The organism is Rhizobium sp. NZLR11 (assembly GCF_019685115.1).
In the GTDB taxonomy this organism is placed as follows: Bacteria; Pseudomonadota; Alphaproteobacteria; order Rhizobiales; family Rhizobiaceae; genus Rhizobium.
On sequence record NZ_JABDWD010000012.1, the window covers coordinates 1 to 115,343 of the forward strand.

The 115,343-nt window shown below is 61.2% G+C and carries 93 protein-coding genes and 4 pseudogenes (1 of these 97 running past the window's edge); 56 read left to right on the forward strand and 41 right to left on the reverse strand.

Annotated features, from left to right (window positions below):
* From HJB83_RS20440 to HJB83_RS20500, 13 genes and pseudogenes are all read left to right on the forward strand, one after another.
* Positions 1-206 (forward strand): annotated as a pseudogene (locus HJB83_RS20440) (S-(hydroxymethyl)glutathione dehydrogenase); the annotation flags it as partial.
* 3 nt (positions 207-209) lie between these two features.
* Positions 210-1,046: an S-formylglutathione hydrolase gene (fghA, locus tag HJB83_RS20445; protein ID WP_207584611.1), complete on the forward strand. Its 837-nt coding sequence runs from the start codon at positions 210-212 to the stop codon at positions 1,044-1,046.
* A 57-nt stretch (positions 1,047-1,103) separates the two neighbouring features.
* The gene (gene gfa / locus HJB83_RS20450; RefSeq protein ID WP_221115162.1) at positions 1,104-1,673 is read left to right on the forward strand and encodes an S-(hydroxymethyl)glutathione synthase; all 570 of its coding nucleotides are present in this window, start codon (positions 1,104-1,106) and stop codon (positions 1,671-1,673) included.
* A gap of 404 nt (positions 1,674-2,077) precedes the next feature.
* Entirely contained in the window at positions 2,078-2,794 is a 717-nt protein-coding gene (locus tag HJB83_RS20455) for a GntR family transcriptional regulator (protein ID WP_221115161.1), read from the forward strand.
* A complete protein-coding gene (locus tag HJB83_RS20460) occupies positions 2,791-3,702 on the forward strand; it encodes a dihydrodipicolinate synthase family protein (protein ID WP_207584614.1) in 912 nt (303 codons plus the stop codon). The genes HJB83_RS20455 and HJB83_RS20460 overlap by 4 nt, the downstream gene beginning before the upstream one ends.
* Positions 3,695-5,212 (forward strand): aldehyde dehydrogenase, encoded by a 1,518-nt coding sequence (locus HJB83_RS20465; protein WP_221132517.1) that lies wholly within the window; start codon positions 3,695-3,697, stop codon positions 5,210-5,212. Before HJB83_RS20460 ends, HJB83_RS20465 begins: the two co-directional genes overlap by 8 nt.
* Positions 5,209-6,555: an FAD-binding oxidoreductase gene (locus HJB83_RS20470; RefSeq protein ID WP_207584616.1), complete on the forward strand. Its 1,347-nt coding sequence runs from the start codon at positions 5,209-5,211 to the stop codon at positions 6,553-6,555. The genes HJB83_RS20465 and HJB83_RS20470 overlap by 4 nt, the downstream gene beginning before the upstream one ends.
* 78 nt (positions 6,556-6,633) lie before the next feature.
* Complete coding sequence (locus HJB83_RS20475) at positions 6,634-7,485, forward strand: glycine betaine ABC transporter substrate-binding protein (protein WP_221115160.1); 852 nt, start codon at positions 6,634-6,636, stop codon at positions 7,483-7,485.
* 80 nt (positions 7,486-7,565) lie between these two features.
* Positions 7,566-8,657, forward strand: a complete 1,092-nt coding sequence (locus HJB83_RS20480; RefSeq protein ID WP_259669438.1) for a glycine betaine/L-proline ABC transporter ATP-binding protein — start codon at positions 7,566-7,568, stop codon at positions 8,655-8,657.
* 21 nt (positions 8,658-8,678) lie between these two features.
* The gene (locus tag HJB83_RS20485; protein WP_207584619.1) at positions 8,679-9,527 is read left to right on the forward strand and encodes a proline/glycine betaine ABC transporter permease; all 849 of its coding nucleotides are present in this window, start codon (positions 8,679-8,681) and stop codon (positions 9,525-9,527) included.
* A complete protein-coding gene (locus HJB83_RS20490) occupies positions 9,524-10,375 on the forward strand; it encodes a proline/glycine betaine ABC transporter permease (RefSeq protein WP_221132519.1) in 852 nt (283 codons plus the stop codon). The genes HJB83_RS20485 and HJB83_RS20490 overlap by 4 nt, the downstream gene beginning before the upstream one ends.
* 16 nt (positions 10,376-10,391) lie before the next feature.
* Positions 10,392-11,390, forward strand: coding sequence for a 4-hydroxyproline epimerase (locus HJB83_RS20495; RefSeq protein WP_207584621.1), 999 nt, complete (start codon positions 10,392-10,394; stop codon positions 11,388-11,390).
* A 30-nt stretch (positions 11,391-11,420) separates the two neighbouring features.
* Entirely contained in the window at positions 11,421-12,431 is a 1,011-nt protein-coding gene (locus HJB83_RS20500) for a GlxA family transcriptional regulator (protein WP_207584622.1), read from the forward strand.
* Between the two features lie 121 nt (positions 12,432-12,552).
* Here the strand turns inward: HJB83_RS20500 and HJB83_RS20505 are convergent, their stop codons facing one another.
* Positions 12,553-13,644: a hybrid-cluster NAD(P)-dependent oxidoreductase gene (locus HJB83_RS20505; protein ID WP_221132520.1), complete on the reverse strand. Its 1,092-nt coding sequence runs from the start codon at positions 13,642-13,644 to the stop codon at positions 12,553-12,555.
* Positions 13,634-14,887: an SRPBCC family protein gene (locus HJB83_RS20510; RefSeq protein WP_221132521.1), complete on the reverse strand. Its 1,254-nt coding sequence runs from the start codon at positions 14,885-14,887 to the stop codon at positions 13,634-13,636. The genes HJB83_RS20505 and HJB83_RS20510 overlap by 11 nt, the downstream gene beginning before the upstream one ends.
* Positions 14,888-14,998: 111 nt before the next feature.
* Between HJB83_RS20510 and HJB83_RS20515 the strand changes: the two genes are divergently transcribed.
* Entirely contained in the window at positions 14,999-15,886 is an 888-nt protein-coding gene (locus HJB83_RS20515; RefSeq protein WP_221132522.1) for a LysR substrate-binding domain-containing protein, read from the forward strand.
* Between the two features lie 14 nt (positions 15,887-15,900).
* On the opposite strand, the gene HJB83_RS20520 is transcribed toward HJB83_RS20515, so the two are convergent.
* Together HJB83_RS20520 and HJB83_RS20525 are read right to left on the reverse strand one after the other, a co-directional pair.
* The gene (locus HJB83_RS20520) at positions 15,901-17,553 is read right to left on the reverse strand and encodes an acyltransferase (RefSeq protein ID WP_221132523.1); all 1,653 of its coding nucleotides are present in this window, start codon (positions 17,551-17,553) and stop codon (positions 15,901-15,903) included.
* A gap of 67 nt (positions 17,554-17,620) precedes the next feature.
* Positions 17,621-18,115, reverse strand: coding sequence for an Lrp/AsnC family transcriptional regulator (locus HJB83_RS20525; RefSeq protein WP_207584627.1), 495 nt, complete (start codon positions 18,113-18,115; stop codon positions 17,621-17,623).
* A gap of 173 nt (positions 18,116-18,288) precedes the next feature.
* Here HJB83_RS20525 and HJB83_RS20530 point away from each other — a divergent pair, with 173 nt between their 5' ends.
* From HJB83_RS20530 to HJB83_RS20540, 3 genes and pseudogenes are all read left to right on the forward strand, one after another.
* Positions 18,289-18,492, forward strand: coding sequence for a hypothetical protein (locus HJB83_RS20530; protein ID WP_207584628.1), 204 nt, complete (start codon positions 18,289-18,291; stop codon positions 18,490-18,492).
* A gap of 28 nt (positions 18,493-18,520) precedes the next feature.
* Entirely contained in the window at positions 18,521-22,228 is a 3,708-nt protein-coding gene (putA, locus tag HJB83_RS20535; RefSeq protein WP_221132524.1) for a trifunctional transcriptional regulator/proline dehydrogenase/L-glutamate gamma-semialdehyde dehydrogenase, read from the forward strand.
* Positions 22,229-22,397: 169 nt separating this feature from the next.
* A pseudogene (locus HJB83_RS20540) lies at positions 22,398-24,922 on the forward strand (methyl-accepting chemotaxis protein).
* A 114-nt stretch (positions 24,923-25,036) separates the two neighbouring features.
* Here HJB83_RS20540 and HJB83_RS20545 read toward each other — a convergent pair.
* From HJB83_RS20545 to ltnD, 9 genes are all read right to left on the reverse strand, one after another.
* The gene (locus HJB83_RS20545; protein ID WP_221132525.1) at positions 25,037-26,362 is read right to left on the reverse strand and encodes an FAD-binding oxidoreductase; all 1,326 of its coding nucleotides are present in this window, start codon (positions 26,360-26,362) and stop codon (positions 25,037-25,039) included.
* A 448-nt stretch (positions 26,363-26,810) separates the two neighbouring features.
* Positions 26,811-28,466 (reverse strand): ABC transporter ATP-binding protein, encoded by a 1,656-nt coding sequence (locus HJB83_RS20550; RefSeq protein ID WP_221132526.1) that lies wholly within the window; start codon positions 28,464-28,466, stop codon positions 26,811-26,813.
* Entirely contained in the window at positions 28,463-29,329 is an 867-nt protein-coding gene (locus HJB83_RS20555; protein WP_207584633.1) for an ABC transporter permease, read from the reverse strand. Before HJB83_RS20555 ends, HJB83_RS20550 begins: the two co-directional genes overlap by 4 nt.
* Positions 29,326-30,276: an ABC transporter permease gene (locus HJB83_RS20560; protein WP_221132527.1), complete on the reverse strand. Its 951-nt coding sequence runs from the start codon at positions 30,274-30,276 to the stop codon at positions 29,326-29,328. Before HJB83_RS20560 ends, HJB83_RS20555 begins: the two co-directional genes overlap by 4 nt.
* 89 nt (positions 30,277-30,365) lie before the next feature.
* Positions 30,366-31,976, reverse strand: a complete 1,611-nt coding sequence (locus tag HJB83_RS20565) for an ABC transporter substrate-binding protein (RefSeq protein ID WP_207584635.1) — start codon at positions 31,974-31,976, stop codon at positions 30,366-30,368.
* Between the two features lie 62 nt (positions 31,977-32,038).
* A complete protein-coding gene (locus HJB83_RS20570; RefSeq protein ID WP_221132528.1) occupies positions 32,039-32,752 on the reverse strand; it encodes an HAD-IA family hydrolase in 714 nt (237 codons plus the stop codon).
* Positions 32,753-33,478: 726 nt separating this feature from the next.
* Entirely contained in the window at positions 33,479-34,759 is a 1,281-nt protein-coding gene (gene otnK, locus HJB83_RS20575; protein ID WP_221132529.1) for a 3-oxo-tetronate kinase, read from the reverse strand.
* 3 nt (positions 34,760-34,762) lie between these two features.
* Positions 34,763-35,539 carry a 2-oxo-tetronate isomerase gene (gene otnI / locus HJB83_RS20580; protein ID WP_207584638.1) on the reverse strand — a complete coding sequence of 259 codons (777 nt, stop codon included), beginning with the start codon at positions 35,537-35,539 and terminating at the stop codon, positions 34,763-34,765.
* Between the two features lie 13 nt (positions 35,540-35,552).
* Positions 35,553-36,497, reverse strand: coding sequence for an L-threonate dehydrogenase (gene ltnD / locus HJB83_RS20585; RefSeq protein ID WP_221132530.1), 945 nt, complete (start codon positions 36,495-36,497; stop codon positions 35,553-35,555).
* A 339-nt stretch (positions 36,498-36,836) separates the two neighbouring features.
* Here ltnD and HJB83_RS20590 point away from each other — a divergent pair, with 339 nt between their 5' ends.
* Both HJB83_RS20590 and HJB83_RS20595 read left to right on the forward strand, forming a co-directional pair.
* A complete protein-coding gene (locus HJB83_RS20590; RefSeq protein WP_221132531.1) occupies positions 36,837-37,835 on the forward strand; it encodes a LacI family DNA-binding transcriptional regulator in 999 nt (332 codons plus the stop codon).
* Positions 37,836-37,850: 15 nt separating this feature from the next.
* A complete protein-coding gene (locus HJB83_RS20595) occupies positions 37,851-38,519 on the forward strand; it encodes an aldolase (RefSeq protein ID WP_207584642.1) in 669 nt (222 codons plus the stop codon).
* 63 nt (positions 38,520-38,582) lie between these two features.
* Here HJB83_RS20595 and HJB83_RS20600 read toward each other — a convergent pair whose 3' ends face one another.
* Together HJB83_RS20600 and HJB83_RS20605 are read right to left on the reverse strand one after the other, a co-directional pair.
* The gene (locus tag HJB83_RS20600) at positions 38,583-39,626 is read right to left on the reverse strand and encodes a tartrate dehydrogenase (protein ID WP_207584643.1); all 1,044 of its coding nucleotides are present in this window, start codon (positions 39,624-39,626) and stop codon (positions 38,583-38,585) included.
* A gap of 292 nt (positions 39,627-39,918) precedes the next feature.
* Positions 39,919-40,230, reverse strand: coding sequence for a hypothetical protein (locus HJB83_RS20605; protein WP_207584644.1), 312 nt, complete (start codon positions 40,228-40,230; stop codon positions 39,919-39,921).
* Here HJB83_RS20605 and HJB83_RS20610 point away from each other — a divergent pair.
* The 8 genes from HJB83_RS20610 to HJB83_RS20645 all read left to right on the forward strand — a co-directional run bounded on the left by HJB83_RS20610 (position 40,175) and on the right by HJB83_RS20645 (position 44,908).
* Positions 40,175-40,393: a hypothetical protein gene (locus HJB83_RS20610; protein ID WP_207585205.1), complete on the forward strand. Its 219-nt coding sequence runs from the start codon at positions 40,175-40,177 to the stop codon at positions 40,391-40,393. The two genes, HJB83_RS20605 and HJB83_RS20610, sit on opposite strands and share 56 nt — an antisense overlap.
* Positions 40,394-40,565: 172 nt before the next feature.
* Positions 40,566-41,471, forward strand: coding sequence for a LysR family transcriptional regulator (locus tag HJB83_RS20615; RefSeq protein WP_207584645.1), 906 nt, complete (start codon positions 40,566-40,568; stop codon positions 41,469-41,471).
* A gap of 62 nt (positions 41,472-41,533) precedes the next feature.
* A complete protein-coding gene (locus HJB83_RS20620) occupies positions 41,534-42,721 on the forward strand; it encodes an HPP family protein (protein ID WP_221132532.1) in 1,188 nt (395 codons plus the stop codon).
* Positions 42,715-42,993 carry a DUF6522 family protein gene (locus tag HJB83_RS20625; RefSeq protein ID WP_207584647.1) on the forward strand — a complete coding sequence of 93 codons (279 nt, stop codon included), beginning with the start codon at positions 42,715-42,717 and terminating at the stop codon, positions 42,991-42,993. Before HJB83_RS20620 ends, HJB83_RS20625 begins: the two co-directional genes overlap by 7 nt.
* A gap of 337 nt (positions 42,994-43,330) precedes the next feature.
* A complete protein-coding gene (locus tag HJB83_RS20630; protein ID WP_207584648.1) occupies positions 43,331-43,621 on the forward strand; it encodes a hypothetical protein in 291 nt (96 codons plus the stop codon).
* Positions 43,622-43,751: 130 nt separating this feature from the next.
* Positions 43,752-44,105, forward strand: coding sequence for a hypothetical protein (locus HJB83_RS20635; protein WP_207584649.1), 354 nt, complete (start codon positions 43,752-43,754; stop codon positions 44,103-44,105).
* 55 nt (positions 44,106-44,160) lie between these two features.
* Positions 44,161-44,487, forward strand: coding sequence for a DUF2934 domain-containing protein (locus tag HJB83_RS20640; protein WP_207584650.1), 327 nt, complete (start codon positions 44,161-44,163; stop codon positions 44,485-44,487).
* A 4-nt stretch (positions 44,488-44,491) separates the two neighbouring features.
* Positions 44,492-44,908, forward strand: a complete 417-nt coding sequence (locus HJB83_RS20645; RefSeq protein ID WP_221132533.1) for an HD domain-containing protein — start codon at positions 44,492-44,494, stop codon at positions 44,906-44,908.
* A gap of 140 nt (positions 44,909-45,048) precedes the next feature.
* Here the strand turns inward: HJB83_RS20645 and HJB83_RS20650 are convergent, their stop codons facing one another.
* Both HJB83_RS20650 and HJB83_RS20655 read right to left on the reverse strand, forming a co-directional pair.
* Positions 45,049-45,318, reverse strand: coding sequence for a cyclase (locus tag HJB83_RS20650; RefSeq protein ID WP_207584652.1), 270 nt, complete (start codon positions 45,316-45,318; stop codon positions 45,049-45,051).
* 45 nt (positions 45,319-45,363) lie between these two features.
* The gene (locus HJB83_RS20655) at positions 45,364-45,627 is read right to left on the reverse strand and encodes a hypothetical protein (RefSeq protein ID WP_207584653.1); all 264 of its coding nucleotides are present in this window, start codon (positions 45,625-45,627) and stop codon (positions 45,364-45,366) included.
* Positions 45,628-45,878: 251 nt separating this feature from the next.
* On the opposite strand from HJB83_RS20655, the gene HJB83_RS20660 reads away from it, so the two are divergent.
* The gene (locus HJB83_RS20660) at positions 45,879-46,388 is read left to right on the forward strand and encodes an HIT family protein (RefSeq protein WP_207584654.1); all 510 of its coding nucleotides are present in this window, start codon (positions 45,879-45,881) and stop codon (positions 46,386-46,388) included.
* 166 nt (positions 46,389-46,554) lie between these two features.
* Here HJB83_RS20660 and HJB83_RS20665 read toward each other — a convergent pair whose 3' ends face one another.
* The 7 genes from HJB83_RS20665 to HJB83_RS20695 form a co-directional block, all read right to left on the reverse strand.
* Positions 46,555-48,405, reverse strand: coding sequence for a DUF2264 domain-containing protein (locus HJB83_RS20665; protein WP_221159582.1), 1,851 nt, complete (start codon positions 48,403-48,405; stop codon positions 46,555-46,557).
* 78 nt (positions 48,406-48,483) lie between these two features.
* On the reverse strand, positions 48,484-49,758 hold the full coding sequence (locus HJB83_RS20670) for a sugar ABC transporter substrate-binding protein (protein ID WP_221115120.1): 1,275 nt from the start codon (positions 49,756-49,758) through the stop codon (positions 48,484-48,486).
* Between the two features lie 40 nt (positions 49,759-49,798).
* Entirely contained in the window at positions 49,799-50,524 is a 726-nt protein-coding gene (locus HJB83_RS20675) for a YesL family protein (RefSeq protein ID WP_207584657.1), read from the reverse strand.
* A 20-nt stretch (positions 50,525-50,544) separates the two neighbouring features.
* Positions 50,545-51,654 (reverse strand): ABC transporter ATP-binding protein, encoded by a 1,110-nt coding sequence (locus HJB83_RS20680; protein ID WP_207584658.1) that lies wholly within the window; start codon positions 51,652-51,654, stop codon positions 50,545-50,547.
* A 15-nt stretch (positions 51,655-51,669) separates the two neighbouring features.
* Complete coding sequence (locus tag HJB83_RS20685) at positions 51,670-52,842, reverse strand: glycoside hydrolase family 88 protein (protein WP_207584659.1); 1,173 nt, start codon at positions 52,840-52,842, stop codon at positions 51,670-51,672.
* Positions 52,843-52,845: 3 nt separating this feature from the next.
* Positions 52,846-53,682 (reverse strand): carbohydrate ABC transporter permease, encoded by an 837-nt coding sequence (locus HJB83_RS20690; protein WP_207584660.1) that lies wholly within the window; start codon positions 53,680-53,682, stop codon positions 52,846-52,848.
* Positions 53,679-54,665 (reverse strand): carbohydrate ABC transporter permease, encoded by a 987-nt coding sequence (locus HJB83_RS20695; protein WP_207584661.1) that lies wholly within the window; start codon positions 54,663-54,665, stop codon positions 53,679-53,681. Before HJB83_RS20695 ends, HJB83_RS20690 begins: the two co-directional genes overlap by 4 nt.
* A 130-nt stretch (positions 54,666-54,795) precedes the next feature.
* Here HJB83_RS20695 and HJB83_RS20700 point away from each other — a divergent pair, with 130 nt between their 5' ends.
* The 4 genes from HJB83_RS20700 to HJB83_RS20715 are packed head-to-tail and all read left to right on the forward strand — an operon-like array spanning position 54,796 to position 59,564.
* The gene (locus HJB83_RS20700) at positions 54,796-56,592 is read left to right on the forward strand and encodes a heparinase II/III family protein (protein ID WP_207584662.1); all 1,797 of its coding nucleotides are present in this window, start codon (positions 54,796-54,798) and stop codon (positions 56,590-56,592) included.
* Positions 56,593-56,603: 11 nt separating this feature from the next.
* Positions 56,604-57,449 (forward strand): carbohydrate-binding protein, encoded by an 846-nt coding sequence (locus tag HJB83_RS20705; protein WP_221115118.1) that lies wholly within the window; start codon positions 56,604-56,606, stop codon positions 57,447-57,449.
* 56 nt (positions 57,450-57,505) lie between these two features.
* Complete coding sequence (locus HJB83_RS20710; RefSeq protein WP_007635395.1) at positions 57,506-58,174, forward strand: response regulator; 669 nt, start codon at positions 57,506-57,508, stop codon at positions 58,172-58,174.
* Positions 58,164-59,564 (forward strand): sensor histidine kinase, encoded by a 1,401-nt coding sequence (locus HJB83_RS20715; protein WP_221115117.1) that lies wholly within the window; start codon positions 58,164-58,166, stop codon positions 59,562-59,564. Before HJB83_RS20710 ends, HJB83_RS20715 begins: the two co-directional genes overlap by 11 nt.
* 100 nt (positions 59,565-59,664) lie before the next feature.
* Here the strand turns inward: HJB83_RS20715 and HJB83_RS20720 are convergent, their stop codons facing one another.
* The 4 genes from HJB83_RS20720 to HJB83_RS20735 all read right to left on the reverse strand — a co-directional run bounded on the left by HJB83_RS20720 (position 59,665) and on the right by HJB83_RS20735 (position 63,471).
* The gene (locus HJB83_RS20720) at positions 59,665-60,546 is read right to left on the reverse strand and encodes an ABC transporter permease (protein ID WP_221115116.1); all 882 of its coding nucleotides are present in this window, start codon (positions 60,544-60,546) and stop codon (positions 59,665-59,667) included.
* Between the two features lie 11 nt (positions 60,547-60,557).
* Complete coding sequence (locus tag HJB83_RS20725; RefSeq protein ID WP_221132534.1) at positions 60,558-61,376, reverse strand: ABC transporter ATP-binding protein; 819 nt, start codon at positions 61,374-61,376, stop codon at positions 60,558-60,560.
* Between the two features lie 95 nt (positions 61,377-61,471).
* Complete coding sequence (locus HJB83_RS20730) at positions 61,472-62,485, reverse strand: ABC transporter substrate-binding protein (RefSeq protein WP_221115115.1); 1,014 nt, start codon at positions 62,483-62,485, stop codon at positions 61,472-61,474.
* A 257-nt stretch (positions 62,486-62,742) separates the two neighbouring features.
* Positions 62,743-63,471 carry a FadR/GntR family transcriptional regulator gene (locus tag HJB83_RS20735; protein WP_221115114.1) on the reverse strand — a complete coding sequence of 243 codons (729 nt, stop codon included), beginning with the start codon at positions 63,469-63,471 and terminating at the stop codon, positions 62,743-62,745.
* 217 nt (positions 63,472-63,688) lie between these two features.
* Between HJB83_RS20735 and HJB83_RS20740 the strand changes: the two genes are divergently transcribed.
* Positions 63,689-63,865: a hypothetical protein gene (locus HJB83_RS20740; RefSeq protein ID WP_221115113.1), complete on the forward strand. Its 177-nt coding sequence runs from the start codon at positions 63,689-63,691 to the stop codon at positions 63,863-63,865.
* A 6-nt stretch (positions 63,866-63,871) separates the two neighbouring features.
* Here HJB83_RS20740 and HJB83_RS20745 read toward each other — a convergent pair whose 3' ends face one another.
* Positions 63,872-64,879 carry a LacI family DNA-binding transcriptional regulator gene (locus tag HJB83_RS20745; protein WP_221115112.1) on the reverse strand — a complete coding sequence of 336 codons (1,008 nt, stop codon included), beginning with the start codon at positions 64,877-64,879 and terminating at the stop codon, positions 63,872-63,874.
* A 203-nt stretch (positions 64,880-65,082) separates the two neighbouring features.
* Here HJB83_RS20745 and HJB83_RS20750 point away from each other — a divergent pair, with 203 nt between their 5' ends.
* The 6 genes from HJB83_RS20750 to HJB83_RS20775 all read left to right on the forward strand — a co-directional run bounded on the left by HJB83_RS20750 (position 65,083) and on the right by HJB83_RS20775 (position 72,881).
* Complete coding sequence (locus HJB83_RS20750) at positions 65,083-66,396, forward strand: alpha-L-fucosidase (protein WP_221115111.1); 1,314 nt, start codon at positions 65,083-65,085, stop codon at positions 66,394-66,396.
* A gap of 49 nt (positions 66,397-66,445) precedes the next feature.
* Positions 66,446-67,666 carry a sugar ABC transporter substrate-binding protein gene (locus HJB83_RS20755; RefSeq protein WP_221115110.1) on the forward strand — a complete coding sequence of 407 codons (1,221 nt, stop codon included), beginning with the start codon at positions 66,446-66,448 and terminating at the stop codon, positions 67,664-67,666.
* Positions 67,667-67,794: 128 nt separating this feature from the next.
* Positions 67,795-68,721, forward strand: coding sequence for a carbohydrate ABC transporter permease (locus tag HJB83_RS20760; RefSeq protein ID WP_207584671.1), 927 nt, complete (start codon positions 67,795-67,797; stop codon positions 68,719-68,721).
* Positions 68,711-69,595 carry a carbohydrate ABC transporter permease gene (locus HJB83_RS20765; protein ID WP_221115109.1) on the forward strand — a complete coding sequence of 295 codons (885 nt, stop codon included), beginning with the start codon at positions 68,711-68,713 and terminating at the stop codon, positions 69,593-69,595. The genes HJB83_RS20760 and HJB83_RS20765 overlap by 11 nt, the downstream gene beginning before the upstream one ends.
* Positions 69,596-69,790: 195 nt before the next feature.
* Complete coding sequence (locus HJB83_RS20770; RefSeq protein ID WP_221115108.1) at positions 69,791-70,720, forward strand: substrate-binding domain-containing protein; 930 nt, start codon at positions 69,791-69,793, stop codon at positions 70,718-70,720.
* Between the two features lie 16 nt (positions 70,721-70,736).
* Complete coding sequence (locus tag HJB83_RS20775) at positions 70,737-72,881, forward strand: methyl-accepting chemotaxis protein (RefSeq protein ID WP_221132535.1); 2,145 nt, start codon at positions 70,737-70,739, stop codon at positions 72,879-72,881.
* 91 nt (positions 72,882-72,972) lie between these two features.
* Here HJB83_RS20775 and HJB83_RS20780 read toward each other — a convergent pair whose 3' ends face one another.
* The 3 genes from HJB83_RS20780 to HJB83_RS20790 form a co-directional block, all read right to left on the reverse strand.
* Positions 72,973-74,235: a DUF3422 domain-containing protein gene (locus HJB83_RS20780; protein WP_207584675.1), complete on the reverse strand. Its 1,263-nt coding sequence runs from the start codon at positions 74,233-74,235 to the stop codon at positions 72,973-72,975.
* Positions 74,236-74,404: 169 nt separating this feature from the next.
* Complete coding sequence (locus tag HJB83_RS20785; protein ID WP_221132536.1) at positions 74,405-75,766, reverse strand: MFS transporter; 1,362 nt, start codon at positions 75,764-75,766, stop codon at positions 74,405-74,407.
* A gap of 174 nt (positions 75,767-75,940) precedes the next feature.
* The gene (locus tag HJB83_RS20790) at positions 75,941-77,227 is read right to left on the reverse strand and encodes an ABC transporter substrate-binding protein (protein WP_207584677.1); all 1,287 of its coding nucleotides are present in this window, start codon (positions 77,225-77,227) and stop codon (positions 75,941-75,943) included.
* Between the two features lie 191 nt (positions 77,228-77,418).
* On the opposite strand from HJB83_RS20790, the gene HJB83_RS20795 reads away from it, so the two are divergent.
* From HJB83_RS20795 to HJB83_RS20820, 6 genes are read left to right on the forward strand one after another with little or no spacing between them, the layout of a single operon-like run.
* A complete protein-coding gene (locus tag HJB83_RS20795) occupies positions 77,419-79,941 on the forward strand; it encodes a hypothetical protein (RefSeq protein ID WP_221132537.1) in 2,523 nt (840 codons plus the stop codon).
* Positions 79,942-79,957: 16 nt separating this feature from the next.
* Positions 79,958-81,052 carry a glycoside hydrolase family 105 protein gene (locus HJB83_RS20800; protein WP_207584679.1) on the forward strand — a complete coding sequence of 365 codons (1,095 nt, stop codon included), beginning with the start codon at positions 79,958-79,960 and terminating at the stop codon, positions 81,050-81,052.
* Positions 81,049-82,413: a glycoside hydrolase family 28 protein gene (locus tag HJB83_RS20805; protein ID WP_221132538.1), complete on the forward strand. Its 1,365-nt coding sequence runs from the start codon at positions 81,049-81,051 to the stop codon at positions 82,411-82,413. The genes HJB83_RS20800 and HJB83_RS20805 overlap by 4 nt, the downstream gene beginning before the upstream one ends.
* On the forward strand, positions 82,401-83,507 hold the full coding sequence (locus tag HJB83_RS20810) for an ABC transporter ATP-binding protein (RefSeq protein ID WP_221115102.1): 1,107 nt from the start codon (positions 82,401-82,403) through the stop codon (positions 83,505-83,507). Before HJB83_RS20805 ends, HJB83_RS20810 begins: the two co-directional genes overlap by 13 nt.
* A 2-nt stretch (positions 83,508-83,509) precedes the next feature.
* Complete coding sequence (locus tag HJB83_RS20815; protein WP_221115101.1) at positions 83,510-84,505, forward strand: carbohydrate ABC transporter permease; 996 nt, start codon at positions 83,510-83,512, stop codon at positions 84,503-84,505.
* A gap of 13 nt (positions 84,506-84,518) precedes the next feature.
* Positions 84,519-85,565 carry a carbohydrate ABC transporter permease gene (locus HJB83_RS20820; RefSeq protein ID WP_221115175.1) on the forward strand — a complete coding sequence of 349 codons (1,047 nt, stop codon included), beginning with the start codon at positions 84,519-84,521 and terminating at the stop codon, positions 85,563-85,565.
* Positions 85,566-85,729: 164 nt separating this feature from the next.
* Here the strand turns inward: HJB83_RS20820 and HJB83_RS20825 are convergent, their stop codons facing one another.
* Positions 85,730-86,881 carry an ROK family transcriptional regulator gene (locus tag HJB83_RS20825; RefSeq protein ID WP_221132582.1) on the reverse strand — a complete coding sequence of 384 codons (1,152 nt, stop codon included), beginning with the start codon at positions 86,879-86,881 and terminating at the stop codon, positions 85,730-85,732.
* 266 nt (positions 86,882-87,147) lie between these two features.
* Between HJB83_RS20825 and HJB83_RS20830 the strand changes: the two genes are divergently transcribed.
* Entirely contained in the window at positions 87,148-88,176 is a 1,029-nt protein-coding gene (locus tag HJB83_RS20830; RefSeq protein WP_207584683.1) for an AraC family transcriptional regulator, read from the forward strand.
* Here HJB83_RS20830 and HJB83_RS20835 read toward each other — a convergent pair.
* The gene (locus HJB83_RS20835) at positions 88,173-89,252 is read right to left on the reverse strand and encodes a LacI family DNA-binding transcriptional regulator (protein ID WP_207584684.1); all 1,080 of its coding nucleotides are present in this window, start codon (positions 89,250-89,252) and stop codon (positions 88,173-88,175) included. The genes HJB83_RS20830 and HJB83_RS20835 overlap by 4 nt on opposite strands.
* A gap of 169 nt (positions 89,253-89,421) precedes the next feature.
* Complete coding sequence (locus HJB83_RS20840) at positions 89,422-90,054, reverse strand: TetR/AcrR family transcriptional regulator (protein WP_207584685.1); 633 nt, start codon at positions 90,052-90,054, stop codon at positions 89,422-89,424.
* 112 nt (positions 90,055-90,166) lie between these two features.
* Between HJB83_RS20840 and HJB83_RS20845 the strand changes: the two genes are divergently transcribed.
* The 5 genes from HJB83_RS20845 (at position 90,167) to HJB83_RS20865 (ending at position 98,366) form a co-directional block, all read left to right on the forward strand.
* A complete protein-coding gene (locus HJB83_RS20845) occupies positions 90,167-91,240 on the forward strand; it encodes an efflux RND transporter periplasmic adaptor subunit (protein ID WP_207584686.1) in 1,074 nt (357 codons plus the stop codon).
* On the forward strand, positions 91,237-92,322 hold the full coding sequence (locus tag HJB83_RS20850; protein ID WP_221132539.1) for an efflux RND transporter periplasmic adaptor subunit: 1,086 nt from the start codon (positions 91,237-91,239) through the stop codon (positions 92,320-92,322). Before HJB83_RS20845 ends, HJB83_RS20850 begins: the two co-directional genes overlap by 4 nt.
* Complete coding sequence (locus HJB83_RS20855; RefSeq protein WP_221115099.1) at positions 92,319-95,390, forward strand: efflux RND transporter permease subunit; 3,072 nt, start codon at positions 92,319-92,321, stop codon at positions 95,388-95,390. The genes HJB83_RS20850 and HJB83_RS20855 overlap by 4 nt, the downstream gene beginning before the upstream one ends.
* A 263-nt stretch (positions 95,391-95,653) precedes the next feature.
* A complete protein-coding gene (locus tag HJB83_RS20860) occupies positions 95,654-96,757 on the forward strand; it encodes an alpha/beta hydrolase (protein ID WP_259671003.1) in 1,104 nt (367 codons plus the stop codon).
* A 157-nt stretch (positions 96,758-96,914) separates the two neighbouring features.
* Positions 96,915-98,366, forward strand: coding sequence for an NCS1 family nucleobase:cation symporter-1 (locus HJB83_RS20865; RefSeq protein WP_221115098.1), 1,452 nt, complete (start codon positions 96,915-96,917; stop codon positions 98,364-98,366).
* A gap of 58 nt (positions 98,367-98,424) precedes the next feature.
* Here the strand turns inward: HJB83_RS20865 and HJB83_RS20870 are convergent, their stop codons facing one another.
* Complete coding sequence (locus HJB83_RS20870; RefSeq protein ID WP_207584690.1) at positions 98,425-100,308, reverse strand: methyl-accepting chemotaxis protein; 1,884 nt, start codon at positions 100,306-100,308, stop codon at positions 98,425-98,427.
* A gap of 135 nt (positions 100,309-100,443) precedes the next feature.
* Here HJB83_RS20870 and HJB83_RS20875 point away from each other — a divergent pair.
* Positions 100,444-100,533: pseudogene (locus HJB83_RS20875) on the forward strand (DUF4272 domain-containing protein); the annotation flags it as partial.
* Positions 100,534-100,689: 156 nt separating this feature from the next.
* The gene (locus HJB83_RS20880; RefSeq protein ID WP_207584691.1) at positions 100,690-101,733 is read left to right on the forward strand and encodes a magnesium and cobalt transport protein CorA; all 1,044 of its coding nucleotides are present in this window, start codon (positions 100,690-100,692) and stop codon (positions 101,731-101,733) included.
* Between the two features lie 14 nt (positions 101,734-101,747).
* Here the strand turns inward: HJB83_RS20880 and HJB83_RS20885 are convergent, their stop codons facing one another.
* From HJB83_RS20885 to HJB83_RS34200, 3 genes and pseudogenes are all read right to left on the reverse strand, one after another.
* Positions 101,748-102,521 (reverse strand): phosphotransferase enzyme family protein, encoded by a 774-nt coding sequence (locus HJB83_RS20885; protein ID WP_221132540.1) that lies wholly within the window; start codon positions 102,519-102,521, stop codon positions 101,748-101,750.
* 25 nt (positions 102,522-102,546) lie between these two features.
* Positions 102,547-103,428 (reverse strand): MBL fold metallo-hydrolase, encoded by an 882-nt coding sequence (locus HJB83_RS20890; protein WP_207584693.1) that lies wholly within the window; start codon positions 103,426-103,428, stop codon positions 102,547-102,549.
* Positions 103,429-103,497: 69 nt separating this feature from the next.
* Positions 103,498-103,860, reverse strand: a pseudogene (locus tag HJB83_RS34200) (hypothetical protein).
* Between the two features lie 216 nt (positions 103,861-104,076).
* On the opposite strand from HJB83_RS34200, the gene HJB83_RS20895 reads away from it, so the two are divergent.
* Genes HJB83_RS20895 through glgB form a run of 3 tightly spaced genes read left to right on the forward strand, consistent with a single transcriptional unit; the run spans position 104,077 to position 112,790 of the window.
* Complete coding sequence (locus HJB83_RS20895) at positions 104,077-107,301, forward strand: alpha-1,4-glucan--maltose-1-phosphate maltosyltransferase (RefSeq protein ID WP_221132541.1); 3,225 nt, start codon at positions 104,077-104,079, stop codon at positions 107,299-107,301.
* Positions 107,302-110,583: a maltose alpha-D-glucosyltransferase gene (gene treS, locus HJB83_RS20900; protein WP_221132542.1), complete on the forward strand. Its 3,282-nt coding sequence runs from the start codon at positions 107,302-107,304 to the stop codon at positions 110,581-110,583. It begins immediately after the preceding gene.
* Complete coding sequence (glgB, locus tag HJB83_RS20905) at positions 110,580-112,790, forward strand: 1,4-alpha-glucan branching protein GlgB (protein WP_221132543.1); 2,211 nt, start codon at positions 110,580-110,582, stop codon at positions 112,788-112,790. The genes treS and glgB overlap by 4 nt, the downstream gene beginning before the upstream one ends.
* 6 nt (positions 112,791-112,796) lie before the next feature.
* Here glgB and HJB83_RS20910 read toward each other — a convergent pair whose 3' ends face one another.
* Together HJB83_RS20910 and HJB83_RS20915 are read right to left on the reverse strand one after the other, a co-directional pair.
* Positions 112,797-114,425: a thiamine pyrophosphate-dependent enzyme gene (locus tag HJB83_RS20910; protein ID WP_221132544.1), complete on the reverse strand. Its 1,629-nt coding sequence runs from the start codon at positions 114,423-114,425 to the stop codon at positions 112,797-112,799.
* 27 nt (positions 114,426-114,452) lie between these two features.
* Positions 114,453-115,343 carry the 3' portion of an amino acid aminotransferase gene (locus HJB83_RS20915; RefSeq protein ID WP_221132545.1) on the reverse strand. 300 nt of this gene lie beyond the right edge of the window, so the window shows 891 of its 1,191 coding nt (coding positions 301-1,191); the start codon falls outside the window, past its right edge; it ends in the stop codon at positions 114,453-114,455.

Genomic DNA, 115,343 nt, shown 5'->3' on the forward strand with positions numbered 1-115,343 from the left:
AGCTGGTCACCGGCCGCAACTGGATGGGCACCGCCTTCGGCGGCGCGCGCGGGCGCACCGACGTGCCGAAGATCGTCGACTGGTACATGCAGGGCAAGATCCAGATCGACCCGATGATCACCCACACCATGCCGCTCGAAGACATCAACAAAGGCTTCGACATGATGCACAAGGGCGAAAGCATCCGCGGCGTGGTGGTCTATTAAGCCATGAAAACCATCTCGACAGAGAAGTCACACGACGGCATCCAGGGGGGTTACGTTAATCGCTCGGAGGTCTGTGATTGCGACATGACCTTTGCTGTCTTCGTGCCGCCGCAGGCGCTCAAGGGCAACTGCCCGGTTCTATGGTACCTTTCCGGCCTGACATGCACGCATGCCAATGTCATGGACAAGGGCGAGTATCGGCGGCTTGCGGCTGAGCTCGGACTGATCGTCGTCTGCCCGGATACCAGCCCGCGCGGTGACCACGTCCCCGACGAAGCCGACAATTGGCAGTTCGGCAAGGGTGCGGGCTTTTATGTCGATTCCACCCAGCCGCCCTATTCGGCGAACTATCGGATGTACAGCTACATCGTCGACGAGTTGCCGCGGCTGCTGGCCGCGGAATTCCCGGTCGACATGGGCCGCCAGGGAATCTTCGGGCACTCGATGGGGGGGCATGGCGCGATCACCATCGCGCTCAAGAACCCGGATCGCTTCCAGAGCTGCTCGGCCTTCGCGCCGATCAGCCGTCCCTCGGTCTCCGGCTGGTCGAAACCGGCATTGCGGAAATATCTCGGGGCGGATGAAACGACCTGGCGGGCCTATGATGCCTGCTCGCTGATCGAAGACGGGTACCGGTTCCCGGAACTGTTCGTCGATCAGGGGACGGCGGATAGCTTCCTGGAGGACGGATTGCGTCCCGATGAGCTCAGGCAAGCCTGCGAAGCGGCGGGCATCGACCTGTCGCTTCGCATGCAGGAAGGCTACGGCCACTCCTACTCTTTCATTTCGACATTCATGGAAGACCATCTGCGCTGGCATGCGCAGAGGTTGGGAAATTAGTTTGGAAGGGCTCGGCCGGGCATAACGCAAACGGCCAGGGAGGGAAGGAGAAAAGCAATGAGCATAGCTATTCATCCGCTAGTGGATTCAGGCTTTCAGGCGACTGACGCTGCCTTTGCAGGCGGAACGCTCGTGTGCAAGTGCACGAGCAACCCCGTAAAGGTCAGGATCAAGGGCGATATCGCCCATAATCACGCCTGCGGCTGCACCAAGTGCTGGAAGCCAGAGGGCGCCGTCTTTTCGGTCGTGGCAGTTGCGCCGACCGACAGCGTCGAAGTGTTGGAGAACGGTGACAAACTTGCCGTCGTCGAAGCCGCGGCGCTGATCCAGCGGCATGCCTGCAAGCAATGCGGCGTGCATCTGTACGGCCCGGTCGAGCGTGAACATGCGTTCCAGGGATTGTCGTTCATCCATCCGGAGCGCTTCCAGGAAGGCGGCTGGGCAAAGCCGGGCTTTGCGGCCTTCGTGTCGTCGATCATCGAAAGCGGCTTCGATCCTGGCAAGATGGACGCCGTCAGAGCGCAGTTGAAGGCGTCGGGCCTCGAGCCGTACGATTGCCTCAACCCCGGCTTGATGGACTATATCGCAACCTGGACCGCCAAGAAGAGCGGAGCGCTCGCCCCGTGATCTAATGGGGACGCCGACCTCGACGGCCCCAACAAAACCGCCGCCATCAGCGTGATATCCGCAGATGGCGGCGCGCCGCCGTGCCGCGGCCAGCTTTCGACGCCCGATGATTGGCGTTGACGCGCCGAAGGCGCTGATAACCCGCCACGAAGAACTCTCTCCGACGACCGACGCAGGTTTCCAGAAGGAATTGCCCGCGGTTTCGGCCAATCCGCGTATCGGGCGCAAGCCAATCCCTCACCTTGGAATTGAAACGGCGCCGAACCGGCAACGGCTCCGCGCGACTTCGCGATATTGTGTATCCTAGGAATAATAATTGTGTACGCAAAGTACACAATTATTTGACTCCTCCTGAGTGCCGTGCCATCTTCATGACGTAGAGCAACAATGGCTGGAGATCGACGATGGCGAGGACACCCAAGAGCAATCTCTACGAAGATCTGAAACGCCGGATTCTGACGATGGAACTGGACCCGGACGCCGATCTGGACGAGGCCAGTCTGAGCGAAAAATATGGGCTCTCCCGGACGCCGGTCCGCGACATATTCCGCCGCCTTGCCGGTGAGGGCTATATCGATATCCGCGAGAACAGGGGTGCGCGGGTCATCCCGATGAACCACTCCACGCTGCGCAATTTCTTTCTTGTCGCGCCGTTGATCTATGCGGCGATCGGCCGTCTCGCCGTGCAGAATTTCAAGCCCGCCCAGCTTGTCGACCTGAAGCAGACCCAGGAGCGCTTTCGCGCCGCCAGCGAGGACGCAGACGCCCTGAGAATGGTGCTGGAGAACAACCGCTTTCACGAGATCTTCGGCGAAATGTCGGGCAACGTCTATCTGCAGCCGAGTCTCGGCCGGCTGCTCATCGATCACGCGCGCATCGGCCACACGTTCTTCCGACCGAGGAACGAGGACATGAAGCGGCGGCTGCAGGTGGCGGTCGACCACCATGACGGCTTCATCGCCGCGCTCGGCGCTCACGACGAGAATGCCGTCGTCGATCTCGTTTTCGAACACTGGGAATTGTCCCGCGAGAACATGGAGATGTTCATCGCCCCGCAAGGCCTGAAAGCGGACGCCTTCCTCGGCGCTCCGGCCACGCAATTATTGGAGAAGTCACCGTGAAGTTTGAGGGGATCTATACGCCGGCGGTGACGCCACTCGATCAAAATGGACAGATCGACCGGGCCGGATTTACCGCCGTGCTCGAGTCGCTGATCGAGGCGGGAGTGCACGGCATCATCGTCGGCGGTTCGACGGGCGAATACTACGCCCAGAGCAGCCAGGAGCGTTTCGAACTCGCCGCCTATGCGCGAGAAGTCATCGGCACACGGCTGCCGCTCATCATCGGGACCGGTGCCATACGTACCGAAGATTCGGTCGAATATGCCAAGGCGGCGAAGGAAATCGGCGCGGATGCAATCCTGGTGTCGTCACCGCCCTACGCGCTGCCGACCGAACGCGAAAACGCCGTCCATGCGCTGACGGTCGATCGCGCCGCCAACCTGCCGATCATGCTCTACAACTATCCGGCCCGCATGGGCGTGGTGATGGGCGAGGAGTATTTCTCCCGCGTCGGCAAGTCGAAGAACGTCATCGCCATCAAGGAAAGCTCCGGCGACATGGGCAATCTTCATCGGCTCGCCCGGAAATTTCCGCATATCGCGCTGTCCTGCGGCTGGGACGATCAGGCGCTCGAATTCTTCGCATGGGGTGCGAAGAGCTGGGTCTGCGCCGGCTCAAACTTCCTGCCGCGCGAGCATGTCGCTCTCTATGAGGCCTGCGTCCTGGAAAAGAACTTCGACAAGGGCCGGGCGATCATGACGGCAATGCTGCCGCTGATGGATTTCCTTGAATGCGGCAAGTTCGTCCAGTCGATCAAGCACGGATGCGAATTGATCGGGCTGAATGTCGGATCGGTCCGCGCGCCGCTGCGTCCGCTCAACTCCGAAGAAAAGCGAACCCTCCAGACCGTCGTCGCCACATTGAAGCGCACGGTCGCCCAGATCACATCGGGAGCAAACCATGCATGAACCCTTGACCGCCGCCGAATACAAGGCGATCGCCACCGAGCTTCAGTTTCCGACGAATGCCTTCATCGATGGCGCATTCCGTCCGGCAAATTCCGGCAAGACCTTCGCCTCCACGAACCCCGCAACGGGCGAGGTCCTTGCCGAAATCGCCGCCTGCGATTCCAGCGACGTCGACTTCGCCGTTACGAAGGCGAGGGATGCGTTCGATGATGGACGCTGGCGGCTGCGCTCGCCGGGAGCGCGCAAGGAAGTGCTTCTGAAGCTCGCCAAGCTCATGGAGCAGAACAGGCACGAGCTTGCCGTCCTGGAAAGCATCGACAGCGGCAAGCCGGTGCGGGAATGCCAGACGGTCGATATTCCTGATACCATTCATACGATCCGCTGGCATGCCGAACTGATCGACAAGCTTTATGACAACACCGCCCCGGTCGGAGCCAACGCGCTGACGATGATCGTGCGCGAGCCGATCGGCGTCGTCGGATGTGTGCTTCCATGGAATTTCCCGCTGCTGATGCTGGCCTGGAAGATCGGCCCGGCGCTCGCCGCTGGCTGCTCGGTCATCGTCAAGCCGGCCCAGGAAACGACGCTGACGACGCTGCGTGTCGCCGAGCTTGCCCATGAAGCCGGCATTCCGGCTGGTGTGTTCAACGTCGTCACCGGCTCCGGCCGCGAAGTCGGCGAACCGATCGGCCTGCACATGGGTATCGATATGGTCGCCTTCACCGGATCGACCCCGACCGGCCGCCGCTTTCTGCGTTATGCCGCGGATTCGAACCTCAAGAAGGTCGTACTCGAATGCGGCGGCAAGAATCCCGCGGTCGTTCTTGACGATGCCGAAGACCTGGATCTCGTTGCCGAGCAGGTGGTCAACGGCGCCTTCTGGAACATGGGTGAGAACTGCTCTGCCACGTCGCGTCTCATTGTTCATTCCAAGATCAAGGACGAGTTGCTGAAGCGCATCGGCGCCTATATGCGCGAATGGAAGACCGGCGATCCGCTCGATCCGGACAATCGCATCGGCGCACTGGTCAGCAAAGCGCATTTCGAGAAGGTGAAATCCTTCCTCGACGACGCCAAGACGGAGAAGCTAACGGTCGCCCACGGCGGCGAAACGCATGGCGGCATCTTCATCGAGCCGACGGTGTTCGATGGCGTAACGCCCGCCAGCCGCCTGTTCCAGGAAGAGATCTTCGGGCCGGTACTCTCGGTCACAACCTTCAATTCGCTTGCCGAAGCGATCGCCCTTGCCAACGACACCAATTACGGCCTGACGGCGTCGGTCTATACCGGCAGCCTGAGAAACGCCATCAAGCTCGCGCGCGAAATCCGCGCCGGCGTCGTCACCGTCAACTGCTTCGGTGAAGGTGATGCCACCACGCCGTTCGGCGGCTACAAGGAGTCCGGCTTCGGCGGCCGCGACAAGTCGGTCTTTGCTCACGACAATTACTGCGAACTCAAGACCATCTGGATCGACGTATCCGAGCGGTCGGTCGACGAGACCATCCGATGAGCCGCCATGTGATCAAGCACCTGCCGACCGACACCGGCGTTTCGGGATGGGAGGCGACCAGCGAACGCGCCTTTCCCGTAGCGGCGCTTGAGCACGACACTATTGCGGACTGGCTGATCATCGGCGGCGGATTTGCCGGCCTCTCGGCGGCGCGCCGCCTCTCGCAATTGCGCCCCCAGGACAAGATCGTCGTCCTGGAGGCTCGCGAGCTCGCCAAGGGTCCGGCCGGCCGGAATTCCGGTTTCATGATCGACGTGCCGCACAACCTGTCCTCGGGCGAGTATTCGGTGGCCGACGAAGAGGCGACCAAAGAGGAGATTCGGCAGAACCGCCTGGCGATTGCCTTCGCAGCCGATGTGGCGGCCGAAAACGGCCTGTCGCGGGAAACCTTTGACCCATCGGGCAAGGTGAATGCCGCGGCCTCCGACCGGGGCATGGGTCTCAACGACAATTACAGGAAGTCGCTCGAGAAGATCGGCGAGCAGCATCGCGTTCTCGATGCACATCAAATGCGAGAGATGACCGGTTCTCGCTATTACCATGGCGGCCTTTACACGCCGGGCGCGGTAATGATCCAGCCGGCCGACTATATTCGTGGCCTGGCGCGCGGGCTCCATTCGAAGGTCGCCATCCACGAGCACTCGCCGGTGCTGGAGCTTTCGCGCGAAGGCAGGACCTGGAAGGCGAAGACCGGTTGCGGCTCCGTTTCGGCGCCGAAGGTCATTTTGGGCGTCAACGGCCATATTCAAAGCTTCGGCCATTTCCGCGGCCGGCTGATGCACATCTTCACCTACGCGTCGATGACATCGGCCTTTTCCCAGAACGAATTCGCAGGTGACGTCACCGGTGTGGATCGCTGGGCGCTATTGCCGGCCGACCCGATGGGCGCGACGGTGCGCAAGATCACCAAGGACGGGCTTTCGAGGATCGTCGTCAGGACGAGGTTCACCTATGACCCGAGCCTGAAAGTGTCGGAGAAGCGCGTTGCCGGTATCGCGGTCGAACAGCGCCGGTCGTTCGATGCCCGGTTCCCCGGGCTGGAAAGCCTGCCGATGGAATATAGCTGGGCGGGCGCGCTCTGCCTTAGCCGGAACCATGTGCCGGCATTCGGCGAGGTCGAGGAAGGGCTCTTTTCCGCCTGCTGCGAGAACGGTCTCGGCACGGTCAAGAGCACTTTTGCGGGCATGATGGCGGCCGATCTGGCGGCGGGTGCCGGTAGCCTCGAACTCGACAAATACAGCAATCAGCCGGAACCGACGAGATTGCCTCCGGAGCCCATCGCGTGGCTCGGCGTCAACTCGGTCATCCGCTTTCAGGAATTGCGCGCAGGCCGCGAGGGATGATCCCTCTGCCCGCGCAATATGAAGACTGCCGCCCGCAGACTTCAATGAGTATGGGAACGAAAACCAGGAGTAAGAACAATGAAGACTTTGTGGAAGGCGCTTTGCGCCGCTGCGGTGATAGGGATCAGCATCCTTCCTGCTCGCGCGGAAGAAAAGACGATCAATCTGGGCACGATGTCATGGGAAGACCTGACGCCCATCACCGGCATTACCAAGAAGGTTCTCGAAGATGCCGGTTACACCGTCAAGGTGACCGAGTTTTCCGAATGGGGCATCGCCTATGCCGCTCTTGCCAAGGGCGATATCCAGGCTCTCACCTCGCAGACCGACTACGTCGCTCAGGATTACTGGGACAAGAACAAGAACCGTCTCGAGAAGATTTCGCCGGTGTCGCACGGCCTCTACCAGGGCGTTGCCGTTCCGAAATATGTTCCGATCGACTCGCTCGATCAGCTCAGTGAAAATGCCGACAAATTCGGCGGCAAGATTATCGGCATCGAGCCGGGCGCCGGCCTGATGCGCGATACGGCGAATGCTGTCAAGGATTACGGCCTCAAGCTCCAGCTCGTCGAGGGCAGCACGGCCGCGATGACGGCGGCGCTGAAATCCGCCTATGATCGCAAGGAATGGATCGCGGTCACGATCTGGGAGCCGTCGTGGATGGTCCAGAAGTACGAGGTCAAGTATCTCAAGGACCCGAAGGGCGTATTCCCGCCGCCGCAGAGCTACTACTGGATCGGCCATAAGGGCTTCTCAGAAGAAAACCCGCACGCCCGCGAAGTCATGGCAAGCGTCTACGTGCCAATCGCCGACATCACCACCATCAACGGTGAAGTCAAGGACGGCAAGACGATGGACCAGGCCGTGCAGGATTGGATCGGCAGCCATGCCGACCTGATCAAGCGCTGGGAAAACATCAAGAAGAAGTAATCGCTTCATGGCCGTCCGATCCGTCGGGCGGCCAACCTGAAATGAAGAAGCCAGCGCCGATTGGCTCAAAGGGGATCGCGATGAAAACCGCCAATATCGATGCCGAAGATGTCCTGATCGACTGCCAATCCCTCTGGAAGGTCTTCGGAGGCAAATCCGCCGCAGCGATGAAGTCAATCAAGGAGCGCGGCCTCGGAAAGACAGACGTCTTGAAGGAATTCAATTGTGTCGTCGGCGTTTCCGATGCGAGCATCGAGGTCCGGCGGGGCGAAATCTTCTGCATCATGGGATTGTCGGGAAGCGGAAAATCGACGCTTATCCGCCTTCTCAACAAGCTGATCACGCCGAGTTCCGGCAAGGTGCTCGTCAAGGGACGCGACATCGCCGCCTTGTCGCCGGTTGATCTCAGGCAGATGCGGGCCAAGAACATCGGCATGGTGTTTCAGAGCGTCGCGCTGCTGCCGCACCGGACAGTGCTGGAAAATGCCGCCTTCGGCCTCGAGGTCCAGGGAATTTCCAAGCCGGAGCGAAACAAGACTGCCGCGGCCGCCCTCGAGAAGGTTGGCCTCGCCGACTGGCTCAGCCGATACCCCAACGAGCTTTCCGGCGGCATGCAGCAACGCGTCGGGCTTGCTCGCGCGCTCGCCTCCGACCCCGAGATCATTCTGATGGACGAGCCGTTCAGCGCGCTCGATCCACTGATCCGCCGTCAGCTTCAGGATGAATTCCGCCAGTTGACCAAAGCCCTGGGCAAATCCGCTGTCTTCATCACCCATGATCTCGACGAGGCGATCCGCATCGGCGACCGCATCGCGATCATGAAGGATGGCGTCATCATCCAGACCGGCACGGCCGAGGAGATCATCCTCAACCCGGCCGACGCCTATGTCGCCGAATTCGTCGCGGGAATATCCCGCCTTCATCTGATCAAGGCGCATTCGATCATGCGTAGTGTCGCCGAATTCCAGCAGAGCACGCCGAACGTCGACATCGCGTTGCTGGCACGCACGACGCCGGACGCCGATATCGACGAACTCATCTCTTTGACGATGCAGTCGGAGCGCGATGCCATCGCCGTCGTCGACAGTGACCAGGTCGTCGGCGTGGTCACGCTGCGCAGCCTGCTGATGGGCGTCAAAGGAACCTCGGCCCACAATCTCACGGCGGCGTGACCCCAACTGGAGCTGATTGACATGGATAGTTCAGCCTTCACCGATGTTTTCGACGAATGGACGGACTCCGTGCTCGAATGGGTGAGCGACAATGGGGAGTTCCTGTTCGACTATATCAGACAGGTTCTCGAAGGGCTCTATGACGGAATCCTCTGGCTCCTGCAACTCCCGCCGTTCTACGTGGTTGCTCTGATCGTGGCGCTTATCGGCTGGCGGCTGGTCAATATCTGGTTCGCTCTCCTCAGCTGTATCGCGCTGGCGCTTTGTTTTTCGATGGGGCTGTGGCCGCAAACGATGAGCACCCTGGCTCTGGTCTTGACCGCAACCTCAATCGCCTTGGCGATCGGCATCCCGATCGGAATCGCCGCCGGCTTCTTCACGGCGCTGGATCGTTTCATGGAGCCCGGCCTCGATCTGATCCAGACGCTTCCGCCCTATATCTACCTGCTGCCGGCGATCGCTCTGCTCGGCTACGGACCGGCCACAGCGCTGATCGCCACCGTGATCGTCGCCGTGCCGCCGGCCATCCGCCTGACCTCGCTTGGTATCCGCATGACGCCCAAAGAGTTCATCGAACTTGGAGAGGCGCTTGGGACCACGCCGACCAAGATGTTCTTCAAGATCCGCCTTCCCTTTGCGCTGCCGAGCATCATGGCAGGCATCAATCAAAGCCTGATGATGGCCTTTGGCATGGTCGTCATCGCCGGCATCGTTGGTTCCGGCGGGCTCGGAGAGACGATCTACGGCGCGATCAGGACACTCGACATCGCCACCTCCATCAACGGCGCGATCGCCATCGTGGTACTGACTATGGTGCTTGACCGAATAACCCAGAGTGCCGCTCGGCTGGGCGCAGGGAGGAAGTCATGAATCCGTCAACCTTTCAGTTTTCGCCTGGCGCTTTCCTGGCTCCATCAGTCGATTGGCTCAACACCAACCTTCACCCGCTGTTTGCTGCCATCAGTTCCGTGGTCGAAGCGGTGCTTTCCGCATTCGAGGGGGCACTCCTCTTTGTGCCGCCCTATGCGCTGATTGCGATCGTCGTCCTCCTGGCATTTTTTGCCGTCAGCCTCCGCGCCGCAATCCTGGCAGGCCTCTGTCTGGGATTCTGCCTTCTTGTCGGGCTGTGGACGGCATCGATGCAGACCCTCTCGCTGGTGACCGTCGCAGTCCTTATCTCCGTGCTCATCGCCTTCCCGCTCGGCGTCCTGTGCTCACGCTACAAGACATTGGAGGCGGTGGTGCGACCGGTTCTCGACGTCATGCAGACCGTGCCGCCATGGGTCTACCTCATCCCCACGGTGATGATCTTCAGCCTCGGACGGGTGCCGGCAATCATCGCCACCATCGTCTATGGCATTCCGCCGATGCTCCGCCTGACGACGCTGGCCTTCAACCAGGTCCCGAAGGTATTCATCGAACTCGGCAGCGCCATCGGCGCGCCGCCGCGATCGATCCTCTGGAAGATCGAAATCCCCCTGGCCAAGCAGACGCTGCTGGTCGGGCTCAACCAATGCATTCTCCTGTCGCTGGCGATGGTCGTGCTGGCCGGCCTCGTCGGCGCAGGCGGCCTCGGCGCGGAAGTGACGCGCGGCCTGACGCGCATGGAGATGGGCCTTGGCTTGAGAGCAGGCCTGGCGATCGTCGCGGTCGCCCTGCTACTCGACCGGGTATCCCGCGGCCTGCTCGACCGCGACAGGCTGCCGAAGGCGAGATGAGCAAGGACATAACAAGATGAGAAACAGCTTCTTCTGCATCGATGCGCATACCTGCGGCAATCCCGTCCGTCTCGTCGCCGGCGGTGGTCCGCTGCTTCCGCATGTGCCCATGGGCGAGCGCCGGGAGATCTTCGTCCGCGACCACGACTGGGTGCGCAAGGCACTGATGTTCGAGCCGAGGGGGCATGACATCATGTCAGGCTCGATCATTTACCCGGCCTATCGGGAGGACTGCGATTTCGCCGTTCTTTTCATCGAGGTGAGCGGCTGCCTGCCGATGTGCGGCGCCGGCACCATCGGCACCGTGACCGCCGCGATCGAGGAAGGGTTGATCAAGCCGCGCGAAGCTGGAAGGGTCGCCATCGAAACGCCTGCCGGCAGAGTGGACGTCACTTACGAGGAGAAGGGCGGATATGTCGATTCCGTTCGCCTCCACAATGTCGCGAGCTATCTCCATGAGGCCGATGTCGAGGTCGATGTGCCAGGAATGGGCCGTCTGCGCGTCGATATTTCCTATGGCGGCAACTATTATGCCGTCATCGAACCGCAAGAGAATTGGAGCGGGCTCGACGGCATGACGGCGTCCGATATCGTCGGCTGCAGCCAGAAGCTCAGGGCGGCACTTGCGAGTGTCTGCGATCCCGTTCATCCCGACGACGCCAGGATTTCCGGCGTGCATCACGCGATCTGGTGCGATCGCCCTGTGAACGACCACTCCGGTGGGCGCTGCGCGGTCTTCTACGGTGAGAAAGCCATCGACCGGTCACCAGGCGGCACCGGCACTTCGGCGCGCATGGCCCAACTCTATGGGAAGGGGCGGATGTCGGTCGGGTCGAGTTACCGTCATGAAAGCCTGATCGGAACCGTTTTCGAGGGCCGGGTTGAAGCCGAGGCAAGTATCGGATCTTATCGCGGTATTCTTCCGAGCATCGGCGGCTGGGCCCGCGTCATCGGGCACAACACCATTTTCGTTGACGATCGTGACCCCCTGGCGCACGGTTTTCAGATTCGATAAGCGCTGCTCAGCAGCGGCAAGGAGATGACTATGCGACCGGAGCAGCATCGGCAGGCAGACGGCGCCGCGAAACCCGCCCGGCTCAAGGTTGGGTTCGTTCTGGCGCGATCGTTCACGCTGTCGGCCTTCGCGCTCTTCATCGACACGCTGCGGCTTGCCAGCGACGAGCAGGATCGTTCCGGCAGGGTCCTTGCTGACTGGCAGGTGATTGGCAGCACGCGGCACCTGATAAACTCGAGCTGCGGCGTCCAGGTCGCTCCGACGTCCGATTTCGTCGATCCGTCGAATTTCAATTACATTGTGGTCGTCGGCGGTCTTCTGACGGTGGAGAACCCTGTCGACCAGCAGACCATCACCTTTCTCCGGCAGGCGGATGCCAAGAAGGTGCCGTTGATCGGCGTGTGCACGGGTTCGTTCATTCTTGCGGCGGCAGGCCTGATGAAGCGGCACGAGTCCTGCGTGAGCTGGCTGCATTACAAGGAGTTTCGCGAGCGGTTTCCCGACCTCGGCGTTCGGTCCGACCGGCTCTTCAATCTCGATCGCCAGCGTGGATCCTGCGCAGGCGGCAGCAGCGCCGCCGACATGGCTGCGTTGCTGGTCAGGAAGTATATCAGCCGCGATGCCGAGAGAAATGCGCTTGAAGTCCTTCAGATCGAGAAGGCCCGGACGACGGCTGATATACAGCCCCGACGTCCGCTATACGACGACTATGACGACGCCCGCGTCAAGGCGGCGATGATTACCATGGAGCAATTCGTCGACGGCAGCATATCGATCCAGAAGCTTGCCGCCATGGTCGGCCTGTCACGGCGGCAGTTGGAACGAATCTTCCTCGACAAGACGGGAATGTCTCCTGCCAAGGCCTATAATCGGGTTCGCATGGAGCGGGCAAAATCGATCCTCGTCCAATCGAAGGCGCCGCTGATCGAGATCGCGCTTGATGTCGGCTTCGAAAACGCCTCGCAGTTCACACGAACGTTCAAGCGCACCTTCGGGCAGACCCCGTCGCAGCATCGCGCAGCGGCTTCGAGAGTGCACTGAACGCACTTCAAATATCTTCGGCGGGAAACTGTCAGCCGCTCCCTTGGCCATGATCAGAGCCTGCGTTTCCAGTTTGATGCTCTCCGATCCCTTGGCGAGTGACGTCGCCCTCGCTCAGTGTTCAGCGCTCGATGACGAGATCGCTGAGCGGCTTCGAGCAGCAGGGCAGGAAAAAGCCGGCGTCGATTTCCCTCTGGCGGATTCCGCCATTGTGGCTCATGTCGACCGCGCCGGAGGTCAGCTTTGACTTGCAAGTGCCGCAGACGCCATTGGCGCAGGAGGAGGGAATCCTGACGCCCGCCTTCTTCGCGCAGGAGAGCACGCTTTGGCCGCTTGTTACTTCGATGCTGCGGGCCTGCTTGGAGAAGGTGACCTGAAAGGCCTTGGCGGCAGCATCCTGAACCGCGGGGATTTCCGGTTCGTCGATGACCGCGGCGTCGAAGCTTTCCTCGAGATAGTGCGAGGCGGGGACGCCGAGCTCGGCAGAAATGCCGCGCGCTGCCGCCATGAACGGCGCGGGGCCGCAGCACATCACCGTTCGCTCGGCGATATCCGGAACCGCAAGCCTGACATAGTCTGCCGAAATGCGACCGGTAAGGCCTGGCCACGACGCCTCGCCCGCGACGGTTTCCGGGAGGAAATGGAGCCGAAGGGCTTTCAGCCTACCGGCGATGCAGGCAAGCTCGTCGCGAAAGATCAGATCCAGCGGTGTGCGCGCGGCATGCATGAAGACGACGTTGGCAGGTTCGCAGCTGTCTGCGAGTTCCCGCAGAATGGACATGACTGGGGTAATGCCCGAGCCACCTGAAAGCAGCAGAAGCTTACGTCCCGGCGCCTCGGACCGGACGAAGTTGCCAAGCGGGCCGTTCGCCTTGACTGATGCCCCGGGAACGAGGGTGTCGTGAAGCCAGTTGGAAATCTTTCCGTCCGGAACGCGCTTCACCGTAACGGAGAAGGCGTTCGTCCGATGCGGCGAAGAGGAAATGCTGTAACACCGGCTTTCAGCATCTCCATTGTGTTCCAGGTCGAACAGAAAATACTGTCCGGCCTTGAATGCGAACCGCTTGCCCTCGCGTGATGCGAAAGTGAACGTCTTGACATCGTGGGTTTCCTGCTGGACGTCGAGGCAGACGAGCGCGTCGTCTTCCTCGGGATTCCAAACGCCGTTGAGAACGGCGTTTCCGGGCAATTCCTGCGGGTTCCTAGTATCCATGGGTGCGCATCCGGTCGATGTACCAGGTGGCGAACTTGTCGAGGTTCGTCTCGGAGAAGGGGGAGTAGGGCCCTGGCTCATAAGCGGGATCGAGCGTGCCGGCGTGGGAGCGGGCGACCAGGTCCGCGTCCTGATCCGTCGTCGCTACCCAGACATCCGTCAGCTTGTCGAGATCGTAATCGACCCCCTCGACGGCCTCCTTGTGGACCAGCCACTTGGTTCGGACAAGCGTCCTGCCTGCCGACAGCGGGATGACAATTGCCACGACGGCATGGTCGCCCATGAAGTGGTTCCAGCTGTTGTGCCCCCAAAGATGCATGTCCCCGAGATCCTTGCGGGTCATCTGCCCGAGAAGCTTCGAGGATGCGGCGGTGGCATCATGGGTCTGGGATTCTCCGGCGCCTGATATGATCAGCCGCTGCGTGCGGAAGTTCGTGGCGCAGTCGGCGAGCTGCTCGACGGCGGCCGAAGGGAAGCCGTCGGCCTCCCATGCCTGCGTGCGCTTCTCATAGAGCCGAAAATGCTCCGCGGCCTGTTCACGATCTTCCGGGCTCAGCGTTTCTGGATCGAAGCCGAAGTCGAGATCGACGAAGGAGACGCAGAGTTCCGGGTGGTTGGCCGAGCAATGATAGCATTCACGATTGTTCTCCATGGTCAGCTTCCAGTTGCCGTCCTCGATGACGTCGGTCTGGTGGGCGATCTTGGCGTTGCGGATATCGTAGGGCGCGAGGCGCTCGGTCATCGCCTGCTCGAGGCCGGCAATGTCCTCGGGCGGATTGTCGGACAGGCAGACGTAAATCAGCCCACCGATCGATTTGAAGGTGACCGGCTTCAGGCCGCGACAGTCCTTGTCGAAATCCTTGCCCATATGAGGGGCGTAGCTGAGCTCGCCCGTCAGCTCATAGGTCCAGGTGTGATAGGGACAGACGAGCTTCGAAACGATCGTTTTGCCCGGATCGAGAAGGCGGGAGCCGCGATGGCGGCAGACGTTGTGCAGCACGCGGATCTCGCCATCGTCATCGCGCAGCAGGATCAGGCTCGTCTTGCCGATATCGATTACAGTGGCGTCGCCGGCTTCGGGAACATCGCAGTCGAGACCGACGCAGATCCAGTGCTTGTGGAAGAAGACCTCGATATCAGCGTCGAACACGTCCTCTCTGACATAAAGGCCGGCCGGCAGCGAATGGCCCTCGGAGCGGGAGTCCAGCAGCGCCGAAATCGAGGATGGAAGCCTGTTTAGCATGAGAACCCCTTATGTGATCGTTTCTGTAAATTGCTCTTGTATTGCAGGGGCTTCAACGGCATAAAAAATCACGTTCGCATAAGTTTTTATCATGCGAAAAGGAATTTCAGGATGCAGTTTCGAAGACGGCTCCCGTCGCTGACGGCGCTGGTGACCTTGGAAGCAGTGCTGCGCAGGAAGAGCTTCACCTTGGCTGCGAGCGAACTCGGCGTCACCCAGGCAGCGGTCAGCAGGCAGATTGCGGTGCTGGAGGAGGAGTTCGGCCAGCCCTTGTTCGTGCGCAAACATCGGGCGATCGAACCGACGGCGGCATGCGTCACCCTCGGCGCGACGCTGGCGAAGAGTTTTGCCGATATCGCCGAGAGCGTGGAAGCGATCCAGTCGCACGGCCAGGACGTCGTGACGATCGGGGCAACCGTCGCATTCTCCTCCTTCTGGCTGCTGCCGCGGCTGGCCGAGTTCCGCCGGGCGAACCCCGGCATTCTGGTGCGGGTGATATCGCAGGATAGCCCGATCGCTCTCCACGGCGGAGAGGTCGATGTGGCGATCCGATACGGCCTACCGCCCTTCAGCGATGGCACCGTCATCGCCTCGCGCGGCGACGTCATTTCCCCCGTCTGCTCCCCGGATTATCTCCGGCGTCGAGGCAATGGTCCGCTAGGCTCGGCTGACGAATTCATTGAAACGGACGTTCTCGATCGTTCCTGGTATAGCTGGGCACAATGGATTTCCCTGGCCGGCGCCAATATCGCGATGAAGCCGTCGCTTCGGTTCAGCCACTATACCGAAACCATCGCCGCCGCCCGCGCAGGGCAGGGGATTGCGCTGGGATGGCGTATGCTGGTGGGTACTTTTCTGGAGGACGGAACCCTCGTGCAGGCCGACAGCGGCGAGCTTGCCGCCGAAGGCAGATACAACGTCATCGTGCCCGTCAAAGCCAAACGAAGCAATGCCCGCGACCTTGCCGCCGCCTGGCTGACGGCATCATTGCACGGTTGATCAAAAGCCCCCATTCACAAACCCAGTCCCACAGACGCCGTTCGGTGCACGCCCTTCGGGACGAAGGCGAAGCGATCGGAGAGGCTGAGGAAATCGGCCGCGAGGTGAATGACAGAAAGCCACATTTCCGTTCCCTGCAGGCTCGGTTCACCACCGTCGGCGAATGGGAAACCTTCGCCATCCCGCCATCTATCCAGAGCCCTCGAGATGAGATTGCGGGCAATCGCCTCCCCTTCGGCCCGTCGGTAGTCGGTCTGGCGGGCAATCAGCAGCAGAGGATGAATCGTATCGAGGAGATTGCACGCATTGTATTTCTGAGCAGCGAAGCCCTTGTGGTTACGATAGTTGAGGTGAACCGTTTCGAGCGAGGCGTACGGATGTGGAAGCGCGACGCCGAACTGGGCATAGGTGCCGCGCGTCAGACGGTAAAAGCCGTTCACCGGTTGCAGCCATCCTTCCAGCGCTGTCGGCTCGCCCCATAGGCCCGAGACGCTGTTGGCATGCCGGCTCAACCACTCGAAGAGTTCCTGGCGTGATTGCCTGATGCCGAAATACTTTGCATTGAAGTACATCGCGGTTCCGATGGCATCGACCACGCTCCCAGCCTGCCACGCCCGGGTCGACCAGGGCAGGGCACTCAGCCATTCGTCCAACTCTTTCGCGCCGAGCTCGACCGCGTGGACAGGATTCCTTGGACTGGAGCCAAGCAGCTCAAGCGCATATCCAACCGCAAGGACGTTATAGAGCGCCTTTGGATCCTCCCTCAATGACCCGCCATGCAGTCGCGAATGCTCTTCCGTGAACAGGCCGGCCTCTCGTTCCTGGAGATTTTGGAGAAGCTGGACGGTCTCCGACTGATTGATGTCGGGCGGCAGGTGGCCGAAGCCGGCCGCGATCTCGATTGCATCGCACAGATGCCGGATCGCCGGTCTCCTGATGCCGTCCGCCTCCAGCGATTCATAGGCCTCAGGCGTTTTCCAGCGTGCAAGAATATCAGGCCATTGCTCCTGCGCTTTCTGACCGAGCCTGATCAATCGATCTTCGACGTCTGCAGTGCCGGATTTCCTGGCCGGCGCGCCTCGGCTCCGCAGCACCTTTGCCGGTACGCCGCCGGCAATCGACAGGGCGGGAATGTCTTGCGTGACCACCGCCCCAGCGGCGATCACGGCGCCATTTCCGATGCTGACGCCATCGAGAATGACAGAATTGGCACCGATCCAGACATCGTCGCCGATCACGATGCCGAGGCTGATGACACCTTGGCGATGGATGGGTCGATCAGGATCGTCGAAGCCGTGATTGAAGCCGACAATCGATGCATGCGAGGCAATCCGCACGCCATTGCCGCACGTCACCTTGCCGGAAACACAGGCATAGGGATTGATGGAGCAATCGTCGCCGAGGATGACATCACCCCGAACAAGCGCGCGCCCGGCAATCCAGGACCTCTCACCCATCGCCAGGCTTTCGGTGAAGATTGCGGCATCTTCGGCGATATAGGACGTCCCGGCCAATTCAGCAGCGCAGGCTCGCCGAAGCTCCGCCTTGCGGGCGAGATGGGCGGGATGATCGAGGTCCGACGCAATGCGCTCCCAGGGAAGATATTGCAGCCGGCGCGCTTCTCTCTGCTCGTTCGCCGATGCTTGCGAATTATTGGCCTGATCCATTTCGATCCTCGTCTTCGTTTCCGTGGCCGAATGTTGGCTTAGCAAGAGTGTCGGCAATCGTCACTCTTCATGAAAGACTCGACCCGAACTTGTCCCAGCTCTCCTTGACCGTTTCCATCGCGACATTCGTCGAGGTGCTGGCAACGTGGGGCAGTGTCGAGATGCGCTCGCCGAGAACGCGGCGGTAGCGGCCGATATCGCGGGTGCGGATCTTCAGGAGATAGTCGAACCTGCCGGCGATCATATGGCATTCTTCGACTTCCCTGATCTTCTTGATGGCTTCGTTGAAGCTTTTCAGCGCATCCTCGCGGGTATCGGAGAGTTTCACCTCGACGAAGGCGATATGGTCGAGCTGCATTTTCGACGGATTGAGGACGGCCTTGAAGCCTTCGATATATCCGTCGCTGATCAGCCTTTTGAAGCGGATCTGGCACGGCGTCTTCGATAGCCCGACACGCGCCGCGAGATCGGTGATCGACAGCCTGCCGTCCTCGGCGAGTTCGGCGAGGATCTTCCTGTCGAACTGGTCCAATTCACTAAAGATGTCGGTATCGATAGCCATTTGATCTTTCTGGTGTGAGTTAATAAGTTCATACAGCCTGGAAACTGAAAAAATCAAGTGAGATCGCGATTTGCGATTGTGTTAGATTGTCGACGGGCAATGGAGGAAGGGCGAAGCCGCCTGGCAGATTGCCGGGATGGCCGTCTGCGCCGAACCCAAAATGGGGATGATACATGCACAAGGGAGAGCCGGATGACGATCAAAAGCCGGACCTGCTCGTTCATTACCGGCCGCTGGCGATAAGGGCCGTGGCGGCGGCATTCACCGTCAAGCGCGACAAGCCGGATGCGCGCCCGCTTTGCGAGACGGAATATTCCGGCCCAGTTGTCACGGATGATGCCTGGGACGATGAGCCCGGTGTTCCATTTATCCGTTAGATCAGACACCGATTTGATAGGGACTCCCATGTTGAACGCAGCGATCGACCCCGCATCCTCCAGTAATCCCGCCAATGGCGCGCCGTTCTCCGGTTTTGCCCCGCCGATCCGGCCGCAATCCGAGCTTCGCCAGGCGATCACGGCTGCCTATCGCCGCCCGGAAACCGAATGCCTGCCGCCGCTCGTTGCCGCCGCGCGCGTCTCCGAGGCGAAACGCTATGACATTCGCAGCACGGCCCGCACGCTGATCGAGGCTTTGCGCGCCAAACACAAGGGCACCGGCGTCGAAGGGCTGGTGCAGGAATATTCGCTTTCCAGCCAGGAAGGCGTGGCGCTCATGTGCCTTGCCGAAGCGCTGCTGCGCATTCCCGATACGGACACACGCGATGCGCTGATCCGCGACAAGATCGCCGAGGGCAACTGGGCCTCGCATATCGGCGGCGGCAAATCCATGTTCGTCAACGCCGCCACCTGGGGCCTCGTCGTCACCGGCAAGCTGACCTCGACGGTCAACGACCGCAGCCTGTCGGCAGCGCTGACGCGGCTGATCGCGCGCGCCGGCGAGCCGGTCATCCGTCGCGGCGTCGATATGGCGATGCGCATGATGGGCGAGCAGTTCGTCACCGGCGAAACGATCGAGGAAGCGCTGAAGCGTGCCCGGCCGCTGGAAGCGCGCGGCTTCCGTTATTCCTACGACATGCTGGGCGAGGCCGCGACGACGGCCGCCGACGCCGAACGTTATTTCAAGGATTACGAAAAGGCGATCCACGCCATTGGCAAGGCCTCGGACGGGCGCGGCATCTATGATGGCCCTGGTATTTCGATCAAGCTTTCGGCCCTGCATCCCCGCTACGTGCGGGCGCAGGCCGGCCGGGTGATGAGCGAGCTGCTGCCGAAGGTCAGGGCGCTGGCCGTTCTCGCCAAGACCTATGATATCGGCCTCAACATCGATGCCGAGGAGGCCGACCGGCTGGAGCTTTCGCTCGATCTGCTCGAGGAGCTCTGCTTCGCCCCTGATCTCACCGGCTGGAACGGGCTGGGCTTTGTCGTCCAGGCCTACGGCAAGCGCTGCCCCTTTGTGCTCGATTACGTCATCGATCTCGCCCGTCGTTCCGGGCGCCGGGTCATGGTGCGTCTGGTCAAGGGCGCTTATTGGGATGCGGAGATCAAACGCGCCCAGCTGGACGGTCTCGACGACTATCCGGTCTATACCCGCAAGATCTACACCGACGTCGCCTATATCGCCTGCGCCCGCAAGCTGCTGAACGCACCGGATGCCGTCTTCCCGCAATTCGCCAGCCACAATGCGCAGACGCTCGCCACCATCTATCATCTTGCCGGTCCGGATTTCGCTGTCGGCAAATACGAGTTCCAGTGCCTGCACGGCATGGGCGAACCTCTCTACGATGAAGTCGTCGGCAAGGAAAAACTCGACCGGCCCTGCCGTATCTATGCGCCGGTGGGTACGCATGAGACGCTGCTTGCCTATCTGGTGCGGCGCCTTCTGGAAAACGGCGCCAATTCCTCTTTCGTGCATCGCATCTCCGATCCGCACGTCTCCGTCGAGGCGCTGATTGCCGATCCCGCCGAGACCGTTGCCGCCATGCCGGTCGTCGGCGCCCCGCACGCGCAGATCGCCTCGCCGAAGGCGCTTTACGGCAGTGCCCGCGCCAATTCCGACGGCCTCGATCTCTCGAACGAGGCGACCCTTTCCGATCTGGCGCAGACGCTTGTTTCCTCGGCAGCGAGCCCATGGCATGCGGGTCCGATCCTTGCCGATGGCTCCACGGACGGGGTGACGCGTGACGTCCTTAATCCTGCCGATCACCGCGACATCGTCGGCACGGTCACCGAGCTGAAGGTCGAGGAAGCAGCCCGGATCGTTGCCATGGCTGCCGAGCATGCGCCGCAATGGGCCGCCGTATCGCCCGCGGAGCGTGCCGCTTGCCTGGAGCGGGCGGCCGACATTATGCAGGCCCGCATCAAGACGCTGATGGGCATCATCATGCGCGAGGCCGGCAAATCGGCGGCCAATGCCGTCGGCGAGGTGCGTGAGGCGATCGACTTCCTGCGTTATTACGCCGAGCAGGCGCGCAAGACCCTCGGGCCGTCCCATGCGCCTCTCGGCCCGATCGTCTGCATCAGCCCGTGGAATTTCCCGTTGGCGATTTTCACCGGGCAGGTTGCCGCAGCCTTGGTGGCCGGAAATCCCGTGCTTGCCAAACCCGCCGGTGTCACGCCGATCATCGCTTCGGAGAGCGTGAAGATCCTCCACGAGGCGGGCGTGCCTGTGGCCGCCTTGCAGTTCGTGCCCGGCAGCGGTCGCCTCGGCGCCGGCATGGTGGGTGCCCCGGAAACAGCGGGTGTCATGTTTACCGGCTCGACCGAAGTCGCCCGGATGATCCAGGCGCAGCTGGCTGAACGGCTGTCTTCGACCGGCAAGCCGATCCCGCTGATTGCCGAAACCGGCGGCCAGAACGGCATGATCGTCGACTCCTCGGCCTTGGCCGAACAGGTGGTGGCCGATGTCATTGCGTCGGCTTTCGACAGCGCCGGCCAGCGGTGCTCGGCGCTCCGCGTCCTCTGCCTGCAGGATGATGTCGCCGACCGGACCCTCGCCATGCTGAAGGGCGCCTTCCGCGAGTTGACGATCGGCCGCACCGATCGGCTGAGCATCGATGTCGGACCCGTCATCAACGATGGCGCAAAGGCGGAGATCGACCAGCATATCGAGCAGATGCGTGGCATGGGTCGCAAGGTGGATCAACTGCCGCTGCCCGAAAGTGCGGCGGCCGGCACCTTCGTTCCGCCGACGATCATCGAGATCAAGTCCCTGTCGGACCTGACGAGGGAGATCTTCGGGCCGGTCCTGCATGTCGTCCGCTTCAAGCGAAACGGGCTCGACCGCCTGATCGACGACATCAACGCATCGGGTTACGGCCTCACCTTCGGGCTTCACACCCGGCTTGACGAAACGATCGCGCATGTGACCAGCCGCATCAAGGCCGGCAACCTCTACGTCAACCGCAACATCATCGGCGCTGTCGTCGGCGTGCAGCCTTTCGGCGGCCGCGGCCTGTCGGGCACCGGTCCGAAGGCCGGCGGTCCGCTCTATATCGGCCGGCTGGTGCAGCGTGCTCCGGTGCCGCCGCAGCAGGATTCCGTTCATACGGACCTCGCCCTTCGCGACTATATCGTCTGGCTCGACAAGAAGGGCTTGCCGGGCGAGGGAGAGGCAGCGCGTGGCTATGCGAGCCGTTCAGCGCTCGGACTTGAGCGTGAACTCACCGGCCCCGTCGGCGAGCTCAATCTCTATGCGCTCCATCCCCGCGGCCGCATTCTTGCCGTGCCGCAGACCGAAAGCGGGCTGCATCGCCAGATCGCCGCAGCCCTGTCGACCGGCAACCACATCGTCGTGGATGCGGGCTCCCTATCGAAATCGGTCCTGGCGGATCTCCCGGCGGCTGTCGCCGGCCGGGTTTCCTGGACGTCGGATTGGGAAAAGGAGGGGCCGTTCTCGGGCGCGCTCGTCGAAGGGGATCACGACAGTGTTCTGGTCGTCAATCGGAAGATCGCTGCTCTGCCCGGCCCGCTTCTGTTGGTCCAGGCCGCGACGATCGAGGAATTGGCGAGCGATCCCGAGGCCTATTGCTTGAACTGGCTGCTGGAAGAGGTGTCGACCTCGATCAACACCGCCGCTGCCGGCGGCAATGCCAGCCTGATGGCCATTGGCTGAGGAAACCGGATGGGGGCGTAGACAATGCGCCCTCTCCGCATGTTCCGCCAAAACTCGACACCATTGACCATTGTTTTAACAGTCGTGACTATTGTGGTGCGCTGAGGCGCGGCAACCCAACAGAGGGCTGCCGGTAAAAGTGCCTATTTTCCTGGGGCGGGGCTTCCTTATGGCGTTGCAGCGTATGCGGATCGTGACGAAGGTCCTCTTCTTCGTGGTGCCGCTGATCGTCCTCATCGCCGGCATCGGGCTTTTCGGCTATTCACCGCCGGTACGCTGAACGGGCAGATGACCCTGACCCGGCAGACGATCGAAGCTCTTTCTAGCTTTCAGCAACTGCGATCGGCTCTGACCGCCTTTACCGATCTTCCCACTGCCGCCACCCGCGATCGTCTGATCGCCAGCATTTCCGATCAGAATAAGGGCGCTGCGACGCTCGATGCGATGCTCTCCGATCCCGCGCAGAAACAGCAGATATCCATGGTGCGTGAACTAGGGGGCAAGATGCAGGGCGGCGCCGACGCGCTCTGGGCGGTGGCGCAGGAGCGCGCCAGTAACGAACAGGCGATCGACGACGCGGTCGCCCAACTGTTCAAGGAAAGCCAGACCGCCCGCAAACAGCTCGACGTTCTCCAGGATCAGGCGAATGGCAAGGAGGCCTTTGTCCGGGCGCTTCTTCTCGACGCCTCGGCCTATAAGAATCTGGCTGGACGCATTACAAAACTGCGCAAGGCGACCGGAGGGGCGACCGATCCCCAGAAGCTTGCCCAGGCGATCGCCAGCCTCCTGCCGCCGCTTGTCAAGGAGACGGGCGAAAGCGAGGCGCTTGCCTCCGAGAAAGCTCAAAGCCAGATTGCAGCGCTGAAGCCGATGCTGGACAAGCTCGCGGTCATGGCCAAGGACAGCAGCTTGTCGCTCGAGAGTTACGCTCCCGTCGACCAGGACCTGCAGGGCTTTCAGGAGCAGTTTGCAAAACTCGCCTCCGGCAATGCGGACACCGCGATCGAGCGCTTTGCCGGCATGGATGCGAGCATATCAACGCTTCGCTCAATGGTGATGATCGTCAACGCCGCTTACAAATCGATCGACGATCTGCGCCTGCACCTGAGCGAACGGAACAGACGCGTCGACGCCGAGGCGCGGGATGCGCCTCTCGCCGATCTCAAGGCGCTGCGCGAAAGCGCCGCGACGCTTGCGCCTTTGAGCGGGCGAAATGCCGCGCTGCAGGATCTCGCGAAAGAGATCGAGCCTTCGCTTGCGGCGATCGAAAAGGATACGTCGCTTCTGATTTCGATTGCGGATCGGTGGCGGGCAGAGAAGGGGGCGGCCACCGAGCTCGTGGCCTCGGCAAGCCACACGCTCGAGCAGTTCGTCAGCACGGCGCAGGAGAGCGGCAAGGAAATCAGCCAGCGCTCGGCGACGATGTCGCTCGCGGCGATGATTGCGGGCACTGTGCTTGCGATCATCGGCGGCCTCATGCTGATCGAAACCCTGCGCGGGCCGCTGAAGCGGATTACCCAGACGATGATGCGGCTTGCCGACGGCGATCTGAACGTGCCGATCGGTGACGGCAAGCGCGGCGACGAGATCGGCGACATGATCCGATCGGTCACCGTCTTCCGCGATCAGGCGCTTGAGAAGACCAGGCTGGAAGAGGTGGCCGAAGCAAACAGGGCGCGGGACGAACGGGAGCAGGCCCGCCGCGCCGCCGAACAGGCGCGTGTCGAGGCTGAACAGAGCGAGGCTCTCAATGCTCTGTCGGACATGCTCGGCAAACTTGCCAATGGCAACCTTGCCGCCGAAATGAGCGAGGATCTGGCCGCAGATTATGTCGCCATGGCGAAAACCTACAATCACGCCATCGATGCGCTGCGCCTGACGCTCGCCGAGGTCCGCAACACGACCTACGAGATCGCCGAGGGCAGCACCAACCTTTCGGGAGCCGCCGACGATCTGGCGCGGCGCACGGAACAGCAGGCCGCGTCCCTCGAGGAAAGTTCGCGGGTACTGGGCGAATTGACCGTCAGCGTGCGGACGACAGCCGAAAACGCCCGTCAGACCTCGCTTTCGGTTGGCGAAGCCCACCGTCAGGCGGAGCATTCCGCGGCCGTCGTCGCCAAGGCCGTCGACGCCATGGGCGCCATCAATCGCTCATCCGAAAAAGTCAGCAGCATCATCGGCGTGATCGACGAGATCGCCTTCCAGACTAATCTCCTCGCCCTCAATGCCGGCGTGGAAGCGGCGCGCGCAGGAGAGGCCGGCAGAGGTTTTGCCGTCGTCGCCCAGGAGGTGCGCGAGCTTGCGCAGCGCTGCGCAAAGGCTGCCCGCGAGATCAAGGATCTCATCTCCACCAGCGCATCGCAGGTCGGCGCGGGCGTCAGGCTCGTCGAGGAGACCGGCGAGGCGCTTTCCTCGATCATGGTGCACTTCACCGCGATCAACGGGCTGGTGCAGGTCATCTCGACTGCGACGACCACGCAATATAAGGGGATCGATGAGGTGAACAACGCCGTTCGAGACGTCGAGCACATCACCCAGCACAACGCCGCCATGGTCGAGGAAAATACGGCGGAAATTCATCGGCTTCGGCAGCAGGTGGAAGTATTGAACGAAAGAATCTCTCACTTTCAGACGGCCGACGGTCGCAAGGCCGCCTCGCCTGCCAACAGTCCGCGGATGTCCGTGGCCTCCTGAACACTTGCTGTCCCCGGTCTTTTTGAGGCGACAGATGAGTCTCCTGTCGGGATCGACCCATTCACCACCGAATTTGTGGGCGTTTCATGAAGCTCTCTTTCGGCCGAGCCGCATTCAAAAATCGGCCACTTTGCCCCAGGCGGACGTTCCGAATCGGTCGGGATTGTACGGCCGGGGATCGACGATCGGCTCGTCGCCTGTGACGATATCGGCAATCAGATGACCGGCGCCTGGCCCGATGCCGAAGCCATGGCCGCTGAATCCCGCAGCGAGGATGAAACCCGGAAGCGTGGCGATCTCGCCGATCCCCGGCACGCCGTCCGGCGTGCTGTCGATATAGCCCGCCCAGGCCGCGCTGATGCTCGTTTTTTTCAAGGCGGGCAGAAGCTCGAGTGCCCGTGAATGCGTGAGGGCAATGGTGGCCTGGTTGACCGCCGGGTCGAGGATGCGCATGCGCTCCATCGGCGTCGGCCTGTCGAGCCGCCAGCGTGCCAGAGACTCGTGACCGGAGCGAAACCCCTCCAACCCACCGGGTGCGAGACTGCGCCAGCGCCGGGCGAACATCGGCAAGAACTGCGACGCGAAGCGGAGCTGCTGCGCCGTGGGATCGACGCGGCCGCGGCCGCTGATCGCCAGCGTGTAGCCGCCATCGCTGCGGCGCGTGACGGAGACCGCAGATGTGTGCAGTGCATCCGGCAGGCCGCTGGCGCCCGGTGAAACGGAAAGGATCGACGAACGGATCGATGCCTGCGGAAATCGAATGCCCAGCTGGCGGCAGAAGGAGGAGGCCCAGGCGCCGCCGGCGAGGATCGCGATTTTTGTCCGGATCGTGCCATGCTCCGTGACGACGCCCGAGAGCCTGCCGCCTTCGACGGCGATGCCGCGGGCCGCACAGGACTGATGCACCGTGCCGCCGAGCTTCAGGATCGCGCGCGCGACGGCCGGCGCGGCACGTGCCGGATCGGCAGTGCCGTCGGTCGGCGAAAATACCCCGCCTTTCCACGCGGTGCCGGTGGCGCGCCCGCGTTCGGTCGCTTCTACGCCGCTCAGCATATGCGTCGTGACGCCGACCGAGCGCGCGAAATCCCGCCAGCGTGCCCAGCCGGCCAGTTCCTCGTCGCTATTGCTGAGATAGAAGAGGCCGCAGCGGCGAAAACCCGTGTCCTCCCCGGTCTCGGTGGCGAAGCGCTCCCAGAGATCGAGGCTCTTCGTCGACATCGGCAGTTCACGGGCGTCGCGGTTCTGCTGCCGGCACCAGCCCCAGTTGCGGCTTGATTGCTCCGCACCGATGAGGCCCTTCTCGACGAGGGCGACTTTCAATCCGCGCCGGGCCAGATAATAGGCCGCGAAAACACCGACGATGCCGGCGCCGATCACCACCGTATCGGCGGCGGTGGGCAGCTCCGGCGTGGTGTCGATGCGATCGAGTGGTGCGGGCATGGCAGGGTCTCCGTTTCAGCCTGTAGTCTAGCGGATCTGGCGCCACGCCTTTGCCGCAGTTGAGATGGCGGCAGCAGAAGATTCCGTCTTGCGGGGAGCCCGGCAGCCATTCGTGCTTCCGCCTATGTCGGAACGTGGTCAGCGTCGCCTCATCGGTTGAGTAGTCGATGTCGGAGAAGCCGCATCGCTATCTTCCGCGTCCTTAGCGATCTCAAACGGAGAAGGTGTAGGATCAGACTCGATCGGAACGAGGTAAGATCCTTTGCGGATTGCAGAAGAATGGCCGGTTCACGAATGCCAGAACAGGATGATTTTAGGCCGAGTCGGCCTAAAATCTGAATCCTGTTCTACATTATAGAGTTAGAGCATGATGTCGTCCGAAAACCGCTCACACTTTTCGGCATCATGCTCTAAACGTTGCCGGACAAAACGATCAGCACGCCGACCCTTATTGCCGACAATAGGCCCGCACCAATTCCGGATCCTGCTGGAGCCCATCAAGCCAGGCCGGATCAAGCGTCGGCACTGATGAGAAGAGCAGTTGCGAATAGGGGTGCGTCGGCGCCTTCACCGTCGAGTGGGTGATTTCCTCAACCTTCCGGCCCCCATACATCACCACGATCTCGTCGCAGATCGCCTCCACGACCGAGAGATCATGGCTGATGAAGATGTAGGAGAGGCCGAGTTCGCGCTGCAATTCCTTGAGCAGGTCGATTACCGCGGCGGCAACCACGGTGTCGAGCGCCGAGGTAATCTCGTCGCAGAGGATCAGCTTTGGATCGGCGGCGAGCGCCCGGGCGAAGTTGACGCGCTGCTTCTGCCCGCCCGAAAGTTCTCCCGGCCGGCGATGGCGGAGGTTGCGGGGCAGGCGAACCATGTCGAGCAGTTGATCGATCCGGGCGTTTCGCGCCTGCCGATCCATGCGGTGGTAAAAAACCAGCGGCCTCGCGAGGATGTCCTCAACCGATTTTGCCGGGTTGAGAGCGGTATCGGCATATTGGAAGACGATCTGCATCTCGCGCAGCTGGTCGCGCGAGCGCTCGCGAGCGCTGCGGCGCAATTCCGTTCCGTCGAAGACGATCTTGCCGACTGCGGCCGGCAGGATGCCGGCGATGGTGCGGGCGAGCGTTGATTTGCCGCAACCGGATTCTCCGATGATGCCGAGATTGCGCCCTTTTTCCACCTTCAGGCTCACGTGCTCGACCGCGCGAACGAGGGGCAGGCCGTCGGCCTGGCGTTGTCCATAACCCGCAACGAGATCGTCGATCTTCAGAAGCGGCTCCGTCGCGCTTCCTATAGCGCCTGCTACGCCACGCGATTTCGGCTCAAAGGCTGCGAGCAGCTCTCTGGTATAGGGGTGCTTCGCGTTATTGAGGATTTCCTTGGTCGTGCCGGTTTCCTGGGTCTCCCCGTCTTTCAACACGACGATGCGATCTGCGATCTGCGCGACGACGGCAAGGTCGTGCGAGACATAGACACCGGCTATGCCGCCCTTCTTCATGACCGACTTGAAAGCGCGCAGCACTTCGATCTGGGTGGTCACGTCGAGTGCCGTCGTCGGCTCGTCGAAGATGACTAGGCTCGGGTCGCCGATCAGCGCCATGGCCGCCGCCAGACGCTGCAGCTGGCCGCCGGAAACCTGGTGGGGATAACGGCTGCCGATCGTCTCGGGTTCGGGCAGCGACAGCGCCCGAAAGAGCTCGACTGCCCGGGCGCGCGCATCGTCCGGCGACATCAACTGATGAATACGCGTGACTTCAATCACCTGGTCCATGATCGATATGGCCGGGTTGAAGGCGGCGGCGGCTGATTGCGGGACATAGGCGACTTCGGTGCCGCGCACCTTGGCGCGCTGCTTCTCGCTAAGCGTGACCATGTCCTTGCCGCCAACCGAAACACTGCCGCCGCTGATGCGACAGCCCGTACGGGTATGGCCCATCAGGGTCAGGGCGATGGTTGTTTTGCCCGAGCCGCTCTCGCCGATCAGCGCGACGATCTCGCCCTTAGCAACGTCGAGGCTGACACCCTTGATGATCTCGACGCGTCGGCCGGAATCGGTGGTGGCCTCGACCTTCAGGTTACGGATTTCAATGAAATTGCTCATGACACGCTCCGGTCGCGAATTTTATGCGGCAGGTTGTCAATCAGCAGGTTGACGCTGATCGTCAGGCTGGCGATGGCAAGTGAAGGAAACATCACCGCCGGCGCACCGAACGGCAGCCCGCCGATGTTCTCGCGCACGAGCGCGCCCCAATCAGCATAGGGCGGCTGGACGCCAAGGCCCAGGAAGGAAAGCCCGGAAAGCAGCAGAACGATGAACACAAAACGGATCCCGAGGTCGGCAAGCACCGGTCCGACGATGTTAGGCAGGATTTCCGAGCGAATGAGATAGAGGGTGCTTTCTCCACGGATGCGCGCAACCGTGATAAAATCCATCGCATTGATGTTCACGGCAAGCGCCCGCGCGAAGCGGTAGGCGCCGGGGATGTAGATCACCGATAGCGTTATGACCAGAACCGGGACTGAGGAACCGACGGCCGCGACGACCACCAGGCCGAACAGCTTGCTCGGGATGGAATTGAGGGCGTCGAGGAGGCGGCTGAGGATCGTGTCCAGCCAGCCGCCGGCCACCGCCGCGATCATGCCGAGCACGACGCCGCAGAAGCAGGCGATCGTTACCGCCACCAGCGAGATGCCGACCGTGTAGCGGGCGCCCATCAGAATTCGCGAGAGCATGTCGCGGCCGAGATAGTCGGAGCCGAGCCAGAGTTCCCGGCTCATTGGGCCGAAATAGTCGAGATCGACAATCTCGCCGACGGGGTGGGGGATGACCAAGGGCGCGAAGATCGCGACGAGCGCCCAGGAGAGGATGACGGCAAGGCCGATGGCTCCGACGATATTGAAGCGATAGCCAAGCCGGGTTCCGGACAGCCGGCCGGACGTGGTTTCGGAACTGGTCATGGTCATCGGAGCCTCGGATTTGAAAGGATGGCGATGATGTCGGCGATGGTGATCAGCAGCAGATAGCCCAGGCAGAAGATCATCGCGCAGCTCTGGATCAACGGCAGGTCGCGGGTGGCTACCGCATCCAGCATCAGCTTGGCGATACCGGGATAATTGAAAATGGTCTCGACGATGATGACGCCTCCGAGCAGATAGGACAGTGAAAGCGCAACGGCATTGACGATCGGACCCAGCGCATTGGGAAGTGCGTGGCGAAAGACGATGCGTGGCCGCGTGGCCCCCTTGAGTAGCGCCATCTCGACATAGGGTGTGTTGAGCGTCTCGATGACAGCCGCGCGCGTCATGCGGATCATCTGAGCCGAGACGACGAAGGTGAGCGTGATCACCGGCATGGCATAGACGCGCAACATGTCGGCCAGGCTGTGAATTTCATTGGCGAAAGATAGCGCCGGCAGCCATTTCAGATAGACGGCGAAGATCAGCGCGGCGGAGGTCGCGACCATGAACTCCGGTACGGAGATCACGCCGATGGTGATCACGGTAACGATCCGGTCGTAAACAGTGCCACGCAGCATCGCCGCGGTGATCCCGAGCGCCAGAGCAATCGGCACGGAGAAGAGCGCGGTGACGCCGGCGAGTTTCAACGTGTTGACGAAGCGGCCGGCAATGAGGTCGGCGATCGGCATTTGGTTGGCATAGGACGTGCCAAGGTCGCCCTGCAGCAGTCCGACGGACCAGCGCAGGAAACGAAAGAGCGCCGGCTCGTCGAGATGCATGGCCGTGCGAAGACCTTTGATGGCTTCAGGTGTGGCCGCCTGGCCAAGCAGGATCGTCGCCGTGTCTCCCGGCAAGAGCGTTGTTGCGAAGAACACGGCGAATGAGACGATCACCAGGGTGATCAGGGCGATGAGCAATCTGCTCAGCACAAGGGATAAGACCTGGTTGTTCACGCGCGGCTCCCTTTTGGCGTTCGAATTGAGCTTAATCAACGAAAATGGAAGCCGGGGGCGCGATTGCAGCCCCGGCCCCCGGTGCTTTATCAGGCTTCGAGCCAGACATATTCGGCAAATGCGTATCCCATCTGGCCGCCGAACGGGCTGGGTTCCAAACCCTTGAGCTTGGCTGTGGTGGCGTCGACATTCGATATATAGGCTGGAATGATGGTGCCGGCTTCCTGGGCGACCATGACCTGCATCTCATTGTAGATCGCCTTGCGCTTCTCCTGGTCGAGCGTACCGCGAGCCTCGATCAGCATCTTGTCGAACTTCTCCGACTTGTATTGGCTTTCATTCCACGGAGCGTCCGAGGTGTAGAGCAGGGAGAAGAGGATGTCAGGGGTCGGCCGTGGGTTGATATTGCCGAAGTGGATCGGCGCCTTGAGCCAGTAGTTGTCCCAGTAGCCGTCGGATGGCACGCGCTGGACATCGAGCTTCATGCCGATTTCAGCACCGGCGGCCTGGATGATCATCGCCATGTCGATCGACGAGCTCGCCGCGTCGGAAGCGATGATCGGAATGGATTGGCCGAGGACGCCTGCTTTTTCGAAGTGGAACTTCGCCTTCTCGGGATCGAAGTCCCGGGCTTTCAGGTCCGCATTATGATAGAAGTTTGCTGGTGAAACGGGTTGGTCGTTGCCAACCTCGCCGAGACCGCGCAACGCCGATTTGACGATCTGTTCGCGGTTGACGAGAGACTTCATGCCTTCGATGAAGTCCCGCTTGTTACCGGGCTCCATATCCAGCCGCATATTGAGGTTGGTATAGTTGCCGGAGGTCGTCTTCGACAATGTGAACCCGTCGCCCTGAGCCTCGATGAGGCGCATGGAGCGCGGATTGATCGTGGCTGCGAGGTGGATATCGCCTGCAAGCAGGGCGTTGACGCGGGCGTTGTCGTCGCTGATTGCGAAATATTCGAAGGAATCGACGTTCGGGCCCGATTTCCAGTAGTTCTTGTTCTTGATCCCGACCGAGCGCACGCCGGGTTCGAAGACCTCCTTGACGAAAGCGCCAGTGCCATTCGCCTTCGAAAAGTCGGTCGTCCCATCGGCAACGATCATGAAGTGATGGATCGACAGGATGGTCGGCAAGTCGGCATTTGCGCTGGCGAGCATGATCTCGACGGTCTGTTTGTCGACCGCCTTGAAGCCCGTCATTTGGGCGGCGATCTTGGCGACCTTCGAACCGACGGAGGGGTCGAGATGGCGCTTCAGAGAGAATACCACGTCGTCGGCGGTCAGCGGCTTGCCATCATGAAATGTGACGCCGCTCCTCAGTTTCACCGTCCAGATCTTCGCATCTTTGGATTCAATCGCCTCGGCAAGCTCCATCTGCGGCTTGCCGCTTTTGTCGAGGATGGTAAGGCGGTTGTAGAAGGAGCAGCACCGGACATAGTCGGTGGAGAGTGACGCCTTGGCGGGGTCGAGCGTATCGGCTGTGGAGGACGACCAGCCGGCCGCCTTGAGGGCGCCGCCGGAAACGGGCGTCGCCGCAAGCGCCTTGCCGGCGCGGCCAAGCACCAGCCCGCCTGCGGACATGGCCACGCCGCCGGCGAGCATCATGTGCAGCAGCTCGCGACGGGTCGCGCCTTGACGGATGGCGGTTTCGATCATGGCGTCGTCGGAGCTGGTCCAATTGGTGATCTTGTTGTTCATCTCATTCCCCTTTTTTCTATGGCGGGCTGCCCGTTTCGGGCAGGCCCGATCCGGTTTTAAAGTCAGGCGCGTGCAGCAGCCACGGCATCTGTTAGGCCTGCCATGGACGTGAAATGGAAATCGGGTTTGGTGAACTCGACCGGCTCGATCGTTCCGCCGTAACCCTTTTGGGCGTGTCGCCGCTCGATCCAGCAATTGGCCAGCCCGAATTCCCTGGAAATCCCGATATCGTGGTACTGGCTCTGGGCGACATGCAGGATGTCGTCCTTCGAATGGCCTTCCGAGGCAACGTAGGCGAAGACCGTCGCGAAGAACGCGGGATCGGGTTTTTCGGTGCCCGTATCGTCGGCCGTGAAGGCAGCATAAAACGGATTGCCGAGTTCCTTCTCGAACAAATTAAATGCCCAGCGGCGGGCATTGGTCATCGCAACGAGGCGGTAATCCTTCCCGAGTTTGGCCAGCGCTGCGGCGCTGTCAGCGAAACCCTTCCAGCTCTTCACAGAGTCCCGTAGTCGTTCGCCATATTTTCGATCAGCAGGCAGACCGAGCTTCGGTGCGATCGCGAGGTAAACGCGCACGAGGTCGTCGGGAAATAGGCCGGCATCCTCGGAGTAGCGGGCTGCGCGATAGAGGCTAAGCGCCTGCTCGCCATCCACTGTGCTTCCCACCTCGGCCGCGATCTCGGCGAAACAGGCCTTGATGCCGCCCTCGAAGTCGATGAGCGTACCGACGACGTCGAATGTCATGTATCTGAATTCCGGAAGGCTCTTGCTCACGTGAATTCCCCAGTGTTCGGCTCCAGCGGGAGCGCGGTTTCTCGAAGAAGAATATTCTGTTCCCGCAGGCAGGATCATTGTCCCGCTCTTATGTGGAAGGCCCCGCATTTGCCGGGATCCGAGCCCTTCACCGATATTAGTTTGTCACCTGCACTGCGCCGGAATCTCCTGAAAGGCGCTATATGGCGGCACAAAATACCGAATCTGCCCCTTTCGCGATATTCTCGCGCTTGCATCGCCGGTGCACATCCGATCGGTCACAGTCTCGTCCAGCGTGAAGCGTGTGCGCCGGACGGAGCTTAGCGTTCCGGTGCAGCCGGTGGCAGTCTATCGATGAACGCCGTCACGCCCGCTGAGAAAAGGAGGGTGCTTTCAGCCCAATCGAAGATGCCGCGACTGCCGATGTTCGCTGAGCGGCGCCAGCCCCGCATCAGTCGCGCATCGCTCTGATGCGGACTCAAGCCTGCGCCAACCCAGGATGAGCCGCAATATCGATCGAGATGAACTGATTGCGCTCAGGCTATCCTTGGGTATGCAGAAGTAGCGTGTGAAGCGGGTCGCAAACGATCGGTCGAGTCGCGTCTCGACCCGACGCCTAAGATGGCACCTGGAGGGTGATGTGCCATAGCCGATTTCAAAGCCGCGCTGGCTAAGCGTAGAATTCGCGACAAGTCCAAGAATTTCTGCAAGCCCCGGCTTGGGTATCCTGCATGCGAGGGACACACCTCAGTGCATCATCGCCAGCGCTGCCGCAAAGAAATCTTCGCCTCCGAAATTTCCCGACTTCAAAGCCAGAAGCATGTCGCCCTGGGTATTGCCGACCGTGCGCAGCACCGGCACGCCGGGCGCAATCTCCGGCCCGATCAGAAATGCCGGAATGGCGAGCCTGTCGACGGCTGCCCCCGAGGTTTCGCCGCCTGCGACCACGAGCCGCCGCACGCCTCTTGCCACCAGCTCGGCGGCGATGATCGATGTGGCGGTCTCGATCGCGTGGCCGGAGGCCTCTCGTCCATAAACTGATTGCAGCCGAGACACGGTTTCGGGTGCGGCGCTCGCGGCGACCACGACGGGGCCGGCGGCGATGCGGTCTCCCGCCCAGGAAATCACCGCGGCGATCTCATCCGGGCCGGCAAGCAGCCGCTCCGGGTCGAGCCGCAGGACGGGCATCGACCGTTCGGCGACGTCGAGCTGGCGCAGCGTTGCCTTGGAACAACTGCCGGCAACGATCGCTGAAAACCCGCCAACGGGGCGAATGGCATCCGCCGGCGCTGCACCGCCGGACGATATCCGACCGGAGCGGACGAGCGCGCGGGCAAGGCCGAGACCGAGGCCGGACGCACCGGTGGACACCGGCGTTTCGAGTGCGATCTCGCCGAGCGTTTCGAGATCCCGCTCGAAAATTGCATCGGCGATGGCGGCGGTGACGCCTGCATTGCGCAGGGCGTCGAGCCTCGCCTTGATGGCGCCGCGTCCGGCCGCAATGGCTGCCAGATCGATCAGCCCGACAGCGCCACGCGATTGTCGGGTGAGGACCCGCACGAGATTGGCATCGTGCATCGGATTGAGGGGATGGTCTTTGAGCGGACTTTCGTTCAAGGGCTGTCCGCCGACGAAGAGATGGCCAAGATAGACGGTGCGTCCCGTTTCCGGGAAAGCTGGTGTAACCAGCACGACGCCGCCGCCGGCCGCATCGTTCAACGCCTCTGTGACCGGACCGATATTGCCGGCATCGGTGGAATCGAAGGTCGAGCAGATCTTGTAAAGCACGTGACCCGCGCCGCGCCGGCGCAGCCATCGCTCGGCGCTGGTCGCGGCCGTCACGGCGTCCGAGGCCGGGACCGAGCGGATCTTCAGGGAAACGACGACGGCGTCGACATCCGGCAGCATGAGCGACGGATCGGGAATGCCGACCGTCTGTACCGTGCGCAGACCGTTCTTCGTCAGCGTGTTGGCGAGGTCGGAGGCGCCCGTATAGTCGTCAGCGATTGATCCGAGCAAAATAGCCATCGTCTAGCTCCGTGCAAAAGGTCTGAACCAGCCGAGGCCTTCCAGGGTGTGGCCGCGCGGGACGTATTCGCAGCCGATGAAACCGTCGTAACCCAGGCGGTCGATTTCGCTGAACAGATAGGGATAGTTCAGTTCCTCCCCTTCCGGCTCGTTGCGGGACGGCACGCTGGCAATCTGGATATGGCCGGTGATCGGCAGCAGGCGTCGCAACGCCATCGTGACGTCGCCGTGGATGATTTGACGATGATAGATGTCGAACTGGAGTTTCAGGTTCGGCAGACCGCATTCGGCAATCAGGCTTTCCGCCGCGCCGAAGTCGCTGAGGAAATATCCCGGCATGTTTCGCCGGTTGATCGGCTCGAGCAGGAGATCGATGCCTCTTTCCGCGAGCCGTCCGGCAGCGTAGGTGACGGAGCGCCGGTAAGAGGAGGAGGCGTCTTGGCCACCAGGGTCGGCGATGCCTGCCATCAGGTGCAGCCGCTTGACGCCGGTCGCCGCCGCATAGTCCAATGCCCGCTCGACATCCGCCTTCAGCGCATCGAACCGTCCGGGAAGAGCCGCGATGCCGCGCTCGCCTGCTGCCCAGTCGCCCGGCGGCAGGTTGAACAATGCCTGCTGCAGATTGTTGCGGGCAAGCCGTTCGGCGATTGCGTCCGGCGCCGCGTCGTAGGGAAAGAGATATTCGACGGCGGAGAAACCGGCATCGGCTGCGGCGTCGAAGCGATCGAGGAATGCCCATTCGTTGAACATCATCGTCAGGTTGGCGGCGAAAACCGGCATGATTGGAGTTCCTTTACAGGCTCTGCGGGTTTTTGGTGGAACCGGGCAATTCCGCGCCGGAAAGCTGGGCATAAAGCCGCGCGAGCGAGGAATCGTCGTCACGGCCCATGCCGGCGCCGGCGGCGGCCAGATACATTTGCAGGGCTGCTGCCGCGAGCGGCACCGGATAACGCTCGGAGCGGGCCATGTCTTGGACGATGCCAAGATCCTTGACGAAAATCTCGATGCTGCTGAGCGGCGTATAGTCTCCGGCCAGTACATGCGGCACGCGGTTTTCGAACATCCACGAATTGCCGGCCGAGGCCGTGATCACCTCATAGACCTTGTCGAGGTCGAGGCCTTGCTTGGCGGCAAACGTTATCGCTTCACAGGCGGCTGCGATGTGTACCCCAGCGAGAAGCTGGTTGATCATCTTGAAGGCCGCGCCCGCTCCGGCCGCATCGCCGAGTTCGTAGACCTTGCCGGCCATGGCGTCGAGACCCGGACGGGCGGTGTCGAAGGCCTGTCTGGAGCCGGACGCCATGATCGTCAGTTCGCCCAGCGCCGCCTTGGCCGCGCCGCCCGAAATCGGCGCGTCGAGATAGTGCAGGCCGAGAGCCTCGACCCGTTGTGCCAGATCGCGTGCGACCGCAGGATCCATGGTTGCCGACGAGATGAAAACGGCCCCGGGCTTCATCATCCTCGCGACGCCTTCGGGGCCGAACAACACGGCCTCGGTCTGCGCGCCGTTGACGACCACGGAGACGACGATGTTGGCGCCCTTCGCCGCGCCGGCTAGGGTCGCCGCGCCACGTCCGCCATCGGCGATGAAGCGGTCCACTGCCGCTTGCGTGATGTCATATCCAACGACATCGAGCCCCGCGCGCTTCATCGACCGGGCCATTCCGAGCCCCATGGAACCAAGGCCGATGACGGCCGCGACGACGGCAGGCCCCGAGTTTTCAGCAAATGGCGACATCAGGAGGTTCTCCAGTCCAGTGAGAAAAAGTCTGTGCTCCGCCGGGTGCAATCCCGGAGAGGCTTTAGAGCGCAGTGCGTCTGTAAGACGCGCCAAGGACACAGAGTCATGATTTTCTCCTCCGATTGTTGCCGCGGTCTCCTGCCGGTCCTCCCGCAGCACGCCAAGTGGCAGCGCTGCCATCTGCATTAGTCTATTTTGGCAGCGCTGCCAACACCAAATTGGTAGCGCTGCCAAAAAAACCTTGCTTATTGGCAGGGGCAGTGAAAAATGGTGACAGCGAGGTGGTTGCCGGCCGACATCTAGCAGCCATCCCAAAAGCGTGAGTTCAGACATACCATGGAATTCAAACAGCAGGTGACGATAACGCTTGCCGAAGTCGCGGAAGCGGCCGGTGTTGGCGAGAGTACGGTGTCGCGTGTGCTGCGCAATCACGGCTCGTTTTCCGGCAAGACGCGGGAGCGGGTGATGGCCGCTGTCGAACGGTTGGGCTATGTGCCGAACCGGATCGCCGGGACGCTGGCCTCCACCGGTTCGCGTCTCGTTGCCTTCGTCATTCCCTCGCTGTCCAACATCGTCTTCCCCGATGTGCTGCGCGGCGCCAGCGCCGTCCTGGAGGAAAACCGTTATCAGGCGGTGTTCTCCGTCACCGACTATGATCCGGGCAAGGAGGAAGCGCTCGTCGCCGCGATGTTGGCCTGGCGGCCGGCGGCGGTCATGCTGGCCGGATACGAGCATACCGACGGGACAGTGAAGATGCTGCGCGCCAGCGGGTGCCGGGTCGTGGAACTGCTCGATCTGGACGGAGATGCGCTCGATATCGCTGTCGGTTTCTCGAACCGCGCGGCCGGGCGGGGGAGCGCTGCCTTCCTGCTTAAGCGGGGCTATCGCCGGATCGGCTATGTCGGTCACGACCTCAATCGTGATACCCGCGCCGGCAAGCGGTTTTCAAGCTTTTGCGAAACGCTCGAGGCCTCTGGCGCGCCCCTCGTCGCGCGCGAAATTCTCGCCGGCGCTTCGTCTGTGGAAAACGGCAGACTGGGGTTGGAGCGGCTGCTTGGTCGGACGACCGATCTCGATGCGGTTTATTTCTCCAACGACGATATGGCGCTGGGCGGCTATTTTCACTGTCTGGCTGAGGGGATCGCTATCCCCTCGAAGCTCGCCATTTTCGGCTATAACGGCCTCGATATCGGCCGGGCGATACCGCAGCCCTTATCGACCATCCGAACACCGCGCGTGGCGACGGGAGAGATAGCCGCACAACTGGTCGTCGCCAACGCGCCGTCCCAGGCCGTCGATCTCGGTTTTGAACTGATCGAAGGCGCAACCGCGTAATATGGAGGAAGTGTCATGTCCGACGCGCGCCAGCGTGAAGAAATTTGCCGATACGGCCGCTCGCTGTTCGAGCGCGGGCTGACGCCCGGTTCGTCGGGCAACATATCGTTGCGGCTCGATGACGGTGGCTGGCTGGTCACGCCGACCAACGCCTCGCTCGGTTTTCTCGATCCGGCACGGATCTCCAGGCTCGACGCCGAAGGCCGGCTCTTGTCCGGCGACAAGCCGACCAAGGAAATTCCGCTGCACACTGCTCTCTACGATACACGCGGCAGCGCCCGCGCCATCGTCCATCTTCACTCCACCCACGCGGTGGCGCTGACCATGCTGCCGGAGATCGATCCGCGCGCCGCCCTGCCGCCGATGACGCCATATTATCTCATGCGCGCCGGTGAAACCGCTCTGGTGCCGTATTACCGTCCCGGCGATCCAGCGGTGGCCGACGCCATCCGCGGACTGGCGGGCAAGTATTCGTCGGTGCTTCTGGCCAACCACGGACCTGTCGTTGCCGGTGACAGTCTGGAGGCGGCGGTCTTTGCGACCGAGGAACTGGAGGAAACGGCGAAGCTCTATCTGCTGTTGCGCAATCTCAATCCCCGTTACCTCAGCCCCGGGCAGGTGACCGATTTGGTCGACACGTTTGGCCTCGACCTTCCTTCGCATCACGATCACGACGACCATTGAACGGCTAGAACAAGATTCTGAGTTTAGGGCGCGAAAACCGCTCACCCTTGTCGGTACTCTGCTCTAATCGAGCGCAGACAGCACCGATGCCGTGATCGCGTCCGTCTTGTCCTTGCCGGGAATTGCGCCGATGCCGCGTGCCGTCGTCGCCTCGATTGCGGCCATTACCTCTCCGGCAGCAGCCGTTTCTCCCAGATGCTCCAGCATCATTGCGCCCGACCAGATGGCGGCAATCGGATTGGCGTTGCCGAGATGGGCGATATCCGGCGCCGAGCCGTGCACCGGTTCGAACATCGACGGCGCCGAGCGATCGGGATTGATGTTGGCGGAGGCCGCGAAGCCGAGCCCGCCCTGGATGGCGGCGCCAAGGTCGGTCAGGATATCGCCGAACAAGTTGGACGCGACGACCACATCGAGGCTTTCCGGCGCCATGACCATGCGGGCGGCCATGGCGTCGATATGGTAGCTGGTCACCTCGACATCGGGATATTCAGCGGAAAGCCTGTGGGTGATCTCGTCCCAGAAAACCATCGAATATTTCTGCGCGTTGGACTTTGTCACCGAGGCAAGCTTGCCGCGGCGCGCACGGGCTTGTTCGAAACCGAACCTCAGGATGCGCTCGACCCCTTTGCGGGTGAAGATCGAGGTCTCCACTGCCACCTCGCTGTCGGTCCCCTGATGAACACGGCCACCGGCGCCGGAATATTCGCCTTCGGTATTTTCGCGAATGCAGAGGATGTCGAAGTTCTCCGACCGCAACGGTCCCTGCACACCCGGCAGCAGCCGGTGTGGGCGGATATTGGCATATTGCACGAAAGCCTTGCGGATCGGCAGCAGAAGCCCATGCAATGAAACGGAATCCGGCACTTTGCGAGGCCATCCGACCGCCCCGAGCAGGATGGCATCGAAGGATCTCAGCGTTTCGATGCCATTGCCGGGCATCATGCTGCCGTTCGCCAGATAGTAGTCGCAGGACCAGGGATAGCTGGTTGCATCAAGAGAAAATCCGTTCGATTGAGCTGCCTTTTCGAGTACGGCCCAGGTTGCTTCCGTCACGTCGTGGCCAATGCCATCTCCGGGCAGAAGGGCGATCTTGTAGGTCTTCATCGCAGGTCCTCATAGGCTGATGAGCACACGCTTGCTCTTGCTGTTGGCGAACTGGGCTTCGCGGCCGGGACCTTGCCGATCCCAGACGGCGTATTGCGGTCGCTCGGCAATGACTTTAGAGGGAGGCTCAGGCTTTATTTGCCGAAAGTGACCGAGATTTGGTCGATTGTTGTGTTTGCGCCGGCCTCGCCAGTGAATTGTATCGAGCGGCCTGTTCCGGTCCGGGCGGAAAAGTTTCCGAGCGCACGATACCGCCAATAAGGCTGCAGTGTCCCCGTTGAGGCCGGGCGGCTCAGATAATCGAACGCAGCCCGAGATAGGTCGCCAAACTGACGGCGGAGAGGGCAATCGTCAGCTTGGGCCTTGCATCGTCGAACATGGCCGCCAATAAAAGGCCGAGCATCACGATGACAAATTTTGCCCAAAGATCCTGATCGGAGACAGTGAAAGCGATTGTCGCCAGAAAGACGGCACTTGCGACGATTGTCACAGGGGCAGCTTTCTCGGCGAGATCGCCGCCTGGGAAATATGGTAGAAGGAAACGCCGCATGCTCAAGCCTGAAGCGACGCTCAAAAGAAGACAGGTCAAGACAAGGTGCAACATGGGGTCGTCGCCGATCGATCTGCAGATGGACTTGCAGATGCAAGCGCCATGCCAGCCGCAATCGCCGTACGGCAGGGCAGTGCCGCTGCTTAATGGCTATTTCCGCGGCGTAGCGATCCTTTTTTCGGCATTCGCCTGCTTGGTCGGTTCGCGGATGGCGTGACATTCAGTGGCGATCGCGTTGGGGATTGGAGCGTGGACGATGAGCCCTCAAAACAGGCCATCCGGATTTCCGGCTCGCTTTTTCGTCCGATGCCGAAACCGGCTTGAGCTGGGACAATGATTTTTATATAGAGAATTATCCTTCTCCTTAATTCTGGAACAGAGATCTTTCATTGGACCTTTCCTCGATCGAGATATTCCTCGCCGTTGCCGGCGACCGCAGCGTTACCAAGGCTGCCAAGGCCGTCGGCCGGGTGCCATCGAATGTGACGACGCGCATCCGGCAATTGGAGGACGACCTCGGCGTTTCCCTGTTCAGCCGAGACGGCAAGAAGATGACGTTGACGCGGGAAGGCGAGACGTTTCTTGCCTATGCCAACCGGCTGATGGCGCTGGCACTCGAAGCGCGCCAGGCCGTTCGGCCTCTTGCCCCATCGGGGATATTGCGGGTCGGCACGATGGAGAGCACGGCGGCAAGCAGGCTGCCGGCGGCGCTGAGGCAGTTCAACCGGATGTGGCCTGATGTGTCGCTTCATCTGACGATGGGGGCGTCCCGCGATCTCGCCCGCGCCGTTGTGGCCGATGTGCTGGACTGCGCGCTGATTGCCCGCCCGCCCAAGATAATGCGCGGGGAAGACGTGGGTTTCGAGGCTGAACTCAAGGCGCTGGAGATGGAGCCGGTCTTTGTCGAAGATCTGTTGATCGTGCTGCCGTCCGGGCATCCCGCGGTCAAATCCGCTGCCGACCTGCGCGTCGGGTCGATTGCCGCTTTGGAGCCTGGCTGCACCTATCGCAGGATAGCCGAAAACTGGGCGCGCAAATCGAGCGCCCTGCCGACGAGCGAACTAGGCTCCTACCACGCGATCTTGGCGAGTGTGGCGACCGGGAATACGGCGGGTGTGATGCCGAGATCCGTTCTCGACCTCATGCACTGGCCGACGTCTGTTCAGACCCACCAGCTGGGGCTAGTCGAAACGCTGCTCGTCTACCGCAAGAATGATCGGCCGAGTGCGTTCAATGCATTCTATGAAGTCCTCAACGCGACAAAAGGCAGAGATATCAGGCTGGCAGCACACTAGCCCGCCCCTCTTCTTCTTCTCTCAGTCCGCCAGATAATCCTCGCTTGAAAATTGGTGTTGTCATGCCGTATCCCGTTTCCCCGAAGGTGGGATTAAGCCGCCTCCGTCGCTTCCGGTTGTTTTCACCAATTCTGGCCGGCGCGACCTTACGAGAGCGTTTGATTGCATGTGTCGGCGCTTTGCTGGCCATTGGTTTTACCGGCGTCATCAGCGGTTATCTGTTCGGGCAGGGGCCGCATCTTCCCTTGATCGTCGCGCCGATGGGGGCGTCCGCGGTGCTGCTTTTCGCGGTGCCTGCAAGCCCGCTTGCGCAGCCGTGGTCGATCATCGGTGGTAATACGATTTCCGCCCTCATGGGAATCATTGCCGCCTACTTCATTCGCGATCCGATCATCGCGACCGGTGTCGGCGTTTCGCTTGCCATCGGCGCGATGTCCTTTACGCGCTGCCTTCATCCGCCTGGCGGAGCGGCGGCGCTGACCGCGGTGCTCGGCGGTCCTGTCGTTGCCGGCTGGGGTTTCCTCTTTCCCTTCGTGCCCGTCGCTTTGAACTCCTGCATTCTCGTCGGCCTCGGCCTGCTGTTCCACAAGCTTTCCAAGCGGAATTATCCGCACGTCGTTCCGAAGCCGGCGGAGAACACCCATCAGACGATCGATCTGCCATCGGCCGTGCGGGTGGGTTTTCGTGAGGAGGATGTCGATGCCGCCCTCGAAGCGCTCGACGAAACCTTCGATGTCGATCGGGCGGACCTCGGCCGGCTGCTGCAGCAGGTCGAGCTGCAGGCAGCCATCCGCTCCAACGACAAGATCAGTTGCGCGGATATCATGTCGCGTGACGTAATCGCTATTGGCGAAGCTGCAGAACCGGTTGCCGCGCGGCATCTCCTCTTGAAGCACAATATTCGTACCCTGCCGGTGAAAGATCCAGAGGGTCGCCTCATCGGCACCGTCGGCTTGCGGGAATTATCCGAAGGTACGGAGACCATCGCGCGCGCGATCTCGAGGCCGGCGGTAGCGAGACCTTCGGATGCCGCTTTGTCGCTATTGCCCGTTCTGAGCGACGGCCGTACGCATGCCGTCATCATTGTCGATGACGATTACCGCATCCTTGGCCTGATATCGCAGACGGATCTCTTAAGCGCAGTGGCGCGGCTGCTACCGAAGGACAGCGCCCCGATCCCGGCCGTGGCCTGGGTGGCGGCGCAAACCGGGTGCCATCGGGCAGCACAGTTGGAGGATAGCCGGTGCTGATCGAGCGCGATCCGAATGGGAATTTCATTTTGGAATCAACAGAACTGGCGGAACGGTTCGGGCTGTCGCTGGCCGACCTGCGCCGTCACATGCGGCATGGCTCCGTTGTCAGCACCGTGGAAATCGGCACCGCTGAACATGAGGGCACCAGGCGGGTATCGGTTCGGCTCGGCAACAGGCTTTGGCGAGCCGTTCTGAATGATGAAAATGAAGTGCAGCAGGAGCAAATGACCGTTCTTCGGGGAAAACCCTCTGGACGGCACCCGCGCTGACACCGGTATGCATCGTGCGTGACGCGTAGATGTCGGACCGCGTCACGTATCCGACCTGTTTCACCGCGTTCGCCTGTCGTAACAGTCATGCACCCCTTCAGGGAACCGATCATCGACTCCGGCGTTCGAAATAAAGACGATAGTTGAGTTGCCCCCGGCCCAGGCGAATGGTGCCGTGTTGAAAGGCGAGTTCAAGCTGCGCTCAGGCTCGAATCCACATTTCAGCGCTATTAGCTCCCGGTGATCGAGGCTCGATGAGCTCGGTTACTGACCCATGTCTTTTGGCCGATGTCTTTTGGCCGATGTCTTTTTGACACACGTTTTTGGAGTGAGTGATATGGAAGAGAAGACCAACATAATCAAAGACCTCAGCATTGAGGAACGCGAGGAAATCTTCGTCGATATCGCTCGTACGCTGGAAGACACGGCACGTGAGGCCCTTGTCGAGGGCGATGCGCAGTTTGCAGAACTTTCCATCAACATGGCGGAAGCGATCCGGGTCAACGCCGATGAACTGGCCCGTGACGATCCCGAGAATGCCGAGCGCGTGCTGCTCCAGGCCACGGCGATGATCTCGCAGTTCGAGGCTGTGCATCCCTATCGGATGGTGAGCATGGCCGTTCATTGATGGCCGGATTACCAGCCGTGTGCTCCTGCTCGATCCTCCGCTCAAATCATTGCCAATAGGCGGGAACTCTCGCTACCCGCGAGGGTTATCGGATTGCAACATCCTTTGAATGAATGGGAGGACAAGTGGTATGGTATCCAGATCCGCAGTGCCGCCGGAAAGCGGCACTGACGACGCGCGCTCCGCCGATACGCAGCAGGCCGCGAACGATCGTCGCAGGACATTGGAGAGTGCCCGCAGCAATATAAGCGCGGTGATAGACGAAGACAGCGACACCGAAACCCCAAGCCTGAAGCTTGCGAAGAAATATCTCAGCCTTGGCGGTCGCCGCCGGTCAAAAATTGACGACAACATCACCGATGTCCGCCAGTGGGATGAGGATCCGCCGGAGGCTGAGCGTTTCTGGAAGGAAAGGGTGGAGACCCTTTCAAAGGATGAGCGCAAACAGGTAGAGGATTTTCTTCCTACCATAAACACGCCCTAAGCGGCAGTCCGGCCGTATATTCGAACGGCTCACTCGAATGCGCTCGGAGGAAGTCATGGCTACAGACAAGCACGAGCAGATACGTCGCCGCGCCTACGAAATCTGGGAGGCCGAGGGCCGGCCGGATGGCGCGGACCAGCGCCATTGGCTGCAAGCCTGCGATGAACTGGCCGGCGAGGATGAGCACGAGACACTGCAAGACCTGCTCGATGAAGACGACAGGGATGATGCGGCGCTGCTTCAAGGCGCCGGTGAGAGCGGCGATCTCGATCGGCAACCACCTAAGCCCGGCCGGGCCGCCGAGACTACCATGCCTGATATCGAGATGACGACAGGCGAAAAGCCGTCTCAGCGGAAGATCAGGAAGGCCGAAGGGCCGTAATTCCATGCAGCATCTCGACCACGCCATCCAAATCGCTCTCGAGGCGCATGAAGGGCAGGCTGATAAGACCGACCGGCCGTTCTTCGAGCACTGCCAGCGGGTAGCGCTTCTGGTTTCCGGCGACGAGACGCGAACGGTCGCCTACCTTCACGACGTCGTCGAGAAGGGAAGTGGGTGGACGCTCGACAGGCTGAGGGAGGAAGGCTTTCCGCCGGGGATTATCTCCGCGGTGGATGCTTTGACGCGGCGGACGGACGAGCCGGATGACGACTTCGTCAGACGTGCGGCATCAAACCCGCTGGCCCTGCCGGTCAAACAGGCCGACCTCGAAGACAATCTCAGTCAAGCCGAACAGGCCGGCAGGAACGCGGAAAAATACCAGCGCGGCCTGGATCTCTTGCGCGAGCTGAAGAGCAGGTAATAAATTCGCCCGGTTCGCTGGCAATTGCCACCCAGCTCGGCAATCGGCGGTAGCGAATGATCGCTCACGTCAGCCATGCGACAGAACGGGCCCGCGGCTTGTGTCCGCGAGTGCCAACGTCCCGAAGTCTTCAATCCATTTCACGTTTTGTTGGTAAACCACACCGTCGGGGCGCCGAGCACGCCTCCCGTGCGCATCGCCGTTTTCAGCTCGTCAAGCTTGCTGAATGCCTGAGCCGCTTCCAGCGTGGCAAACTCGTGGGTGACGGTAATATCGTTCGGATTGTCGATCGCGCGATAAACGGCTTGCGCCATCACCCCGTTGGCCTTCTGCACCGGAGAAAACCCATCATATATCTTGCGCCAGGCGGCGTAGTCGGAGACCTCGTGCCGCACGAATAATGTCGTCATATCATCCTCCCGCGTTGAATTTTTCAGGTTTGGTCGGGACGCGTGTTATGATTGAACGAGGAGCACCAGACTCTCGGGCAAGACGCCGTCATGCGCCATCGCGTCGGCAGCTGCCTTGGTCTGCATGAAGGCCATCAACTTTTCCATATCGGCGACGTCCATGACCAGGCCGACGCGGTTAGACGTTTGGGGGTCTATAAACGTGCGAATGTTCGTGACGCCGATCGGTTCGAATACCTGTTTACGCATAGGTGAAGCGAGCCAGTGTTTTGTGTCTTTTACATTGTGATAGGCCATTATTGTAGGCATTGCCTTCTCCTCTGGCATTGGAAAATGAAAGCCGAGTACATCACTACGCTTACTGAGTTTCATTTCAACAATATTGCGTTGAATGGCCGTTTGCGATCGCTGCATCAAAAATATAAATATAATTATCCGGAGTAATCCGAATATACTATGGTCGGCAGCGGGTTTGACTGTTGCGTTAGTTTTCCGAGAATGGCTTGTGGTAGTTCCGGGGTCCGCGACCGCAGCCACGCGTGAGATGGCAGAGGTTCAGAATGATCGAACGCGAACCATTTAATCTCAAAGCCTATGTGCAAGGCATCGGAACAAGGCCATGCTTTATCTGCGGCTTGGTCGAGGATGACCCGGCCTTCTTTCATCATCGCGTTTATGACGACGACGAGACCATCATTTTCCTGAGCAAATATCCCACTCTGCCCGGCTATTGCCTTGTCTGTCCGAAGGAGCACCGTGAGGATCTGGCGCGAGACATATCGGCAGACGAATATCTGCGACTACAGGAGAAGGTTCACATTTTGTCGCGTGCCCTCAAAAGGGTGTTCGATGCCGAGCGAATTTATGTGCTTTCGCTCGGCAGTCAGCAAGCCAATAGCCATTTACATTTTCACGTCGTTCCCTTGCCTTCGGGCGTCCCGCTTGAGGAGCAGCAATACCACGCGTTGATGGCCGAACACGGCGTTCTGCAGATACCCGATGATCAAATGGCGGAACTGGCGCAGCGGATCGCTGAAGCGTACTATTCCGAGCGGACTAATCACAGTTAGCCTTACGACGCTCGAGTGGTCCAAGGATGGTGATGCCTTCGCTATGTGCGGCGTCCGCCATCTTTCGGTCGGCCGTCGCCAGAGGCAGGCCCTGTGTTTTCCCCAGGGCGACGTAACTCGCGTCATATCCCGTCAGCCCGTAGTGGCTCGCCGGCGGGATTTGCAGCTACATCCACAGAGCAAAGGCCGGCACACGCACGCCTTTCTCACGGAAGCACCGCTCCAGCTCGTCAAGATCCGGACCAGCCGGCGGATTGCCCAGCGCCTTTGTCCAGTTTTCGCGGCTCGGCAAAGCCATTGCCGCGGTTGCCAGCAAGGTGGTTCCCGGACTGATTTCGTCGCGTAGCTGCGGCAGCAGGGTCTTGGCGTGGATGAGGTTGGTATTCGGGATCGGGCTCATCGCATGGCCGGCCCTCGGATCGGGCGATAGATCCACGATGGCGCTGACGTCCGTCTGGCCGTACCAGATAGCCCGGCCTTTCGCCTGTTCGGATCGGTCGGCATTGAAATCCGCGCGTTCGATCGCAAAGCCGCCCTCGATGGTGCTCAGTGCCCGCGGCGTGGCGATGCGGTGAATGCGAATGTGCCAGGGGTTTTCGGGGATGAGCCAGGTCTCGACGGTGACATCGCTCCAAGGGTGCCAGCGCGAATAGAGCCGATCGCCAGATATCAGCGCCTCCTCGAGGGTTTCCCGCATGCGGAAGTGGACGCCGTCGTCGGAGAGGCCGAGCATGCCGTCGAAGCTTGCGGCCGAAAAATTCCGGTCGTCGGCTTCGATGTTGAAGGCGTAGCGGGTGGAATAGACGAATTTCGAATATTTCTCGTTTGCGCCGCGCATCTTGTCGTGCTGCTGGCCGGAGGAGAGCACGACGACGTTTCCCGGTGTGTGCATGGCGACCATTCCCGCTTGCTTCAACGCAACCGGCTCCGAAAATTCCGGCTGCGGCGCTTCCTCGGCGGTCCAGAATGGATGATCCCCCGCAAGTGCGAGCGGCAGGAAGAATTTCAACGCCCAATAGGGCGAGCCGGGCGAGTTGTAGCTCTCGCTCATCAGCAGGTTCGGATAGCCATAGCCGATGGAGAGAACGCCGTCTCGCTCCGCAATCGGCATGGCTGACCACCAACGGATATGGCGCATGTAGTAGCCCTTGATCTCAGCCCAGGGCAACGCTTCGACGCCGGCAAAGGCAAGTGCGCCCCAGAAGCCACCGGCCGCGAAGCGGTAGGTCTGGCTACGGCCGAAGGCAAGTGCGGCGCCATCGGGGCCGAACCAATGGCGGATATCCCCGGCGAAGGTCCGGGCGCGATCGCGGAAGCGGTCCTTACGCGCCTTGTCGCCACGCGCCAGCACGGCATAGATCAGGCCGTAAAAATGCATGGCGAAGGGGATGTAATGATCGACCCGCCGCACAGGCCCGTCGCGATACCAGCCTTCGCCGAGATCGAAAGTCTCGAGTTCGTCGAGATAGGTCAGGGTTTTCCCACGGTCGAACGCAACACCCACGCGCTCCAGCCCGAGATCGATGAGGACGCGGAAGAATTTCCAGTTGTTGTCGATGAATTCGAGATCTCGTGCCGCGACGAGATAGGCGGCGACCGTCTTCTTCTGGCTATCGCTCAACGGCTCCCAAATATGTTCAGGCACCAGCGCCAATGCGAAGCCGACGGCAGCCAGCTCGACCAGCCGCTGATTGCGGTCGGCAAGATCGCCCCAATATTCGGGATGATTAGGATTGGTCCCATTAGACAGTCCGCGTCGATAGAGATCCCAATGCGGGAAATGGCTGCCGCCGGCCGCGAGCGGGACAATGCCCCACAGTGGCCGCGCAAATCCTTCGAGATCCGCCGCTGCCCGGTCGAAGATCGCGCCGGTAGCACCGAGGCGCACACGGGCGCCGCCTTCGGAAAAATAGGGCAGAAGCGGTGCGAAGAGGTCGATGACGGCCTTCGCCAGGTCGTCGCGCGTCTTCAGAGGATTGCCGGAAAGCGGGTTGGCCGCGGTGGGATCATATATCATCGTCAGCTCGGAAATTTCCTGAAACAGGATTGGCCGCGGGCCATGTCCTGGTCCGCGGCCGTCGGCATCTCATGAAGTCTACTTGATGGCCTTCACGCCTTCGGTCATTTCCTTCAAGCCGTCGTCGACGGAGGTGTTGTCGGTCATCATCGCGTCATGGACGCGGTTGAGCACGACCTCGATCTTGGCAGCGTTCGGGTTGACCGCCATCTCCAGATAGGCTTTCGACGGTATCAGAGCCTCCTTGCTGGCCGCGTCCTCAGGGAAACCTGGCGTTGCGGCGATCTTTGCGCTGACGTCAGCGGTCTTAAGCGCCGGGAAGGTGCCCGTCGATGCTATGACTGCAGCGCCCTCGGGACCGGTGACGAACTTGATGAAATCGAGCGCGGCAGCCTTGTGGTCGGAATTGGCGTTGACTGCGAGGCCGGAGATCTGGGCAGCCGTGGTGCCGGCCGCTACGCCGTCCGGATGCGGAAACTTCACGATGCCCCAGTTCTTGCTCTTCGATTCACCCGATTTCACCTTGGCGATCTGGGTGCCGACGAACCAGGTTCCCATCGGCAGCATGCCGATCGTACCGTTGAAGAAGAGCGCCGAATAATGCGTGTTCGATGTCTTCAGGAAGGCGTAGGAAGGAATGGCCCCATCTTTCTGCAGGGTGAGCGCTCGCTCGTACCAAGGCTTCAGGAAGGCGTAGTTGCCATCGACGAGCGTGTGTTTCCCGTCGAGGATGCCGGGCAGCTGAACGGTCGAACGCCAGGTATGCAAGAGCGCGCCATAGGTCTTGTTGGCGCCCATGCCGCCCGAAAGCTTCTCGGCGGTTGCGTCGAACTGCGCCCAGGTCATGTCATTGGTGGGGTAGGGAACGCCTGATTTGTCGAAGACGTCCTTGTTGTAATAGACGATCCAGAAGTCGGAGCGGAACGGCAGGGAATAGATCTTACCGTCGATGGTCAGTTCCTCGAGCAGGCCGCCATAGGGAGTTGGATCGATTTTCTGCTCGGTCACGAAGCTGCTGAGATCGGCGATATTGCCGGCACGCACCAGATTGGTGTAGCCCGGTACGTCCTTGATGGTGACGATGTCGATATCCTTAGAGCCACCGGTCAGCTGCGTCGAAATCATCTGCTGGTAGTCCTGCGAACCGAGATCCATCGGCTCGAATTTCACGTTCGGATGCTTGGCCTGATAGGCCTCGATCAGCGGCTTGTAATAGGCGGTCTTGTCCCAGTCCCACAAAGCCCATTTCAACGTCACCGCGTCCTGGGCAAGCGCTACGCCGGCCGTTGCCGCTGCCAGCGTGAAACCTGCTACGGCAAGTTTCATCGTCCTCCCGAGTTTATCCAAATACATTGCTGTTCTCCTTCCCTGGATCGTTTCTGAATCAGATATCTTATGAAGCGTCTTGTGCATGCGGTTTACGGTGCGGCTGCGTCGCCTCTGGCAAGTCCAGCACCAACACCGCCGCCCGATGGACGCCGAATGCGACGGCGAACATTCCGAGTGAAAAATTGACGGTTGCCGGCATGAAGGCGGAAACCGGATAGAAGAGGATATGCGCCAGCCACAGTGTGGCGACGAAGGTAAGCGCTGCAAGCGCCGGGAACGGACGGAGGACGGAGGCGAGCGCAGCCAACCGCAGCAGCCGGAGAGCCGGCAGATCGCGCATCACCATCAAAACGATGAGGTGACAGGCGAAAACCGCGACGAAGGCGGCGGCGGCGAGCGCGATCGTCAGCGGTGCGGCGAGCAACAGGTCATCCCGCGCGCCGGCGGCATAGGTCATGATCGCATGGATGCAGATCGCAAGAGCGCCCGTCAGTGCCAGGCCCCAGGCGGTGGCGCGCCAGAAGTAGCGCAGAAAAGCTTCGGTGAACTCTCTGAGGAGATAGGTGTTGCGATCCTCCACGAAGGCCACCGAGACGCGGGCCATGGCGGCGAGCGCGGCCGGCAGCGTTACGACGAAGAGCGAAGCCAGGATGAACAGGACGTTCAGCTTGACCATCTCCCACCATTCGCGGGCGAGGATCTCGGCAAACAAGGCAAGACCGGTCCGCTTCGGAGCATCCTTTCGAATGCCCGGCCCCTCCCTCGTCCACATGTCCCGCAACCGCTGCATAGCCTTCTCCCGCAGTCGCCTCAGTAAAGAATCGAGCGTTCCGTTTCCTTGTCGAACAGCTGCGCATTGCTCATGTCGGCGACGAGCCTTGCCGTCTCGCCGATCGCCGGACGGAAACGCGGCGAGACCCGGGCGATGAGATTGCGGCCGCCCGCCACCATGTTCAGGTGCACTTCCGAGCCCATTGGTTCTGCAAGTTCCACGACCGCATCCAGCGGCGCCAGATTCTCTTCCGAGATGTCGGCCGGCGGCAGTTCGTGAAAATTCTCAGGCCGGATGCCGAGCACCAGTTCACGTCCCTCATAGGGTGCGATCCTGCCCTTGTCGAAATGATCAGGCAGCGGCAATTCCCGACCATCGAAGACGGCGACATAGCCGTCGCCCCGGCGCTGAACAGTCGAGGGCAGCATGTTCATCTGCGGCGCGCCGATGAAGCCGGCGACGAACATGTTGACGGGACGATCGTAGAGGTTCTGCGGCGTATCGACCTGCTGGATGTGGCCGTCCTTCATGACGACGATCCGGTCCGCCATGGTCATGGCCTCCACCTGGTCGTGGGTGACGTAGATGAACGTGGCGTTGAGGCGCTTATGCAGCTTGGTGATTTCGGAGCGCATCGTGCCGCGCAGCTTGGCGTCGAGATTGGAAAGCGGCTCGTCGAGAAGGAAGACGGCGGGATTGCGCACCATCGCGCGGCCGAGCGCGACGCGCTGGCGCTGGCCGCCCGAAAGCGCCTTCGGCTTGCGGTTCAGGAGATGGGCGATGTCGAGGATCTTGGCTGCATCCTGCACTTGGGCATCGATGAAGTCTCGCGATACTTTTCTGAGCTGCAGGCCGAAGGCCATGTTTTTGTAGACGGTCATATGCGGATAGAGCGCATAGTTCTGGAAGACCATGGCGATATCCCGATCCTTGGAGGGGACGTCGTTCATCAGGTCGCCGCCGATCTTCAGTTCTCCTCCCGAGATCTCCTCGAGGCCGGCGATCATCCGCAGCGTTGTCGATTTACCGCAGCCGGAAGGGCCGACCAGGATGATGAATTCCTTATCGGCGATTTCCAGATCGATGTCGTGGACGACGGTGAGCGCGCCGTAGGATTTGTTCAGCTCTTTAAGCGAAATGCTGGCCATCGGGTCCTCCTGAATTCACCAATAGGAAGACCAGCGGCGCGAAAGGCGCGTCAAAGCTTCCATGTAATAATAATCTCCCCAGGAGACGCATTCATCGACGCCCTCGCCGCGGCAGGTGTTGAAGGGTGATTTCTTCGAATAGGTGGCGTGCAGCACCAGGCCGTTGGAGATCGTGGGATCCTTGACCGCATAGTGGTCGGCCAGGCTCTTCATCATCCGCCGCGCCAGCGTGCGATAACGCTCGGCGGCTTCGGCTTCGACGAGATCGGCCATCTCCAGAAGGCCACAGGCGGTAATTGAGGCCGACGAGCTGTCGCGCGGCTCGCCGTCTGCGTCCGAAAAGACGAGATCCCAATAGGGCACCATGTCGGCCGGCAGCCGGTTGAGATAGAAGGTGAGCAGCCGGTCGAAGGTCTGGCGATATTCCTCAATCCGCTCGTAACGATAGGAGAGCGCCATGCCTGAAATTCCCCAGGCCTGTCCGCGCGCCCAGGCGCTGTCGTCTTTGTAGCCTTGCTTGGTGGCGCCGCGCACCGGCGCTCCGGTGACCGGGTCCATATAGAAGGTGTGATAGGTGGAATCGTCAGGCCGCACCGAATTGGCGAGCGTGGTGCGGGCGTGGATGAGCGCGATCTCGCGGTATTTCGGATCACCGGTCTCGCGGCTTGCCCAGTAGAGAAGCGGCAGGTTCAAGAGGCAGTCGATGATGTAGCGGTATTCTTCTGCTTTACCCTTGCGGCCCCAGGCCTGGATGAATTGGCCGATCGGCTGAAAACGTTCGATCAGCTGGTCGGCGGCGAGGATCGCAGCCCGGCGCCCATCCTCGTCTCCGACGAGCTTCCAGGCGGCGATGCAGGAGGGCGAATAGAGAAAGCCCATGTCGTGATGATCGGTCTCGATGCGGTTAATGATCCGATGCAGGAACGACTGGACCTGGGTCTGCGCGGCATCTCGGAAAACTGCCTCGCCGCTGTGTTCGAAAGCGAGCCACAGCTCTCCCGGCCAGAAGCCTGCTGTCCATTGGTCGTTGGCGACAGCGGGGTAGAAATTCTTGACGCTCGAATGGTTCTGCGCGGCATGGGTGAATTCGGGAAGGTTGCGCCGGATCTGATCGACAGCGAGATCGAGCGCGGTTTTCACCTCCTCGTCGGTGATCGGCTGCGGGGCGACTGAGGAAATGGCGTTCATGGCCTAACCCTTCAATCCGGTCGAGGCGATGCCTTCGACGAAGAAGCGCTGGAGTACAAGGAAGACGACGAGAACCGGGATGAGCGCGACGACGGAGGCCGCCATGATCAGCCCATACTCGGCCGAATATTGCGAGATGAACATGCGCAGGCCGATCTGGACCGTCTTCAGCTCGGTCTTGGTCAGATAGATCATCGGCCCGAGAAAGTCGTTCCACGTGGTGACGAAGGTGAAGATCGTCAGGGTCGAGAGCGCCGGCTTCGACAGCGGCAGCATGATGCGTGCCCAGATCTGGTACTCGTTCATGCCGTCGATGCGGGCCGCCTCGCAAAGTTCGGTCGGAATCGACATATAGAATTGCCGCATGAGGAAGACGCCGAAGGCGGTGAAGGCTTGCAGGCAGATCAGCGCCAGATGGGTGTTGTTGAGGCCGAATTCGCGCATCAGCAGGAATTGCGGCACCATATAGACCTGCCAGGGCATGGCGATGGTGGCGATGTAGCCGAGGAACAGAGTGTTCTTATAGGGAAAATTCAGCTTGGCGAAGGCGTAGGCCGCAAAGCTGGAGGTCAAAAGCTGCAGCAGCGTGACGATGATCGTCAGTTTCGAGGTGTTGTAGATGAAGAGGGCGAGCGGGATCTTCGTCCAGATATCGACGTAGTTTTGCCATTGCGGTACGGACGGTATCCACTCGATCGGGAAGGCGAACACGTCGCGGCTGAGCTTCAGCGATGCCGAAAGCATCCAGGCAAAGGGCATCAGCATGATCAGCGTGACGGCGATGACGATGGCATAGATCGCGACCGTCCCGACGGTCACCTTGCGTCCGGCGATCCTCATGCCTCGTCCTCCCTCTGGCGCCGGAACTGGAAGACGGTGACCGCGAGGACGAGGAAGAACAGCACCAGCGAAACCATGCTGGAATAGCCGAGATCCCAGGAAATGAAAGCTTCGTTGTAGATGTGGTAGACGAGGACCAGCGTCGAGGTGCCGGGTCCGCCTTGGGTGATCATGTAGATCTGATCGAATACCTTGAAGGACTGGATGGTCAGCATGACGGTCACGAAGAAGGTCGTCGGGCCGAGCTGCGGCACTGTGACATGGATGAATTTCTGCCAGGAATTGGCGCCATCGAGGTCGGCGGCCTCGTAGAGTTCGGCATTGATGCCCTGCAGGCCGGCCAGATAGATGACCATGTAATACCCCATGTTCTTCCAGATGCCGAAGAGGATCACCGTCACCATCGCCCAGTGGCGATCGGCTGCCCATCCCGGCATGTTCTTCGGGTCGAGGCCGAGCGTGTAGAGGGCCATGTTCACCGGTCCCATCTCGGGGTTGAAGATCATGTTCCAGACGACCGCGACGGCGACCAGCGAGGCGACATAAGGGAAGAACATCGCCGTGCGGAAGAAATCGCGCCCGACGATCTTCTGGTTGAGGAGAACGGCGAGGCCGAGGGCGCAGACGAGCGTCGCCGGCACGGAGGCGACCGTGTAGATAACCGTGTTCCAGAACGCCGCGATGAAGGCCTTGTCCTCGAACAGCCGCCAGAAGTTGTCGAGGCCCGCGAATGTGATCGCGTTCGAGCCGTCCCAATGCATGAAGGCGAGCGCGAAGGCGAACAGGATCGGGCCGAGCGTGAAGACGGCAAAGCCGATGAAATTCGGCGCAATGAAGGAGTAGGCGACAAGCGCGTTGCGTATCCTGCGCTGGCGCTTGGACAGGACCGTGACCTTCCGGCCGGAGGCTGCCAGAGCGCCATCCGCTGCGATGACCGAATTCGATAGGGACACCGATGCCTCCTCTTCCTCTCGCATCGACATAGCACAAATCCCCTATTGGTCAAACAAGTTCTGAACGTGTCATATGAATTTTATGGAAATCGCAAAATACATATGATAAGTGGGCGGGAAAGCAGACGTCCATCAATGCTTTTCCGGTACGGGGAGAGACATGTTCAGTCAGATTTCAGGAGAGCTGCCGGATGTGCTGGGCGATTTCACGCCCGGGGCGGTCTGCTCCGATCGCGTCAGATGGAATTCCGTGCCGCAGGCGACGCGCGAACTGGTCGTTCGGGAGGCCGAAGAGACTCTGGCGCGGGCCTGGCCTGTTATCACTGCGTCGGACTACCGGGCGTTCACCGCGACGGGCAACCGTTCGCGCTTCGAGGAGCTCTATTTCACACGGCGCCGGATGCTCAACAATCTGGTGCTTGGCGAACTTATCGAAGGTGCAGCCCGGTTCCTGCCGAAGATCGTCGACGGCATCTTCCTGATCGTCGAGGAAAGCGGCTGGCAGCTTCCGGCGCATAATGCCTATGAACGCAGCGGCGCGCGGCTGCCGCTACCCGACAATTCGCAACCGGTCGTCGATCTCTTCGCAGCCGAAACGGCTGCCCTGCTTGCCACTATCGTCGCCTTGCTCGGCGACGAACTCGACGGCATCAGCCCCGAGATCACCGCACGGGTGGACCGCGAGATCGAGGCCCGCATCCTTACGCCCTATCTCGCCCGGCATTTCTGGTGGATGGGCCGCGACGATGAGCGGATGAACAACTGGACGGCATGGATAACCCAGAACGTCCTCTTGACGGTCTTTTCGCTGAAAACAGATCAGGCGACGCGCCACGCCGTCGTCAGAAAGGCACTCGGCAGTCTTGATGCTTTCCTGAAGGACTACGCCGAGGACGGCGCCTGCGAGGAGGGCGTCGTCTACTACCGCCACGCCGCGCTTTGCCTCCACGGTGCATTGACCATCCTCGATACCGTGGCCCCGGGCCTGTTTGCCAGGTTCTGGCAGCAGCCGAAGGTCCGCAACATGGCCGAATATATCGCCAACATGCATGTCGCCGGCCGCTACTATTTCAACTTCGCCGATTCTTCCGCGGTGGTCGAACCCTGCAGTGCGCGGGAATACCTATTCGGACAAGCGGTCGGCTCGCCGATGCTGGCCGAGTTCGCCGCAGCCGACAGGGTCGCCGCCGACAATCCGCACCTGCCCGGGGAATGGAACCTCTGGTATCGCGTGCAGGAACTGCTGGTCGGCCCGACGCTTCCCGCTGCCGTCCACCCGCGTCATGCGCGCAGGCGCGAGATCTTCTATCCCGGCATTGGTCTGTTCATCGCTCGCGACGAGCAGTTTTCGCTTGCCGTCAAGGGCGGCAACAACGGCGAGGGCCACAATCACAACGATGTCGGAAGCGTGACGCTCTATAAGAACGGTCGTCCGTTGCTGATCGATGTCGGTGTCGAGACCTATACTGCAAAGACCTTTTCGGCGCAGCGCTACGAGATATGGACGATGCAGTCGGCTTTTCACAACCTGCCGACCTTCGCAGGCGTCATGCAATCCGCCGGCGAAGCGCTCGGCGCGCGCAATGTCGAGGTCGGGTATGACGAGCAGAGCGCGCGCATCTCTCTCGATATATCTGGCGCCTACCCCGCCGAAGCGCAGTTGCACAGCTACCGTCGCGTCGTTTCCCTGCTGCGCGGCCGCCATGTCGAGATCGTCGACACCTATGACGGCGGCAAGCCGGCCATCCTGTCGCTGATGACTTGCCTGGCACCGACCGTCACCTCGGACAGGATCGATCTCGCCGATCTCGGCAGCATTTTCGCCGACGGCAGTGGGCCGATCGAAATCGATGAGATCGACGTGGACGACATCAGGCTGAGAGCGGCCTGGCCGGAAAAAATCTACCGGCTGCGCCTATCGTTTCCCGGCAGGGTCCTGAGATTGCGGATCGTCTGAGGAGGACGAGCATGAAATTGACGCTAAAGATCACGGACGCCAATGGGTTCGTGCTGGCAAGCTCCACTGGGCAGGACGAGACGTTTCTAGTCTATCGCCAGAGCTATCGCGAGGGCGATTGCGTCGTCGTAGAAGCTTCAGAACTCGGGCATGTGTTCCTGGCGCTGGACAGCGCGATCCAGCCCGGCCTCGTCTATATCAGGGAAAGCGACTATTGCTTCGCCGTGCCCTTCGGCGACAAGCGCAAGTCCTATTCGCCGAACGCCTTTAAGGGTGATATCCATCGGCTTTCAGCAAAAAGCGCGCGGCCCGATGAGATCGCCCAGCGGCGCAATCTCGCCCTGAACCCCTGGGACGATCACGCCAATCGGACGCTTTTTCCGCATGCGCGCGCCAATGTCGAAACCCGAGGGGAAGCGGTCTTTGCGGCGCGCAACGCGATCGACGGCGAAAAGGCCAACGACGATCATGGCTTCTGGCCTTACACCAGCTGGGGCATCAATCGCGATCCTGAAGCCGCGCTGACCGTGGAGTTCGGCAGGCCCGTCCGGATCGATGAGATCGTCTTCTACCTCCGGGCCGACTTCCCGCATGATTCCTGGTGGGAGAAAGCCAGCGTCACCTTCTCGAATGGCAGAACCTCTTCTTTTCCGCTGGTGAAATCCGGCGCCGCGCAGGGTTTTTCCATCGAACCTTGCATCGTCGAATGGGTCGAAATGCATGGCCTGATCAAGGCGGAGGACGGCTCGCCCTATCCGGCGCTGACGCAGGTCGAAATCTGGGGAACGGAAGCGCCGGGCGCCGTCGACCGGAACGTCGCAGCCGTTGCTGCCGAAGGCGAAGCTGAGCACGCCTGATAGCAGAGAAACCGCGTCGCTTCCGTCAGAGCATGTGCCCATGCTAAGGAGGTCGGATGCGACTGCTTGTGGTGGAGGACAACAAGGATCTGGCGGCCTGGCTGGGGAAAGCCCTGCGACAGGCGCAATATGCTATCGATATCGCCCATGACGGCGAGGACGCCGAGCATATGCTCAAGGTTGCCGAGTATTCGGCAATGATCCTCGACCTTGCGCTGCCCAAGCTTGACGGCTTAACGCTCTTGAAGCGATTGAGGCAGTCGGGAAGTAAGCTGCCGGTCATCATCTTGACCGCGAATGCGAGCCTGGATGGGCGTGTGGCCGGGCTCGACAGCGGCGCCGACGATTATCTCGCCAAGCCTTTCGAAATCGCCGAGCTCGAAGCGAGAATCCGCGCGGTGGTGCGCCGCGGGCAGGATCGCGCATCGTCGGAAATCACCGTCGGAAACCTGCGTTTTTCCGGTGGGACGCGGCAGTTTTTCGTCGCGGATGAGCTGCTGCAACTGACGCCGCGAGAATATGCTGTCCTTGAGCAGCTCGTCATGAAGCTTGGCACCACCGTCTCGAAAGCCACGCTTTCTGAAAGCGTGTTCGGTTTCGACGACGAGGCGGATCCGAGCGCCATCGAAATCTACGTCCACAGGCTGCGAAAGAAGCTCGAGAGCAGCTCGGTTCAGATCGCGACGTTGCGTGGGCTCGGTTATCTCCTCAGACATGTCCAGTAGCCTCGTCACAAAGGTGGGCGCGACGATCGCGCGGCTCAGCCGGAGCCTGAGGGCGCAACTGCTCTGCTGGGTGCTGCTGACCCTGCTCGGCGCCATCGGCTTCAATCTTTACGACAGCTTCTGGACGGCCGACGCGACGGCAAAGCTGGTGACCGATCGAACGCTTCTGGCCTCGGCCCGGGTCATCGCCGAGGCCGTCCGCGTCGACGAGGGCGGCAATGTTCAAGTGGACGTGCCGCCTTCCGCGCTGGAGATGTTCGATACAGGCTTCGGTGACCGGGTGTCCTATCAGGTGATCACTGCGTGGGGCAGTCTTGTGAGCGGCGTTCCCGACCTGCCGTTGCCGGCCATCCATCGCGCAGGTGAGGATCGCGCGTTTCATGGCGCCGATGTGCGCGTCATAATGCTCGACCATCCTGTCGTCGGGCTGCCCGATGACGGCACCATCTCCGTGACCGTCGCCGTGACCCATAACAGCCAGTACGCGATGCGACGGCAGCTGTGGCTCTCGGACTTTTCGAAGCAGTTTGTGCTCCTCTTCGTCGCAAGCCTGGTGACCATCCTCGGGCTTCAACGGGGCCTGGCGCCAGCTCTGCGACTGCGGGACGCTGTGCGACAGCGCGGTCGCAACCGTCTCGATCCGCTGCCGCCGGAGATGGTGCAGAGCGAACTGCAACCGCTCGTTCACGCACTCAACGACTACATGGAGCGCGTCCAGAACCAGATGGCCGCGCAGCGACGGTTCGTATCGAATGCTGCCCATCAGCTGCGAACGCCCTTGGCGCTGATTTCGACCCAGGCGAGCGTGGCGGCCCGCGAAGACGATGCGGGTCGCCGCGACGAGGCGCTCTTTGCGCTTCGCACCAGCACGAAGCAGATTTCGCGTCTCGCCAGCCAGCTCCTTACCTTGTCACGCGCCGAGCCCGGAAGCCGGCGCCCGCGCAGCGACGCTGCCGACCTCAGCAAGGCAGCCCGTGAGATTTTGGAGGCGCATGCTGAAGAGGCGCTGAGGCGCAACATCGACGTCGGTCTGGAAGCGGATGGTCCCGTCATCGTCGAAGGCGACGGGACGATGTTGCGCGAGATGCTGGTCAACCTCATAGACAACGCGATCCGCTATACCCGCCCGAATGGACGGGTGACCGTCACGGTCGGGCAAGCGGACGGCAACGCTGTCGTTACCGTCGAGGACAGCGGACCGGGGATTCCCCACGGGGAGCGAGAGCAGGTTTTCGAACGGTTCTACCGGATCATGGGGACCGAAGCGGAGGGCAGCGGTCTTGGGCTTGCGATCGTTCGGGAGGTCGTCGAAGGTGCGGGAGGTTCAGTCTCGCTCGATGATGCAGATGGCGGCGGTCTTGTCGTTACCGTGCGGCTTCCGCTCACCTGAACCCGAGGCGAGGTTTCTTTCAAGATTGACTGCATCAATGAAAGAAGGCCGGGCATGGGGCCCGGCCTTCAGTACGATCTGCCTTGGAGGATCGATCTGATTACGGCGTGTCGAGGTGCTGCTGCGGCCGCCACTTCGCCAGACGGTTCTCGACCAACGTCATGATGTATTCCGCAACAAGCGTGACGACCATGACGAGCAGGATTGCCGCAAACATGCCAGCCGCGTCGAACGTGCCCTTGGCGATCGAGATGAGCTGGCCGATCCCGAAGCGGGCGCCGACGAATTCGCCGACGATCGCGCCGATGATCGCAAAACCAAAGGAGACGTGCAGGCTGGCGAAGATCCAGCTCATTGCCGAAGGAATGACCACGGTCCGGGTCACCTGCCAGTCCGACGCGCCGAGGATGCGGGCATTGGCGATCATGTTGCGGTCGGCCTCGCGCACGCCCTGGAAGGCGTTGGCGAAGACGACGAAGAACACCATGATGAAGGCGAGCGCGACCTTGGACGGCAGGCCGAGACCCATGATCATGATGAAGATCGGAGCAAGGACCACGCGGGGGATCGAGTTGATCGCCTTGATGTAGACCGAGAAGATGTCCGACAGAAAGCGGTTGCGGCCGAGGCCGATACCGACGAAGACGCCGGTGATCGAGCCGGCGAAGAAGCCGATCAGCGCCTCTTCCATTGTCACCCAGAGATTGTACCAGAGCGACCCTTCGGTGGTGCCTTCCGTTGCCCATTCATAGAGGCGCTGAACGACGCCGCTCGGGCTCGAATAGAAGAACGGGTCGATCCACTGCATGTTGGAGGAGAGTTCCCACATGCCGATCGCGAAGACCAGAATGGCGATCTGCCAGAAACGCACCAGCAATTTGCGCCGCCGTATCGCCTTCAGCGCCGATGCCTCGATTTCTGTATCAGACGTGCCCGGCCGAAACATGGTGGCCGAACCGGCCTCAAGGGTGGTGTGTGCCATGATATCCTCCCTCAGGCCGCTTCGCTTGCGCGGCGGTAGCTGGTCTCGACCTCTTCGCGGAGGTCCTCCCAGATCGTCTTGCAATAGTCGATGAAGCTCTGCTCGTAGCGGATCTCCGATACCACGCGCGGGCGGGGGAGATCGATCGTGTAGACCGACTTGACCGTCGCAGGCCCGGCTGTGAGCACATATACCTTGTCGGCGAGCGCCACGGCCTCTTCGAGATCGTGGGTGACGAATACCACCGAGGCCTTGCGCTCCGCCCACAGCTTCAAGAGTTCTTCATGCATGACGGTGCGGGTCTGCACGTCGAGCGCCGAAAACGGCTCGTCCATCAGCAGGATTTCCGGTTCGTTGATGAAGGTCTGCGCCAGCGAGACGCGCTTGCGCATGCCGCCTGAAAGCTGATGGGGATAGTGATGGAGAAATTTCGAAAGACCGACACGGGCGATCCAGTCGCGGGCGCTCTTTTCCGCCTCGGCGCGCGACTTTCCCCGGAAAAGTGGACCGGCCATGACATTGTCGATGACGTTCTTCCAGGGAAAGAGCGCGTCGGTCTGGAATGCGAAGCCGACACGCCGGTCAATGCCGGTGATCGGCCCGCCCATCAGCCGGACTTCGCCGGCACTTGGGCGTGCGAGACCTGTCACGAGGTTGAGTGTGGTCGACTTCCCGCATCCGGTAGGGCCGACGACTGCGACAAACTCTCCGCGTGCAAGCGTCATGTTGAAATCGCGCAAGGCTGTGAGGGATTTTCCGGTCGGCGAGACGAAGCGCCGGCTGACGTTGATCAGCTCGATCGCCGGGATCTGCTTGTTGTCATGTTGCATGATGATACCTGAGGCGTGCCTTAGGGCGCGTGCACGCAATGCCCATGGATCGATCGGAGGCCGCTTCCGGCTGAAGCCGGAAGCGATAGCACGCGTTACTTGACGTTCTTGACGAATTCCGTCGTGTAGGTCTTGGAAAGGTCGATCTGCTTGCCCTTGACGTTCTTGGAGAACTCCGAGAGCACAGCAAGCACGGTCTTCGGACCGTCTTCCGGCATGACGCCATCAGTGGTGAACATGCCCTTGCCGTCGTTCAAAGCCTTGATGTAGCCGTCCTTGTCGCCGACGTAAAAGTCCTTCGGCATCTTGTCCGCGATCTCGGCGGCAGAATGCGTGTTGATGTAGCGCAGGGTCTTGACGAAGGCGTTGGCGAGCTTTTGTGCCTCGTCCTTGTGCGCATCGACCCAGGCGGTTTCCATATAGAGCGAGGCGGCCGGATAGGTCCCGCCGAGCGCCTTTCGGGTCGATTCGACCGTGCGCATGTCGACGAGAACGCTGGCTTCGCCGGTTTTGATCAGGCGCGAGATCGTCGGTTCCGTCGTCATGCCGGCCTGGATCTGATCCTGTTGCATGGCGGCGATGAACGTGCCGCCGGCACCGACTGGAACGGTGACGACGTCGCCCGGCTGCAGGCCGGCCTTCGACGCCATGAAGAGCGTCAGGAAGTTGGTGGAAGAGCCGAGGCCGGTAACGCCGAGGGTCTTGCCCTTGAAATCGGCCGGCGATTTGATCTCCGGATGCTTGCTCGAGACCATCTCGACCTCACCCGGCGCCTGACTGAACTGGACGAGAGATTCGACGAACTTGCCTTTGGCCTGCAGGTCCACGCAGTGGTCGTAGAAGCCGACGACACCCTGGACGGCGCCCGCCAGCAGCTGGTTTTCGGCATCGACGCCGGCAGCTTCGTTCAGGAGTTCGACGTCGAGGCCTTCGTCCTTGAAGTACCCGAGCGATTCGGCGAGCTTGGCCGGCAGATAGATCTGCTTTTCATAACCGCCGACCATGATGGTGATCTTGTCGGCTGCGTTTGCGGCGCTCGCAGCGAAAGATGCTGCAGCGAAAAGCGTGGAAAGGGCTACGGATTGAAAAAGGCTGCGTGAAGAACGCATGGAAATCTCCTCCTGGTGCTTGCATCGTCGTCTGGCCACCTTGACCGTGCTCCTCCACGATGCTGCCCTTTCCTATGACGTCGAAGCTTTCAACTAGCTTTCAGCCGCAGAAGGGTCAAATAGCGCGCCCAATCCATGCGTCACGCCGAAAAACGCGTTGCGCGCGCTTCCTGGAAAGCTGCTTTCGGCGTCGATTTTTGGATGGGTTGGTCGTGACTGTCGAAAAGCCTGCCGTGCGGCGGAGCTTCTCGTTGGACTCAGGTCGCAAAACTCCGCAGGTCCTTCAGCAGGTTGCGGTACCTCGTCTGACTGCCGACCAGGTGCTCACGCATGGCGTTGCGGGCAGCCTGATCGTCCCTGTCGGAGATCGCAACGATGATTACTTCATGTTCCCTGTGGATCAGCTTTCGGTAAGCGGTCTGCTCGGCAGTCCTTGTTTCCGGGACAAGTCTCGATTGCGGGATGATCGCTGACCCCTGGGATTGAAGGAAGTGCTTGAACAGTGGATTGTTGGTCGCCTCGGCGATCGCGACATGGAGTTCGAGATCCGCCTCGCGGATGGATTGATCCGTCTCGATGCACTGGAGGATCTTCCGGTGGCATTCGAAGATCGCTTCCTCCTGCGCCGGCGAGCGGCGCAAGGCGGCAAGTCCGGCCGCCTCGATTTCGACGGGGGTTCGGATTTCGAGCACTTCCAAGTCGGAGGCGACGCGGGTCTTGTCCACCTTCCGACCTGACAGTGTGGGGTCAGGGCCGATCACGAAAATTCCCGCGCCTTGGCGCACCTCGACCAGTCCGTCGGAACGAAGTGCGGCGACCGCCTCGCGCACCACGGTTCGGCTGACACTATGCGTCTCGGTCAGCTCATGCTCGCTCGGAAGTTTGTCGCCGGCGGAATACTGGCCGCTGAGGATCGCTTGCCGAAGGCTTTCGCCGACCCGTGAGACCAGCGACCCCGAGCTTCTGCTGCGATCCTTCATATGCATAGCTACGCCTCGCCCCCTCGCATCGGCTTCGATCCGCATGCGGCCAGAACTGGCGGCACACAAAATCTCGATTCATCACACATGTATGACAAATCTCGCCATGTTTCAATCGACGTCCACGCTGCTTCTCCTTTAGCTGTTTTTGTCGACCGGAACTGCGGTTGGATATGACGGGAGTTAATGGTTATGATCGCGAACAATCGAAGAGGGGGTTTCGATGGAAACCCAGGATCCGGCCGCGCAAGTCCCGCTGCTTTCGCAGAAAGAAAAGCGTCGACACTTGACGCTGGAGGCGATGGTGAGCGTTGACGAGGGCAATACTGTCGATCATCGGTTCGTACAGGCCTGGGCCGATAGTCTCGATGGCGATAGACCGGTTTTGTTATCTTCGTGATCGAACTCAGAGCCGCCTGGTCGACTCGCCGCGTACGAATCTCGGCGTCAGGATGAAGTCCTGAGGCGGCTCAGCGGCGGCCTCGGGGCTCGCTATTCTCGCCAGCAGACGCTGTGCCGCCAGTTCGCCGAGCTTCGGTGCATCCTGCACGACCATAGTGATGCGGGGCGTGATGACGTTGCTCCAGGGCACGTCGTCGACCATTGCCAGCGACACGTCGTCAGGGCAGCGGAAACCCATCTCCTGCATCACCTGCAGGGCCGCCAGCCCCGTCATATTGTTAGCGCCGATGATGGCGGTCGGCCGGTCGCGGCGGGTTAAGAGCCGCATCGCCTGCGCATGGCCGCCGGTTCTGGTGTAGCCGCCCTCGACGACCAGCGAAGGGTCGATGTCCACGCCGGCGCCGGCCATCGTGTCCATGAAACCTTTCAGGCGTTCGTCGGCGGTGTGCAGGCCGCTTGGGCCGGAGATGAAGCCGATGCGACGATGGCCGAGCTGCAGCAGATGTTCGGTCAGGATGGTTGTCGTCAACGGATTGTCGGAGCCGACGAAATCGCGTTCCGCGCCCTCGACCTTCTGGTCGAACATCACGATCGGTGTCTTGAAGTCGCGCAGGAATGCGGCGTACTCCTCGCCGCGCCCGTTGGCTGCCAAGGCAATGCCGGCAATCTTCTGTGCCTCCAGCCGCTCCAGCAGTGCCCGTTCAAGATCGGCCCTGCCGGAGGAGTCGGCGATCAGGACGAAATAGCCGTGATCGAGCGCCTGGTGTTCAATTTCGCGGCGGATGTCGCCGAAGAACATGTTGCCGAGATTGGCCGAAACAAAACCGATCAGCGAACTGCGTCCGCGCGCCAGCGTCTGGGCCACCGGATCGATACGGTAGCCGGTCGATTTTATCGCCTGCTGGATGCGATCGAGCGTCTCGGCGCCGACCCGCTTCGGGCTGTTGAGCGCAAGCGAGACGGTCGAGATCGAAACTCCCGCAAGGCGCGCTACATCTCGTATGGTGGTCATTTTATCGAACCGGTTCTATGAGTTGTTTATGGCAGGTTTTGTTTGTCGGCGCAACACGTTGCTGGCAAAACCGGCAATGTGTGGGCCGGATTCGGACTTGAACTATGTGGATTTCGGCTTGACAGCTGGAAAGTCGAGGCGGATGATCGCGTTACCGAACCGGTTCGATCATGTAACGAACCGGAAACAGGGAGGAGAAACCTGTGACGATAGCGGCACGCCAGCTGGAAGATTCGGCATCGGACAAGCACGCTTGGTTCAGCCAGGACCGTTTGGGCATGTTCATCCATTGGGGCCTCTATGCGCTCGGAGCCCGCCATGAGTGGTTGAAAAACCGCGAGGAGCTGAGCGACGAGCACTACCAGCGCTATTTCGACAATTTCGATCCCGATCTCTACGATCCCAAGGAATGGGCTCGACGCGCCCGTCTGGCCGGCATGAAATATGTCGTGGTGACGACCAAGCATCATGAGGGGTTCTGCCTCTGGGACAGCAAGGTCACCGAATACAAGGCAACGAACACACCTTGCGGCAAGGACCTGCTGACGCCTCTGGTCGAGGCGTTTCGCGCCGAGGGGCTGAAGATCGGCTTCTATTATTCGCTGCTCGACTGGCACCACCCGGACTTTCCGATCGACGTCCACCATCCCTTGCGCAACCATCCTGACGCCAAGGCGCTGAACGCCGACCGCAAGATCGCCAACTACGCCGCCTATATGCGCGAACAGGTGCGCGAGCTTCTGACCGGATTCGGCCGCATCGACATCATCTGGTTCGATTTCAGCTATCCCGGCCGCGAATATCACGGTCTGCCGGGCAAGGGGCGTGCCGATTGGGAGAGCGAACAACTGATCGAGCTGGTGCGCGAGTTGCAGCCCGAAATCATCGTCAACAACCGCCTCGATCTGCCACCGGGCAAGCTGCCCGATGTAACGACCCCAGAGCAATATACGCCGCGCGTGGCGCCAGCTATTGCCAGCCAGGGGGTGCTCTGGGAGGCATGCCATACCTTCAGCGGCTCCTGGGGTTATCACCGTGACGAGGATACTTGGAAGAGCCCGGAACAGATCATCCAACTGGTGATCGATTCCGTCGCGCTCGGCGGCAACCTGCTGATGAATGTCGGTCCGACTGGGCGCGGCGCGCTCGATGCGCGCGCCATCGATGCGCTCGAGGTTTACCAAAACTGGATGGCCGTCAACGGGCGCTCCATCTATGGGGCCGGGCCATCAGAGCTGCCGGTGCCTGCCGGCTGCCGCTACACCCAGCGCGGCAACCGCCTTTATCTGCATGTCTACAACTGGCCCTACCGCCACGTTCATATCGAGGGCCTCGCGGACAAGATCGCCTATGCGCAGTTCCTGCACGATGCCAGCGAAGTGCGCTGGCTCAGCCACACGAGGGATGTGGATTCCAATATCGGCGTGATGGTGCCGGAAGGCATGATCATGCTCGAACTGCCGGTCCGGCGACCTGATGTCACCGTTCCGGTAATCGAGATCATCCTCAAGGTGTGAGCTCGGTCGCATCCGCACGTTCATTGCGTCATGGAGGGAGGAGAAACCCATGAAGGTTCTGAAGAAAACGCTTTTGCTCGCCGCAATCGGCGGCAGTCTGTTGGCCACCACCGCATCGGCCGAGCAGGTGAACCTGACCTGGCAGATGTGGACCGGTTCCGATGCCGACACCAAGGGCTGGGAGCACCTGGCCGACATGGTGACCACCAAATACCCCGATATCAAGGTGACGCTGACGACGACGGGATGGGTCGACTACTGGACGCGGCTGCCGGTGCTGGCGGCATCCGGACAGCTCGCCGACATCGTTTCCATGCAGTCGCTGCGCATGCCGAATTTTGTTTCGCTGCTCGAGCCTCTGAATAAGCGGATCGCGGCCGACAAGTTCGACGTCGGCGCCTTTACGCCCTCGATCATCGGCGGCATGTCTGTCGACAAGCAGCTTTACGGCTTGCCTTACGACGTCGGTCCGTGGGTCATCTATTATAACCAGGACGCGCTCGAAGCTGCCGGCGTTCCGTTGCCGAAGCCGGGCTGGACGCTTGCCGAATTTACCGATGCCGCCAAGAAGTTGACCAAGGACGGTAAATACGGCTTTGGCATCACCCCGACCAATTATTCGGTTCTGGCCGCCGCCTGGGGCGATAAATATGTCAACGACGCAGGAGAGCTAGACCTCACCAATCCGAGTGCCGTTGCTGCCGCCGATAGGGTGATTGGCTTTGCCGCCAAGGACAAGGTCGCGCCGCTGGTGCCGTCGAGCGCCGATGCCGGCACGGTCATCCAAGGTCGGTTTTATTCGGGCAATGTCGCCATGTATATCGACGGTCCGTGGTCAATCATTGGCATGAAGGACAAGGTCAAGTTCAAAATTGGTTCTACCTCCCTGCCGCGCGGAGACGGCGAGCTTACCGCCGTCACGGCGGGCTCAGGTTTCGGCATCGCCACGACGAGCAAGAACAAGGATGCGGCGTGGAAGGCGATCCAGGTGCTGACCAGCCCGGAGGCGCTGCAGTATCTCGCCGAGCAGGGCCGTGCGCTGCCGGCGCGCACGGCTTCGCAACCCTCGTGGTACAAGGTAGCGGCCAAGGAGATTACCAATGGCGGCGAGGCCATCGACTATTCCCTGGCGCATTCCGTGCCCTACGTGATCACCAACAACTGGGCGGCGGTCGAAAACCTGTTCAACCAGTATTTCCCGCCGGCCTTCGGCGGCAGCGCCGACGCCAAGCAGACGATGGAGTCCATCCAGAGCCTTGCGCAACAATAGAGCGCCCGCGCGTCTGAGAAGACGCGCCGTCGCTTTGGATCTGCGCATGATCGTTCGGACAATTGATTTCGATTTACGGGTCATGCGCCAGCTCTCGCCAGGCGAGATTGTCACGCATGGAGGAAGACATGTCGCAAAGCGCCGTCGCCGAAATTCCGCTGCAGCCCGGTCAGCCACGGCGCTTTCTGATGCCCGAGACCCAGACTGCCATGCTGTTCCTGCTGCCGAGCTTCCTCGGCTTCATGATCTTCATGGCTCTGCCGATCCTGGCGTCGCTAGCGCTGAGCTTCACCAATTGGCAGCTGATCTCGACGCCGTCCTTCGTCGGCTTTCAGAATTACATCAAGCTCTTCACCGTCGATCCGGCGTTTTACACCATCTTGCGCAATACGCTGTTCTTCGCCGTCGAATATCTGGCGCTGAACATTGCCGTCTCGCTGACGCTTGCGGTGTGGATATCGAGCCTGAAACGCGGCAAGGCGATCTTCCGGGTGATCTTCTTCCTGCCGACCTTCACGCCGACGATCGCCGCGTCAGTAGTGTGGCTGCTGATCTTCACGCCGGATGGATTGGCCGACGCCGTCATCCGCGCGCTCGGCCTCGGCCTGCCGAATTTCCTGTTGAACCCGACCTGGGCCATGCAGGCGATCATCCTGGTCACGCTGTGGGCGAATGTCGGCTATAACGTCGTGATGTTCAACGCCGCGCTCGATCTGGTGCCGAAGCATTATCTCGAAGCGGCGACGATCGATGGCGCCAATGCCTGGCAGCAATTCTGGCGCATCCGCCTGCCTCTCATCTCGCCGACCGTCTTCTTCGCCACCGTGATGACGGCGATCACTTCGCTGCAGGTCTTCGACGAGATCTTTGCGATGACGCGCGGCGGCCCAGGCTCGGCGACGGCCACACTCGGCTTTGCCATTTATCAGAAAGGCTTCACCAACTTCCAGATGGGTTATGCCTCTGCTCTTGCCTGGGTGATGTTCGTCATGATCATGGCGCTCACCATTCTGCAATTCCACATGCAGCGCAAATGGGTGCATTATGACGACTAACCCGACCTCACGGCATCCGCATTCCGTCTCTGCGGATCGGAAGCGCATCCTGCGGCGCGTCGGCACCTTTATGAGTTATGCGGGAATTTCGCTGGTCGCGCTGCTTTTCCTCTTCCCATTTTTCTGGATGGTGTCGAACGCGGTGCGCTCCAACGCCGAAGTGATGGCCGTGCCGGTCCACATTCTGCCCGAGGAGTATCAGTGGGGCACCTTCGTCGATGCCTTCGTTTCGCTGCCGTTCGGAACCTTCCTGTTGAATTCCATTATTGTCGCCTGTGGGGTGACGGCGATCGTGGTCGCGGTTTCATGCCTTTCCGCCTACGCCTTCGCTCGGCTGAGGTTTCCCGGGCGGGAAGGGCTGCTGCTCACCTATCTGAGCACGCTGATGATCCCGCAGGTGATGCTGGTCATCCCGCTCTTCCTGCTGGTCAGCAAGCTCGGCTGGATCAATACCTATCACGGCATGATCCTGCCGGTCGCCTTCTCTTCCTTCGGCACGTTTTTGCTGAGGCAGTTTATCCTCGGCATTCCCAAGGATCTCGACGAGGCGGCGATGATGGACGGCGCTTCGCGCCTGCGTATCCTGGTCACGGTGATCGTTCCGCTTGCCATGCCGGCGATCGGCCTGCTGTCGCTCTTCACCTTCATCGCGCAATGGAAGAGTTTCCTCTGGCCGCTGATCGCTACCAGCGGCATCGAAAAAGCCACGCTGCCGCTCGGGCTCACCCTGTTCCAGACGCAGCAGGGCACTTCGTGGAATTACATCATGGCGGGTGCGACGATTTCCATGCTGCCGGGCGTCATCCTAGCCATCGTGATGCAGAGGATAATCTACAAAGGCATCTCCGTCGGGTCCGGCTTCGGCGGACGATAATTTATATAAAAAACAGATTAGAGCGTGCCGCGTCAGGTTCGACGCGAAGCTGGTCAAGTTCGGCTGGTGGCCGCCGAAGATGGCGCTCCCGCGCCGCAAAATACACTCGCGCTTAACTTTTGCTTCGCGTCGAAAAGTAAAATTTAACCAAAATTTGAAATAACGCAGTTCTATCCGACTTGCCCAGGGGAACTCATGAAAACGGCCACGCTTGCATCCATCGCCCTGGCGATATCGATCTCTGCCGCCAATGCCCAGACGATCGGGGTTTCGATGTCCGATCTCGACAAATTCAGAACGGCGCTTCTAAACGGTGTCGTCGCGCATGGGCAGACGATATCCGGCCTCAAGCTCGTCACCGAGAATGCCAAGAGCGACAACGAGCTGCAGAAGAAGCAGGTTCAGAAGCTCATTGCCGACAAGGTCGACGCGATTATCCTTGCGGTCTCCGATGGCGACCTCGGGCCGCAAATGACCAAGATGGCCGCAGATGCAGGCATTCCGCTGGTCTATATCAACAACGTCCCCTCCAACCTGCTGGACCTGCCGGACAATCAGGTGGTGGTCGCCTCCAACGAAAAGGATTCCGGAACGCTGGAGACGAAGCAGGTCTGCTCCCTCCTTAAGGGCAAAGGCCGCGTCGTCGTGCTGATGGGCGAACCCTTCCATGCGGCCGCCCGCGCACGCACCCAGGACATTTCCGACGTCATCGCCACGCCTGACTGCAAGGGCCTTCAGATCGTCGAACGGCAGGCCGCTTACTGGTCAAGCGATTATGCCGACCAGCAGATGCAGGAATGGCTCGCGGCCGGGGTCAAATTCGATGCCGTCATCGCCAACAATGACGAAATGGCGCTCGGCGCGATCCGCGCCATGAAGAAGGCCAATATCCCGATGAAGGACGTCGTCGTCGCCGGCGTCGACGCGACCGACGACGCGCTGGCCGCGATGGTGGCCGGCGATCTCGACGTCACCATTCTCCAGAGCGCCGTCGGGCAGGGGGCGACGGCTGTCGATGCTGCCGTGAAGCTCGTCAATAAGGAAAAGGTGCCGCGCGAAAACAACGTTCCCTTCGAGCTCGTCACACCTGAGACCATTGCCCAGTATCTGCCGAAGAGCCAGTGAGCATAAGAGGACTATGATGTTGCATTTCTGGAATAAATTCGGCATTCGCGCACAGATCACCTCCGGCTTCGTGCCGCTGATCCTGTTGATGAGCCTGCTCACGGTCAGCGCGATCTCTGGCATGAATGGGCTCGCCTCGATTTTCGCCTCCTATCGCACCACGGCAGGCCAGAGCCTCGCCATATCGGACTACAGCGACCAGCTGAACGAGATTCAGATGTCGGCTGAAGCTTTCCGCTCTACGCCGACGCAGGATGTCGTCGACCGCTTCCGTGCCGGCGTGAAGGCGTTCGACGCCGACGACCCGCGTTTTGCCGGCAACAAGGACCTGCAATCCGGCCTTGCCGCGATCCGCCAGGACATTGCTGCCTATGGCAAGGCTTTCGAACAGATCGTTTCTCTTCAGGCCCGGCGTGACGCCTTGATCTCCAAGGTCACCGAATTTGGCCCTTGGACCAGCATTGCTCTCAACGACGTCGTGCGAAGCGCCTGGCGCCAGAACGATGTGGCCCTGTTGCAAATGACGGCGGCGACGCTGGAGGCCTTGAACCGCAGTCTCTATTTCTCTGAGCGCTTCGTGCATTCCAACGATTTTGCGGCCTATGACACGGCGCAAGCTGCACTTGCCGAAGCGGTCAGCCTCAATGAAGCCGCCGCCAAGGCCGCGAAGAACGAGCTGCAGAAGAAGCGCCTGATGGGCGCCGGCCAGCTCATGCAGAACTACACCGCCCGTCTCGGCGACATGAAGGACGTCCTGCAGGCCTCGGGCAACATCCGCCAGACGCAGTTCGGCGTGCTTGCACCGAGAATATCAGGCGGTTTCAAGGACCTGCAGGCAACTGTCGCGGGGGCGCAGAAGACCCTGGATGGTTCGGTGGACGCAACGGTTGCCTCCGCGACCAGCACGACGCTGGCCATCAGCGGATTGTTGATCGTCATCGGCCTCGTGCTTTCCTATTTCGTCGGCCGGCTGATTTCCTCGGCGGTCCGCAACATGGCCCAGTCGATGGAGCAGCTTGCCCGCGGCGAGGAAGGGATAGCAATAACGGGCGTCGAGCACCGCCATGAGCTGGGCGCCATGGCGCGTTCGCTGAAAGTGTTCCAGGAGACCGGCCGCGCCAAGCTGATCGCGGAAGCCAATGCCGAACGGGCTCGCCTGGCCGCCGAAGAAGAGCGGCTCCGCCAGGAGGCCGAGCGGCTCAGCGATGCGCAGGTGATGGAACATGCCTTCCGCCAGATCTCCGTCGGCCTCGATGCGTTGTCGAAGGGTGATCTCACCGTCCGCGTCGGCGAAGTCGACCATCGCTACGTCAGGATCCGGGATCATTTCAACAACTCGGTTGCGAGCCTCGAGGAAGCCGTCGACTCCGTCATTCGCGCGGTCGCCACCATCCGGTCCGGTCTGTCGGAAATCTCCACGGCCTCCAACGATCTCGCCCGCCGCACCGAGCAGCAGGCAGCCTCCCTGGAAGAAACGGTCGCAGCACTCGGCGACGTCACCCGCGGCGTCAACGGCACGGCGGAGGGCGCAGGCCGCGCCCAGGCTGTCGTGGCGACGGCCCGCACCAATGCCGAAAAGGGCGGCGAGATCGTCGCCCGCGCCATCGACGCGATGACGGAGATCCAGAATTCGTCCTCGAAGATCGGCAACATTATCAGCGTCATCGACGAGATCGCCTTCCAGACCAACCTGCTGGCGCTGAATGCCGGCGTCGAAGCCGCGCGCGCCGGTGAAGCAGGCAAGGGTTTTGCGGTGGTCGCCCAGGAAGTCCGCGAACTCGCCCAGCGTTCTGCCAATGCGGCAAGGGAGATCAAGCAACTGATCTCGACCTCCTCGGCGCAGGTCAAGACCGGCGTCGAGCTGGTCGGCCAATCCGGCCTCTCGCTCGAACAGATCGTCGAGCAGGTCACTGCGATGAATGCGACCGTCGCCGAGATCGCCGTTGCCGCCCGCGAACAGGCGACGAGCCTGCGCGAGGTCTCGGCCGCCGGCGACCAGATGGACAAGGTGACGCAGCAGAACGCCGCGATGGTCGAAGAAACCACGGCGGCCGCCCAGAGCCTGACACAGGAAACCGAAAGCCTTGCCCAGCTGCTGCTGCGGTTCAGGACGAGCAGCGGCCGGGCATCGGACCATCGCCACTACGCAATGGCATCGTGATGCTCTGCTGATGCAGATAATCTAGGAGCGCCGCTGGAAGGGCGGCGCCGCTCCTGCCTATTTCGGTGGACGCGGTGTGGTAGGCCCGGCGTCAGTGGCTTTCGGCTGCCGGGCCGTGCGGCGCACCGGCGATGCTCCTGCGCACATGACGGACAGCGGTCCAGACGGCGAAGAGCACGAGCGGGATAGCGCCGAGAACAGCGAGTTTTGTCACGTGCGGATCGACGCCCAGTTCGGAAATGCTTTCGAGGCAAATCTTCGCCAGGCCGACGGTGTAATAGGTAATGGCAATGACGGAGAAGCCTTCGACCGCCTGCTGGATATGCACCTGGATGCGGGCCCGCTCTTCCATCGACGTCAGCAGCGAGGCGTTCTGATCTTCGAGCTGAACCTGCACGGTGGTTCTGAGCAAGTCTCCGGCCAGGCTGACGCGTTCGGCCAGTTCATCGAGGCGCCGCTCTGCCGCATAGACCGAGCGCACAGCCGGTTGGAAGCGCCGGTCGATGAACGTACCCAGCCGTTGCCTCTGTTCGACCCGCTCTTCTCTGAGCTCGGAGAGCCGGCTCGCGACGATCTCGGCATAGGCTTTCGTCGCGCCGAAGCGGTGGCGGGCGAGTGCGGAGAAGTTCAGCACGTCGGAAGAGAGCCTAGTCACCTCGGACAGCAGCGCCTTGTCGACCTTGATGGCGCTCTGCATATGCGCGATCAGCAGATCGAGGCGCCGGTCAAAAGCTGAGAGCCTCGAGACGGTCTCGCGCGCCATCGGTAACGCCAGCAGCGCCATCATCCGGTATGTCTCAATTTCCAGGAAACGCCGGACCATGCGGCCGGTGCGATAGGCGTTGAGGTTGCGGTTGAAGAACAGGAATTCGACGAACCCGCTGTCGGTCAGGCGGAAGTTCGAATGCACTTCCGCATCGCCGCCGCCGACCTGGGATGCGACATAGTCCAGCTTTGGTTTTTCGAGACGCTGTCCATCCTTCTCGTCGCGCACCAGCACTCGGATGGCCGCCATGACCTTTCCTTCGATCTGACGGTAACAGGCCTGAAAGGCTTCCGGCGGATTGCTGCCGGGTTCGGACGAAGCGGGAACGACGAAGGTGAGGGTCAGGAACTCGGTATGCGCCTCCCACTTCAGCCGACCGGCGCCGACGCGGCCGATGCCGTGGTTGCCCCCGAGGGTCATAGTGACATCTTCCAATCCCGGCAGGCGCTCCAGGATCGAGGGAGGGGCATTGTCGCCGACGATCGCGACATGCCAGACATCGGTGTCGCCATCGAAATAAAGCGACGGCCGGGCATGCAATTCGTTGTGAAGCTCCCTGCGCAGCGGATGCTCGGAACCCATCGGCATGGAGATGCACCTCTATACGGTAGACAGTCGCTGGGTCGCCGGCGTAATGACCGGGTGCCGGCGCTTATGATTTGACATGGCGCCTGGGGCTGGCCAAGGCTGACAACGCCTATAGCCTCTCAGGAGGCTCGTGTCACGACGCCTTCGCACCAGTCGCCCAGCCGTGCGTTCAGAGTGAGCGCCAGGCAACGAAGCTCCCCAGTAATTGTACGCCGCCGCCGGCCGACATCGCGACGATGAAGCCGGTTTCGGCTTCTCCCAGGAAGGCGAAAATCGCTCCGAGTAAGGCGACGCCTATCGTCGCGCCCACCATGCGGGCAACGTTTATCAGGGCGCTCGCCGTGCCGGCGCGATCGGCGCTCACGGTTGAAACCGCGACCGCGGTCAGAGGCCCGGTCGCCATGCCCATGCCGACTCCGGTCAGCAGCAGTCCGATCTCTTCGGCGATGAACCAGTCGGCCAGGAAGGACGCGCCGAGCAGGAGGTTGCCCATGCCCATCAGCGTCAGCCCTGCCGATATGGTGCGTTTCTTCCCCAGGTGCTCCGAGATCGAGCCTGAGAAGGGTGAGATCGCGATGAAGCTGAGGGCCATCGGCAACAGCGACAGTCCTGCTTGAATCGAGGCCAGGCGGCCGAGGCCCAAGGAGGCAAGCGGAAAGAGAAACAGCGTGCCATACATGCCGAAGGTCATCGCCGCCGTTCCGGCCATTGCGCCGCGGAACTGGCTGTCCTGGAACATTGAGATGGGAACGAGGGCCGTCTGCTCCAGGCGCTTCTCCACCATGACGAAGAGCAGCAGGAGAGCCGCGCCGCCGATTGCCAGGAGCGCAGTCCATAGTGGCGGCAGATGCGATGATTCAATCGCGGTGAGGGTAAGGGCGGTGAGGGATGCGATCCCCAGCAATTGACCCGGCAGGTCGAAGGACCTGCCTTGCCGATCCGCGCTTTCCGGAATGAAAAGCCGCGCTCCTGCCGCCGCGATCAACGCGATCGGGATGACGACGAAGAAGACGGATCGCCAACCGAAATCGTGGATCAGGACGCCGCCGAGAGTCGGACCGAAGGCAAGCGACATCCCATTGCAGCCGGCCCAGATTCCGAGCACCTGTGCGCGGACCTTCTCATCCCGGTAGATGACCCGGATCAGCGAAAGCGACGCGGGCAGGAGGAGGGCGGAGCCGAGGCCCGTCAAGGCCCTGGTCACGATTAACATCGCGATGGTCGGGGCAAAGGCGCAGGCGAGGCTCGCCAGGGTAAAAACAGCACAGCCGATGACGAACATCCGGCGCCGGCCGTAGAGATCGGCAAACAGACCGCCGCTGATGAGAAGTGCTGCGTAAACGAGGTTATAGGCGTCGACGACCCATTGCAATTGCGTGGCCGACGCCTTGAGGGCGAGGCCTATCGGCTGGACCGCCAGATTGACGACCGATGTGTCGACCTGCGCCACGATCACGCCGAGGCAGAGAATGGCGAGAGCGGCAGGTTTCAGGTCCGAGCGGGACCGTGAGTTTCGTTCGATGACATTCATGACGCTACCTTTCCATCGGCAAGACGTAGCGTGATTCAGGTCATCGACAATTCGAAACCGATCGAACTGTTAGAGACGGCAATGTGAGCAGAGCAAAAAAAACGATCAGCCACGGCCCGTTGCGAGACCGTGGCTGTACAGCGCGCATTCTGCGGAGGGCGCAGGCGCGGCCGGTTACTTGTTGGCAGCGAGCGCCACGTTGACCTTGTCGACGTCTGCACTCATCGCTTTGAATGTCTCGTCGAGGGAAAGCTCGCCGACAATCAGCTGGCTCATGCGCTGGACGATGAGCTGATAGATGGCCGAAGATCCCTTGAGGCGTTCCAGGTCGCGGGCTGCCTTCGGTGCGCTGGCACGGCTTGCAAGGAAGACGGCCATGGCGTCCTTGGCGTTCTTGCTCTCGAGCTTGTACTGCGGGTCCTTGATGTCGGCGCCGGTCAGGATGACGTAGTTTTCGGCGATTTCACGCTGGACCTTTTCAGAGCCGAGGAACTCGATGAAGGAGGCTACGGCCTGCGGGTACTTGGTGCGTTTGAAGCCGACGATCGCGGTGCCGCCCGGCATCGCATAGCAACCGGCATCGCCGCAGGGTGCGTTGATCGCCGTCCAGTCGAAGGCGTCGCCGATCTTCTTCTGGAACGGATTGACCATCCAGTTGCCGGCAACATAGGTCACGACATTGCCGTTGACGAACTCGTCACCCATGTTCTTGTACTGGGTTCCGCCGGCCGCCCCCCACATTTCCTTCGGGAAAGAGCCGTCCTTCGTCCAGTTATAGAGATCGGTGATGTAGTGCTTGGCGGCGTCGTCGGGGAAGGCGAACTTGCCGTCCTTGACGTAGTTCGAGCCGTAGGAGAAGGCCGCGCCGGAAAAGCGGTGGCCCGAGCGGTCCATCGTGAAGGGGATCTGGGCTCCGGTCGCCTTGGCGACGCGCGCGGAAGCTTCGACGATGTCCTTCAAGGTGGCGGTCGGCTTCGGAAGCGGTTCCTTAGCCTGTTCGAAGAGCGTCTTGTTGACGAAGGGCAGGTTGAAGGTCTGCGACGCGACATAGCCGTTGATTGAGTTCGGATCGTTGACGCCCGGGAAACGAAGCGTGTTCAGGCTGTCGCCGTGCAGCTTGGCGAAACCATCCGGGTCTTTCATCAAGGGGCGCATATCGAGATAGTAGGGCGCCAGCTGCCAATCGGTGATCTTGGCGATATCCGGGCCTTCGCCGACGGCAAGCTGCACCGGCAGCTGCTTGGCGACCGCATCATAACCCGACGAGACGAAATTCACCTTGATGTCTGGATGCGCGGTCTCGAATTCCTTGCTCAGCGCTTCCATCCGCTCGACGTAAGCCTGGTCGTCGTCGGTGAAGAGAAAGGTGATCGTCTGGGTTTCGGCCATGGCCACGCTGGACCATGCAAAAGAAACGGTGGCAAGCGCCAGTGCAAAAGCCCCTGAAAGGCAGGTTTTCATTTTCATCCTCCCATGAAAACATTTTCATCAATCGCGGCATAAACCGTCGATAGGCGAATTTCATATACTTGACATTCATTCCGTCAAGCTATTTTCTATGCCAATAGCGATGTTTTTGAGCAATTTTCAAAAATCAAGCACTCGAATAACATAATGAAAATATTTTCATTTGATTGCGGAGGAGGCGATCTGTGAAAACGGAAAGCATCAAGCAGCCGGGTGACGTGGCGCCGGCTTATAGCGTGGCCGAGGGCCAGACGATAACGGCATGGGCCGTTTCGGGCCTCATCGCCAGCTATTTCCCCGGCGAGCCGGCGCTCGCCGAAGATCGCGTGAACTATCGCTTCATCAACGGTTTCGTCGACGTCGGCGACCTGCCGTGTCGCAAGGCCTTCTGGTCGACCATGGTGGGGCGGGCGCTCATCGCCGACACGTCCTGGCCGACCGAAAGCCTGTATCTCCCGGGCTCGAACCGCCGCGTCGAGTTTACCAGCTTCTGGCATGTGCCGACGCATATCAGGCGATGGCTGAAGGGCACGTTCAGGACGGAAGCTCCGCGCACGCTCAATCTCGCGCTCAAGACCTGCGGCGGCGTTCGCATCTGGGTCAACGGGCAGGAGACGGTGCGCTTCGAGCCCTTCAAGCGCAACACCGAAAGCGCAACTGAAATAGCGCTGTCGCTCGATGCCGGCGACAATGAGATTCTCGTCCATACCGAAGATCTTGCCGAGCGCGACACGACCTGGTTCTTCGAGCTCGAAATGCTGGACAAGGAGCCGCTCTGCGTGCTGCTGCCGGTATCGCTTGATCAGGACGAGGTGCGCGAGCTGGAAGCGCTGTCACGCGGCGTGCGGCCGGCCCGCGACGTCTTCGTCAACCAGCCGCTGGAGATCATCTTCGACACGGCGCCCGAGCGCGACCTGCCGGTGGAACTCAAGGTCGTCGGCCATGGCCACGAGCGGCCCGTTCTCGCCCATTCGAAACTGACCCTGCGCGCCCATCAGAGCCGTCTGATCGCCGAAGATATCTGCGGCATTGCCGACGGTTATCACGGTATCCACATGACGATCGGCTCCGGCCCGGGTTCGGTCAGCCGCGTCATCGATGCCGCGTTCATGAGCAGCATTTCGCCATTGCCGCCCGAGCCGTCGCTTGCCGCCCGCAAGCAGCAGGCGTTGGAATACAGCGCCCGCTTCGGCGCCAACCGCGCCGGGCGCCTGATCGCGATGATGGAAATCGGCCATCAAGACCAGGAAAGCTTCGACCGCATCGTCGACGCGACACTTGCCTCGATCGAGGCACGGGAGGATTGCTCTGATTTCATTATGGTGCCGCTCTTGTGGCTGCTCGGCGCCTATGGCGACCGGATGCCCGAGGCGACGGTCGAACGCATCCGCCGTTCCGTTCTCTCCTACCGTTACTGGGTCGACGAGCCGGGCAATGACGCAATGTGGTTCTGGAGCGAGAACCACGTGCTCTGCTTCCATACCAGTCAGCTGCTGGCCGGGCTTCTTCTCCCCGACGCGGTATTCTCGGCTTCGGGGCGGACGGGACGGCAGCAGGCGGAACTCGCCGTCACGCGCCTCGGGCGCTGGTTCGACAGCGTCGAGGCCCATGGCCTGGCGGAGTGGAATTCGGCCGCTTATTACCCGATCGATTTCATCGGCCTGCTCGCATTGGAACGTTGGGCCGAGAGCGAGATCGCCGATCGTTCTCGCGGGCAGATCGACCTCATCTTCCGGATGATCGCTCTTCATACTCTGGCCGGCGTTCCGGCCGGTTCGCAGGGCCGCGCTTACGACAAGGAATTGCGCGCCGGCCCGCTGACCGAGCTCGCGCCTTTCGCCCAGGTCGCCTTCGGAACTGGTTGGCTGAACAACGGTGTCGCCGCGTTGACCATGTTCTGCGCCGGCGGCTACGAGCCGCCCGCCGATCTCGCCGAGCTTGCAGCACTTTCGCGGGGCAGAAGCGTCGAGGCGCGTTACAGCCAGGGGCTTGAGAGCGGCAAACTCGTGCTGTTCAAGAACGAGGCGGCGCAGCTTTCGACGGTCGTTGATCACAAGACTGGCCAGAAGGGGCACCAGCAGCATGTTCTCGATATCAGGCTGGCCGGCCATCCGATGGCGAGACTCTGGGTCAATCATCCCGGCGAGGACGATCCCTGGGGCAATCAAAGGCCATCCTATTGGGCCGGCAACGGCATCCTGCCCCGCGTCGCCCAGCATCGCGACGTCGCCCTCCTGATCGAAGATACTTGCGACGCACGGCATGCATGGATGCATGCCTATATCGGCCGCGATGGGCTCGACGATCTCATCATCGAAGACAAGTGGCTGATCGCGCGATCGGGCAGGGGATTTTCCGCCCTCTGGGCCTCGAACGGGTTGGAACTGATCACCGACGGCCCGACCGGCGGTCGCGAGGCGCGCTCCTATGGGCCGCTCTGCGGCTGGGCGGCCATCGTTGGGTGCGGCAATGGCGACGCCTTCAAAGCCTTCCTCGAGCGCCTGTGCCAGACGACGGTATCCTTCGATCCCGCGCTTCGGTGCCTTGCGCTGACGCCGCCGGGTGGCCCGGCGATCTCTCTCTCCTATGCCGACGGTCTTTCGATCGCCGGCCAGCCCCGGCCGTTCACGCATGATCAGCCGCACCCGATCCTCACCCACGCCAGTGCGGCCTCCGGCGCCGGCGCTGACAGACCGTTCTACTCCTGAAAGATAGGGCTCCCGCATGAACACTACATCTGTCGACAACGCCGCCCTCCTGACGACGATCGATCGGGTGGCGACGGCTTTCAGCCGGCTCAGAGGCATCAAGGAAGGTCTGGTGACCGGAAGCTCCACCTCCGGGATCCAGTTCGACGAATGGGACTGGGAAGTCGGCGTCGGCCTCTACGGCTTCCTGCGGCGGGCCATATCCACCAATGACCGGAAGGCGCTGGAGGAGCTCGTCGCCTGGTATGCCGGCCAGATCGAACGCGGTCTGCCGCCGCGCCAGATCAACAGCACGGCGCCGATGCTGCCGCTGGCGATCCTCGTCCAGCATGTCGACCGTCCGGATTTTCGCGCGCTCGTCGAGGACTGGGCCGATTGGCTGGTCAAGGAATTGCCGAAGACCGAGGAGGGCGGCTTTCAGCACGTCGTCAAGGAGCGCCTCAACGACGGCGAATTGTGGGACGATACGCTGTTCATGGCCTGCCTGTTTCTCGCCCGAGCCGGCGTGCTCTGCGAGCGCAACGATTGGATCGACGAGGCCGTCTATCAGTTCGTGATCCACACCCGCTACCTCTCCGATCCGGTGAGCGGTCTCTGGTATCACGGCTGGACCTTCAACGGCCGGCACAATTTCGCCAATGCCTTCTGGGCGCGCGGCAATGCCTGGATCACCGTCGCCATTCCCGAGCTCTTCGATCTGGTTCCGACGCTTGGCGAAAAGGACCGGCGGTTCCTTTCGAACGTTCTCGTCAGCCAGGTGCGCTCGCTGAAGGAGTACCAGAGGCCGGACGGGATGTTCACGACCCTTCTGGACGACCCCTGGTCGCCGCTGGAAACCTCGGCCACGGCTGGCATTGCCTATGGCATATTGCGCGCCGTCGATGCCGGCATTCTCGACGATAGCGATAAGGCTTATGCGGAGCGCGCGCTTGCGGCGGTGCTGGCGCAGATCGACGAAGAAGGCATCGTTCACGGCGTCTCGGACGGCACGCCGATGGGCCATGACCTCGATTTCTACCGGCGCATCCCGAACGTGCCGACGCCTTACGGCCAGGCGCTGACCATGCTGCTGCTGACCGAAGTCATCCTCGAAAACGGTCGTCGCCAATGAGCGCTGTATCTCTCGTCGCGATTGAGGCGGTCGATGGCGACAACACGGCCCGCCTTCAGGCGGCGATCGATGCTCTATCGGCTTCCGGCGGCGGACGGCTGGAACTGCTTGCAGGCATCCACATCTGCCGGGGGCTCCGCCTTCGCTCCGGTGTCGATCTTCATCTCGCCGCCGGCGCGATCCTGCGTCCCGTTCCGGATTATAGCGCCTACGCGCATACGATTGTTTCGGTGATCGCCGAGAAGTCGGACCGTGGCATGATCGTCGCCAAGGGCGCGCAGCGGATCAGCCTGACGGGGGAAGGGCGTATCGAAGCCGGCGGCGACAGCTTCATCATCGGAGATGACGAGACGGTGGGAACTTTCACCCCCGCCGAATTCCGTCCCCGCGTCGTCGTCTTCGAGAGCTGCGACGAGGTCGAGATCAACGCGCTGCATATCAGCCGCTCGCCTATGTGGACGCTGCATTTTGTCGATTGCACCGATGTCAGAGTCCGGAACGTGACGATCGACAACGACCGCCGCCTTCCCAATACGGACGGCATCGTGCTCGACGCCTGCCGCGGCGCCGTCATCGAGGACTGCACGATATCGACGGCCGATGACGGCATCTGCCTGAAGACCAGTATCGGTCCTGATGGTGTAGCGATCGGCCGATGCGAAAATATCCTTGTCCGCCGCTGCTCGGTTCAGAGCCTCAGCTGCGCGCTGAAGATCGGCACGGAAACCCATGGCGACATCACCAATGTCGCTTTCGAGGATTGCAGTGTCTCATCATCCAACCGGGCGCTCGGCATATTTTCGCGCGACGGCGGCCGGATATCGAACGTCCGGTTTTCGCGGATCGCGGTAGAGTGCCGCGAAACGCCCGATGGGTTCTGGGGATCCGGGGAGGCGCTGACCGTTAATGTCGTCGACCGTGTCACCGAGCGCCCTGCGGGCGCCATCGGGAACCTCATCGTCGAGGACGTCAGCGGGCAGATGCAAGGGGCGATCACCGTCATTGCGGCCGCACCGGCCGGCATCCGCAACGTATCGCTGAGACGCATCGGCCTAGAACAGCGGCCGGGGCAACTCGGCACCGCTCAATCCTACGACCTGCGCCCGACCAGTGCCGATCTTGCCCCGAAGGTCGACGGCGGTGGCCGCGCAAATGCCTGGACGCGCGGCTCGGACGGGCGGGTGATCGGTCTTGAGAATTATCCGGACGGAATGCCGGCCATCTATGTGGCGGGGGTTGCCGGGATATTGATGAACGAGGTGCGGATCACGAGGCCGACACCGCTGCCGCAAGGCTGGAACGCAATTGACGTCGTCTTCGAAACGGCGGCACCCGATGGGAGTGGGGCATGGCAGAACTGAAACTTTCCAACGTCAACAAATCGTATGGCTCGGTCAAAGTCCTGCACGACGTCGAACTCGATATCAAGGACGGCGAGTTCGTTGTCTTCGTCGGTCCGTCGGGATGCGGCAAGTCGACCCTTTTGCGCGTCATCGCTGGCCTCGAAGAGGTCACGTCGGGGGCAATCGCGATCGGAGGCCGGGACGTCAGCGCACTCTCGCCGGCCGAGCGCAAGATCGCCATGGTCTTCCAGTCCTACGCGCTCTATCCGCATATGAGCGTTCGCAAGAACCTCGCTTTCGGCCTTGAAAATCTGAAGTTCAAGCGCGCCGAGATCGAGGCGCGCATTGCCGAGGCCGCCAGGATGCTGGCGATCGAACCCTATCTCGACCGGCGCCCGAAGCAACTTTCGGGCGGCCAGCGCCAACGTGTTGCCATCGGCCGGGCCATCGTGCGCGAACCGGATATTTTTCTCTTCGACGAGCCGTTGTCGAATCTCGACGCGGCGCTGCGCGTCCAGACCCGGGCTGAGATCACCAAGCTCCACCGCGAGATCAAGACGACGATGGTCTATGTGACGCATGACCAGGTCGAGGCGATGACGATGGCCGACAAGATCGTCGTGCTGCGCGCCGGGCGGGTCGAGCAGGTCGGCGCGCCGCTGGAACTCTTCGACAACCCGCGCAATCTCTTCGTCGCCGGCTTCCTCGGCTCACCGCGCATGAACATCATCAGGGGCAAGGTCTCGGCTATCGGTGAAAGCGGTGTGGCCATCGATGTCGACAACGGCGGCAAGATCGTCAGCGATGTCGACCCTGCCGGCATCGCGGTCGGGCAGGCCGTTCTTGCCGGTATAAGGCCTGCGCATTTTTCACGCGTCGGAGAGCAAGGACTGCCATTCGTCGTCCAGTATCACGAGGGCCTCGGCACCGAGACCTATGTCTACGGCAACCTTGCCGGCCACGACGAGCAGATCATCATTCATGAGGCCGGCCATTTCGCGCCCACGCAAGGCGACCTGATCTCGATCGACGCCGCTCCGGAACGGGTTCATCTGTTCGATCCCGAAAGCGGCCTGGCCTTTGGCCGGCGGCCCGGACAGGGGAGACGCTGAAGATGGCGGCGCTCAAAGCAGGTGCATTGCTGTCGCAGACAGGAGAAACGGCAATGAGGGTGGTCGAAGCCCCGATTAATGTGATTGAACGCATCTTCGGCCGCAAGCGCATGCCATGGCTGTTCCTGGCGCCGAACCTCGTTCTGTTCGCGATCTTCACGTTCCTTCCGATCGCGATTGCAGTGGGTTACGCCTTCACCGGCGGCACCAATCTTTTCGTGTCGGAGCGGCCCTTCGTCGGCCTGGACAATTTCCGGACGCTGCTTTCCTGCGGCAATTACCTGCAGCCGGGAACCTGCCAGGAATCGCTGTTCTGGACGGCGGTGTGGAATACGCTCTGGTTCGTGTCGTTCAACGTCGTCGCCACATTGCTGGTGGCGCTGATCACCGCGCTGATCCTCAACCGGGCGATTTTTGCGCGCGGCTTCTTCAGGGCGATGTTCTTCTATCCCGTCTTGCTGTCGCCCGTCGTCATCGGCCTGATCTGGAAATGGTTCCTCGATCGCAACGGGCTGCTGAACGCCTTCTTTCAGATGATCGGCGTTCCCCCGGAGATTTTCCTGCTGGATGTCGGCTGGTCGCGTTTCTTCGTCGTCGTGGTGTCGGTCTGGTTCCATATGGGCTTTTACACGCTCATCCTGCTCGCCGGCCTCCAGGCGATCCCGAAGGAACTCTACGAAGCAGCCTCCATCGACGCCGCTTCGCCGCGCCGCACGCTTTTCAGGATCACGCTTCCGCTGTTGGCCCCGAACCTGCTGGTCGTCTTCATCCTTCTGATGATCAAATCCGTGCAAATCTTCGATGAGGCGTGGGTTCTGACCAACGGCGGTGGCCCGGGCACGGCCAACAGCTTCATCGTCCAATACATCTACCAGATGGCGTTCAGCAGCGACCTTCGCCTCTTCGGACTTGCGTCGGCCGCATCGGTTCTCATGGGACTGGTGCTTCTGGTTCTCACCCTCATACAGCTGCGCCTCGGCAAGCGAATGGAGTCCTGAGATGACCAGCTCTATGAACCCGATCAGCTTCATGACGCGCACGCGCCGGGCCGGACGCATAGACATCACCGATATTCTGTCATGGGTCTGGCTGATCGGTGGAACGCTGGCGGTGCTCGTTCCCGTCGTCTGGGCGGGCCTCTCTTCGCTGAAGCCGGCGGCCGAGATCACCCGTTTTCCGCCGACGTTGCTTCCGCGCGCCGCCGTGGAGCAGACGGTGCCCGGCTTCGACAAGCCGCTCAGTCTCTGGCAGGTCACTATCGACGGTCAGCAGCGCGAAATGGCCATGGTGCGGCGCATCGGCCTCAAGGCGCAAGTGGTCGATCCGGCAAATCCGGGACCACCGGTCAGCGTCGACGTGAAGGGGATGACGCCGGTGCAGCATCTGACTATTGCCACCGAGAACTACACCGATCCGCTGACGCGCTTCAACTTCCTGACCTTCCTCAAGAATTCGGTGTTCGTCACGGTGGTTGCGACGCTGCTGACCCTCGTCGTCAATGCGATGGCGGCTTTTGCGCTGTCGAAATACAAATTTCGTGGCGACACAACTGTTTTCGTCATCATCATTTCAACCTTGATGATCCCGCTCGCCGTCGTCATGGTTCCGGCCTATCTCGTCATCGTCGGGGTCGGGCTTGCCGACAACCTCTGGGGTGTCATCCTGCCGACAGTCGCCTCTCCGACGGCCGTCTTCCTGCTGCGGCAATATATGCTGACCATACCCGATGAGCTGATCGAGGCGGCGCGCGTCGACGCGGCGAGCGAATTCTGCATTTTCTGGCGCATCATCCTGCCGCTGACGGCGCCGGCGCTGGCAGTGCTGGCGATCTTTTCGGTGCTCTGGCGCTGGAACGATTTCCTCTGGCCGCTCATCGTCCTCAACAGCCGCGAGAATTTCACGCTGCAGGTCGGTCTCAACGCATTTCAGGGAGAGTTCTCGGTGCAGTGGCACTATATCCTGGCGATGACCTTCCTCAGTCTGCTGCCTGTCACTATCGTGTTCCTGTTCCTGCAGAAATACATCACCACCGGCATCGCCGGAACAGGGATGAAGTGAAGGGCGAGGCGTGGAAATAGACCTGCGCCCAACATCGAAGAACCATACCCGTACCTCCCGGCTGAAGCGTGTCGCATCGAACGTGATTCATGCGGTGCGCTTTGGCCGTTGGTTTGGTCATGGTTCCGAAGGTCTGCGTCATCCAGGCACTGCTGGCAAAGGTATCACAAAACAGTTTCAAACAGCGGGATCAAGGCCGCGCCGATTGCGCCTGGGGCATCGATGATCTGTGCCACCGCAAGGCTGGGAACGTCGCGCAACACGCCGTGCCGAGGCAGATTGTTGAATTCGGTCCGTTCGATAAGCATTCTCGCGAGTGAATGCGGAAGCTCGCCGCCAAGGACGATCAGTGCCGGGTCGAATATCGCGCTGATCGCATTGATGGCGCGATTGTGGGCCGGAGTGACGCGGTCGACCCATTCGCGAACGCCATCCCAATCCACCAGGTTTTCGTTCTTCAGATCCTTGAGGGTCAAGTCGGAGCGACCTTTGCTGCGTAGGTATTCAAGCAATTGGCCGAGTGCAGGACGGTCGCCGTAATCCTGACGCGCGAAGAGAACGGAGAATTCACCGGCGTTACCGAAACTGCCGCGAAACGGCATGCCCCCGGAAACCAGGCCGCCGCCATAGCCATGAAGATGAGCGATATAAGCGAAATCCGCGGCATCACGGCCAACGCCGAAGATCGCTTCCGCCAAAGCTGCGGTCCTGGTGGCATTGTCTGCCCAGACCGGCAAGCCGAGCTGCTTCCCAAGCAAAGGCGCTAGGTCGATCAATGACCAATGAGCGAGCGGCAGAGGACAATTGAAGGCCGTTTCCAGCATACGGTGGCCGGCGACCGCCAGGCCGACGCCGAGAATGTCGCGGCGTTTGGCGCCCCGGCGAGCCAGAATGTCTTCGACCGCCGCTTCGATCTGTTCCAGCTCAGCCGACAGCGAAGTGCCCGCCTGCTGGATTTCCAAGTTTTCCAATGGTTCCCCAAAGCCCATGAGGCAAAGGCCGATCGAGCCGACGTTGACGGAGATTCCAAGTGTCAGACACCAGTCCTTTCGAAGGGTCAGCTCCGGGCTGGGCGGACCTGACCGTCGGCCTTCAGAATGCGAAAAGACGATCATTCCTCGCTCATGAAGCCGTGCGACGATCCTGTGCAGGGATTGCTGGGTGAGATCGAGCGGCTCGGTCAGGTCGGAGCGCTCGATCCCTGGGGATTTCCAGATCAGCCGCAAGAGGTCCCGTTCGTTGCGGGACGCCACTCGGGCCGGTTGTGCATCTCGCAAAAAATGCGCGGCAACATGTTTTAGCGGATCATACTTCATTTGCAGTTCGTTTTGATTTACACTGTGAGTGTGAAGCAGATTGCAGGTGCATGTTGCTTCTGTCAAATGAGGGGATTCGATCCCCTGTTTGCCGAGCTTGCTTACCTCATCAAGATTGGCCAAGCCAGCCGAGATGAGTGCATTTCAGGGACTCGAAGAGCGGGTCCGTGCGTTTGGAGGAACCCATTCGCCATCACTGCAAGCTCGAGCGAGATGGAACGCTCGGCCTTGCGGCAGGCGGGTGCTGAAAGAGAGGATCGAGCAACATGATTTCCTCGCGATACGAGAATACGGCGCGCGCTCCTGAGCGCGAGAATTATGGGTTCGCACCGATGCATCAAGGCCGCGACTTCGAGTCGATGGTTCAAACACTGTCGGCGGGTTATGGGGTTTTCGCCGCACAGCCGCTAGGCAACGATCGAATCTTCCCCTGGGCGGCAGACTTGAGAAGAGGCAATGGATTTACGGTTCTTCACTCCGTCTTTCAAAGTTCTTGGACAGTTCGAACGCTCAATGAGACGCCGCAACACCTTGCCTTCTACCTTCCGCATACCGGATCCTTTCGGGTGTCCATTGGAAAAAGGTCGGTTGAAAGTGGAGCGGGTCACCTTCTCATGGCCAATAATCATGAGGCCGATGATCGTTTCGTCCAAGGTCCGCACACTTCGGATGTACTCTTCCTCGACTGGGGAGTCGTGAAGCGAATGCTCGTTTCACTTATGGAAACACCGCTCTCCGAGTCGCTCGACCTTGAGCCCGTTCTGGATCTTGCGACACAGTCGGGCCAGCTTATCGGCAATCTGGTACAGACAATCGTCCAGGGTATGCGCAACGGCGGTCCGCTTTTGTCCTCCCCTCTCGCCATGGCGACGATGAGCGAGACCCTCGCTCACCTCGTGATCCGATTTGGCCACCACCGCCTTTCAGGTCAAATGGAAAAAAAGAAAATATCGCTGGTTGCGCCTTGGCATGTCCGACGGGCCATCGACTATATGCATGCCAAGATCGCCGAGCCTCTCACCATGGCGATGGTTGCGGATAATGTCGGCGTTTCACTTCGCGCGCTGCAGACGGGATTCAAAGCTTTCAGGGGGACTTCTCCGGCCTGTTATCTGCGCTCCATCCGGCTGCAGGCAGCCCGCGAACAACTGCGGGATCCAACAAACCAACGATCCGTCCGCGAGATCTGCGCGATATGGGGTTTTGCGCATGCGGGCAGGTTTTCCATCATCTACCGCGGCACCTTTGGCGAGAGCCCGCGGGATACGCGACTGCGGGCAGAGCGTTTGCGTTAATTCAAGCCTTTGGGATTCTGAGGCCTTCCGACAGGTTCTTGACGCGGCGGCGCGACGCTGCGGCGCAGGACGAGATGGCATCCGAGTTCCAGGCGATGGGCCGGGCGCTGCGGGTCGTTGGCGATCAGCCTTTGTTCGATGAGTGCCAGTGCGGCGGCGCCGAGCTTGTCGGTAGGAACGCTGACCGTTGAAAGCGGCGGACGGCTGAATTCGCCGGGGACGATATCGTCGAAGCCCAGCACAGAGATCGCTTCCGGCACGCCTATGTCGCGATCGGCCAATGCCTTCAGGCAGCCGAGCGCCAGATTGTCGGCCGCGCAGAAGACGGCGGTCGCCCCTTTCAGCGTAGGATCGCGGTCGAGCAACGCATTGATGGCAGCCTCGCCGTGTCTCGGCTCATATCCCTCGGCCTCCAGAATCATATCGTCCGGCACGGGAAGCTGGGCGGCGAAATAGGCATCGGAAAAGCCGTCATATCTCCGCTGGATCGTCGTGCGGCCCTTCCAGGTCAGGTGCAGGATGCGGCGATGCCCGAGCGCCAGCAAGTGCGCGATGCCGAGCCTTGCTCCGAAGCGGTTTTCGGGTGTCACCGTATCGACCAGCATAGCGGGATCCTCGCCGTTGACGATGACGACCGGCATGTCAGGGGAGGCGAGGCTGCGGATGAGTTCCGGCTGATCGTCGTTCAGGACCACGATGCCGTCGGCACGCTCCGAAAGCGCGATCTGCCTGACATGAGCGCCGTCGATGCGCCGTCCGGTGCTGACGAAGGGTACGATCCGGATGCCGCGACGCTCGCACTCCCTTCGAAGACCGTTGAGGATCGTCCAGCTCACTAGGTTAAGGTCGCTCTCCGGCGCGGCATCATCGGGAATGGCGAGAAGCAGAACGCGCAGCGCCGCAATCGTCGCCTTCTTTCGCCGGCGGTCGAGGTAACCCAAGCGTTTGGCCGAATCCAGAACCCGTTCGCGCACTTCTATCGTCAGCGGCGCGGTTCCGTTCAGAGCGTGCGAGGCCGTGCTCAGCGATACATCAGCGTCGCGCGCGACATCCTTGAGATTGACTTTGCGTTCCACTTTATTCCGTCGCGAATTGAGGTCGTGCCTTCGAAGGCACAAGCTAACTCGATGTTTTCACATAAAAACTTCAGAAAATCTACGTGCGCTGCAGCCTATTTTTCCTCTTTCGGCGAAAACCGGCCGCAGCGCTGCCGCAAATGAGCGATGATCGCGGGCGCTGGAACCATCAGTGAGGCTTGGCGAGCAAGCCGTTGAACAGCAGGTCGAAATAGGTCCGCAGGAAGGCCTCCTTGTTGGGAGTGGGCACGCGGCGGTCGTCGAATATCAGTCGCAGAACCGTCGTCGTCAGGATGGGCGCGACCACGATGTCGGAAAATTCCACCGGAACCTGACGAAACTCCCCCGAGGCCATGCCCTCCAGAATGAGAGCGTCGATCTTGGCGATGATCGGCGCAATGAACTGATCGTGGTGGCGATCGATCAGGTCGGGAAAGCGCTGTCCCTCCGAAATGACGAGTCGCGTTAACTCGCGCGTCGCGCGGTCCTCGGGAATTTGCTCGTAGAAGAGTCCCAGAATTGAAACCAGTCTGTCGGTAGCGCTGCCGCTGAGCCGATCGGCGATCACGACCAGTTCCTGAAACGGCACGGAGAAGTGGTTGATCATCGCTTCGAATAGCTTTTCCTTGGTTTCGAAATAGACGTAGACCGTGCCCTTGGTGACGCCGACCCGCTCGGCGATGTCTTCGACCCTCGTTCCGGCAAAACCGCTTCTGACGAATTCCTCGAAAGCGGCATCCAGGATCTGGATGGGTCGCAGCGCTTTCTGTTCTGCGCGTGTGAGTTTCTTCTGAGCTGCCATTTTTCTCGCCTTCCTTTGTCGTGCGCGCCCTCGTTCCCTCCGGCGCAAAGTTTCATTGACTAATGCGTCAGTCAATTATATAGGAGCTGCCGTTGAGAGCAAGAGGTCTATTATGAGAACCATTCAGGTCGCCGCAGCGATCGTATGCGCCATCGGTCTCGGGTCATGCAGTGATGACAGCCGACCGGCCGGACCAACCCCGCGGCAGGTCGGTGTTGTCGTCGCCAAGCCTGAGCCGCTGGTCCAGGGCGGTGCGATCACGGGAGAAGTCCGCGCCCGCGTTCAGACCGATCTGTCCTTCCGCGTCAGCGGCAAGATCGTCGAACGGCTGGTGGAAATCGGGCAGTCCGTGAAGGCGGGTCAGCTTTTGGCCCGCATCGATCCGGAAGAGCAGAAGGCCGATCTGGACGTGGCGGCGGCCAATCTTCAGTCGGCGCAAGCGCAGCAGACCCAGGCGCAGCTGGCATTCGATCGCCAGCAGAGCCTGTTTCGAACGCAGGTGACGACCCGCGCTGCGCTCGATCAGGCGCAGGAGGCGCTTCTGACGGCCCGGGCATCGACGAAGTCGGCGCAGGCGCTTTTCGAAACCGCCCAGGACACCCTGTCCTACACCGAGCTGAAGGCGGACGTCGACGGGGTGATCACCGCCCGCAATGCCGAGGTCGGGCAGGTGGCGCAGGCCGCTCAGGTCGTCTTCACCCTTGCTCATGACGGCGACCGGGACGCCGTCTTCGAGGTGGTCGAAAGCGCCTTCCTGCGCCCGATCGCAGGCGACGGGACCGTGGCCCTCCTTTCGGACCCGACACAAAAGATCACGGCGAAGGTTCGCGAGATTTCGCCGACGATCGATTCCTCCACCGGCACCATCAAGGTCAAGGTCGCGATCTCGAGCGACGCTCCCATTCCGCTGGGCGCTCCCGTCGTCGGAAGATTCAACTACGTCTCCCAGGACGTCATCCAGCTTCCCTGGTCGGCAATGACCGCCAAGGACGGCAAGCCAGCCGTCTGGATAGCCGATCCCGCATCGTCAGAGGTCTCTGTGCGGGCCGTCGATGTCACCGGCTACGAGACCGGCAGCTTTATCGTGAAATCGGGCGTGTCGGCAGGAGAGGTCGTGGTGACTGAAGGAACAAAGTTCCTCAGGCCCGGTGAAATCGTTTCTTATGTCAAGGAAGCTTCCAAGTGAGTATTCGTCCCAAGATAGTCGCACTAATGATGGGTACGGCCCTGATCTCCTCCTGCACGCGGCAAGAGGATAACAACGAAGAAGCGCCGCGTCCCGTGCTGTCGATGACAGTCACGCAGACGCCTGCCACCAGTCTCAGCCTGACCGGTACAGTCGAGCCGACGCTCGAGACCGAGCTCGGCTTTAGGATTCTCGGGCGGATGATCGCCCGCAACGTCAATGTCGGAGATGTCGTCAAGAAGGGCGATGTCGTCGCAGCCATCGATCCGCTGGCGCTGGAGCTTGCCGTGCGCAGCTCCCAGTCCGATGTGGAAAACAGCGACGCCCAGTTGAGGAACGCGGTGACCACCGAGCAGCGCCAGCGCGCGCTGGTGGAATCGCGCTCCGGTACCGAAGCCTCGCTCGAAGAGGCCGAGCTGGCGAGACGATCGGCCTCGGCCGCGGTCGCCAAGGCGCAGGCCAATCTCGACAAGGCCAATGAGCAGCTCGGCTATGCGCAGCTTCGCGCGGAATTCGACGGTGTGGTGACGGCGGCCTCGGCCGAGGTCGGGCAGGTGGTATCAGCCGGCCAGACGGTCGTGACCATCGCGCGGCCGGACAAGCGCGACGCCGTGGTCGACGTGCCGCAGGGCACTGCCCAGAAACTGAAGATCGGCGCGCCCTTCGAAGTGACGCTGCAGCTCGATCCCGCAATTCGTGCGTCAGGGGTCGTGCGCGAGATCGCGCCGGAGGCGGACGCCTCCACTCGCACGAGCCGAACGAAGATCGCGCTTACCGATCCGCCGGAGGCCTTCAGGCTCGGTGCCGTTATATCAGCCTCGGCCACCATTGCCGCCGATCCGGAGATCGTGCTGCCGTCTTCGGCAATCCTTGCCGGCGCCGAGGGCCCGAGCGTCTGGATCGTCGACGTGCCCGGCAAGAAGGTATCGCTGCGCCGCGTGAAGATTGACGGCGACGTCGTCGAAGGCGGCAGCGTCCGCATCGCAGAGGGGCTTGCCCCCGGAGACAGGGTGGCCGTGGCAGGCGTGCATAAACTTGAAGATGGCCAGGCCATCAGGATCGACCAGGAGATCAGCCAGTGAAGTCCTTCAACCTTTCCGACTGGGCGCTCAAACACCGTTCGCTCGTCTGGTACTTCATGATCGTCTTCATTCTCGCCGGCGCCTTCTCCTATTTGAACCTCGGCCGCGAGGAAGACCCGAACTTCACGATCAAGACAATGGTGATTACGGCGCAGTGGCCCGGCGCTTCCGCCGAAGAGATAACGCGGCAGGTGACGGACAGGATCGAAAAGAAGCTTCAGGAATTGGAGTCGCTTGACTACACCAAGAGTGAGACCGTCGCTGGCCAGACGACCGTCTTCGTCGAACTGCTGCCGACCACCAAGGCTGGGGATGTCGCGCCGACCTGGCTGCGCATCCGCAACATGATCGCCGACATTAAGGGAGATTTTCCGAGCGGTGTCGTCGGACCTTTCTTCAACGATCGCTTCGGCGACGTGTTCGGAAACATCTACGCCTTCACGAGCGATGGGCTGACCCAGCGGCAGCTTCGCGACCTCGTGGAAAACGCCCGCTCCGAGGTTCTGACCGTGCCCAATGTCGGCAAGGTCGATGTGGTCGGCGCTCAGGATGAAGCGATTTACCTCGAATTCTCCACGCGCCAGATCGCAGCACTCGGCATCGACCAGCAGTCGGTGATCAGCACCCTGCAGGCGCAGAACGCCGTTACCCAGTCCGGCTTTGTCGATGCCGGGCCGGAGCGTATCGCCTTGCGGGTGAGCGGACAGTTCACCTCCGAGGAAAGCCTGCGGTCGATCAACCTTCGCATCAACGACCGCTTCTTTCCGCTGACCGACGTCGCCACGATCAAGCGCGGTTATGTCGATCCGCCGTCGGCGCTGTTCCGCTTCAATGGCGAACCGGCGATCGGACTTGCGATCGGCATGAAGCAGGGCGCCAATCTGCTGGAGTTCGGCGAGGCGCTGGACGCGCAGATGAAACGTATCGTTGCCGATCTTCCGATCGGCGTCGATGTCCACCGCGTTTCCGATCAGCCGGCCGTCGTCGACGAAGCGGTTTCGGGCTTCACCCGCGCGCTCTTCGAAGCGATCGCTATCGTGCTTGTCATCAGTTTCATCAGCCTCGGCTTGCGCGCCGGCATGGTGGTGGCGATTTCCATCCCTCTTGTGCTCGCCATCACCTTCGTGGTGATGGAATATTCCGGCATCTCGCTGCAGCGTATTTCGCTCGGCGCGCTCATCATTGCGCTCGGACTGCTCGTCGACGACGCCATGATTGCCGTAGAGATGATGGTGGCCCGTCTGGAAGCGGGCGACGATCTCAAGAAAGCCGCCACTTACGTCTATACATCGACGGCTTTTCCGATGCTGACGGGAACGCTCGTCACCGTCGCGGGCTTCATTCCCGTTGGTCTCAACAACAGCGCCGCAGGCGAATTCACTTTCACGCTTTTCGTGGTCATCGCGGTTTCGCTGGTTGTCTCCTGGATCGTGGCGGTGCTGTTCACGCCGCTTCTCGGCGTCACCATCCTGCCGAAGACCATGAAGTCGCATCACGAGAAGAAGGGCCGCTTCGCCTCCTTCTTCTCCTGGCTTCTGGGGCTGGCGATGGGCTGGCGCTGGATCACCATCGCGCTCACCGTCGCCGTGTTCGGCCTCTCGGTCGTCGGCATGGGGCTGGTGCAGCAGCAGTTCTTCCCGAACTCGGACAGGACCGAGCTCGTCGTCGACTGGAACCTGCCGCACAACAGCTCGATCGCCGAGACCAACAGGCAGATGGCCAAGTTCGAAAAGGAGATGCTGGCCGGCAACAAGGACATCGATCACTGGACCACTTATGTCGGCCAGGGCGCGCCGCGCTTCATCCTCTCCTTCGATGTGCAGACGCCTGATGTCTCGTTCGGACAGACGGTGATCGTCACCAAGGGGCTTGACGTGCGCGACAAGGTGCGGGCGGACCTGCAGGGCTATCTGACGAAAACCTTTCCCGGCACCGACGCCTTCGTCAAGCTCCTCGATATCGGCCCTCCGGTGGGCAAGCCGGTCCAGTACCGGGTCAGCGGCCCCGATATCCAAAAGGTGCGTGACATCTCCCAGCAATTTGCCGGCATCGTCGGTACGCATCCGCTTCTCGCCAACATGGTCCTGGACTGGAACGAGCCCTCCCGCGTCGTCAAGGTCGATGTGCTGCAGGACAAGGCGCGCCAACTCGGCGTCTCCTCCGAGGATATCGCCACCGCCCTTAACGGCATCGTCGAAGGCTCGACGGCGACGCAGATCCGCGACGACATCTACCTGGTCAATGTCATCGGGCGGGCCAGGGCATCGGAGCGCGGTTCCATCCAGACGCTGCAGAACCTTCAACTTTCCACCTCCAACGGCAAGGTCGTGCCGCTCTCAGCCGTCGCCAATTTCCGCTACGAGCTCGAGCAACCGACGATCTGGCGTCGCGACCGGCAGCCCACCATCACGCTCAAGGCAGCCGTTATCGGCTCGACGCAGCCGGCCACGATCGTCGACCAGTTGAAGCCGAAGGTGGAAGAATTCCAGAAGAGCCTGCCCGTGGGATACAAGGTGGAAATCGGCGGCGCGGTCGAATCCAGCGCCGAGGCGCAAGGGCCGATCGCGGCGGTCGCTCCGATGATGCTGTTCGTAATGGCGACGATCCTGATGATCCAGCTGCAGAGCTTCAGCCGCCTGTTCCTGGTCTTTGCGGTGGCTCCGACGGCTCTAATCGGTGTGGTTGCGGCGCTGTTGCTGAGCCATGCGCCGATGGGCTTCGTCGCCATCCTCGGCGTGCTGGCGCTGATCGGCATCCTGATCCGCAACTCCGTCATCCTCGTCGTGCAGATAGAGCATCTGCGCGCCGAAGGTGTCCCGGCCTGGCAGGCCGTCATCGAGGCGACCGAACATCGCATGCGGCCGATCATGCTGACGGCAGCGGCCGCCACCCTCGCGCTGATCCCGATCTCGCGCGAGATATTCTGGGGACCGATGGCTTACGCCATGATGGGCGGCATCGTCGTCGGAACCGCGCTCACCCTGCTGTTCCTGCCGGCGCTCTACGTCGCGTGGTTCAGGATCCCGAGGGATGAAGGCGCCCAGGCCGGTGCCGCGGCAGAGGCGTGAGGAAGCTAGTGGCTATTTCATGCCGCCGTGGCTGCAACACGGACTGGAACGCAATGCGTGGGATGGCACAAGCGATTGCCATCCCACGCGGGAGCAGGAATCGCACTCCGAGTGACGACATGGGCAAAACCACACTCGTGACCGCCAGCGACCTTTGGAAGAATGGATCGATGGCGGAGCGGCATTCCCGAGAGGTGTCGAAGGGAACTCCTGCTGGTCCGCCGAGCATCGCTGCGGCCATCACCGTTGGCATCGCCCTGGCGATGCTTGGCGGCTGCGCCACGCGGCCATCGCCGGATGTCCTGCAACCCGTGCATCTCGATAAGCCCGTTTCGCTGAACAAGCAGGTTCATGGCGAGAAGGCCCCGGATCGGGTGAGGGTCCTCGCCGCCACGAATCGAACCCCCGACAGAGTGCGCGGCGGTTTCGGCAGCGCATGGGCCGAGACGCTCACCTATGAGGAGTATGAGTTTTCGGTTCCTCCCGACCGAAAGGATACCGCGATCACCTATCCGACCGCGACGCCGGATCCCGAGCGGCAATTTGCCGTCATCGAGCGCGAGCAACTGCCGAAGGATGCCTTCGTGCAACAGGCGCTCGGTTCCGTGCAGGCCGACGGCACCGTTGGCATCTTCGTGCATGGCTACAACTACAGTTACCAGGAGGCGCTTTACCGCACCGCGCAGATCGCCGCGGATGCGAATATACCGGGTGCCCCGATTCTGTTCTCCTGGCCTTCGGCCGCGGCGGTCGCCGGCTATGTCGCCGACCGCGATGCGGCCCTGTCTTCGCGCACCGAACTCGCCTCGCTCGTCACGTCGCTCTCGGCTTCGGGCAAGGTGAAGCGTATTGTCCTTTTCGGACACAGCATGGGCGGGTTTCTGGTCATGGAAACGGTGCGCCAGCTCAAGCTGCAGCATCGCGACGATGTCATCGGCAAACTGGCGGTGTTGCTTGCCGCCCCCGACATCGATGTCGACGTTTTCCGCGCCCAGCTGAAGGACGTCGGGCGGATGCCGATCCCGATATCGCTTCTCGTTTCGAAGGACGACCGGGCGCTCGTGGCCTCGAGTTTCATCGCCGGAGAGCGGCCGCGCGTCGGGCGCCTTGATATCGACGATCCCGTCGTCGAGGAGGCTGCCGTGAAGGAAAGGCTTCGGGTCATCGACATCACGTCGATCCAAGCGTCCGACGGGCTGGGGCACGACCGCTACGCATCGCTCGCCAGGTTCGGCGCGCAGCTCGCCTCCTTCGAGAGCGGCAGGCGTTCGACCGCTGGTGACGTCGGCGCTTACGTCTTCGACGCCGCAGGTGCCGCGGTTGCAAGCCCGTTTCGCCTGGCTGGGCGTGTCGTCGGCTCACAGTGAACGCTTTCGCCAAGGACCGATCCGGCTCCGGCGATGGCTAATTCTCAGGCATCGCCAAGAGATGTGCATAATGTGACTATTAAATTGTCAGATGCACAAAGGAGGAGCAGACTTCCGGCTGTGGTCGATTTGACCTCAGGGATATGGGAGGGCATTCATGAGCATTCGAAATCCGTCTCCCTCGTTGTACAACGAGGATCTTGCACCCGCCGAGGAGCGTAAATGGGGTGCATTCAGTATCTTTAACGTCTGGACATCCGACGTTCACAGCCTGTGGGGCTATTATCTGGCGGCGAGCCTGTTCCTGCTGTGCGGCAGCTTCGTCAATTTCGTCATCGCTATCGGCATCGGATCGCTGGTCATTTTCGTGTTGATGAGCTTGGTCGGCAATGCCGGCGTGCGCACCGGCGTACCTTTTCCGGTGCTGGCTCGCGCCTCCTTCGGCACATTCGGGGCGAATGTTCCGGCCCTTGTCCGGGCCGTGGTCGCCTGCTTCTGGTACGGGGCGCAGACCGCCGCTGCATCCGGCGCCATCGTCGCCTTGCTGATCCGCAACGACAGCCTGCTCGCCTTTCATCAGAACAGCCATATGCTCGGCCACTCGACCCTCGAACTCATCTGCTATGTGATCGTCTGGGCGCTGCAGCTGCTGATCATTCAGCGGGGGATGGAAACGGTTCGCAAGTTCCAGGATTGGGCCGGTCCGGCCGTCTGGATCATGATGCTGATCCTTGCGGTCTATCTGGTCGTCAAATCAGGCACCTTCTCCTTCGGTGCCGAAATTCCGCGCGACGTGCTGATCGAAAAGACCAAGGATGCCGGCGTGCCGGGCGAGCCAGGCTCGGTCGCAGCGCTTGCCGCCGTGTCCGCCACCTGGATCACCTATTTCGCGGCGCTCTACCTGAACTTCTGCGATTTCTCGCGTTACGCAACGAATGAAAAGGCGCTCAGGAAAGGCAATCTTTGGGGGCTGCCGATCAATCTCCTGGCATTCTGCCTCGTCGCAGGTGTGACGACCACCGCCGCCTTCACCGTCTACGGGGAGGTCCTGCTGCATCCGGAAATGATATCGGCGAAATTCGAAAGCTGGTTCCTGGCGCTGCTTGCGGCGCTGACATTTGCGATCGCAACGCTCGGCATTAACGTCGTGGCGAATTTCGTGTCGCCGGCCTTCGACTTCGCCAATGTCTTCCCACGCCAGATCAACTTCAAACGCGGGGGATATATCGCCGCAATGATCGCTCTCGTGCTTTACCCGTTTGCCCCCTGGGAGACAGGTGCGGCGCATTTCGTCAATTTCATCGGATCGACCATGGGACCGATCTTCGGCGTCATGATGGTGGACTACTATCTCATCCGCAAGAGCCAGCTGAACGTCGAGGCGCTTTACCATGAGAATGGCGAGTTCCGCTTCCAGAACGGATGGCACGGCAATGCCTTCATCGCATTCGCGGTCGGCGCGCTTTTCTCCTCGATCCTGCCGACCTTCACCAGCATCCTGCCGGATTGGTGGGGTACCTATGGCTGGTTCTTCGGCGTCGGAATCGGCGGGGCGATCTATTTCGTGCTGAGAATGGGCGCGCGGCGCAATCCAGCCTTCGCGTCATGACAAACGAAGGGCGCCCGGCATTGCCGCGCGCCCTTTATCGACTCCTGTTGCCGATAGTTCAGCGGCGTGCGGCAACCGCATGCACCGTTGCGCGGGCCATTGGTTGTTCCATTGTTCTAGCGGTGGAGCGAAGGGCTGAGGATTGGCTAGATGCGGCGTCGTCGAGCCTGAACTGGCTGATGAGTTCGCGCAGCGTCTGGGCCTGCTGGGCTAGCGAATCGGAGGCAGCGGTCGATTGTTCCACCATGGCCGCGTTCTGTTGCGTGGTCTGATCCATGCGATTGACGGCGACGTTGACTTCGCTGAGGCCGACCGACTGCTCTTTCGCCGAGGTGGCGATCGAATCCATATGGTGATTGATCTGGCTGATGAAGCCACCAATGGTCTTCAGGGCCTGGCCGGTGTCGCGCACAAGCTTGACACCGCTTTCCACCTCTTTCGACGAGTTCTGGATAAGACCCTTGATCTCCTTGGCAGCCGTTGCGGAACGCTGCGCAAGTTCGCGCACCTCCTGGGCGACGACGGCAAAGCCCTTGCCGGCCTCGCCGGCTCTTGCCGCTTCCACGCCGGCATTCAGCGCGAGAAGATTGGTCTGGAATGCAATTTCATCGATGACACTGATGATGTTGGAAATCTGCTGAGACGAGGTTTCGATCCGCCCCATTGCCTCCTCGGCGTGGGACACGACCTCGGCGGAGATCCCGGCGCTGCGATTTGCCTCGGTGGCGACCGTGCGCGTCTCCTCGGTTCGCTTGCTGGAGTTCGACACATTCGCCGTGATCTCTTCCAGCGCAGCCGCGGTTTCTTCGAGCGACGCTGCCTGCTCCTCCGTGCGTTTTGAAAGATCGCCCGCACCTGAGGAGATCTCCCGCGAGCCTTCGTCGATCGTGCCGATGCTTTCGGAAATCGCTCGAAGCGTTGTGCCAAGCTGCGTGACAGACTGGTTGAAGTCACGGCGCAGCGCCTCGAAGTCGGGTGCGAAGGCCTCGTTGAGCTGGAAGGCCAGGTCGCCTGCGGCCAACCGCTTTAGACCGGCGGCGAGGCCCGAGGTGGCGATGCGTAGCCGCTCCGAGGCGTCGGCTTCGGCCTGCCTCTGTGCGGCAACGCGGTCGGTCTCCGCTCTATTGCGATTCTCCTCGGCTTCCATCGCCATCCGCTTGTTGGTGATCGCGGCCTGGCGGAAGATTTCGACCGCCTCCGCCATCGACCCGATTTCGTCGGCGCGGTCGGCGAACGGGATCTCCGAACCGGTGTCCCCGTCGGCCAGCCGTCGCATCGAAGCGGTGATGCCGGTAATCGGATTGGCGATGCTCTTCAGCACGAAGGCGACAGCGCCGAGAACGAGCAATCCGGCAACACCGATCGTTGCAAGCAGGTAGAATTCTATGGAGGCGAAGGTCTCCTTGCTGAGGTCGGCAGCCTTCTTGCTGCCACTGACGTTCAACTCGACCAGGGCCGCTGTGGCTTCCTTGAGCTTGTCCGAATAGGAGCGCATCTCCCCGCCGAGATATTTCCCGGCTTCTTCGGTCTTGTTGGCGCGGGAAAGATCAAGCAACTGCGCGCTACTGGCGATGTAGCCTTCGACGCTTTCCTCGATCGTCTTGATCAACTCGCGCTCGTGGTCGGATGAAGCCAGAGGAAGGTAGGCGTCCGCCGATTTGCGAATCGCATCCTCGGCGACCTTGATGGCCTCTTCGCGTGTTTTCTTTTCCGCCTCCGTCTGCGCAATGATGTGATCGCGGTAAACGAGGCGCAAATTCGTCATGGCGAGATTGATCGCCTGGGAAGCCTGTACGCTCGGCAACCAATTACTGGCAATCTCTTCCGTCGATCCGTTCGTCTTCCGAAGACCATCGACCGCGAGATAGGCGACAAGGCCGAAAAGAAGAGCTATGACACTGAAAATCAACAGCAAACTTGATTTGATGTTTGGGCGGCGCATTGAAAGTCCTCGATCGAACTTCCGGCTTCTGACCGGACTGGATGAGGAGTTTCTAACAAAAACAATTTAACGATTTGCTCAATATGTAAAACGCCGTTTACCACCTTTTTGGAAAGCCTATGTCGCTTTTGCGCTCAGGGGGCTGTCTACGCACGCCACTACGCTCTCAACTGGCTGATCGGCTACATGGATCAGGACTGGGACGATATTTCCACGGATACGTGATTGCACGCGCCTTGCCACGATGAAGGCGCTGGGTCAGCCCTCCACATCGAGGCAGATGCATGTTTTACGAAATAGCATTATGATGGGCTGACCGCCTGACCGGCAGACGGATGGCTGCGGATATGTGATCCGTGCGGGAGTGGAGGACGGCAGGATTTGGAACAGCTGAAGAATCTGGACAGCATTTCCCCGCGGGCCGGCAGCGGTTCGACATCGCCGCCCTATGAACGTCCCGGCGTCGTGGCTGCTGCCGTTTACCAGCATGGGCAACGCATTCGCGACATCAGGATAGAAGAGGCCGGTGAATGGCGAGGCCGGGAGAATGCCGTCGTCTGGATCGGCCTGCACGAGCCGGATGAAGTGCTGCTGCACCAGGTCCAGGCCGAGTTCAATCTCCATGCCTTGGCGATCGAGGACGCGGCACAGCCCCACCAGCGACCGAAGCTGGAGACCTATGGGGACGCAATGTTCATCGTTGCCCGGACCGCCCATATGAAGGATGACGAAATCGTCTTCGGCGAAACGCATTTGTTCGTCGGTCGCGGTTATGTCGTCTCGGTCCGCCACGGGGACTCGTCCTCGTACCTGGCGGTGCGGCAGCGGTGCGAGGCGACGCCGACGGCGCTGGCCCACGGCGAGAATTATATTCTTTATTCCATCCTGGATTTCATCGTCGACAACTACATGCCGGTGATCGAGGTCGTGCAGGAGGAGGTCGAAAAACTTGAAGATCTGGTGCTGCGCGAACAGCTGGCAAAGTCCGACATCGAACGGCTTTACCTCTTACGCCGCAAGCTTCTGCGGCTGCGCAATGCCGTGGTGCCGCTCGTCGACGTCTGCCGGCGATATGAGCATGTCGATCTTCCCGGCATGGATCCGACGCTGCAATCGCTGTTTCGCGATGTGACCGATCATGTGCGCCGGGTCCAGGAGGATATCGACGCGCTGCGCGAGGTGCTGGCCTTCGCCTTCGAGGCCAGTGTGATGATCGGCCAGACGGAGCAGACGGCGATTGCCCGCAAGCTTGCCGCCTGGGCGGCGATCCTCGCCGTTCCCACCGCGATCGCCGGTATCTACGGCATGAATTTCAGCGATATGCCGGAACTGAAATTCCAGTATGGCTATTTCTTCGTGCTGGGTGTCATTGCCGTCTTGTGTCTGGGTCTGTTCGGTTTTTTCCGCCGAAGGAAGTGGCTGTAATTGCCAGAGGCGCGTCACCGCAGCGCGCGCAGCAGCCGATCTCGATGTTTGCTGATGTAGTCGATGTCGTTTAGATACAGCCGATCGTCTCCTGCGGCCACGTCCTCCACGAAGGTCTCGTCTCCGGCCGAGGCCCTTGTTTGCATGAAATTCACGAGCGCCTGAAGCCGCCTGCAGATCGTCTCCGGCAGCTGGCGCCGCTCTTCTGCCGTCGTGCCGTAAGCCATGCAGAAGATTTCCGTCCGCCGCAGCTGCTCATCAAGGCCTGATATCACGCCGGGATTGGAAGGATCGGACAAGGGCCCCCAGCGGTAAACAGCATAGGCCAGATCCCATAGGCGCGGCGCGGGATGGGCGGCGTCGAAATCGATGACCCCGACAGCCTCATGTTCTGCGGTTGCGACATTGTAAGGCGCATAATCTCCGTGGCAGACGATCTCGCGCGGTTCCTGCGGCGGCAGCATCCATGTCTGGACCTCGCCATCCCTTGCCAGAAACCCTTGAGACGCCGAGTGAAAATCGCGCAGAAGCCTGGCCGCGGAAATCAGCATGGTCTCTGATCCGACAAATGGGTCACGCAAGTCTTCCCAGACGCGCCCGGAGACGTAGCTGACGATCTCCTGGCCTTCCCCTGTGATGTCGATCGGCACCGGCGCTCCCAGAAAGTCTCTGGTCCTGAGATGGCGCAAAAACCGATGAACCGTCGGCGTCCATACGCCTGATGGTCTGATGACGGTGTTGCCGTCACGCCAGATCTGCCCGGCTCGCCCGCCCTCCAATGGTTTCACGTCATGGTCTCCTGCATGCTATCCCCTATGCGTGATTCCGTTTTTCGATATGGGCCTGAACCGTGGCGCCAAGATTTGTCTCGTGGCAGTTCCGGTAGAATGTCACCGTATCCAAAGGCATCCCGTCGGGAATGATGACGAAATCTTCAAGCCGGAAGTCGCTTGAGCGGCTGAGTTGTCCATCCGCCAGTTGGTTTTCGCTCAACCCATCGACACGATCGGCCAAGGCTTCGAAATAGACGAGGTTCGCATTCACCGTTGAAGGTGAAGACGTCTGGCCATGCGCGGGGATGACCAGTCTCGCATCGAGGTCACGGATACGCTCCAGCGAGGAACGGATCAGGCGAAGGTCTTCGGCACTTTTGCTCCAGACTTCGGGAATGGGGTATTCCACCGCATCGACCGCCAGGCAGATGCGAAGTTCGGGGATCCATACGGCGATATGGTCGGGCGTGTGCCCGGGCGTATGGATCAGTTCGAGCGTGAGATCGCCGCCGTTGAGAACCATCGAGCCGGAGAAGGTGATATCGGGACCGATGAGCTCGACATTCCGAAATCTCGATTCCTGACTGGCCTTGTCTCTGAGGATCTGCTGCGCGGAGGGATCACGCAAGCGGTCGAGCGCCGCGGCATGCGCTATGATGGGAGCGCGGCCCGCAATGGCGGCATTTCCCCAGAAATGATCCCAATCCATGTGCGAGTTGATGACCATCAGCGGGCGAGCTGCAGCCTTCTCTTCAAGCAGATCCAGCGCCATTCGGCATAGCTCGGGCGTCCCGAGCGTATCGATCAGGACGTTGAACCTCTCGGTCCGGACAAACACGCCATCGACTTCGTCGCCCGCTCGAACGATCACGATCCGGTCGTCAAGTTCGGGATAGGAGCACAGTTCTACCGATACATCCACGTCTGGTTGTCTCTATTGCAATCGAAGTGTTTTCATTCAGTACATCAAATCTTGCTCAGGTGCCCGCCCTTAAGGATGGTGCGACTTCCGCTCTACGGGAACATGCACATCCCAAGTTTTCATCACGGTGTTCGGCACCGCGGCTGCGCAAATCACCATGACGCTGGGTTTCGAACGGCCGAGGCTCGTCGGCGTCCATTGTGTTTGGAGCGGGACCGCGCATCGAGGAACCAGCACCTTGGCGTTGGGCTCCAACGCTTGCCATTGCTCGCTCCCCTTGGCGTTCTCACCCGAGATGAAACGCCTGGCCTCCTAGCGGATCTCAAACAGGCCGTGCTTGTGAGGAGTCGAACGATCGGTATCGATGCTCCAGGAGGCGAGGGACGAGACGCACGCTGCAAGCGTTGCAGTGACGAGTATCGTTCGAAACACCGATGCGCCGTCAACAGCCAAATGGGTACCCTCCTGGGAGAGGCGAGACTACCCAAAAGCGGCATGAATCCTCAAGCACTCTCTGCATCATTGAGCGCCGTTGATGAGCGAACGTCGGTGCGATCGGTGATCGTCGCGCATCGCGAATTGGCGGTTTCGGTGGAACAACCACCGCCAAGGGAAGTTTGCATGGAAAGCAACTCGAGGCGGCGGCCGATGCCATTTTCTACGAACCAGGGTGTGTTGAGCACCCCACCCCGGATCTATTATGTCAATCCGCTTCTACTTCAGGGCATCGACGCATGGCGCGAGGTTTTCGACCATGCGGCGGATACGGGTTTCGATCGTGTGCTGACGGCGCCTCTCTTCGACCGGGGCGGGGAGTGCAGCGTCTTTGCCCCGCGGGACTTCGATCGCCTCGATCCTCCGCTGTCGCTCGGGAGCGCGGTCGAGGATGGGGTAGCGCGCTTGGCGGAGGCTGCCGGCAAGAGCGGTGTCGCCTTGATGATGGACCTGATGCTCGATGGCAAGTCTCGGGATCCCGAAGCGGGCTTTCATCCCGTCGACCCCCGTCGCTCACCATTAGACCCGGCGGAGCCGATGTCCGCGATGGCGGCGGAGTCTCAATCCCGGCTATTGGAAGAATGGACCGAACGGCTGCGAAGACTGGCCCCTCTAGGCCTCTCCGGCTACCGGGTGCTCGGGATCGATCGCGCCGCGCCGACGCTCTTCAAATCGCTGATTTCGGCGGTGCGCGAGAAGGCGGACGCGCAATTCTTCGCCTGGACCCCCGGCACCGATTTCGGCGCGAGGGAAGCGGTCAAGGATGCAGGCTTCGATGGATGTTTTTCATCGATGGCCTGGTGGGATTTCGACGAGAGATGGTTTATCGAAGAACACCGCGTGCAGGCGTTATTCGGCCGGCAGATCGCCTTTCCGGAGCCGCCATTCTCCCGGCGGATCGCGCACGGAACCGAGAGCCGCGAAATCCTCGAACGGCGCGCCGTCCGTGCGCTGCGCCTTGCCGCCGCGCTCGGTGGTGGCGTGATGGTTCCGATGGGCTTCGAGTATGGCGCAGCCACGCCGCTCGATCCGACCCATGGGAATGGAACGGGCTTGCGAGGCCTGCGCCATGACCTCGCTTTCGATATCTCCTCCCAAATTCGCCTTGCGAACACGGAAATCGGCAAGAACCCAGATGCCTTCGCTGCAACGCTTCGGCTCATCCGCAACGCCAATGGCCCGGTCTCAGCGCTTCTGCAATCCGAGGCGGAAGACCTTCGCAGCACGGAGAATGTGCGCTTCATCTTAATCAACAGGGACCTTCGGAAAAGCGCGCCCGCTCCGGTTACGGCACTTCGCGAAGCGGCTTCGGGTTTTCTTCCAGTGGCTGCCGGCAGCGCGGCTCTACGGCTGCGGGCAGGGGAGACCCTGGTAATCGAAGGCAAAGCGCCGGCACCGATCACATCCCGGCCCATTCTCGATATCGAGCAGGCGACGGCGTCGCCGCGGCTCGCCATCGAAAACATCCTGCCGCGCGTCGATGAAGGGCGCTTCCCAGTCAAGCGAGTGGTCGGCGACATCGTCACCGTCGAGGCAGATATATTCGCAGACGGCCACGACCCGATCGCCGCCGTCCTGCTCTGGCGGCCGCTCGATGCGGCGGACTGGAACGAGACGGAGATGCAGCTGGTCGAAAACGACCGCTGGCGCGCCGAATTCCTGTTGGAGCGGACCGGCCGCTATGAGTTTGCCGTCGAGGCATGGAGGAACCTGTTTGCGATCTTTCGCTACGAACTGACGAAGAAGAACGATGCCAGGCTGGACCTGAAGCTCGAGCTGCAGGAGGGGGTGAATCTCGTCCGCTCGGCTGAGACCCAGGCCAGCACAGCGCTCAGCGCGGAATTGAAAGCCCTTGCCGACCGTCTCGAACACGCGCCGGATGCCGAGCGCGCGGCGATCCTGCTTGATCCTAAGACATCGGAACTGATGAACAAGGCCGACAGGCGGCCGTTTCGGCTTTGCTCGGCGGCAAGCGCCGTCGATGCCGAACGCAAGGCCGCCGCCTTTGCCAGCTGGTACCAGATCTTCCCGCGCTCGCAGAGTGGCGATCCGGACCGGCATGGCACGTTCGACGACGTCATCGCGAGATTGCCGGCCATCCGCGATATGGGCTTCGACGTGCTCTATTTCCCGCCAATTCATCCGATCGGTTCGACCAACCGCAAAGGCCGCAACAACAGCCTGAAAGCCGCGCCGGATGATCCCGGAAGCCCCTATGCCATAGGCTCGGAGGATGGCGGCCACGATGCCATCCATCCAGAACTTGGCGAGTTCGAGGATTTCCGGCGGCTGATCGAGGCGGCGGGCCGGCATGGCCTGGAGATCGCCCTCGACCTCGCAATCCAGGCGTCGCCGGATCACCCCTGGCTCACGGAGCATCCTGGCTGGTTCGACTGGCGTCCCGACGGCACGATCAAATATGCCGAAAACCCGCCGAAGAAATACGAGGACATCGTCAACGTCGATTTCTACACTAGGGATGCGCTGCCTTCGCTATGGGTGGAGCTCAGGGATGTCGTCCAGCTTTGGGTGGACCAGGGCGTCAAACTTTTTCGCGTCGACAATCCACACACCAAGCCCTTTCCGTTCTGGGAATGGCTGATCGGAGACATCAGGGCGCGTCATCCCGATGTCGTCTTCCTGTCGGAAGCCTTCACCAAGCCGAAGGTCATGTACAGGCTGGCAAAGATCGGCTTTTCCCAGTCCTACACCTATTTCACCTGGCGCAATGCCAAGTGGGAACTCGAGCAATATATGCGGGAGCTGACGGAGACGGCGGCGAAGGAATTCTTCCGCCCGCATTTTTTCGTCAACACCCATGATATCAATCCGGATTTCCTGCAGAACGCACCGCGCCCGGCCTTCCTGATCCGCGCAGCCCTTGCCGCCACCCTCTCGGGCCTGTGGGGCGTCTATAACGGTTTCGAACTTTGCGAGGGGCGCCCCGATGCCAAGCGCAAGGAATATGCCGATAGCGAGAAGTACGAGATCCGCGCCTGGGACTACGACCGACCGGGCAACATCATCGCCGAGATCAGCATGCTCAACCGCATCCGGAGTGAAAATACCGCGCTGCATTCACATCTCGGGCTGACGCTGCTGAATGCACGAAATGACAATATCCTGTTTTTCGAGAAGGCAAGCCGTGCGCGTGACAACGTCCTGCTGATCGCCATCAGCCTCGACCCCCACAATTTCCAGCAAAGCGATGTCGAGCTGCCGCTCTGGCAGTGGTCGCTCGGGGATGGCGGCACGCTGGATGCCGAAGATCTGATCGGCGGGCATCGTTTCAAGTGGACTGGCAAATGGCAGAGCATCGGGCTCAATCCCCACGTCCTGCCCTATGCGATCTGGCGTATTCGCTCAAGGGAGGCATGAATGGACACGACGAATACCGATGGCTCGCATCAGCCGCTGTGGTACAAGGATGCGATCATTTACCAGCTGCATATCAAGTCGTTCTACGACGCCAATGGCGACGGCGTCGGCGACTTTGCCGGTCTGCACCAGAAGCTCGATCACATCGCAGCGCTCGGCGTCAACGCCATCTGGCTGCTGCCGTTCTTTCCCTCTCCGCGCCGCGACGACGGCTATGATATCGCTGATTACGGCAATGTCAGCCCCGACTACGGGACGGTGGAGGATTTTCGCGCCTTCGTCGATGCCGCCCACCGGCGCAATATCCGCGTCATTATCGAGCTCGTCATCAACCACACCTCTGACCAGCATCCCTGGTTCCAGCGCGCGCGCCAGGCGCCAGCGGGGTCGCCGGAGCGCGACTTCTACGTCTGGTCGGATACCGATCAGAAGTTTCCGGAAACGCGCATCATTTTCATAGACACGGAAAAATCCAACTGGACATGGGATGCTGTCGCCGGCGCCTACTACTGGCACCGCTTCTATTCGCATCAGCCCGACCTGAATTTCGACAGCCCGCTCGTCATGGAGGAACTCCTGAAGGTGATGCGCTTCTGGCTGGAAACCGGCATCGACGGGTTTCGCCTCGACGCGATCCCCTACCTCGTCGAGCGTGAGGGGACGATCAACGAAAACTTGCCGGAAACCCACGCAATCCTCAAACGCATCCGCGCTGCGCTCGATGCCACCCATCCCGGTGTGATGCTGCTTGCCGAGGCCAATCAATGGCCGGAGGACACGCGCGAGTATTTCGGCGAGGGTGACGAATGCCACATGGCCTTCCACTTCCCGCTGATGCCGCGCATGTATATGGCGATCGCCAAGGAGGACCGGTTTCCGATCACCGATATCCTGCGGCAGACGCCTGAGATTCCCGACAACTGCCAATGGGCGATCTTCCTTCGCAACCACGACGAGCTGACGCTCGAAATGGTGACCGACGCCGAGCGCGACTATCTTTGGGAGACCTATGCATCCGACAAGCGTGCCCGCATCAATCTCGGGATCAGGCGGCGCCTGGCACCGCTGATGGAGCGCGACCGCCGGCGGATCGAGCTGATGAACGCGCTGCTTCTCTCGATGCCGGGAACGCCGGTGATCTATTACGGCGACGAGATCGGCATGGGCGATAATATCTACCTCGGCGACCGGGATGGGGTCAGGACGCCGATGCAATGGTCTCCGGACCGCAATGGCGGCTTCTCCAGGGTAGACCCGGCGCGTCTGGTCCTGCCGCCGGTGGCCGACCCGCTCTACGGTTTCGAGGCCGTCAACGTCGAGGCGCAGAGCACGGACGCGCATTCGCTGCTCAACTGGACGCGCAAGATGCTGGCGCTGCGCGGCAGGCATCCGGCCTTCGGCCGTGGTTCGTTGCGGTTCCTCGCACCGGAGAACCGCAAGATCCTCGCTTATCTCAGGGAATATGAAGGCGAGACCCTGATGTGCGTCGCAAATCTCTCACGGCTGCCCCAGGCCGTCGAACTCGACCTCTCGAGTTTCGAGGGCCGCGTGCCGATCGAATTGACCGGCATGTCGCCCTTTCCGCCGATCGGCCAGCTGACCTATCTGCTGACACTGCCGCCCTACGGATTCTTCTGGTTCCAATTGGAGGCCGATGCCGACCCGCCGGCATGGCGCACCGCGCCGCCGGAGCAGCTTCCCGATCTGGTGACGATGGTAATCCGCCGCGGCCTGCTCGATCTTGTCGATGAACCCAAGCTTGCACGCGTCCTCAGCAATGAAATTCTGCCTGCCTATCTCGGCAAGCGGCGGTGGTTCGGGGCGAAGGATCAGCCGCTTCAAGCGGCGCGCCTGATTTCCGCAACGCCGATACCGTTTGCCGACGGGATCGTTCTCGGCGAATTGGAGGCCGTGCTGCCGAACCATAGCGAATCCTACCAGCTGCCGCTGGCAGTCGCCTGGGACGATGCGCAACCCTCCGTACTGACCCAGCAGCTCGCGCTCGGACGGATTCGCCAAGGCAGGCGGGTCGGCTTCCTGACGGACGGATTTGCTGTGGAGGCGATGGCGCGCGGTATCCTGCGCGGGCTTGGCGACCGCTCGCGCATTACCGGCCGCACCGGCACACTTGAATTTCTCGGCACGGAGCGGCTCGACCGTCTGGCCGTCACCGACGACCTTCCGGTCCATTGGCTCTCGGCCGAGCAGTCCAACAGTTCGCTGATCGTCGGCGACCTCGCGATGATCAAACTGATCAGGCACATCTTTCCTGGAATCCATCCGGAGGTCGAGATGACGCGCTATCTCACCCGCGCCGGCTATGACCACACCGCCCCCTTGCTGGGCGAGGTCGCGCACACGGATTCCAGCGGACGCCGTTCGACATTGATCATCGTCCAAGGCGCGATCCGCAATCAGGGGGACGCCTGGAACTGGATGCTGAACAACCTGCGCCGTGGGGCAGACGAACTCGTGCTCAACGATCCGGCCGTCCAGCCCGGCGACGACGTCTTCCAGCCGCTGATCAGCTTCGTCGCGATGGTCGGCATGAGATTGGGCGAACTGCATGTCGTGCTCGCCGGCAAGACCGGGGACGAAGCCTTTAGCCCCGTCGTCGCCGGCGACAGCGAGGTCGACACGATGAAGAAGGCGGTTGCCGGCGAGGTCGCTTATGCCATGTCGAAACTTGCCGAACGCGAGGAGAATGCCGATCCCGCGATCGGCCTGCTCGCAGCACCGCTTCTTGAGCGCCGCACCGAACTCGCCGAGCTTGCCGCGACGCTTGCGGAGGCCGCACGCCATACGCTGATGACTCGCACGCATGGCGATTTCCATCTTGGCCAGATCCTCGTCAGCGAGGGCGATGCCGTCATCATCGACTTCGAGGGCGAGCCTGCTAAAAACCTGGCCGAGCGCCGCGCCAAGACCAACCCGCTGCGCGATGTCGCCGGGCTTTTGAGATCGCTGAGCTATCTCGTGGCCACCGCCCAGCTCGACAACGACGCCGTCATCGAACACGAGAACGAAGTCCGGCGCGACGCCATCGCCCGCTTCGGGCGCCAGGCAGAGGAGGCGTTCCTCGGCGCCTATTCGCAGGCGGTGTCGGCATCGAAGGCGCTTTACATGCCGTCCGGTCAACGACGGAGGGTTCTCGATGCCTTTCTTCTCGAAAAAGCCGCCTATGAGATCGCCTATGAAGCCCGCAACCGGCCGAAATGGCTTCCCATTCCGCTCTCCGGCTTCACCGAAATCGTTTCGCGTCTGGCGGGGGTCCCGGCATGAATGTTGAGCGCTCGGAACTGCTGGCGGGCATCGGACAGGATGAGCTCCAGGCTCTGATCGAGGGACGCCACGGCGATCCTTTTTCGATCCTCGGCCCCCATGAGAGTAGCGGCATGACGATCGTGCGCGTTTACCTGCCCGGCGCCGACGCGGTCGATCTCATCGAGGCGGCGAGCGGTCGAGTGGTGGCGCCTTTCAGCATCGCCCACCCGTCCGGCCTGTTTGCGGCGGCGACGGTCGCCAGGGCGGGATACCGCCTGCGGATCACGTGGCCGGATGCGGTGCAGATCACCGAGGACCCCTATAGTTTCGGCCTGTTGCTCGGAGAACTCGACCTCCATCTGATCTCGGAGGGCACCCACTATAGTCTGAGCCGGACGCTCGGCGCCGTGGCGATGTCGATCGACGGCATATCAGGCGTTCGTTTCGCCGTGTGGGCCCCGAACGCGCGGCGCGTCTCGGTCGTTGGCGACTTCAACGCCTGGGACGGTCGGCGAAACCCGATGCGGCTGAGGCAGTCGGCGGGTGTCTGGGAGCTGTTCATTCCCCGGCTGGCGCCTGGCGAACGATACAAGTTCGAGATCGTCGATGCTGCTGGAACCTGCCTGCCGCATAAGGCCGATCCGGTGGCGAGGGCGAGCGAGGCCGCCCCATCCACAGCGTCCATCGTCGCATCGTCGACGCCATTTCGATGGAGCGATGACGGCTGGATGAAGGGCCGATCCCGGCAGGCGAGGCTGGAGGGCGCGGTCTCGGTTTATGAGGTGCATGTCGGCTCCTGGCTCCGCGACCAGAAAGACGGTAACAGGTCGCTCGACTGGGTTGAGCTCAGCCAGCGGCTTGTCCCCTATGCTCGTGACATGGGCTTTACCCATATCGAGCTGCTGCCGATTATGGAGCATCCGTTCGGCGGCTCCTGGGGCTATCAGCCGCTTGGCCTGTTTGCCCCGACCGGCCGATATGGGACGCCTGAGGATTTCGCCTATTTCGTCGACCGCTGCCATGGGGCGGGGCTTGGCGTCATCCTCGACTGGGTGCCGGCCCACTTTCCCACAGACGTCTGGGGACTTGCCCGATTCGACGGCAGCGCGCTCTACGAGCACGAGGATCCGCGCGAGGGTTTTCACCGCGACTGGAACACGCTGATCTACAATCTCGGCCGCAACGAGGTCAAAGGCTTCCTGATCGCCAGCGCGCTGGAATGGCTGGAGCGCTACCATATCGACGGGTTGCGCGTCGATGCCGTGGCATCGATGCTTTACCGTGACTATAGCCGCAATGAAGGCGAGTGGGTTCCCAATCAATATGGCGGCCGCGAAAATCTGGAAGCGGTCGAATTCTTCAAGCACCTGAACAGCATCATTCACGAGCGCTGCCCGCATGCGATGACAATCGCCGAGGAATCGACGGCCTGGCCTGGTGTCACGAAGCCACCCGAGCAGGGCGGCCTCGGTTTCGACATCAAATGGAACATGGGCTGGATGCATGACAGCCTGAGCTACATCGAGAAGGATCCGGTCTATCGGAGTCATCATCATGGCACGATGACCTTCGGCATGATCTATGCCTATTCGGAGCGCTTCATACTGCCGATTTCCCATGACGAGGTCGTCTATGGCAAAGGCTCGCTGCTGACGAAGATGCCGGGCGACGAATGGCAGAAATTCGCCAATCTGCGCAGCTATCTCGCTTTCATGTGGGGACATCCCGGCAAGAAACTGTTGTTCATGGGCAGCGAAATCGCCCAGCCGGGCGAATGGAACCACGACGCTTCGGTGACCTGGGATGTACTGGATCGGCCCCAGCATGTCGGCATTCAGCGGCTGGTGAAGGATCTGAACAGCCTTTACAGGGACGAAGCCGCATTGCAATTCGGCGACTTTCATCCCGAGGGCTTCGAATGGGCGGCAGCCGACGACGCCGTCAATTCCGTCCTCGGCATGCTCCGTTATGCCCCCGATCGCACTTCCTCTCTCCTGGTCGTCTCGAACTTCACACCGGTGCCGCGTTACGGCTACCGGATCGGCGTGCCGAAGGATGGAGTGTGGGTCGAAGGGATAACGACGGATGCGCGGGAATATGGCGGCTCCGGCCTCGTCAACGGTGCGCTGTCGAGCGAACCGGTCCCCGCCCACGGCAGGGCAGCCTCCCTGTCGTTGACGCTGCCGCCGCTGGCGACGATCTTTCTCAAGGGACCATCGTCTTGATGGGCATCAATCGGCGTGCGGAGCCGGATGAATGAAAGGCCAGGGGCTCGCCTCTGATCCCTTTTCGATCGGAACCTCGATGAGAACCGGTTCGTCGAGAGACAGAGCTTTCTCGATGGTGGCTTTCAATTCGCCGGGGCTCGTCACCTTGAATGCGCGGATACCGAAGCTCTCGGCAAGAGCGACAAAATCAGGATTGGTCAGGTCCGAGCCGAGATAGCGGCCTTGATATGCCTGCTTCTGGTCTCGCAACACATTGCCATAGGCGGAATTGTTGAAGACGATAGCGACGACATTGATCTTGTGCTGGACGGCAGTGGCAAGCTCCTGAACGCCGAACATGAAGCCTCCATCGCCTGAAACAGAGACCACAGCTTTGTCGGGATTGGCGACTTTTACACCCAAGGCCGTGTTGAAGCCGAAACCCAGATTGTCTTGATAACCGCATGTCACATATTGGCGCGGACCATAGACCGGGAAGGCAAACCGGGCGGTAAAGCCCACCTGGCTGACCTCCTCGACGAAGAAGCCGTCCCTCGGCAGGGCTTGGCGAATGGCATGGAGATAGGCAAGCTGCGGCTGCACTTCCGAGAACCGGGACTTGGCGCCTTTGTTGAGATCGGCAAATTCGCGGGTGCGATCCTTGCTGGGGGATTCTGCCAGGGTATCGAGCAGAGCTTGCGTCGCTGCCTTGGCATCGGCGACAATGCCGACATTCGGCTTGAGGCGGACCATCTCGGTCGGATCGATATCGATGCGGATCACCTTGAGGCCCTTGGGGAGCCACTTCCATCGCATGAACTGCAATTCGAGCCGGCTGCCGATCCCGATCAGCACGTCGGTGTTCTTCCAGTATTCATAGGCGGCGACAAAATTCAGGGAGTTCGGGTGGTCGTCGGCGACGATGCCCTTGCCGGAACGATGGGAGGTGACGGGCGACTGCAGCAATTTTGCAAGCGCGGCGATCTCGGCGCCGGCATCTACAGCACCGCCGCCAACCATGATCATCGGGTTCTTGGCGCCTGATATCAGCGCGGCTGCGGCAGCGACCTGATCGTGGTTGACTGCTGGGTGAGGGGCTCTCGAACCGATGGGAAGTTCGATTTCAGGGCCGGATTGGCCAAATACATCCCAAGGGGCTTCGACCGCTCCCGGACCCTGGCGGCCGGAAAGCATCTTGCTGACGACGTCGGCCATGACAGGACCGGCCTCCGACAGGTGATTGATGCGCTCCGCCGTCTTGGTAATCCCGCGCATCGTCGCGAGTTGATCCGGCAGCTCGTGCAACTGTCCTCTGCCCTGACCGATCAAATGGGACATGATGTTGCCGGTGATGCAAAGCACCGGCGAATTGGCGCCGTAAGCCGTGCACAGAGCCGCGCCGGAATTGAGGACGCCGGGGCCGGGCACGACGGTGTAGGCGCCGATCCGGCCGGTGGATTTGGCATAGCCGTAGGCCATATATCCGGCGCCCTGTTCGTGCCTGGTGTGGATGAACCGAACTTTGTCGCTGGCACCGTAGAGGGCATCGTTGAAATCATACATATGGGCGCCCGGGATGCCGAAGACCGTGTCGATCCGATGGCCGATGAGCGAACGGGTCATCGCCTGGCCGGTCGTTTCTTTCCTGCTCATTTTAAAACCTCAAAGGCTTGAGTTCGCTTAGGCCGACATCGATGATTTTAGGCAGCCTTCAGCGCGAAGTGCGGCGACGATGGCGCAGGCATCGTCCGGCTGCATGCCCGCAAGGTTCATACGACCGGAATCGGCCATATAGATGCCGTGCTTGGCTCGAAGCGCTACTGCCGTTTCTTTCGACATGGAGAGATTGGAGAACAGACCGCGCTGCTGGCTAATGAACGCCAGATCGGGAGCAGCGGCGGCAAGCGCCGCACGATTGCCGTTGACGCGCTGGCACATCTCCTCGAGTTCGGCGCGCCACATTGCCGACATTTCGTCACTCTCGAGGATGGTTCTGACGATCGCGGCGCCATGGTCGGGCGGCATAGACCAGTTGACACGGGCAAGGGCCGCCATGTTGCTTTCGGCCTTCCAGGTGTCGTCGACATTGCGGGCCATGACATAGAGCGCGCCGACACGCTCGCGATAAAGGCCAAAGTTCTTGTCGCAGGAATAAGCGATCAGCGCCTCATCGACGGCATCGAGGATCATGCGTGTCGGCGCGGCGTCACGTTCCAGACCGTCGCCGAGCCCCTGATAGGCAAGATCGATGAACGGCACCAGCTTCTGTGCAACAAGCAGTGCGGTAATCTGCCGCCACTGCTCCATGGTGAAATCGATGCCGGTCGGATTATGGCAGCAACCGTGAAGGAGCACGACGTCGCCTTCCCCCGCGGAAGACAAGGCTTCGATGACGCTTTCGAATTTCACCTGCTGTAACGTCAGGTCGACAAAGGCGTACGCCTTGACCGGCAAACGCGCTGCGCCGAAGATCGGCGCGTGGTTTGGCCAGCTCGGCGTCCCGAGCAGAACCTTCGCCGACGGATTTGCTGTTTGGATGAGTTCGGCGCCTAGACGCAGCGCACCGCTTCC

Coding starts and splice junctions, on each gene's coding strand:
- HJB83_RS20600 (WP_207584643.1), bottom strand. CDS start 39,626: ATGAAGACCTACAAGATCGCCCTTCTGCCCGGAGATGGCATTGGCCAC.
- HJB83_RS20720 (WP_221115116.1), bottom strand. CDS start 60,546: ATGGCACACACCACCCTTGAGGCCGGTTCGGCCACCATGTTTCGGCCG.
- HJB83_RS20870 (WP_207584690.1), bottom strand. CDS start 100,308: ATGCGCCGCCCAAACATCAAATCAAGTTTGCTGTTGATTTTCAGTGTC.
- HJB83_RS20740 (WP_221115113.1), top strand. CDS start 63,689: ATGGAAACCCAGGATCCGGCCGCGCAAGTCCCGCTGCTTTCGCAGAAA.
- HJB83_RS20710 (WP_007635395.1), top strand. CDS start 57,506: ATGCGACTGCTTGTGGTGGAGGACAACAAGGATCTGGCGGCCTGGCTG.
- HJB83_RS20815 (WP_221115101.1), top strand. CDS start 83,510: ATGGCGGCGCTCAAAGCAGGTGCATTGCTGTCGCAGACAGGAGAAACG.
- HJB83_RS20595 (WP_207584642.1), top strand. CDS start 37,851: ATGTCCGACGCGCGCCAGCGTGAAGAAATTTGCCGATACGGCCGCTCG.
- HJB83_RS20745 (WP_221115112.1), bottom strand. CDS start 64,879: ATGACCACCATACGAGATGTAGCGCGCCTTGCGGGAGTTTCGATCTCG.
- HJB83_RS20475 (WP_221115160.1), top strand. CDS start 6,634: ATGAAGACTTTGTGGAAGGCGCTTTGCGCCGCTGCGGTGATAGGGATC.
- fghA (WP_207584611.1), top strand. CDS start 210: ATGAAAACCATCTCGACAGAGAAGTCACACGACGGCATCCAGGGGGGT.
- HJB83_RS20725 (WP_221132534.1), bottom strand. CDS start 61,376: ATGCAACATGACAACAAGCAGATCCCGGCGATCGAGCTGATCAACGTC.
- treS (WP_221132542.1), top strand. CDS start 107,302: ATGGACACGACGAATACCGATGGCTCGCATCAGCCGCTGTGGTACAAG.
- otnI (WP_207584638.1), bottom strand. CDS start 35,539: ATGCCGGTTTTCGCCGCCAACCTGACGATGATGTTCAACGAATGGGCA.
- HJB83_RS20455 (WP_221115161.1), top strand. CDS start 2,078: ATGGCGAGGACACCCAAGAGCAATCTCTACGAAGATCTGAAACGCCGG.
- HJB83_RS20685 (WP_207584659.1), bottom strand. CDS start 52,842: ATGAACGCCATTTCCTCAGTCGCCCCGCAGCCGATCACCGACGAGGAG.
- HJB83_RS20675 (WP_207584657.1), bottom strand. CDS start 50,524: ATGCAGCGGTTGCGGGACATGTGGACGAGGGAGGGGCCGGGCATTCGA.
- HJB83_RS20520 (WP_221132523.1), bottom strand. CDS start 17,553: ATGGATCAGGCCAATAATTCGCAAGCATCGGCGAACGAGCAGAGAGAA.
- HJB83_RS20820 (WP_221115175.1), top strand. CDS start 84,519: ATGAACCCGATCAGCTTCATGACGCGCACGCGCCGGGCCGGACGCATA.
- HJB83_RS20510 (WP_221132521.1), bottom strand. CDS start 14,887: ATGCTAAACAGGCTTCCATCCTCGATTTCGGCGCTGCTGGACTCCCGC.
- HJB83_RS20505 (WP_221132520.1), bottom strand. CDS start 13,644: ATGGATACTAGGAACCCGCAGGAATTGCCCGGAAACGCCGTTCTCAAC.
- HJB83_RS20545 (WP_221132525.1), bottom strand. CDS start 26,362: ATGCCCGCACCACTCGATCGCATCGACACCACGCCGGAGCTGCCCACC.
- HJB83_RS20680 (WP_207584658.1), bottom strand. CDS start 51,654: ATGGCCAGCATTTCGCTTAAAGAGCTGAACAAATCCTACGGCGCGCTC.
- HJB83_RS20665 (WP_221159582.1), bottom strand. CDS start 48,405: ATGATATATGATCCCACCGCGGCCAACCCGCTTTCCGGCAATCCTCTG.
- HJB83_RS20730 (WP_221115115.1), bottom strand. CDS start 62,485: ATGCGTTCTTCACGCAGCCTTTTTCAATCCGTAGCCCTTTCCACGCTT.
- HJB83_RS20760 (WP_207584671.1), top strand. CDS start 67,795: ATGTCGCAAAGCGCCGTCGCCGAAATTCCGCTGCAGCCCGGTCAGCCA.
- HJB83_RS20485 (WP_207584619.1), top strand. CDS start 8,679: ATGGATAGTTCAGCCTTCACCGATGTTTTCGACGAATGGACGGACTCC.
- HJB83_RS20845 (WP_207584686.1), top strand. CDS start 90,167: ATGAGAACCATTCAGGTCGCCGCAGCGATCGTATGCGCCATCGGTCTC.
- HJB83_RS20530 (WP_207584628.1), top strand. CDS start 18,289: ATGCACAAGGGAGAGCCGGATGACGATCAAAAGCCGGACCTGCTCGTT.
- HJB83_RS20670 (WP_221115120.1), bottom strand. CDS start 49,758: ATGTATTTGGATAAACTCGGGAGGACGATGAAACTTGCCGTAGCAGGT.
- HJB83_RS20825 (WP_221132582.1), bottom strand. CDS start 86,881: ATGAAGTATGATCCGCTAAAACATGTTGCCGCGCATTTTTTGCGAGAT.
- HJB83_RS20525 (WP_207584627.1), bottom strand. CDS start 18,115: ATGGCTATCGATACCGACATCTTTAGTGAATTGGACCAGTTCGACAGG.
- HJB83_RS20620 (WP_221132532.1), top strand. CDS start 41,534: ATGCCGTATCCCGTTTCCCCGAAGGTGGGATTAAGCCGCCTCCGTCGC.
- HJB83_RS20700 (WP_207584662.1), top strand. CDS start 54,796: ATGTTCAGTCAGATTTCAGGAGAGCTGCCGGATGTGCTGGGCGATTTC.
- HJB83_RS20690 (WP_207584660.1), bottom strand. CDS start 53,682: ATGAGGATCGCCGGACGCAAGGTGACCGTCGGGACGGTCGCGATCTAT.
- HJB83_RS20660 (WP_207584654.1), top strand. CDS start 45,879: ATGATCGAACGCGAACCATTTAATCTCAAAGCCTATGTGCAAGGCATC.
- HJB83_RS20695 (WP_207584661.1), bottom strand. CDS start 54,665: ATGTCGATGCGAGAGGAAGAGGAGGCATCGGTGTCCCTATCGAATTCG.
- HJB83_RS20500 (WP_207584622.1), top strand. CDS start 11,421: ATGCGACCGGAGCAGCATCGGCAGGCAGACGGCGCCGCGAAACCCGCC.
- HJB83_RS20655 (WP_207584653.1), bottom strand. CDS start 45,627: ATGCCTACAATAATGGCCTATCACAATGTAAAAGACACAAAACACTGG.
- HJB83_RS20640 (WP_207584650.1), top strand. CDS start 44,161: ATGGCTACAGACAAGCACGAGCAGATACGTCGCCGCGCCTACGAAATC.
- HJB83_RS20565 (WP_207584635.1), bottom strand. CDS start 31,976: ATGAACAACAAGATCACCAATTGGACCAGCTCCGACGACGCCATGATC.
- HJB83_RS20895 (WP_221132541.1), top strand. CDS start 104,077: ATGCCATTTTCTACGAACCAGGGTGTGTTGAGCACCCCACCCCGGATC.
- HJB83_RS20865 (WP_221115098.1), top strand. CDS start 96,915: ATGAGCATTCGAAATCCGTCTCCCTCGTTGTACAACGAGGATCTTGCA.
- HJB83_RS20765 (WP_221115109.1), top strand. CDS start 68,711: ATGACGACTAACCCGACCTCACGGCATCCGCATTCCGTCTCTGCGGAT.
- HJB83_RS20785 (WP_221132536.1), bottom strand. CDS start 75,766: ATGAATGTCATCGAACGAAACTCACGGTCCCGCTCGGACCTGAAACCT.
- HJB83_RS20910 (WP_221132544.1), bottom strand. CDS start 114,425: ATGAGCAGGAAAGAAACGACCGGCCAGGCGATGACCCGTTCGCTCATC.
- HJB83_RS20775 (WP_221132535.1), top strand. CDS start 70,737: ATGTTGCATTTCTGGAATAAATTCGGCATTCGCGCACAGATCACCTCC.
- HJB83_RS20790 (WP_207584677.1), bottom strand. CDS start 77,227: ATGAAAACCTGCCTTTCAGGGGCTTTTGCACTGGCGCTTGCCACCGTT.
- HJB83_RS20715 (WP_221115117.1), top strand. CDS start 58,164: ATGTCCAGTAGCCTCGTCACAAAGGTGGGCGCGACGATCGCGCGGCTC.
- HJB83_RS20590 (WP_221132531.1), top strand. CDS start 36,837: ATGGAATTCAAACAGCAGGTGACGATAACGCTTGCCGAAGTCGCGGAA.
- glgB (WP_221132543.1), top strand. CDS start 110,580: ATGAATGTTGAGCGCTCGGAACTGCTGGCGGGCATCGGACAGGATGAG.
- HJB83_RS20705 (WP_221115118.1), top strand. CDS start 56,604: ATGAAATTGACGCTAAAGATCACGGACGCCAATGGGTTCGTGCTGGCA.
- HJB83_RS20495 (WP_207584621.1), top strand. CDS start 10,392: ATGAGAAACAGCTTCTTCTGCATCGATGCGCATACCTGCGGCAATCCC.
- HJB83_RS20635 (WP_207584649.1), top strand. CDS start 43,752: ATGGTATCCAGATCCGCAGTGCCGCCGGAAAGCGGCACTGACGACGCG.
- HJB83_RS20465 (WP_221132517.1), top strand. CDS start 3,695: ATGCATGAACCCTTGACCGCCGCCGAATACAAGGCGATCGCCACCGAG.
- HJB83_RS20555 (WP_207584633.1), bottom strand. CDS start 29,329: ATGACCATGACCAGTTCCGAAACCACGTCCGGCCGGCTGTCCGGAACC.
- HJB83_RS20490 (WP_221132519.1), top strand. CDS start 9,524: ATGAATCCGTCAACCTTTCAGTTTTCGCCTGGCGCTTTCCTGGCTCCA.
- HJB83_RS20770 (WP_221115108.1), top strand. CDS start 69,791: ATGAAAACGGCCACGCTTGCATCCATCGCCCTGGCGATATCGATCTCT.
- HJB83_RS20480 (WP_259669438.1), top strand. CDS start 7,566: ATGAAAACCGCCAATATCGATGCCGAAGATGTCCTGATCGACTGCCAA.
- HJB83_RS20840 (WP_207584685.1), bottom strand. CDS start 90,054: ATGGCAGCTCAGAAGAAACTCACACGCGCAGAACAGAAAGCGCTGCGA.
- HJB83_RS20805 (WP_221132538.1), top strand. CDS start 81,049: ATGAGCGCTGTATCTCTCGTCGCGATTGAGGCGGTCGATGGCGACAAC.
- ltnD (WP_221132530.1), bottom strand. CDS start 36,497: ATGTCGCCATTTGCTGAAAACTCGGGGCCTGCCGTCGTCGCGGCCGTC.
- HJB83_RS20605 (WP_207584644.1), bottom strand. CDS start 40,230: ATGTTGCACCTTGTCTTGACCTGTCTTCTTTTGAGCGTCGCTTCAGGC.
- HJB83_RS20830 (WP_207584683.1), top strand. CDS start 87,148: ATGATTTCCTCGCGATACGAGAATACGGCGCGCGCTCCTGAGCGCGAG.
- putA (WP_221132524.1), top strand. CDS start 18,521: ATGTTGAACGCAGCGATCGACCCCGCATCCTCCAGTAATCCCGCCAAT.
- HJB83_RS20755 (WP_221115110.1), top strand. CDS start 66,446: ATGAAGGTTCTGAAGAAAACGCTTTTGCTCGCCGCAATCGGCGGCAGT.
- HJB83_RS20810 (WP_221115102.1), top strand. CDS start 82,401: ATGGCAGAACTGAAACTTTCCAACGTCAACAAATCGTATGGCTCGGTC.
- HJB83_RS20860 (WP_259671003.1), top strand. CDS start 95,654: ATGCTTGGCGGCTGCGCCACGCGGCCATCGCCGGATGTCCTGCAACCC.
- HJB83_RS20610 (WP_207585205.1), top strand. CDS start 40,175: ATGCTCAAGCCTGAAGCGACGCTCAAAAGAAGACAGGTCAAGACAAGG.
- HJB83_RS20550 (WP_221132526.1), bottom strand. CDS start 28,466: ATGAGCAATTTCATTGAAATCCGTAACCTGAAGGTCGAGGCCACCACC.
- HJB83_RS20800 (WP_207584679.1), top strand. CDS start 79,958: ATGAACACTACATCTGTCGACAACGCCGCCCTCCTGACGACGATCGAT.
- HJB83_RS20470 (WP_207584616.1), top strand. CDS start 5,209: ATGAGCCGCCATGTGATCAAGCACCTGCCGACCGACACCGGCGTTTCG.
- otnK (WP_221132529.1), bottom strand. CDS start 34,759: ATGGCTATTTTGCTCGGATCAATCGCTGACGACTATACGGGCGCCTCC.
- HJB83_RS20630 (WP_207584648.1), top strand. CDS start 43,331: ATGGAAGAGAAGACCAACATAATCAAAGACCTCAGCATTGAGGAACGC.
- HJB83_RS20515 (WP_221132522.1), top strand. CDS start 14,999: ATGCAGTTTCGAAGACGGCTCCCGTCGCTGACGGCGCTGGTGACCTTG.
- HJB83_RS20650 (WP_207584652.1), bottom strand. CDS start 45,318: ATGACGACATTATTCGTGCGGCACGAGGTCTCCGACTACGCCGCCTGG.
- gfa (WP_221115162.1), top strand. CDS start 1,104: ATGAGCATAGCTATTCATCCGCTAGTGGATTCAGGCTTTCAGGCGACT.
- HJB83_RS20735 (WP_221115114.1), bottom strand. CDS start 63,471: ATGCATATGAAGGATCGCAGCAGAAGCTCGGGGTCGCTGGTCTCACGG.
- HJB83_RS20645 (WP_221132533.1), top strand. CDS start 44,492: ATGCAGCATCTCGACCACGCCATCCAAATCGCTCTCGAGGCGCATGAA.
- HJB83_RS20780 (WP_207584675.1), bottom strand. CDS start 74,235: ATGCCGATGGGTTCCGAGCATCCGCTGCGCAGGGAGCTTCACAACGAA.